General features: G+C 43.6%; 118 protein-coding genes, 2 tRNA genes, 1 other RNA gene, 1 riboswitch and 1 other annotated feature (2 of these 123 running past the window's edge). Of the genes, 6 read left to right on the forward strand and 115 right to left on the reverse strand.

Annotated features, from left to right (window positions below):
* Window positions 1-806 carry the 3' portion of a CvfB family protein gene (locus tag VZT47_RS00535; RefSeq protein ID WP_330223021.1) on the forward strand. The gene continues 76 nt to the left of window position 1, outside the view, so the window shows 806 of its 882 coding nt (coding positions 77-882); the start codon falls outside the window, past its left edge; it ends in the stop codon at window positions 804-806.
* 64 nt (window positions 807-870) lie between these two features.
* Here the strand turns inward: VZT47_RS00535 and lexA are convergent, their stop codons facing one another.
* Entirely contained in the window at window positions 871-1,506 is a 636-nt protein-coding gene (gene lexA / locus VZT47_RS00540) for a transcriptional repressor LexA (RefSeq protein ID WP_330223022.1), read from the reverse strand.
* Between the two features lie 355 nt (window positions 1,507-1,861).
* Between lexA and VZT47_RS00545 the strand changes: the two genes are divergently transcribed.
* The gene (locus VZT47_RS00545; RefSeq protein WP_330223023.1) at window positions 1,862-2,119 is read left to right on the forward strand and encodes a LysM peptidoglycan-binding domain-containing protein; all 258 of its coding nucleotides are present in this window, start codon (window positions 1,862-1,864) and stop codon (window positions 2,117-2,119) included.
* 191 nt (window positions 2,120-2,310) lie between these two features.
* Here VZT47_RS00545 and VZT47_RS00550 read toward each other — a convergent pair whose 3' ends face one another.
* The 21 genes from VZT47_RS00550 to VZT47_RS00650 form a co-directional block, all read right to left on the reverse strand.
* Window positions 2,311-3,297: a site-specific integrase gene (locus VZT47_RS00550; protein WP_442877405.1), complete on the reverse strand. Its 987-nt coding sequence runs from the start codon at window positions 3,295-3,297 to the stop codon at window positions 2,311-2,313.
* A 394-nt stretch (window positions 3,298-3,691) separates the two neighbouring features.
* Window positions 3,692-4,978 (reverse strand): amidohydrolase, encoded by a 1,287-nt coding sequence (locus VZT47_RS00555; RefSeq protein WP_330223025.1) that lies wholly within the window; start codon window positions 4,976-4,978, stop codon window positions 3,692-3,694.
* Between the two features lie 13 nt (window positions 4,979-4,991).
* Window positions 4,992-6,236 (reverse strand): adenosylhomocysteinase, encoded by a 1,245-nt coding sequence (locus VZT47_RS00560; protein ID WP_330223026.1) that lies wholly within the window; start codon window positions 6,234-6,236, stop codon window positions 4,992-4,994.
* 2 nt (window positions 6,237-6,238) lie between these two features.
* Window positions 6,239-7,291, reverse strand: coding sequence for an S-methyl-5-thioribose-1-phosphate isomerase (gene mtnA, locus VZT47_RS00565; RefSeq protein ID WP_330223027.1), 1,053 nt, complete (start codon window positions 7,289-7,291; stop codon window positions 6,239-6,241).
* Complete coding sequence (gene mtnP, locus VZT47_RS00570) at window positions 7,288-8,085, reverse strand: S-methyl-5'-thioadenosine phosphorylase (RefSeq protein WP_330223028.1); 798 nt, start codon at window positions 8,083-8,085, stop codon at window positions 7,288-7,290. The genes mtnA and mtnP overlap by 4 nt, the downstream gene beginning before the upstream one ends.
* Complete coding sequence (locus VZT47_RS00575) at window positions 8,085-8,948, reverse strand: Hsp33 family molecular chaperone HslO (RefSeq protein WP_330223029.1); 864 nt, start codon at window positions 8,946-8,948, stop codon at window positions 8,085-8,087. Before VZT47_RS00575 ends, mtnP begins: the two co-directional genes overlap by 1 nt.
* Before the next feature lie 257 nt (window positions 8,949-9,205).
* A complete protein-coding gene (gene rpe / locus VZT47_RS00580) occupies window positions 9,206-9,847 on the reverse strand; it encodes a ribulose-phosphate 3-epimerase (RefSeq protein ID WP_330223030.1) in 642 nt (213 codons plus the stop codon).
* A gap of 3 nt (window positions 9,848-9,850) precedes the next feature.
* The gene (gene rsgA / locus VZT47_RS00585) at window positions 9,851-10,717 is read right to left on the reverse strand and encodes a ribosome small subunit-dependent GTPase A (RefSeq protein WP_330223031.1); all 867 of its coding nucleotides are present in this window, start codon (window positions 10,715-10,717) and stop codon (window positions 9,851-9,853) included.
* 3 nt (window positions 10,718-10,720) lie between these two features.
* On the reverse strand, window positions 10,721-12,580 hold the full coding sequence (gene pknB / locus VZT47_RS00590; RefSeq protein WP_330223032.1) for a Stk1 family PASTA domain-containing Ser/Thr kinase: 1,860 nt from the start codon (window positions 12,578-12,580) through the stop codon (window positions 10,721-10,723).
* Window positions 12,581-12,583: 3 nt separating this feature from the next.
* A complete protein-coding gene (locus VZT47_RS00595) occupies window positions 12,584-13,324 on the reverse strand; it encodes a Stp1/IreP family PP2C-type Ser/Thr phosphatase (RefSeq protein ID WP_330223033.1) in 741 nt (246 codons plus the stop codon).
* A gap of 224 nt (window positions 13,325-13,548) precedes the next feature.
* On the reverse strand, window positions 13,549-14,583 hold the full coding sequence (gene rlmN, locus VZT47_RS00600; RefSeq protein ID WP_330223034.1) for a 23S rRNA (adenine(2503)-C(2))-methyltransferase RlmN: 1,035 nt from the start codon (window positions 14,581-14,583) through the stop codon (window positions 13,549-13,551).
* 2 nt (window positions 14,584-14,585) lie between these two features.
* Entirely contained in the window at window positions 14,586-15,929 is a 1,344-nt protein-coding gene (gene rsmB / locus VZT47_RS00605; RefSeq protein ID WP_330223035.1) for a 16S rRNA (cytosine(967)-C(5))-methyltransferase RsmB, read from the reverse strand.
* Window positions 15,910-16,854: a methionyl-tRNA formyltransferase gene (fmt, locus tag VZT47_RS00610; RefSeq protein WP_330223161.1), complete on the reverse strand. Its 945-nt coding sequence runs from the start codon at window positions 16,852-16,854 to the stop codon at window positions 15,910-15,912. Before fmt ends, rsmB begins: the two co-directional genes overlap by 20 nt.
* A complete protein-coding gene (gene def / locus VZT47_RS00615) occupies window positions 16,844-17,347 on the reverse strand; it encodes a peptide deformylase (RefSeq protein ID WP_442877402.1) in 504 nt (167 codons plus the stop codon). Before def ends, fmt begins: the two co-directional genes overlap by 11 nt.
* A gap of 16 nt (window positions 17,348-17,363) precedes the next feature.
* Window positions 17,364-19,736 (reverse strand): replication restart helicase PriA, encoded by a 2,373-nt coding sequence (gene priA, locus VZT47_RS00620; protein WP_330223037.1) that lies wholly within the window; start codon window positions 19,734-19,736, stop codon window positions 17,364-17,366.
* Between the two features lie 92 nt (window positions 19,737-19,828).
* The gene (gene metK, locus VZT47_RS00625; protein ID WP_330223038.1) at window positions 19,829-21,013 is read right to left on the reverse strand and encodes a methionine adenosyltransferase; all 1,185 of its coding nucleotides are present in this window, start codon (window positions 21,011-21,013) and stop codon (window positions 19,829-19,831) included.
* A gap of 60 nt (window positions 21,014-21,073) precedes the next feature.
* A riboswitch (SAM riboswitch) is annotated at window positions 21,074-21,178 on the reverse strand.
* Window positions 21,179-21,349: 171 nt separating this feature from the next.
* The gene (coaBC, locus tag VZT47_RS00630) at window positions 21,350-22,546 is read right to left on the reverse strand and encodes a bifunctional phosphopantothenoylcysteine decarboxylase/phosphopantothenate--cysteine ligase CoaBC (protein WP_330223039.1); all 1,197 of its coding nucleotides are present in this window, start codon (window positions 22,544-22,546) and stop codon (window positions 21,350-21,352) included.
* Between the two features lie 92 nt (window positions 22,547-22,638).
* Complete coding sequence (gene rpoZ, locus VZT47_RS00635; protein ID WP_330223040.1) at window positions 22,639-22,839, reverse strand: DNA-directed RNA polymerase subunit omega; 201 nt, start codon at window positions 22,837-22,839, stop codon at window positions 22,639-22,641.
* The gene (gene gmk / locus VZT47_RS00640) at window positions 22,836-23,483 is read right to left on the reverse strand and encodes a guanylate kinase (RefSeq protein ID WP_330223041.1); all 648 of its coding nucleotides are present in this window, start codon (window positions 23,481-23,483) and stop codon (window positions 22,836-22,838) included. Before gmk ends, rpoZ begins: the two co-directional genes overlap by 4 nt.
* Window positions 23,484-23,485: 2 nt before the next feature.
* Window positions 23,486-23,761 (reverse strand): extracellular matrix/biofilm regulator RemA, encoded by a 276-nt coding sequence (gene remA, locus VZT47_RS00645; protein ID WP_330223042.1) that lies wholly within the window; start codon window positions 23,759-23,761, stop codon window positions 23,486-23,488.
* A gap of 12 nt (window positions 23,762-23,773) precedes the next feature.
* On the reverse strand, window positions 23,774-24,664 hold the full coding sequence (locus VZT47_RS00650) for a YicC/YloC family endoribonuclease (protein WP_330223043.1): 891 nt from the start codon (window positions 24,662-24,664) through the stop codon (window positions 23,774-23,776).
* Window positions 24,665-24,838: 174 nt separating this feature from the next.
* On the opposite strand from VZT47_RS00650, the gene VZT47_RS00655 reads away from it, so the two are divergent.
* The gene (locus VZT47_RS00655) at window positions 24,839-26,563 is read left to right on the forward strand and encodes an Rqc2 family fibronectin-binding protein (protein ID WP_330223044.1); all 1,725 of its coding nucleotides are present in this window, start codon (window positions 24,839-24,841) and stop codon (window positions 26,561-26,563) included.
* A 252-nt stretch (window positions 26,564-26,815) separates the two neighbouring features.
* Here the strand turns inward: VZT47_RS00655 and VZT47_RS00660 are convergent, their stop codons facing one another.
* The 27 genes from VZT47_RS00660 to cobU form a co-directional block, all read right to left on the reverse strand.
* The gene (locus tag VZT47_RS00660) at window positions 26,816-28,135 is read right to left on the reverse strand and encodes a uracil-xanthine permease family protein (RefSeq protein WP_330223045.1); all 1,320 of its coding nucleotides are present in this window, start codon (window positions 28,133-28,135) and stop codon (window positions 26,816-26,818) included.
* A gap of 9 nt (window positions 28,136-28,144) precedes the next feature.
* Window positions 28,145-28,462: a hypothetical protein gene (locus tag VZT47_RS00665; RefSeq protein ID WP_330223046.1), complete on the reverse strand. Its 318-nt coding sequence runs from the start codon at window positions 28,460-28,462 to the stop codon at window positions 28,145-28,147.
* A gap of 85 nt (window positions 28,463-28,547) precedes the next feature.
* Entirely contained in the window at window positions 28,548-28,730 is a 183-nt protein-coding gene (locus tag VZT47_RS00670; RefSeq protein ID WP_330223047.1) for a hypothetical protein, read from the reverse strand.
* Window positions 28,731-28,876: 146 nt separating this feature from the next.
* Entirely contained in the window at window positions 28,877-29,788 is a 912-nt protein-coding gene (gene dapA / locus VZT47_RS00675) for a 4-hydroxy-tetrahydrodipicolinate synthase (protein ID WP_330223048.1), read from the reverse strand.
* 31 nt (window positions 29,789-29,819) lie between these two features.
* Window positions 29,820-30,857, reverse strand: a complete 1,038-nt coding sequence (locus VZT47_RS00680) for an aspartate-semialdehyde dehydrogenase (RefSeq protein ID WP_330223049.1) — start codon at window positions 30,855-30,857, stop codon at window positions 29,820-29,822.
* Window positions 30,858-30,866: 9 nt separating this feature from the next.
* Window positions 30,867-31,658 carry a 4-hydroxy-tetrahydrodipicolinate reductase gene (gene dapB, locus VZT47_RS00685; RefSeq protein ID WP_330223050.1) on the reverse strand — a complete coding sequence of 264 codons (792 nt, stop codon included), beginning with the start codon at window positions 31,656-31,658 and terminating at the stop codon, window positions 30,867-30,869.
* A gap of 158 nt (window positions 31,659-31,816) precedes the next feature.
* On the reverse strand, window positions 31,817-32,101 hold the full coding sequence (rpmA, locus tag VZT47_RS00690; RefSeq protein ID WP_296953984.1) for a 50S ribosomal protein L27: 285 nt from the start codon (window positions 32,099-32,101) through the stop codon (window positions 31,817-31,819).
* Between the two features lie 5 nt (window positions 32,102-32,106).
* On the reverse strand, window positions 32,107-32,433 hold the full coding sequence (locus VZT47_RS00695) for a ribosomal-processing cysteine protease Prp (RefSeq protein WP_330223051.1): 327 nt from the start codon (window positions 32,431-32,433) through the stop codon (window positions 32,107-32,109).
* On the reverse strand, window positions 32,433-32,741 hold the full coding sequence (gene rplU / locus VZT47_RS00700; protein WP_330223052.1) for a 50S ribosomal protein L21: 309 nt from the start codon (window positions 32,739-32,741) through the stop codon (window positions 32,433-32,435). The genes VZT47_RS00695 and rplU overlap by 1 nt, the downstream gene beginning before the upstream one ends.
* 11 nt (window positions 32,742-32,752) lie before the next feature.
* Window positions 32,753-32,828: a sequence feature (ribosomal protein L21 leader region), on the reverse strand.
* A gap of 67 nt (window positions 32,829-32,895) precedes the next feature.
* Window positions 32,896-33,771, reverse strand: coding sequence for an NAD(+)/NADH kinase (locus tag VZT47_RS00705; RefSeq protein WP_330223053.1), 876 nt, complete (start codon window positions 33,769-33,771; stop codon window positions 32,896-32,898).
* Window positions 33,743-34,597, reverse strand: a complete 855-nt coding sequence (locus tag VZT47_RS00710) for a TlyA family RNA methyltransferase (protein WP_330223054.1) — start codon at window positions 34,595-34,597, stop codon at window positions 33,743-33,745. The genes VZT47_RS00705 and VZT47_RS00710 overlap by 29 nt, the downstream gene beginning before the upstream one ends.
* Window positions 34,598-34,652: 55 nt before the next feature.
* Entirely contained in the window at window positions 34,653-35,531 is an 879-nt protein-coding gene (locus VZT47_RS00715; protein ID WP_330223055.1) for a polyprenyl synthetase family protein, read from the reverse strand.
* Window positions 35,491-35,754, reverse strand: coding sequence for an exodeoxyribonuclease VII small subunit (gene xseB / locus VZT47_RS00720; protein ID WP_330223056.1), 264 nt, complete (start codon window positions 35,752-35,754; stop codon window positions 35,491-35,493). The genes VZT47_RS00715 and xseB overlap by 41 nt, the downstream gene beginning before the upstream one ends.
* Entirely contained in the window at window positions 35,747-36,826 is a 1,080-nt protein-coding gene (gene xseA / locus VZT47_RS00725) for an exodeoxyribonuclease VII large subunit (protein WP_330223057.1), read from the reverse strand. The genes xseB and xseA overlap by 8 nt, the downstream gene beginning before the upstream one ends.
* Window positions 36,807-37,760 (reverse strand): glycoprotease, encoded by a 954-nt coding sequence (locus VZT47_RS00730; RefSeq protein WP_330223058.1) that lies wholly within the window; start codon window positions 37,758-37,760, stop codon window positions 36,807-36,809. Before VZT47_RS00730 ends, xseA begins: the two co-directional genes overlap by 20 nt.
* Complete coding sequence (nusB, locus tag VZT47_RS00735; protein WP_330223059.1) at window positions 37,760-38,149, reverse strand: transcription antitermination factor NusB; 390 nt, start codon at window positions 38,147-38,149, stop codon at window positions 37,760-37,762. Before nusB ends, VZT47_RS00730 begins: the two co-directional genes overlap by 1 nt.
* Window positions 38,150-38,160: 11 nt before the next feature.
* Window positions 38,161-38,508, reverse strand: a complete 348-nt coding sequence (locus VZT47_RS00740; protein WP_330223060.1) for a hypothetical protein — start codon at window positions 38,506-38,508, stop codon at window positions 38,161-38,163.
* 1 nt (window position 38,509) lies between these two features.
* Window positions 38,510-38,869, reverse strand: coding sequence for an Asp23/Gls24 family envelope stress response protein (locus tag VZT47_RS00745; protein WP_330223061.1), 360 nt, complete (start codon window positions 38,867-38,869; stop codon window positions 38,510-38,512).
* 14 nt (window positions 38,870-38,883) lie between these two features.
* Window positions 38,884-39,444, reverse strand: coding sequence for an elongation factor P (efp, locus tag VZT47_RS00750; RefSeq protein WP_330223062.1), 561 nt, complete (start codon window positions 39,442-39,444; stop codon window positions 38,884-38,886).
* 16 nt (window positions 39,445-39,460) lie between these two features.
* Window positions 39,461-40,516: a M24 family metallopeptidase gene (locus tag VZT47_RS00755; RefSeq protein ID WP_330223063.1), complete on the reverse strand. Its 1,056-nt coding sequence runs from the start codon at window positions 40,514-40,516 to the stop codon at window positions 39,461-39,463.
* A gap of 83 nt (window positions 40,517-40,599) precedes the next feature.
* Complete coding sequence (locus tag VZT47_RS00760) at window positions 40,600-41,241, reverse strand: histidine phosphatase family protein (RefSeq protein ID WP_330223064.1); 642 nt, start codon at window positions 41,239-41,241, stop codon at window positions 40,600-40,602.
* Window positions 41,238-42,368 (reverse strand): pyridoxal phosphate-dependent aminotransferase, encoded by a 1,131-nt coding sequence (locus VZT47_RS00765; RefSeq protein WP_330223065.1) that lies wholly within the window; start codon window positions 42,366-42,368, stop codon window positions 41,238-41,240. Before VZT47_RS00765 ends, VZT47_RS00760 begins: the two co-directional genes overlap by 4 nt.
* Window positions 42,298-43,185, reverse strand: a complete 888-nt coding sequence (locus tag VZT47_RS00770; protein ID WP_330223066.1) for a GHMP family kinase ATP-binding protein — start codon at window positions 43,183-43,185, stop codon at window positions 42,298-42,300. The genes VZT47_RS00765 and VZT47_RS00770 overlap by 71 nt, the downstream gene beginning before the upstream one ends.
* Window positions 43,170-43,922 carry an adenosylcobinamide-GDP ribazoletransferase gene (locus tag VZT47_RS00775; RefSeq protein ID WP_330223067.1) on the reverse strand — a complete coding sequence of 251 codons (753 nt, stop codon included), beginning with the start codon at window positions 43,920-43,922 and terminating at the stop codon, window positions 43,170-43,172. Before VZT47_RS00775 ends, VZT47_RS00770 begins: the two co-directional genes overlap by 16 nt.
* 4 nt (window positions 43,923-43,926) lie before the next feature.
* A complete protein-coding gene (gene cbiB, locus VZT47_RS00780; RefSeq protein ID WP_442877403.1) occupies window positions 43,927-44,904 on the reverse strand; it encodes an adenosylcobinamide-phosphate synthase CbiB in 978 nt (325 codons plus the stop codon).
* Between the two features lies 1 nt (window position 44,905).
* Window positions 44,906-46,438, reverse strand: coding sequence for a cobyric acid synthase (locus VZT47_RS00785; RefSeq protein ID WP_330223069.1), 1,533 nt, complete (start codon window positions 46,436-46,438; stop codon window positions 44,906-44,908).
* Entirely contained in the window at window positions 46,435-47,028 is a 594-nt protein-coding gene (gene cobU, locus VZT47_RS00790) for a bifunctional adenosylcobinamide kinase/adenosylcobinamide-phosphate guanylyltransferase (protein WP_330223070.1), read from the reverse strand. Before cobU ends, VZT47_RS00785 begins: the two co-directional genes overlap by 4 nt.
* A gap of 224 nt (window positions 47,029-47,252) precedes the next feature.
* Here cobU and VZT47_RS00795 point away from each other — a divergent pair, with 224 nt between their 5' ends.
* A complete protein-coding gene (locus VZT47_RS00795) occupies window positions 47,253-47,633 on the forward strand; it encodes a hypothetical protein (RefSeq protein ID WP_330223071.1) in 381 nt (126 codons plus the stop codon).
* A 123-nt stretch (window positions 47,634-47,756) separates the two neighbouring features.
* Here VZT47_RS00795 and VZT47_RS00800 read toward each other — a convergent pair whose 3' ends face one another.
* From VZT47_RS00800 to VZT47_RS00995, 40 genes are all read right to left on the reverse strand, one after another.
* Entirely contained in the window at window positions 47,757-49,322 is a 1,566-nt protein-coding gene (locus VZT47_RS00800; RefSeq protein WP_330223072.1) for a DAK2 domain-containing protein, read from the reverse strand.
* Between the two features lie 49 nt (window positions 49,323-49,371).
* Window positions 49,372-50,205 (reverse strand): DegV family protein, encoded by an 834-nt coding sequence (locus VZT47_RS00805; RefSeq protein ID WP_330223073.1) that lies wholly within the window; start codon window positions 50,203-50,205, stop codon window positions 49,372-49,374.
* Between the two features lie 24 nt (window positions 50,206-50,229).
* Complete coding sequence (locus VZT47_RS00810) at window positions 50,230-50,607, reverse strand: hypothetical protein (protein ID WP_330223074.1); 378 nt, start codon at window positions 50,605-50,607, stop codon at window positions 50,230-50,232.
* A gap of 125 nt (window positions 50,608-50,732) precedes the next feature.
* Window positions 50,733-53,087 (reverse strand): endonuclease MutS2, encoded by a 2,355-nt coding sequence (locus tag VZT47_RS00815; protein ID WP_330223075.1) that lies wholly within the window; start codon window positions 53,085-53,087, stop codon window positions 50,733-50,735.
* Complete coding sequence (locus tag VZT47_RS00820; protein WP_330223076.1) at window positions 53,087-55,507, reverse strand: DUF3656 domain-containing U32 family peptidase; 2,421 nt, start codon at window positions 55,505-55,507, stop codon at window positions 53,087-53,089. Before VZT47_RS00820 ends, VZT47_RS00815 begins: the two co-directional genes overlap by 1 nt.
* Window positions 55,508-55,634: 127 nt before the next feature.
* Window positions 55,635-56,138 carry a cob(I)yrinic acid a,c-diamide adenosyltransferase gene (locus VZT47_RS00825; RefSeq protein ID WP_330223077.1) on the reverse strand — a complete coding sequence of 168 codons (504 nt, stop codon included), beginning with the start codon at window positions 56,136-56,138 and terminating at the stop codon, window positions 55,635-55,637.
* 10 nt (window positions 56,139-56,148) lie between these two features.
* Window positions 56,149-56,568 carry a nucleoside-diphosphate kinase gene (gene ndk, locus VZT47_RS00830; RefSeq protein ID WP_296953957.1) on the reverse strand — a complete coding sequence of 140 codons (420 nt, stop codon included), beginning with the start codon at window positions 56,566-56,568 and terminating at the stop codon, window positions 56,149-56,151.
* A 14-nt stretch (window positions 56,569-56,582) separates the two neighbouring features.
* Complete coding sequence (htpX, locus tag VZT47_RS00835) at window positions 56,583-57,446, reverse strand: zinc metalloprotease HtpX (protein WP_330223078.1); 864 nt, start codon at window positions 57,444-57,446, stop codon at window positions 56,583-56,585.
* A 50-nt stretch (window positions 57,447-57,496) separates the two neighbouring features.
* Window positions 57,497-57,573: transfer RNA gene (locus VZT47_RS00840), tRNA-Pro, on the reverse strand.
* A 48-nt stretch (window positions 57,574-57,621) separates the two neighbouring features.
* Window positions 57,622-58,545, reverse strand: a complete 924-nt coding sequence (gene thrB / locus VZT47_RS00845) for a homoserine kinase (protein WP_330223079.1) — start codon at window positions 58,543-58,545, stop codon at window positions 57,622-57,624.
* On the reverse strand, window positions 58,532-59,833 hold the full coding sequence (locus tag VZT47_RS00850; protein WP_330223080.1) for a homoserine dehydrogenase: 1,302 nt from the start codon (window positions 59,831-59,833) through the stop codon (window positions 58,532-58,534). The genes thrB and VZT47_RS00850 overlap by 14 nt, the downstream gene beginning before the upstream one ends.
* Entirely contained in the window at window positions 59,830-60,285 is a 456-nt protein-coding gene (locus tag VZT47_RS00855; protein ID WP_330223081.1) for an amino acid-binding protein, read from the reverse strand. The genes VZT47_RS00850 and VZT47_RS00855 overlap by 4 nt, the downstream gene beginning before the upstream one ends.
* 70 nt (window positions 60,286-60,355) lie before the next feature.
* Window positions 60,356-61,219: a ChbG/HpnK family deacetylase gene (locus VZT47_RS00860; RefSeq protein WP_330223082.1), complete on the reverse strand. Its 864-nt coding sequence runs from the start codon at window positions 61,217-61,219 to the stop codon at window positions 60,356-60,358.
* Window positions 61,220-61,256: 37 nt separating this feature from the next.
* Window positions 61,257-62,042, reverse strand: coding sequence for a TrmH family RNA methyltransferase (locus VZT47_RS00865; protein WP_330223083.1), 786 nt, complete (start codon window positions 62,040-62,042; stop codon window positions 61,257-61,259).
* A gap of 14 nt (window positions 62,043-62,056) precedes the next feature.
* The gene (locus VZT47_RS00870) at window positions 62,057-63,046 is read right to left on the reverse strand and encodes a glycosyltransferase family 9 protein (RefSeq protein WP_330223084.1); all 990 of its coding nucleotides are present in this window, start codon (window positions 63,044-63,046) and stop codon (window positions 62,057-62,059) included.
* Window positions 63,047-63,049: 3 nt separating this feature from the next.
* Window positions 63,050-63,562, reverse strand: a complete 513-nt coding sequence (locus tag VZT47_RS00875) for a D-glycero-alpha-D-manno-heptose-1,7-bisphosphate 7-phosphatase (protein WP_330223085.1) — start codon at window positions 63,560-63,562, stop codon at window positions 63,050-63,052.
* Window positions 63,555-64,130: a D-sedoheptulose 7-phosphate isomerase gene (gmhA, locus tag VZT47_RS00880; protein ID WP_330223086.1), complete on the reverse strand. Its 576-nt coding sequence runs from the start codon at window positions 64,128-64,130 to the stop codon at window positions 63,555-63,557. Before gmhA ends, VZT47_RS00875 begins: the two co-directional genes overlap by 8 nt.
* The gene (gene nrdR, locus VZT47_RS00885; protein WP_330223087.1) at window positions 64,120-64,626 is read right to left on the reverse strand and encodes a transcriptional regulator NrdR; all 507 of its coding nucleotides are present in this window, start codon (window positions 64,624-64,626) and stop codon (window positions 64,120-64,122) included. Before nrdR ends, gmhA begins: the two co-directional genes overlap by 11 nt.
* 69 nt (window positions 64,627-64,695) lie before the next feature.
* Window positions 64,696-65,724: a cell division protein FtsZ gene (gene ftsZ, locus VZT47_RS00890; RefSeq protein WP_330223088.1), complete on the reverse strand. Its 1,029-nt coding sequence runs from the start codon at window positions 65,722-65,724 to the stop codon at window positions 64,696-64,698.
* Between the two features lie 157 nt (window positions 65,725-65,881).
* Entirely contained in the window at window positions 65,882-66,751 is an 870-nt protein-coding gene (locus tag VZT47_RS00895; protein WP_330223089.1) for a cell division protein FtsQ/DivIB, read from the reverse strand.
* A gap of 23 nt (window positions 66,752-66,774) precedes the next feature.
* Complete coding sequence (locus VZT47_RS00900; protein WP_442877406.1) at window positions 66,775-67,677, reverse strand: D-alanine--D-alanine ligase family protein; 903 nt, start codon at window positions 67,675-67,677, stop codon at window positions 66,775-66,777.
* Window positions 67,678-67,706: 29 nt separating this feature from the next.
* Window positions 67,707-69,101, reverse strand: a complete 1,395-nt coding sequence (murC, locus tag VZT47_RS00905; protein WP_330223091.1) for a UDP-N-acetylmuramate--L-alanine ligase — start codon at window positions 69,099-69,101, stop codon at window positions 67,707-67,709.
* Between the two features lie 15 nt (window positions 69,102-69,116).
* Window positions 69,117-70,223: an undecaprenyldiphospho-muramoylpentapeptide beta-N-acetylglucosaminyltransferase gene (gene murG / locus VZT47_RS00910; protein ID WP_330223092.1), complete on the reverse strand. Its 1,107-nt coding sequence runs from the start codon at window positions 70,221-70,223 to the stop codon at window positions 69,117-69,119.
* Window positions 70,224-70,235: 12 nt separating this feature from the next.
* Complete coding sequence (gene murD, locus VZT47_RS00915) at window positions 70,236-71,585, reverse strand: UDP-N-acetylmuramoyl-L-alanine--D-glutamate ligase (RefSeq protein ID WP_330223093.1); 1,350 nt, start codon at window positions 71,583-71,585, stop codon at window positions 70,236-70,238.
* A 92-nt stretch (window positions 71,586-71,677) separates the two neighbouring features.
* Window positions 71,678-72,643: a phospho-N-acetylmuramoyl-pentapeptide-transferase gene (gene mraY, locus VZT47_RS00920; protein WP_330223094.1), complete on the reverse strand. Its 966-nt coding sequence runs from the start codon at window positions 72,641-72,643 to the stop codon at window positions 71,678-71,680.
* Window positions 72,633-74,024 carry a UDP-N-acetylmuramoyl-tripeptide--D-alanyl-D-alanine ligase gene (locus VZT47_RS00925; protein ID WP_330223095.1) on the reverse strand — a complete coding sequence of 464 codons (1,392 nt, stop codon included), beginning with the start codon at window positions 74,022-74,024 and terminating at the stop codon, window positions 72,633-72,635. Before VZT47_RS00925 ends, mraY begins: the two co-directional genes overlap by 11 nt.
* A 2-nt stretch (window positions 74,025-74,026) precedes the next feature.
* Window positions 74,027-75,532 carry a UDP-N-acetylmuramoyl-L-alanyl-D-glutamate--2,6-diaminopimelate ligase gene (locus VZT47_RS00930; protein WP_330223096.1) on the reverse strand — a complete coding sequence of 502 codons (1,506 nt, stop codon included), beginning with the start codon at window positions 75,530-75,532 and terminating at the stop codon, window positions 74,027-74,029.
* Between the two features lie 197 nt (window positions 75,533-75,729).
* Window positions 75,730-76,113, reverse strand: coding sequence for a cell division protein FtsL (locus tag VZT47_RS00935; RefSeq protein WP_330223097.1), 384 nt, complete (start codon window positions 76,111-76,113; stop codon window positions 75,730-75,732).
* Between the two features lie 42 nt (window positions 76,114-76,155).
* The gene (gene rsmH / locus VZT47_RS00940) at window positions 76,156-77,088 is read right to left on the reverse strand and encodes a 16S rRNA (cytosine(1402)-N(4))-methyltransferase RsmH (RefSeq protein ID WP_330223098.1); all 933 of its coding nucleotides are present in this window, start codon (window positions 77,086-77,088) and stop codon (window positions 76,156-76,158) included.
* A gap of 24 nt (window positions 77,089-77,112) precedes the next feature.
* Complete coding sequence (gene mraZ, locus VZT47_RS00945) at window positions 77,113-77,544, reverse strand: division/cell wall cluster transcriptional repressor MraZ (protein WP_330223099.1); 432 nt, start codon at window positions 77,542-77,544, stop codon at window positions 77,113-77,115.
* A 265-nt stretch (window positions 77,545-77,809) separates the two neighbouring features.
* Window positions 77,810-78,757 carry a tRNA glutamyl-Q(34) synthetase GluQRS gene (gluQRS, locus tag VZT47_RS00950; RefSeq protein ID WP_330223100.1) on the reverse strand — a complete coding sequence of 316 codons (948 nt, stop codon included), beginning with the start codon at window positions 78,755-78,757 and terminating at the stop codon, window positions 77,810-77,812.
* A complete protein-coding gene (locus tag VZT47_RS00955; RefSeq protein ID WP_330223101.1) occupies window positions 78,757-81,684 on the reverse strand; it encodes an insulinase family protein in 2,928 nt (975 codons plus the stop codon). The genes gluQRS and VZT47_RS00955 overlap by 1 nt, the downstream gene beginning before the upstream one ends.
* A 63-nt stretch (window positions 81,685-81,747) precedes the next feature.
* Window positions 81,748-82,980, reverse strand: coding sequence for an aspartate kinase (locus VZT47_RS00960; RefSeq protein WP_330223102.1), 1,233 nt, complete (start codon window positions 82,978-82,980; stop codon window positions 81,748-81,750).
* Window positions 82,981-83,193: 213 nt separating this feature from the next.
* Entirely contained in the window at window positions 83,194-83,754 is a 561-nt protein-coding gene (gene cobO, locus VZT47_RS00965; protein WP_330223103.1) for a cob(I)yrinic acid a,c-diamide adenosyltransferase, read from the reverse strand.
* Window position 83,755: 1 nt separating this feature from the next.
* Window positions 83,756-85,138 (reverse strand): cobyrinate a,c-diamide synthase, encoded by a 1,383-nt coding sequence (locus VZT47_RS00970; RefSeq protein ID WP_330223104.1) that lies wholly within the window; start codon window positions 85,136-85,138, stop codon window positions 83,756-83,758.
* Between the two features lie 2 nt (window positions 85,139-85,140).
* Entirely contained in the window at window positions 85,141-85,851 is a 711-nt protein-coding gene (gene cobI, locus VZT47_RS00975; protein ID WP_330223105.1) for a precorrin-2 C(20)-methyltransferase, read from the reverse strand.
* Between the two features lie 225 nt (window positions 85,852-86,076).
* A complete protein-coding gene (locus VZT47_RS00980; protein WP_296953928.1) occupies window positions 86,077-86,418 on the reverse strand; it encodes a hypothetical protein in 342 nt (113 codons plus the stop codon).
* Window positions 86,419-86,530: 112 nt separating this feature from the next.
* A complete protein-coding gene (gene radC / locus VZT47_RS00985; protein ID WP_330223106.1) occupies window positions 86,531-87,214 on the reverse strand; it encodes a RadC family protein in 684 nt (227 codons plus the stop codon).
* A 150-nt stretch (window positions 87,215-87,364) separates the two neighbouring features.
* Window positions 87,365-87,628, reverse strand: a complete 264-nt coding sequence (locus VZT47_RS00990) for a DUF4321 domain-containing protein (protein ID WP_330223107.1) — start codon at window positions 87,626-87,628, stop codon at window positions 87,365-87,367.
* A 47-nt stretch (window positions 87,629-87,675) separates the two neighbouring features.
* Window positions 87,676-88,176: a hypothetical protein gene (locus tag VZT47_RS00995; RefSeq protein WP_330223108.1), complete on the reverse strand. Its 501-nt coding sequence runs from the start codon at window positions 88,174-88,176 to the stop codon at window positions 87,676-87,678.
* Between the two features lie 339 nt (window positions 88,177-88,515).
* Between VZT47_RS00995 and VZT47_RS01000 the strand changes: the two genes are divergently transcribed.
* Window positions 88,516-89,694: a nucleotidyltransferase family protein gene (locus tag VZT47_RS01000; protein WP_330223109.1), complete on the forward strand. Its 1,179-nt coding sequence runs from the start codon at window positions 88,516-88,518 to the stop codon at window positions 89,692-89,694.
* 69 nt (window positions 89,695-89,763) lie between these two features.
* Here VZT47_RS01000 and rnpB read toward each other — a convergent pair.
* From rnpB to VZT47_RS01070, 14 genes are all read right to left on the reverse strand, one after another.
* An RNA gene (rnpB, locus tag VZT47_RS01005) (RNase P RNA component class A) lies at window positions 89,764-90,109 on the reverse strand.
* Between the two features lie 81 nt (window positions 90,110-90,190).
* Window positions 90,191-91,237, reverse strand: coding sequence for a Nif3-like dinuclear metal center hexameric protein (locus VZT47_RS01010; protein WP_330223110.1), 1,047 nt, complete (start codon window positions 91,235-91,237; stop codon window positions 90,191-90,193).
* Window positions 91,234-91,917 carry a tRNA (adenine(22)-N(1))-methyltransferase gene (locus tag VZT47_RS01015; RefSeq protein ID WP_330223111.1) on the reverse strand — a complete coding sequence of 228 codons (684 nt, stop codon included), beginning with the start codon at window positions 91,915-91,917 and terminating at the stop codon, window positions 91,234-91,236. The genes VZT47_RS01010 and VZT47_RS01015 overlap by 4 nt, the downstream gene beginning before the upstream one ends.
* 76 nt (window positions 91,918-91,993) lie before the next feature.
* Window positions 91,994-92,070, reverse strand: a tRNA-Ile gene (locus VZT47_RS01020).
* A 179-nt stretch (window positions 92,071-92,249) separates the two neighbouring features.
* On the reverse strand, window positions 92,250-93,377 hold the full coding sequence (gene rpoD, locus VZT47_RS01025) for an RNA polymerase sigma factor RpoD (RefSeq protein WP_330223112.1): 1,128 nt from the start codon (window positions 93,375-93,377) through the stop codon (window positions 92,250-92,252).
* Window positions 93,378-93,434: 57 nt separating this feature from the next.
* Window positions 93,435-95,231 carry a DNA primase gene (gene dnaG, locus VZT47_RS01030; protein WP_330223113.1) on the reverse strand — a complete coding sequence of 599 codons (1,797 nt, stop codon included), beginning with the start codon at window positions 95,229-95,231 and terminating at the stop codon, window positions 93,435-93,437.
* 136 nt (window positions 95,232-95,367) lie between these two features.
* Window positions 95,368-96,096, reverse strand: a complete 729-nt coding sequence (locus tag VZT47_RS01035; RefSeq protein ID WP_330223114.1) for an ATP-grasp domain-containing protein — start codon at window positions 96,094-96,096, stop codon at window positions 95,368-95,370.
* A gap of 140 nt (window positions 96,097-96,236) precedes the next feature.
* A complete protein-coding gene (locus tag VZT47_RS01040; RefSeq protein WP_330223115.1) occupies window positions 96,237-97,034 on the reverse strand; it encodes an undecaprenyl-diphosphate phosphatase in 798 nt (265 codons plus the stop codon).
* A 44-nt stretch (window positions 97,035-97,078) separates the two neighbouring features.
* Window positions 97,079-98,188 (reverse strand): hypothetical protein, encoded by a 1,110-nt coding sequence (locus VZT47_RS01045; protein ID WP_330223116.1) that lies wholly within the window; start codon window positions 98,186-98,188, stop codon window positions 97,079-97,081.
* Window positions 98,189-98,378: 190 nt separating this feature from the next.
* Window positions 98,379-99,554, reverse strand: a complete 1,176-nt coding sequence (locus VZT47_RS01050) for a pyridoxal phosphate-dependent aminotransferase (RefSeq protein WP_330223162.1) — start codon at window positions 99,552-99,554, stop codon at window positions 98,379-98,381.
* 65 nt (window positions 99,555-99,619) lie between these two features.
* A complete protein-coding gene (locus VZT47_RS01055; protein ID WP_330223117.1) occupies window positions 99,620-100,057 on the reverse strand; it encodes a flavodoxin domain-containing protein in 438 nt (145 codons plus the stop codon).
* Between the two features lie 68 nt (window positions 100,058-100,125).
* Window positions 100,126-100,554: a flavodoxin gene (locus VZT47_RS01060; RefSeq protein ID WP_330223118.1), complete on the reverse strand. Its 429-nt coding sequence runs from the start codon at window positions 100,552-100,554 to the stop codon at window positions 100,126-100,128.
* A gap of 92 nt (window positions 100,555-100,646) precedes the next feature.
* A complete protein-coding gene (locus VZT47_RS01065; protein WP_330223119.1) occupies window positions 100,647-101,336 on the reverse strand; it encodes a hypothetical protein in 690 nt (229 codons plus the stop codon).
* A 2-nt stretch (window positions 101,337-101,338) separates the two neighbouring features.
* A complete protein-coding gene (locus VZT47_RS01070; RefSeq protein ID WP_330223120.1) occupies window positions 101,339-103,024 on the reverse strand; it encodes a glutamine--tRNA ligase/YqeY domain fusion protein in 1,686 nt (561 codons plus the stop codon).
* A 192-nt stretch (window positions 103,025-103,216) separates the two neighbouring features.
* Here VZT47_RS01070 and VZT47_RS01075 point away from each other — a divergent pair, with 192 nt between their 5' ends.
* On the forward strand, window positions 103,217-104,107 hold the full coding sequence (locus VZT47_RS01075; protein WP_330223121.1) for a fumarylacetoacetate hydrolase family protein: 891 nt from the start codon (window positions 103,217-103,219) through the stop codon (window positions 104,105-104,107).
* Between the two features lie 66 nt (window positions 104,108-104,173).
* On the opposite strand, the gene VZT47_RS01080 is transcribed toward VZT47_RS01075, so the two are convergent.
* The 12 genes from VZT47_RS01080 to VZT47_RS01135 all read right to left on the reverse strand — a co-directional run.
* A complete protein-coding gene (locus VZT47_RS01080; RefSeq protein WP_330223122.1) occupies window positions 104,174-105,367 on the reverse strand; it encodes an MFS transporter in 1,194 nt (397 codons plus the stop codon).
* Window positions 105,368-105,429: 62 nt separating this feature from the next.
* Window positions 105,430-106,161: an alpha/beta hydrolase family protein gene (locus VZT47_RS01085; RefSeq protein WP_330223123.1), complete on the reverse strand. Its 732-nt coding sequence runs from the start codon at window positions 106,159-106,161 to the stop codon at window positions 105,430-105,432.
* Window positions 106,142-107,062 (reverse strand): lysophospholipid acyltransferase family protein, encoded by a 921-nt coding sequence (locus tag VZT47_RS01090; protein ID WP_330223124.1) that lies wholly within the window; start codon window positions 107,060-107,062, stop codon window positions 106,142-106,144. Before VZT47_RS01090 ends, VZT47_RS01085 begins: the two co-directional genes overlap by 20 nt.
* A gap of 131 nt (window positions 107,063-107,193) precedes the next feature.
* Window positions 107,194-108,216: a UDP-3-O-(3-hydroxymyristoyl)glucosamine N-acyltransferase gene (lpxD, locus tag VZT47_RS01095; protein WP_330223125.1), complete on the reverse strand. Its 1,023-nt coding sequence runs from the start codon at window positions 108,214-108,216 to the stop codon at window positions 107,194-107,196.
* Window positions 108,217-108,224: 8 nt separating this feature from the next.
* A complete protein-coding gene (locus VZT47_RS01100) occupies window positions 108,225-108,683 on the reverse strand; it encodes an OmpH family outer membrane protein (protein WP_330223126.1) in 459 nt (152 codons plus the stop codon).
* A complete protein-coding gene (locus VZT47_RS01105; protein ID WP_330223127.1) occupies window positions 108,676-109,599 on the reverse strand; it encodes a hypothetical protein in 924 nt (307 codons plus the stop codon). Before VZT47_RS01105 ends, VZT47_RS01100 begins: the two co-directional genes overlap by 8 nt.
* Before the next feature lie 53 nt (window positions 109,600-109,652).
* Complete coding sequence (locus VZT47_RS01110) at window positions 109,653-110,168, reverse strand: OmpH family outer membrane protein (protein WP_330223128.1); 516 nt, start codon at window positions 110,166-110,168, stop codon at window positions 109,653-109,655.
* A 16-nt stretch (window positions 110,169-110,184) separates the two neighbouring features.
* Window positions 110,185-111,435: a Tat pathway signal sequence gene (locus VZT47_RS01115; RefSeq protein ID WP_330223129.1), complete on the reverse strand. Its 1,251-nt coding sequence runs from the start codon at window positions 111,433-111,435 to the stop codon at window positions 110,185-110,187.
* Window positions 111,436-111,490: 55 nt separating this feature from the next.
* On the reverse strand, window positions 111,491-113,503 hold the full coding sequence (locus tag VZT47_RS01120) for a BamA/OMP85 family outer membrane protein (RefSeq protein WP_330223130.1): 2,013 nt from the start codon (window positions 113,501-113,503) through the stop codon (window positions 111,491-111,493).
* Between the two features lie 53 nt (window positions 113,504-113,556).
* On the reverse strand, window positions 113,557-114,114 hold the full coding sequence (locus VZT47_RS01125) for a hypothetical protein (RefSeq protein ID WP_330223131.1): 558 nt from the start codon (window positions 114,112-114,114) through the stop codon (window positions 113,557-113,559).
* Between the two features lie 168 nt (window positions 114,115-114,282).
* Window positions 114,283-114,900, reverse strand: a complete 618-nt coding sequence (locus tag VZT47_RS01130) for a sigma-70 family RNA polymerase sigma factor (RefSeq protein ID WP_330223132.1) — start codon at window positions 114,898-114,900, stop codon at window positions 114,283-114,285.
* A 9-nt stretch (window positions 114,901-114,909) separates the two neighbouring features.
* Window positions 114,910-115,343: the end of a translocation/assembly module TamB domain-containing protein gene (locus VZT47_RS01135; protein ID WP_330223133.1), read on the reverse strand. Its footprint extends 3,946 nt past the window's final position; only the last 434 of its 4,380 coding nucleotides appear in the window; its start codon lies beyond the right edge, outside the window; it ends in the stop codon at window positions 114,910-114,912.

Below are 115,343 nucleotides of genomic sequence, written 5' to 3' on the forward strand. Positions count from 1 at the left end.
GAGAAACATCATTTGGAGTTTTTCTAGATGCTGGTACCGGCAAATCTTCCGATGATATCCTGCTTCATAATGGACAGCAGACAAAACATCTTGAAGAGGGGGAAAAAGTAAAGGTATTTCTCTATCATGATCCCAGACACCGCCTTACTGCCAGTATGCATCTGCCACAGATTCCTGTCGGCGGTATTGGGTATGCCCCTGTTATGCTTACAACGAGATTTGGCGCATTCGTTGATGTGGGAACTGAACGAGGAATTTTCCTTCCCTTTTCACAAATGGAAGAAAACGTAACTGTAGGACAGAATATCTGGGTAAAGCTGTATATCGACAAAACCGGACGACTGGCAGTTACAACAAAAGTTAATGAGGAAATTCGCAGAATCAGCCTTCCTGCCACAGGAGTCAAAATTGGTGATATCATTGAAGGCACCGTCTATAACAAGACCGGACAGGGAATTTTCTTTATTACAAGAGAAAGATGGATCGGATTTATTCATTATGATGAAATCCATGAATACATTCCCCTGGGAGCCAGTGTAAAAGGCCGGATTACCTACATACGAAAAGATGGACATCTGAATATATCCCTGCGTCCCGTGAAAGAAAAATCCATGGAAGGGGATATGAAAAAATTACTCGATTATATGGAACATCACAATGGAACGATGCCTTTTACGGATAAATCAGATCCGGACCTCATCAAATCAGCTTTGGGTCTGAGCAAGTCCTCCTTCAAGAGAGCAATCGGTCATCTTCTTAAACTTGGACTGATTACAATGAGTGAAGGGAAAATAAATAAGGTTTAAAGCCAAATAGAAATGCCCTATGGAAATCCATAGGGCATTTTATATATTAGAATGATTATCCGAATTACATATGCCGGTATAACCCGATTACTTTACCACGGATAATTACATCCTTTGAAATAATTGGCTGATACGCATCATTTTCAGGCTGAAGGCGAATGTGGTCCTTTTCTTTATAGAAACGTTTAACTGTAGCATCATCATTACCAACAAGGGCGACAACTATATCTCCATTCTGGGCATGATCCTGCTCAGATACAATCAGGTAATCACCTTCCATGATTCCGGCGTTAATCATGCTGTCCCCACGAACAACAAGGATATAACAATTGTTATCACTGCCAATCAAATCGGATGGCAGCGGGAAAACAGATTCCAGGTGCTCATCGGCCACAAGGGGTTCACCGGCACGGACAGCACCAATCATGGGCATGGGAATCATCTTTTTGTGACGCCAGGACATATCATTAACCACTTCAATGGCCCTGGAGCTGGCAGGATCTCTCTTGATTACGCCGAGTTCTTCCAGCCGTGCCAGATAACCATGAACAGTGGAAGTAGAGCGAAGCCCAACAGCAGTGCATATTTCACGGACTGTAGGAGGGAAGCCATCCTCATAAATCTTCTTTCGTATAAACTCGAGAATGCTTTTTTCACGGGTTGTCAGTTCCCGGTTTTTTCCCAATCTTTTAGCTGCCATTTTGGGGTATCCCTTTCTTGAAATTAAATAATCCGGCCCTTAAAAACCTGATTTTTATCATGAAAAATGAATAAGACTACATCTTTTTAGCCTTATTATACATGATACAGCAATTAAATTCAAACAGTAGTTCATGGAATAAATGATAGGCGATTGAATATTCTACAAAACATATGGTTTGTAGAACTTTAAAGAAATTTAATTTTATGTTCTATTGTACGAATCTTTGTTTTGTTATAATATAATCATGTCAAAAGAAATAATGTTCGCGGAATAATCGTTTTGAAAAATAATCTTCGGTGAAAACATATTCGAAGAAACTGATTCATTTATGATAAAAGGAGGACTGCTTATTATGAAAAAGATAATTGTCCTGATGATTGGAGTTGTACTGCTTTGTGGTTGGGGCGTAAACGCTTCCGTTGCAGGAAATTCTGTTCAATATGAAACCGTAACACTGACCACAAACGATACTTTATGGGATATTGCATCAAAACGCGTAGGGAAAAACGAAGATATACGAGAATATATTTACAATGTACAGCAGTTTAACCATATTACGAATCCTGGTCAACTTGAACCCGGCATGATCATTAAACTGCCCATCAAATAAAAAATAAAGAAAACAAATGTCCATTCCAGAATCATGGAATGGACATTTGTTTTCTTTATAGAGCTGCTTTTCGCAGTTCCTAGAGAATAGGTCGTAATCCTGCCAGATCAGTTATTACGTGTATATTGATCAAGATACAGAACAAAATTTCTTATAAGCGTCTGGAACCCCAAAAGAAAATTTGTTCGTCATTATCTGGAGCTTCCAAAAATCTTGTCGATTGGATTATTTGTAAACAAGTCAGCTTCGTTAATATAACGGCGTACCATCTCTACAGAATGATGCCGCGTCTGCTTCATGATGAGACGTTCCTCTACGCCTTTTAAAGCAGCATAAGTGGCAAAACCGTGGCGAAGGCTGTGCGCACCATAAAAATCGGGATCCAGCCCGATAGAGGCTGCATATTTCTTAACAATGAGATTGATGCTTTTATCACTAAGCCGCCTTGATGAAACCTTTCCATTTTTTAAGAAGCTACGGAAAAGCGGGCCGGATTGAATGCCTGAAACCTGAATCCAGTTATGAATGGCCCCTATGCAGTCCATAGATTCATCATGAATATATGGTATACCGATTTGCTGTCCCTCAGACGTCTGGTCAGTTTTGGAATGACGGATCGTCACGACAATACCCTGCGGATACTTTTTTAAATCTTCCACATCCAGACCCGAGAGCTCACTTCTCCGGAAAGCCCCCATAAAGCCAAGAAGAAGAATCGCCTTATCCCTCATATGAACAGGGGAGGACAAATCCATATGGGAAATTATTTCCTCAATTTCCTCCCAGTAAATAGGAGTCTTACCTTTCTGCATGCTTCCCTTAAGGCGGGTCAGACCGATAAGCGCTTCCTTTACAATCCACGCCCGGCAGGGGTTGTTATCCCTTTCATCAGAGGCATTGTAATTTTCCGATATGGCACTTATCCTTCTTCGAATCGTGGCAGCTTTGGCAAAATCTGCCAGGTCATTGATATAGTTAACAACCGTCTCGGGACTGGCTGGATAAGAAGACTTATGATGATATCTGCACCAATCGCAAAAATCATTCCAGTCAGACTCATAAGCATTAATCGTATTTTTCGATTTCGTCACAGCCAATGCATTCAGGCTTTTATCCGATAAGCCGGAAGATATGTTTTTTTCTACAAAATTCCTGAGGAAAAAATGATTATCCACAATAATTCCTGCCTTTATAAGTGAAATTCAATCCTTACAGATACAATTTCGTTGATTTAGTAATATACATTAGTTCCGATAATTTAATGTTATCGGAACTAATGCTTAAAATAATTATATCATGGTATTGAAGCCCTTTCAATTCACTTAAATGCAGATCCTGCAATCCCTTAAAAGCTATATCAATTTTAAAGGAAATTTTGAATACAAATCCCTGTCAGAATATGAAATCATACAAATTGTTTCGTGGAATATTTCTGTTATTTTATCAATTCATAATCAAAATTATTTAGTGCTATTACGATAAATCATATCTATCAGCCAAAGCCAATTATAAAGAGCATCCGGTCTTAAAAACCAGATGCTCTTTTACGTAAATTTAAATTATTGAATCAGATTATTTCTTTGTAAAAGCGTATAATTTCCCCGTTACCCGTTCTACTTCTGCATACATCTTTTCGATATCTATAGTCAAAAGTTCTTTATGTTCCATGACTGGTTTACCATTGATAATAACCGTGTCCACATCCATGGAGTTTCCTGCGTACACAGCAAGAGAAATACTGTCAAAACGTGGATGCCAGTGGAATCCGCTCCTGTCGACAAGAATAATATCAGCCAGATATCCCTCTTTCAAAATGCCGAGGTCTTTGTACCCCAGACACTTTGCACCGTCTTCTGTGGCCATTTTAAGGGCTTCTTTGGCAGTTATTGCAAAAGGATCATAGTCAGCTGCTTTATGAATTAAAGCAGCCAGGCGCATTTCGGCAAACATATCCAGCTTATTGTTGCTGGATGCCCCATCGGTACCAATGCCAACAGTAATTCCGGCTTTTCGCATTTTGGGAACCGGAGCCACACCGGATGCCAGTTTCAGATTGGAAGCCGGGTTATGAGCCACGCAGACGTGTTTTTCTTTCATAATCTGAATGTCATCATCGGTAACATGAACACAGTGCGCTGCCAGGGTGGGCTGATCAAAAAGGCCAAGAGAATTCATAAGGGCAATCGGGGTCATGTGATATTCTTTCAGAAAATTTTCTACTTCCCCTTTTGTTTCCGAAAGATGAATGTGAATGGGCATATTGTATTTCGTTGCCACATCTCTTACTTTTTTGATATAGTCTGGCGGGCAGGTATAGGGTGCATGAGGCCCCATCATAACCTTGAAACGTCCATCCCCTGCTCCATTCCAATTCTTGAAAAGTTCGACATTTTCGTCAATCCCCTTCTGTCCATTTGGTCCAAGACCAGCGAGGCCGCGGGCAAGGTTGCCGCGGATTCCGGATTGATCGGCTGCTCTGGCACAGGCATCCATGAACATATACATATCACAGAAGGCCGTTGTGCCGCCGCGAATCATTTCCGCAAAAGCAAGCATGCTGCCCCAGTACACGATATCATCATCCAGGTGGTCTTCAGCAGGCCAGATTTTATTCTGCAGCCAGTCCATGAGGGCCATATCATCTGCATAGCTGCGGAAAAGCGTCATTGCTACATGGGTATGAGTATTTACCAGACCCGGCATGGCCAGCATGTCATGACCGTCAATGATTTCGTCATAATCTGCCTCTATGGGAGTATCCGGAAAGGATTTGATATATTTCCCGTCTATTGCGATATTCTTATGTTCCTCGACCTTGCCATCCAGGCAGATTCCCACATTTTTAATTAAAATAGACATATTATAACCTCCGTCAATCAAGTCCAAGATATTTTCTCTGTTCTTCTGTCAAAGTATCAATTTCATACCCCATGGATGCAAGTTTAATGGATGCCACTTTTGTATCCAGTTCATGAGGCAGTGTATATACTTTGGCTTCCATATCTTTGCCATGCTGAAGGAGATAACGGGCAGCCAGACTCTGCATGGCAAAAGAAAGATCCATAATTTCAGCCGGATGACCATCACCGGCTGCCAGATTCACCAGGCGCCCTTCGGCAAGGAGGAACACGGTTTTACCATTTGGAAGCACATAGCCTTCAATATTTTTGCGCGCCTCGAATTTGCTGGTACAGATTCGTTCCAGGTCCTTGCGGCTGACTTCGCAATCGAAATGACCTGCGTTGGCACAAATAGCGCCATCTTTCATTTTGAGGAAATGTCTTTCGGTAACAATATTGATATCGCCGGTAACGGTAAGGAAATAATCCCCCAGCCTGGCAGCTTCATCCATGGGCATAACTTCAAAGCCATCCATGACTGCTTCAATGGCTTTAATAGGATCAACTTCGGTGACAATGACATGAGCGCCAAGTCCTTTGGCACGCATGGAAACACCTTTTCCGCACCAGCCATATCCTGCAATAACAACGGTTTTTCCGGTTACAGTCAGATTTGTACTGCGGATGATACCATCCCAGGCAGACTGCCCGGTACCATACCTGTTATCAAAAAGGTATTTGCAATAAGAATCATTGACAGCAATCATCGGGAATTTCAGCTCATGCTGTTTTTCGAGAATTTTCAGACGATATACACCGGTCGTGGTTTCTTCAGAACCTCCAATAAGATTCTTTCTGGCATCGATTCTGGACGTATGCAGAAGATGGACAAGATCACCGCCGTCGTCAATAATGATATCAGGCATATGATCCAGCGCTTTGTTCAGGAACATGGTATATTCTTCATCTGTGCAGCCGTGCCATGCGTAGACGGTTACCCCATTTTTGACAAGAGCAGCCGCAATGGGATCCTGGGTGGAAAGAGGATTACTGCCGGTACAGATTACATTGGCTCCTGCTGCCTTAAGGGTCAGGGCCAGATATGCGGTTTTCGCTTCCAGATGGATGGACATGACAATGGTTTTGCCTTTAAAGGTCTGATCTTTTATGTATTCTTCTCGCAGCGTGTTCAGTGCGGGCATATACTTGGCAACCCAGCGGATACGCTGCTCCCCGTTATCTGCCAGTGAAATATCTCTGATTAAGGATTCAGTCATAATTATAAACTCCTTTCAAATTGTTTTATCGCATCTTCAAAGGGCGGCCTGAGCACCCCCTTTTCGGTAATAATTCCCGTAATTAATGAGTGCGGTGTTACATCAAAGGCCGGATTAAAAACAGGTATATTCTCAGGCGCTGCATAGCAGTTTCCATATTTCCTGACCTCATCCGGGTCTCGCTCTTCTATATCGATTTCATCTCCGGAAGAAATAGAAAAATCAAAAGTGGAAAATGGTGCCGTTATGTAAAACGGGATATGATGATATGCGCAAAGTACGGCAAGACCATAGGTACCGACTTTATTTGCTGTATCGCCATTGGAAGCGATTCTGTCAGCACCGACGATGACCGCATCAATTTTTTTCTGTGCCATTACCCAGGCAGCCATATTATCCGTAATGAGACGGCAGGGAATTTCATTCTGCATCAACTCTGTTCCGGTAAGTCGGGCCCCCTGGAGAAGGGGCCTTGTCTCATCTGCATAGACACATTCAATCCGGCCTTCCTCATGAAGGCGGTAAATAACACCAAAAGCAGTCCCAATACCGGCCGTAGCCAGGGCACCGGTATTGCAGTGGGTCAATATATTCAAATGAGTTCTGTCTTTAAAAAGTTCTGCACCGGAATCGGCCATTTTTTCGCATATTTTTCTGTCCTGAGCTTCTATTTCCTTAGCCCTGACAGTCAGGTTTTTCAGGGCATTTTTTTCATCGGTTCTGTCGAAAAGGGAAAGCATTTCACCTACTGCCCAGGACAGATTGACCGCAGTAGGCCGGGCACCGGCAAGGTATTTCCCGGCTTTATGAAATGCCTGTTTCAGTTCATCGCCGGTCAGATTCTCTTTCAATTCGTTCTGAAGGGCAAGAACCATGCCGTAAGCAGCCGCTACGCCTATAGCAGGAGCTCCCCGTACAGCCAGGCGCCGGATGGCATTTGCCGTTTCTTCCATTGTTTTGCAGTAGAGATAAGTAATAGTTTGTGGAAGTTTCGTCTGATCCAGAAGAATCAGGGTATCCTTGTCCCACTTCAGGGACCAAAGCTTGTTACTCATAATAAATGGAAACCTCCGAAATCTCTGGCGGCGTGGTGACAGTCGCAATCCGTATCAGGATCATAGGTTTTAGACAGAATGGTAATGATCTTTTTAAAGCTTTCCAGATTATGATTCATGCAATCTACCACTTCTTTATGAGAAAGGGCAGTTTTCGAAATACCTGCTGCAAAATTGGTAACCATGGAAATTGTGGAATAACAGATTTCTGCCTCTCTGGCAAGTACGCATTCAGGAAGGTTTGTCATCCCAACCACGTCGGCCCCCCACTGACGATATGCCCTGATTTCAGCCGGTGTTTCAAAACGGGGTCCTTCTGTACAGATATAGGTTCCATGGGGATGGAGAGTAATATGTTCACTTTCAGCTGCCCGGATAATGGCCTTTCGAAGGGTTTCACAGTAAGGATGCGTCATATCGAGATGCGCTACGCCATAGTGCTCCCCATCGTAGAATGTTCCATCCCGCGATTTTGTCATATCGATAAACTGGTCAATCAGGACAAGTTCCCCCGCTTTATATTCGGGATTCAATGAACCTACTGCCGTTGTAGACACGACAGCCTTGACATCAAGCATTTTCAGGGCATAGATATTGGCCCTGTAATTGATTTTGTGCGGCGGAATGGTATGATGAATTCCATGGCGCGCAAGGAATATAATTTCTTTATCGCCAAATTTTCCGGATTCATAAATGGCCTGCCCAAAAGGTGTGTCAATAATTTCGGAATGAAGATCTGTCAGGATCCCGGGGTCATAGACGCCTGTACCGCCAATAAAGGCTAATTTACTCATTATACGTTTCCTCCTTTTTTCTCCTGAAACCATTTTTTCAAAGTTTCACGGGAAATATGATATTTCTTTCCGCAATAATGACAAACGACCTCAATTTTCTCATCATCCAGGAGACTTTGCTGTTCATCCACAGGCAGGCCCAGTAATGAATTTTTTATCCTGTCCTCACTGCATGTACAGCGATAGGAAATATCTGCTTTTCCCAAAAGAATATAGTCTTCTTTCCGGAGGAGGCCGGTCAACGAATGATCCCCTTCTCCCCAAAGATCCAGCTTTTCACCTGTTTCAAACAATTTATGGAATAGTTCTTTATTTCCTTCCGGCATGAGCTGGGCAATAAACCCGGAACATCTACTAATGTGCCCCGTTTTATCCAGTTTTGTTTCGATTTCAACATGGGACAGCGTTTGATCAGAAGCGTTGATGTATTCGGAAATACATTCTGCTACGTCCCCCTTTGAAAGGTTGACGGCAGAAACATAAGGCTGTTTTAACAGGGAATATCTTGTCACGAATAATTTCCCGCTGCAGGAAACAAAATCGCTTTCCTTGTCAGGAGAATAATCCGGCAGGCTGCATTCCGGATGATCCGGGAATCCTCGTACATATCTTCCTTCATAAGCATCACTGTGGATGGTCCCCAGTGGTGAACCGGTGACCCATTTTAGGGAAACACCTTCATGATTTTTGAAATCCATAGCAAGAATAGCAGATGCAGTAAGAATCTTACCCATAATTACAGCAGCCATTGACTGCAGCTGATGGATGTCCTGCGCTTCCCTTGCCGCATCTGATACGTCAGCCAGAGTAATACGAATGCCATCGGTGCTCAGGTAATGTTCTATTGAATTTAATACAGGCATATCCTGTTTCCTTTCCTTAAAGATACCAAACAAAATGAAAGTATTTCCAATCTATCAAAGATAGTAGTTTGTTCTGAAAAGCTTTTCAGAGTATGTAAAAATTAATCTTAATAAAGCCTGTTTAAGAAGCCTATATCATTGTAACACTTCAGGAAATAAAAAGTAAAAATTACCGGGGATTATACAATTAAATGAATCTGGTCTGGATTGAAATATTTACTCAAAAAAGCGGCTGGTGCCGCTTTTTTATAGAATAATCAGATTTTTAAATGACTGATGGCAGAAGCCCTGTCGGGGCTTCCAAAAACGGAAGAACCCGCGACAAGTATATCGGCACCGGCGTCTCTCAGAAGAGGTGCATTTTTTTCATTTACCCCTCCATCCACCTCTATCAATATGTCTTTCCCCAGAGATGATATCCGCCTTTTCAAACGACTGATTTTATCAAGAGAATATGGAATGAACTTCTGTCCGCCAAAACCAGGATTCACAGACATAATCAGCACAAAATCAAGAAGCGGGAGAATTTCATCAAGCGTGGAGAGTGAGGTACCTGGATTCAGGGCTGCACCGGCCTTTATCCCACGGTCCCTGATATTATGAATCATCCGATCAGCATGTTGTACTGCTTCCACATGAAAGGAAACCATGGCCGCCCTGCATTCTTGCAGACCATCCAGATAATCCTCCGGATAATCGACCATGAGATGAACATCAAAAGGAAGGTTTGTCTTCTTCCTAAGTGCTTTAATCACAGGAACCCCAAAAGAAAGGTTTGGAACGAAATGACCATCCATCACGTCGAGGTGAAGATAGTCAGCACCACCTGTTTCAATATCCCTGACTTCCTCAGCCAGTCTGGAAAAATCTGCTGCTAATAATGATGGCGCAATTTTCATGACTTACCTCCTGCGAGTTGTTTTTAATTCTTCCAATATGCGTTTATAAGAATCGTAACGTTCCTTTTGAATCCTTCCTGTTTCCAAAGCATGGCGTACCGCACAGTCCGGTTCCTGATCATGAAGGCAGTTATTGAATCTGCAGTTACCAAGATAAGGGCGAAAGTCCCTGAAAAGGAAAGAGAGTTCCTGAGTATCGATCGTCTCAATGTCTAAATGTGTATAACCGGGAGTATCCATAAGGTAGTATCCCTGCGAGGATTGAACAAGTTCTGCGTGTCTTGTCGTATTCTTTCCGCGGCCTGTCTGGCGGCTGATTTCACCGGAGATGAAATAATCTATGCCGAGGAGATCATTCAAAAGACTTGATTTTCCCACTCCCGATGGTCCTGAAAATGCGATAACCGGACCGGAAAGATAATCGCGCATCTCTGTGATGCCGGAGTAATTCTTCAATGATACCGTGCAGGCCTGATAGCCGGCAGTTTGATAATATTTTACTGCCTTTTCTGCTCCATCTGCATCGAGATCTGATTTGCTTATGATAATGAGAGGTTCTATACCTGCATTTTCAGAGAGAACAACCATCTTGTCCATAAGGAAATAATTCAGATCGGGAGTACGGATGGAACAAACGAGAGCAAGCTGATCGATATTGGCAACCGGAGGCCGATGCAGAAAAGATTTTCTTGGATATACATGAGTGATGACGGCTTCAGAACCTTTGTCGGTTTCAAATTCTACATAATCCCCTACCAGAATATTGGTTTTACGTTTGAGCGTACCCCTGGAGCGGCAGAGGCTGACCTTACCTTCTTCACCGGAAATAGTAAAGTAACCATTCTGATTTTTAAGAATGATACCCTTCATAAATCATAACTCCCGATCCTGCACGACGGAGCCATCAATCACGACTTGCACATGTACGGTACCGTTTCCGGAAACATCTTTGCTGACAGTACTGCCCGGGGCAGCTTTGCCTTTGTAGACGGTTCTCTTTCCACCGTCATCAGAAACATAAATTTCCACCTGTCTTGCGTTTCCACCTTTAGGTATGGAAATATTAACGGTTCCGGACTTGGCCTGAGGCTTCTTCTTGCCTCCTATCGTGAGATTAACCACATTGTTCGAACTGGACTCACCGCCGGCCGGATCCTGGGATACAACAAGTGCACTGCTGTCATCGGCTGTTACTCCGTCTGTTGAATGAATAGTGCCGACGGATAATTTCATAGTAAGCAGCGTTTTTCTGGCATCTGCCAAAGTCATTCCAACTACATTTGGAATACTGATTTTCTGCTTCATATTGACTGTAATATTGACTCTTGTTCCTTTAGCGGCCTTGGAACCGGGTTCCGGACTTTGAGAAATGATAATTTCAGATGGTTTATCCGGATCATTTCCATTTTCAATGGCTCCTAAAGAAAGTCCCAGTTTGTCAAGACGCTCTTTTGCCTGTTCAAGAGTAAGCCCTTTCAAATCCGGTATAAGAATGGAAGCACCGCCCTTGCTGACAGTAAGGTGAATGATTCTTTTGGCTTTTACATTAGTTCCCGCTGATGGTGTCTGAGAAATAACCTGGCCGGAAGGAACATCATCGCTGGCAATTTCATCGACGGAAACTTTCAGGTCCATCTTTTTCAGTGTTGTTTCAGCCACTTCTACAGGTTTACCGACAACATTGGGGACAGAGATATCTTCTGAACTCCAGAAATTACCAAAACTGAAAAATGCCCATGCGAAACAAACGATGAATAGAATAACCATTCCAATCCAAATGTATTTTTGAGGCAGATTGGTAATAAACGTGGTAAAACGGCTCTCTTTGACCGGCTCTTTCCTGTGTATGGCTTTCTGTGGAATCGGGCGGGTCATTGCTGTGAAATCATGAGACGCCGGCTTATACATGGTCGTAGTAAATCCCTGTGCTATTTTCAGTTCCGATACGAAATCAGAAACCGAGTCATATCGTTTATCCGGATCTTTCTGGAGAGCTGTCAGCAGGCATTCTTCCAGCATGGGAGAAATAGCGGGGTTATATTTGGTTGGACGCGATATATCCCCCTGCATGTGCTGCAGAGCAATGCTGACAGCCGTTTCTCCTTCGAAAGGAAGATGGTGTGTCAGCATTTCATATAAGACAATGCCGAGAGAATAGATGTCTGTTTTTTCGGTTATTTTGTCTCCGGCGGCCTGTTCCGGAGAAAGGTAATGGACCGAGCCCAGTATGGACTCTTTGTCCATGACCGTAGAGGAGTTAATAGCCCTGGCAATACCGAAATCAGTGACTTTAACTTTACCGTTTTTAGTCAATAGAACATTATGCGGCTTAACATCACAGTGGATAATACCATTCGCATGGGCCTCTTCGAGGGCGTAACCTATTTCGATTGCAATACGGACCGCAGTATCAATAGGAATATTGGGATGATTCAGAATATACTGTTTAAGGGTCTCCCCTTCCACATATTCCATTACGATATAGTGAATATCATCATCACAGCCGACATCGTAGATACCAACAATATTGGGGTGGGATAATTTTCCGGCAGATTGCGCTTCATGGCGGAATCGTACAATGAAATCATTGTCCTCTACAAAATTTCCATGAAGAATTTTGACTGCCACTATCCGATCAAGGAGAATATCCCTGGCTTTATAAACATCCGCCATACCGCCTGACCCGATTTTTTCCATGAGTTCATAGCGTTCATCAAGAATCTTACCAGCCATAATTTACTCCACTGTATTCCAATACTGAACCAAAATAAGAGAAGCATTGTCTCTGGCACCCGCCAGATATACCTGGTTCATGATCTCTTTTCCTAAAATTTCCAGCTGATTCCTGTCTTTACGGGGGTTGGAACGTACCATCTCTTCCAGCTGGGAATCATCAAGCATACCGCTGACACCATCCGAGCACATCAGAACCATCGTGCCATCAGACAGTGTAAAATGACCGGTATCGATTTTAAGCTTTCTTTCTATGCCTACAGCCCGGGTAATTTCATTTTTCCGTGGATGAACCCGCATTTGCTCTTTTGTCAATTTACCTTCTTTGACCAGTTCCATGACAAATGAATGATCTGTAGTAATTTGCGTCATAACACCATCAGTATATTGATAAAGACGGCTGTCCCCTACATGTGCCCAAAACAGGCAATTGTCCTTTATCAGGGAAGCAAGGAGCGTAGTTCCCATTGATTTAAGGGCGGGATTATCCAGTTTTTTCAAAAGGACAGATTCATTGGCCGCCAGGAATGCCTGTTTCAAAAGATCTTCCTGCGCAGCAGCAGTATCCAGATTTTTAAGGAAATCACCTACTGTCTCCACGGAAAGAGTGCTTGCAATCTGACCACCTTCATAGCCGCCCATTCCATCAGCCAGAATAAAAAGGTTGTCAACGCTAAGGTTGATTGCATCCTCGTTAGCCTTTCGGACAAGGCCCTTTTGGGAATCGCCATAGTATAGTATCATATGAGCCTTTCCAAATTGAAAATAATTTTCACACCTTATTGGGGAATAAAGAAAGATATGACTTCTAATAAACTAATACTATCATCAACGGTAGAGATAGTCAATTTAGGGCATCTGACAGAAATATAATTTTCAATGGAGTGGGTAAAAGATATTAAAATTCTGCATGATATAATAATCAGTTCCCAAATAAATCATCTATTAAATCCTGGAATGGAGACTGATTACTTATTTGCCATATATCTCCGCTTTAATTGACCGCAGGCAGCCTGAATTTCATCCCCCATTTGTTTCCTGACAGTTGTGCTTTTTCCATGCTTTTCTAAAAGAGACTGAAAGTCACGAATTTCATTTGGGGTTGGCGGAAAGAGCTGAATATGTTCGGTACCATTGATGGGAATCAAATTAAAATGACAATTCATTTTTCCGACAAGCCGGCAAAGTTCTTCTGCATTTTCTATGGAAGCGTTAATATTCCTGATCAGGATATATTCAAAAGTGACTCTCCGGCCAGTCGTTTTGAAGTAATAGCCCGCTGCCTTGATGACATCTTCAATCTTGAAATGACGGCTGACAGGAAGTATTTCATTTCGTATACGATCATTGGGAGCATGAAGAGAAATAGCGAGGGTAATCGGTAATTTTTCATCGGCCAGCCTGTAAATCTGTGGAACAATACCACAGGTAGACAGAGTAATATTTCTAAAACTGATATTTAACAGGCCGGGATCATTACAAAGATGAATAAAACGAAGAACTTCCTCGTAATTAGTCAGTGGTTCACCGGAACCCATAAGGACGATGGAATGGACCGGTATATCCATGATTTCTTTAAAAGCATACACCTGAGCAAGGATTTCACCGGCAGTCAGATTTCTTTCAAGCCCGTTTCTGGTGGAGGCACAGAAGATGCATCCCATGGAACAACCGACCTGGGTGGAAACGCAGATTGAATTTCCGTAATTATGATGCATGCAGACCGTTTCAATGAGAGAACCATCTGCCAGCTTTAAAAGGATTTTCGTCGTATTTCCATCATTCGACTGAATAGAACTCATAATAACCGGCTTCTCAAGGATGGTCTCCGATTTTATGGAGGCTCTCATAGTTTCAGGAAGCTGCTTCATGGCATCTATATCAAATATATGCCGCTTATAAAGATAATCCTGAATCTGTTTTGCCCTGAAGCGAGGAAAATTCTGGTCAAGTACCCATTTCTCCATTTCCGGAAGGGTGTGTCCCCATAAGTTAAAAGGCATATTTACTCCTTCTCCAGTCTGGCTATAAAAAATCCATCACTGTTCATTTCAAATGGCAAGAGTGTGACCATGCCATTCCTTGAATGCCTGTATCCCTGCAGCATGAAATCAGAAGGATGAAAATCGGGATGTCTTTTCAGGAAATCCGAAATCTGCCCTTCATTTTCTGACGAATTTAATGTGCAGGTGCTGTAAACAAGAACCCCACCCCGTTTTACATAATCAGCTGCGCAGTCAAGAAGTTTTCTCTGCAATGGCGGGAAATCGTCCAGCCCTTCCACAGTCCTGCGCCAGCGGATTTCCAGCTTATGGCCAAGGACTCCCAGCCCTGAGCAGGGAGCATCGAGCAGGACTTTATCATACGTCCCCTTCAACGCAGGAAATGGCAGAGATGAATCTCTTGCCCCGGGATGAATGATAGTAATACCAAGTTTTTCTGCATTTTTCTTTAATAGAGAAATTTTATGAGGATAAAGGTCCCATGCATCAATGGAGCCTTTATTCTTCATAAGAGCTGCAAGCTGGGTTGTCTTGCTCCCGGGAGCAGCGCACATGTCAAGGATTCGTTCTCCCGGCTGAGGATCAAGAACCCGGGCCGGAATCATGGATGAAATAGACTGTACATACCCCAGGCCTTCCGCTACGAATTTCCAGATATTATGGATACCATCGGTAATAACAAGAGCATCATCTGCAAAGGGGGATTTCTGCACTGCAATATGAGAGGCTTCAAGTTTTTCAATCATCTGATCCGCAGTAATTTTAAGTGTATTCACGCGAATCACAAACCGGGGAATTTCATTAAATGAATCGAATATGCGGGTGGTCATATCTTTCCCGAATTCTTCCTGCCATCTTTGTACCAGCCATTCAGGCTCATTCCAGTAGAGAGAATCATGAAGAAGAGGAGCATTCTCCCGGCTTGGCATCACGATTTCTTCTTTTTGGCGGAGATAGTTTCTAAGGATTCCGTTAATAAATCCCACATTTCCCCGGTGCGTCACTTTCTTTGCAATTTTCACACATTCATTGACTGCAGCCGATTCAGGAATTCTGGTGAGATAAATCAGCTGATAGAGTCCCAGGCAGATCAGAATCCGCACCGAAGGATGAAGCTTATTCACTGTAACCTTACTGATACGGGAAATAATCCAGATAAGGTAATTATATCTTCGAAGGACACCATAAGTCAGTTCCGTTAGAAGATGGACTTCCTCATTGATCAGGGGATATGTCTTCAGTATGTGCTGCAAAGTGATATTGGCGTAGGCTCCCTTTTCAAGTACATCATATAAAGCCTGATAGGCGAGCTTTCTTGCTGAAGGATTAGGCATCGAATTTGTCATTCGCTTTCACCTGATGTCCATTAATAAAATCAGATGCTTTCATTTTCTTATGATTTTCCGGCTGGATTTCAGTAATACAAATCAATCCATGGCCGCAGGCTGCGGAAATCATTCCGCCCTCTACCGATACGATCGTTCCCGGCTCTTTCCCGGATTCTTTCATTTCTGGGAAGGCGGAATGGATTTTGAGCCGTTTTCCATGATAAAAAGTATAGGTACCGGGATTGGGATACATACCGCGAATCAGGCAGTCAATCTGGGCGGCCGGTTTTGTCCAGTCGATGTGTCCCATTTCCTTGGTCACTTTTTCTGCATAAGTCGCTTCCGCATGATTCTGGATTTTTGAATTAGCCAATGCTTCCGGAAGATTACTCAAGACTGATTTCAGTTCATCTGCGCCGATTTCAGAAAGACTGTCAAACAGCTCTCCCGCCGTCATATGGGCGGGTATCGGGAATTCACGGATAGAAACGATATTGCCGGTATCCATGCCCGCATCAAGCCGCATAATGGTTACGCCTGTTTTCTTTTCCCCATCTATAATGACCCTTTGCACAGGAGCAGCTCCCCTGTATTTCGGCAGAATGGATGCATGTACATTTACAGCGCCATAACGCGGAATATCAAGTACTGCCTGAGGAAGAATCTTTCCATAGGCAATGACAATGATGAGATCCGGATTCAACTGACGGATTTCTTCCTGTGCTTCCTGCGTTTTTAATGTCAATGGCTGATATACAGGAATATGATGTTCCAGGGCAAAAGTTTTAACCGGCGAAAAGATAATCTTTTTACCGCGGCCGTTAACCTTGTCCGGCTGGGTATAAACAGCCACCGGCGCCAGTCCTTCATCACAGAGCATTTTAAGGGATGGGAGAGCAAAGTCAGGGGTCCCCATGAAAATAATACGATAATTATTCTTCATCATTCTTAGGTCCTTTGTGGAGTGAAACTGCTTTTTCAATAAAAAGGATTCCGTTCAGATGATCGGTTTCATGCTGGATACAACGGGCAAGAAGGCCATCTGCTTTTTTCGTTTTCTTTTTTCCATGGATATCCTGATAATGAACAATCACGCTGTCATAACGTTCTACTTCTCCATAATAATCAGGAACGGAAAGGCAGCCTTCCGTATCCATATTTTTCTTGTCTCCATCCGGTTTCCATTCCGGGTTAATATAAGCTTCAAAACCGGAAATCCCATCATCCGCAACAAATAAACGCTTTGAAACAGCAATCTGTGGTGCTGCCAGACCTACACCATTGGCTTCATACAACGTTTTTTTCATGTCATTCACAAGAAACTTAAGTTTTTTGTCAAATACAGTAACCGGTTCGGCTACTTTTTTCAGCAGAGGATTGCCTGCGGTAATAATTGTACTCAAAATAAAATTCCTTCTTTCTATCAGATAAATCATTAAAAAATCAAAAGGATTATAATGGATCTACGTCTATTATTATATCATTTTCACGGAAAATATCGGAAAGCCGCATGGCGTTTTTAAGCTGCGACAAAGCGGGGCCCTTTATGAGGATAGAAATATAAAATAAATTCCTGACCCTCCTGATCGGTTCAAAAAAGGGGGCTGTGGCATGAACCGGTTCCTGCATCTGAGGAATAATCTTCATCAGCCATGAATAAATACGGGAAGCCTGGGACAGAGCCTTTTTCTCATTTTCATTGAAGCAGGTGATTTTCATGAGTTTCACAAATGGCGGAAAATGCATCAGATGACGGAATCTGATTTCCTGACGATAAAAAGAATCATAATCCTGCTGAGCAGCCGTACGTATAACAAAGTGTTCAGGATTGTAAGTCTGAAGTATGACTCTCCCCTGCTCCCTGCTGCGCCCTGCCCTTCCGGCACACTGGGTAATCAGGTTAAATGTCTGTTCTGCCGCCAGATAAGATGGGATATTTAAAATGCTGTCAGCGGAAAGTATCCCCACCGTCTGCACGCCGGGAATATTATGTCCTTTTGCCACCATCTGGGTGCCAAGAAGAATATCAAATTCCCCATTTCTAAAATCATCCAGTATTTCTCTGGCACTGTTCTTTCGCCTTGTACTGTCAAGATCAAAGCGGCGAAGTCTTCCTTCAGGAAGTAATGATGCCAGTTCCTCCTCAACACGCTCCGTACCTGCGCCAAGGTATAAAATTTTATGGCTGTGACATTTCGGGCATTCCTTCGGAACAGGATGAACAGTTTCACAATAGTGGCATTTCAACTGATGGCTTTCTTTGTGATATACCAGAGACACATCACAATTGGGACACTTAAACACATGACCGCAGGAGGCGCACATGAGGCTCGTTGAAAAGCCTCGCCGGTTCAGAAGAAGAATGGCTTTCTGATGATTAGCCAGTGTTTCATGAAGAAGTTCTGCCAAAGGGCCCGATATCATTCCTTCCGGGTCGACCGGCGGAGTTTCTCTCATATCACAAACCCTTATTTCAGGCAGTTTCGTCTTAAACACACGGCTTTTCATTTCAATCAGATCAATTTTTCCCTGCCTTGCCGCATAAAAGGTGGCAATCGAAGGAGTCGCCGCGCCAAGAACAATGGGGCACTGATAAATAGTAGCCATTACTTTGGCCACATCGCGGCCATTGTAACGGGGAGTCTCCCCCTGCTTGTAGGAGGTGTCATATTCTTCATCTACTACAATAAGTTTCAGATTATGAAAAGGAAGAAAAATAGCGGACCTGGATCCTATAATAATGGTGCTTTCCCCATTCAAAACCCTCATCCGGTTGTTATATCGTTCTCCCTTGCTGAGGTTACTGTGCATGAAAACAACTTTATCCCCAAATACAGAAGCAAAATAAGAGGTCATCTGGTGGGTTAAAGCAATTTCGGGGACAAGAATAAGCGCCGATCCCCCCTTTTTTAAGGCGTATTCCGCAGCACGGAGGTATACTTCCGTTTTGCCGCTGCCGGTAACCCCCTTTAGCAGTATACCTTTGTATGCTTCTTTATCTATACTTTTACAGATATACTGAATAGCAGCCTGCTGTTCTCCTGTCAGAGTTCTTGTATCATCCTTTCCATCACGATCCACCAGGGAATAAGTTTTTTTACGCCTGTAAACAAGATGCCCGAATTCATTCAGACAGAATGCACGAATCACAGTAGATGAAAACCCCAGCTTTTTGGCTTTTTCAAGGGAAAGAGGTCCATTATCAGCAAGTACATCCCAAAGGGCGGCCTGTTTCCTGTTCCTTTTTCTTTCCATTTCATCCGGTTCACGAAGAGGAGCAATCCATTGTTCCAAAGGTTCTTTATGGGTGGAACTGATCTTTTCCTTTCTTATAAGCCAGCCGCAATTGACATAATCCGGAATATGATTTCCAAATAATCTTTTAGCGTCCCTGTCGTCCAGAAGGCTCACTGTCCTGTCGACCATCCCACTGATTTCGCAGTTTTCCGGAACCACGTCCCAGTTAATCACATAGTATAACTCCGTCCGTACGGCTTTTTTATCAATATAAAATAAACGGAGCGCATCGATCAGCGTACACATATAATAATTGGAAATCCAGTGCGCCGTCCGAATCATTTCTGGAGTAAACCAGGGAAATGAGTCTGTAAGGGAATCTATATCAAGAATTTTATAAGTCTGACTTCCCGCATCTTCTTCATGGACTGAAAGGATAATCCCCTCTTCTTTCCGATGCGCAAAAGGAACGATACAGCGGAATCCCGGCACAACATTTTTCATATCTGCAGGGATGCGGTAGGAAAAAGTTCTGTTCAAATGTTTGGAAGGACGATTAATCAGTACTTCTGCAATAATCTCGGTCATTCAGGATTTCCTCCCAACATAAAAATAATGGACAGCGTCAATGCTATCCATTATTTTATCATATTTATTAAACTAATCCTATCTTGCCAAAATTACAGGCCGGCCTGTTTTCTGAGAGCATCTGCCTTATCTGTATGTTCCCAGGGGAGATCTACATCGGTTCTGCCAAAATGACCATAAGCAGCGGTCTGTTTGTATATTGGTCTGCGGAGGTTCAGCATATCGATAATGCCTGCCGGGCGAAGTTCAAAATTCTTTCGGATCAGTTCTACAATAGCTTCATCGTCAATTTTACCTGTATTAAAGGTATTAACGTAAATAGAAACAGGCTGAGCAACACCAATTGCATAAGCAAGTTCGATTTCACATTTATCCGCAATACCTGCAGCCACGATATTCTTTGCAACATACCGGGCTGCATAGGCTGCGGAGCGGTCAACTTTCGTCGGGTCCTTTCCGGAGAAGCATCCGCCGCCATGACGGGCCATTCCACCATATGTGTCGACAATAATCTTTCTTCCGGTCAGTACGGCATCACCCTGCGGCCCCCCAATCACGAAACGTCCGGTAGGATTAATAAAGTACCTGGTATCTGCATCAAGGAATTCAGCCGGGATAATCTCTTTAATCACATGCTCAATCATATCTTTTTCAATCTGTTCATGAGTTGCTTCCGGGTTATGCTGAGCTGAAATAACTACGGTATCCACGCGGCATGGTTTTCCATCCACATATTCCACGGTAACCTGGGTTTTTCCATCAGGACGAAGATAAGGAATTTCTCCGGATTTTCTGACTTCGGCCAGACGACGGGCCAGCCGGTGAGCAAGGGCAATCGGCAGGGGCAGGTATTCCGGTGTTTCATTGGAAGCGTAGCCAAACATCATGCCCTGATCTCCCGCACCGATATCGTACTTGTCAGCTTTGTTTTCTTTTGCTTCCAGAGACTGGTTAACACCCATGGCAATATCAGGGGACTGTTCATCGATGGCCACGTTGATGGCAACGCTTTCACTGTCAAACCCAAAACGGGCATCCGTATAACCGATATCCTTTATGGTTTTTCTAATTACTCTTGGGATCTGAACATTTGCCGTTGTTGTAATCTCTCCAAATACATGAACCTGACCGGTTGTTACGATGGTTTCGCAGGCAACGCGGCCATTTGGATCCTGTTCAAGAATAGCATCAAGAATAGAATCTGAAATCTGATCGGCAATTTTATCAGGATGACCTTCGGTAACAGATTCCGATGTAAATAAAACCTTCTTAGACATTAAAAATCCTCCTCACTTAAACACACAAAATAAAAACTCTCCACACAGGGAGAGCCTATCCTCTCATCTGCCAGCTGAATGCTGATTGGAATTAGCACCGGTTCTTTTACGGAATGGTTGCTGCAGCGTCCCTGGGCCAAATCCCTCAGCTGCTCTTGATGAGTTTTATTCACTTGAGATATATTATAGCGTTATTGGCATGATTTAGCAACAGCTAACAAATATTTTTCCAAGGCATCGTAAAGGAAATAAACGCCGACGCTAAATAAAACATATTGAATATCATGGAAATGAAAAAGGTGCCGGGCTTATCAAAGCCAAACGGCACCGGATTGATTATCTGAGTCCTTCTGCTATTTTTTCTACAATGATATGTCCCAATTCCTCTTTTGTCATTTTGGGATACTGTTCCATGGTTCCATCTTTATATAACAGAGAAGCAATGTTGGTTGGAACATTGAACCCGGCTCCCGGCATGGCGACATCATTAGCCACCAGCATATCCAGGTTCTTTCTCTTCAATTTTTCTTTACCATGTTCGATGACATCATTTGTTTCTGCGGCAAACCCCACAAGAAATTGATTTTTCTTTTTTTGTCCCAAGCCAAAGAGAATATCCGGATTCTGGGTCAGTTCAATCGTCAGGGAATCATGCGCTTCTTTTTTTATCTTCTGAGTTGCCTGTACTTTGGGACGATAATCTGAAACTGCCGCAGCCATAACGGCAGCGTCACAGGTATCAAAACAGGAATTCATAGCCTTGTCCAGTTCACGGGCATCATGAACATAGATGATATTGACTCCTGCCGGTACAGGAAGTGCCGTGGTACAGCTAACCAGAGTAACATCAGCGTCTTCCATGGCCGCTGCTCTGGCGATGGCATAGCCCATCCGCCCGCTGGACCGGTTACTGATGTAACGGACCGGGTCAATATTTTCCTGTGTTCCCCCGGCACTGATGATAATCTTTTTACCTTTAAGAAGACCTTTTCCATAAAGGCATTTCTCAATGGCATCAAATATGGTTTCCAGTTTTGGGAAACGTCCTTTGCCGGTAGTATTACAAGCAAGATGTCCGGATTCCGGTTCCACGAATTCATAGCCAAATTTCTTAAGCCTTTCAATATTTTCCTGAACAATCGGGTTTTCATACATATTGGTATTCATGGACGGTACAAAGAGTACTTTGGCCTTTGTTGCCATGATAGTAGTAGAAAGCATGTCATCTGCAATGCCGTTCGCCACTTTTCCAATTATATCGGCTGTGGCCGGTGCAACTACGAAAAGATCTGCCAGTTTTGCCAAGGCAATATGTTCCACATCCCATTTATTGATATTGGCAAACATATCTACAGTTACATCATTGCCTGAAAGTTCTCCAAAAGTAATGGGTGTGACCAGTTTAGCAGCGTGCTCAGTCATAATGCAGTGAACATCAGCCCCCCGCTGACGAAGCTGGCTCACCAGTCCGGCGGCTTTAAATGCCGCAATACCACCGCAGATTCCTACTACAATATGTCGATTTTCTAACATTTGAAATCCTTTCCGGAAAAGAAAATTTCCTTCCTGATTGCATAAGAAGAAAATCTTCAGATCAGCGCCAGTAATAAAACCCGGCTGAATAATTATTTTCTAAAGGAATAAGTGATTTTATCGTTGTAAACTTCTTCCAGAGCAATGGTTACGGGCTTTTTATTGGAAACACCGGGAATCAGGGCCGGCTGCCCATCATTAAGTTCTCTGGCACGAAGTGCTGCCAAAGTGACCAGCGTGTATTTGGAATCAACTTTCTTGACGAGGCTGTCAATGGAAGGAAAACACATCATTTTAAAGGGACCTCCTTATTAATATACTGTTTAAAAATAGTTTCAATCTGCCCTTCATTACGGGACAGCTTGCATTTTTCCGCTTCAAGAATAGCGCTGGTTTTGCGTACTGCATCCTCCAGCACATCATTGACTACAATGTAATCATACTGGTGGGCCATGGCCAGTTCACTTGTGATCTGAGCCAGTCTTTTCTGAATAACTTCTTCCGTATCTGTACCTCTGCCATGTAGACGGCCGGACAGTATTTCCAGGGACGGCGGAACAATATAAATAAATACACCCTTGGGGTAACGCTTCTTGACCTGCATAGCCCCCTGAATATCGATTTCAAGGAGTACTGATTTTCCCTGGCCAATCAGATCAAGGGCATGCTGTTTCGGAGTCCCGTAATAATGGTCGTAAACCCTGGCATATTCAAGAAAAGCATCCTCTTTAATCAGTTCTTCAAATTGTTCATTCGTACGGAAATAGTAGCTTTCGCCCTCTTTTTCCCCTTTTCTCGGTTTTCTGGTTGTCATGGATACGGAATAATTCAGGTCAGGGTAAAGTTTGCGTATAGCACCGCATATGGTTCCCTTTCCCGCTCCGCTGGGACCCGATACGACCAGAAGGATGCCTTCATCTTTTTTCTTGGTTTCCATGATCAGTTCTCATCCAATCCTTCGTTAACAGCAGCATCTCTATTGAGAAGCCGATGAGAAATTGTCTCCGGTTGAACTGCCGATAAGATAATCTGACCGCTGTCCATAATCAGGACAGCTCTGGTTTTTCTGCCATAAGTGGCATCAATGAGTTCTCCCCTGTCCCGGCTGTCCTGAATCATACGCTTCACCGGTGCTGATTCAGGGCTGATAATTGCCATGACTCTTGCAGCGGCAGCCATATTACCAAATCCGATATTAATTAAAGAAACTCCCAATTTATTTTCTCCTTATTCGATATTCTGGACCTGCTCTCGAATTTTCTCGAGTTCTGTCTTGACTATTATAACACAGTCGATAACGTCAGTGTCACTGGCTTTTGAAGCAGTCGTATTGACTTCCCGGTTAATTTCCTGCAGGAGGAAATCCAGCTTGCGCCCTGCAGGTTCATTACTGTCAAGGATGCGGGTGAACTGGACCAAATGGCTGCCGAAACGAACGACTTCTTCTGTATAATCAGCTTTTTCAGAAAAAATAGCCACTTCCTGAATAATGCGATTTTCATCTGTCATTACATTCTGGTCACCCAGAGCTTTTGCAATCCTGTTTCTTAATCTTTCCTCATAATCTCTGGCAGCTTGGTCCTGCCTGGAAAGAAGGAACTGCCGTTTCTCTTCCAGGAGATTTATTCTATTTTTCAAATCTGCTCTAAGGATTTCTCCTTCTCTGCTTCTCATCTCCAGAAGATTCCGAAGCGCCTCATTTACAGACTCCTGCACCAGTTGCTCCATGGCTTGATCATCAAGAGACTCCTGTGTGACCCTGATAAATGGTTCGGGAAGTTTTAAAAGTTCCGAAACAGAAGGCTTTTTAGCCCGGATTCCGTCCATGCGGCGGCATTTATTCAGTGTCATGAGATAAGCTTCCAGAAGATTACTATCTAAAGCGACGTTCCATTTTTTTCCGCCTGCCGCAGGAATAAAGGACAGGGATATATTGACTTTTCCGCGGGAAATCTTCTGTTTCACTGCCTTTGAGGCAATATCTTCAAGCAGTGCTGAATAAAGATTGCTGCGGATATTCAATTCAAGGAAACGACTGTTCACTGATTTAATTTCCGTATTCAATGTCCCCAAAGGGCTTGATGCAGTTCCTCTGCCAAATCCGGTCATGCTGTTCATCGGATCACTCCTCACTATCATCAAAATTTATTGTATTGGTCTGGTAACTTTTCCCGACTTTTATTTTATCATCCCAGTCCCTGCAGTATCAATCATTATGTAAAAACCAGGATTGCCGATTTTTCTGAAAAAAATATGCTATACTAATAAAAAATTATTTAAAGGAGGTTTATCATGCAGATTGACAGTGCTGCTTTATTTCTTCTGGTCAAGAAACTGAACAAGTCGCTGATGTTTTCCCAGATTCGTCAAATCCATCAAATTGACAACCGTATCATGGATATCGAATTCTTTTCTCCTGAAGGACATCCTGTTGACCTTGTTTTAAATACCTATAACCCTCCGGTTATTTATATAGCCTCTCAAGGAAAAAATAAAAAACAATATTCTCCCTCCCAGACGTTCTGCATGACGCTCAGAAAATATCTGGAGGGTGCAAGATTTTCAGGCATGGAACAAATTGCCATGGACCGTATTATACGCATATCACTTGACAGGATTGAAGCCGGAGGTGAAATCATTACACGTAACTTGTGGGTTGAGCTCCTGCCTGCGTCCCCTAACATCGTTCTTACTGAAAATAATACTATTATAGATGCCTGCCTCCGGGGCAGAAAACTGGAGCGTCTGCTTGTTTCCGGAGAAGCTTACAGCCTGCCGTCCAATTCTTCCCGTATGGACTTTGTGAAATTCAAAGCTTCTGAAATTGGCGAAATCCTTGCATACAGCAGTTCTCAGCAGATTCCGGTTGACCAGTGGCTTTTTGCGTCTTTTAATGGTTTTTCAAGATATCTGGTTAATGAACTCATGTACCGGGCAGGCATTTCCAATGATAAAACTATCGATGCATTGACTTCCGGCGATAAAGAACGGCTGGCTGAAGAGATTGCACGGCTTTCGGAGAATCTTAAAAATTCGGATACCTGCTATCTCTATCAACAAGGTGGAAGGCAAACCGTATCACCAGTCCCCCTGACATTCCTGAAAAGGGCAGGAGAAAAAATAGATATTCTTGAATGGCTTGCCAGAGCATCTGAAAGCGGTGCCGGTTCTATAAAAGCAGCTGTACAGGAATATACAAAACATCTAAAGAGCCTGATAAAAAAAGAGGAGCGGAAAATCTCCAGGATTTCCGGCGAAATGAAAGAAACAGAACTTATGGGGCAGTATAAACTGTGGGGAACTCTTCTTTCCATTTATGCCTATGAAAAAATCGACTACAGAAATAAGCTGATCGTATCCAATCTGTTCAAAGACCCGCCGGAGAATGTAGAAATACCTGTTGATCCCCTCCTGAGCGTTACTGCCAACAGTCAACTTTATTTTAAAAAGTATAACAAAATGAAGACCCGCTCCTCAATCGGACTGGAAAAATTGAAGGAATGTGAAAATAAACTTGCCTATCTCAATGATTCGCTTTTCTTTGCGGAACAAATTAAAAACAGGCAGGAACTGGATGCTTTCAGAAATGAATTAAAAGCATCCGGGATAGATAAATACCTGAAAAGCCAGGGTAAATCCGCCCATAAAAACACGGGCATCATAAAAATCGAGGAACGGGAAATTGATGGCTTCCGTATTTATATAGGGCGCAGCAATACAAAGAATGAATACCTTACCCTTCATAAAGCGGGCAAATCAGATCTTTGGTTTCACGCAAAAGGAATTCCAGGCTCTCACATTGTCATCGAAACGGAAAATCAGCCCGTTCCACAGGCTACCATTGAGAAAGTGGCCGCCCTTGCTGCCTTTAACAGTAAGGGAAAAGATTCCGGCAAAGTAGATGTAGATTATACTTACATTAAATATGTTAGAAAAATACCGGATGGTCCTCCCGGACTTGTTAACTATACGCATCAAAGGACAATTGTGGCCATTCCTACAGATATAAAAGAATAAAACAATCCGCCTGCTCTTATCCGGATACGGGAGGTAATTCAATTGTAGGGACTGCCATTGGATCAATGGATATAGCAGCCCTGTCTTCTTAAGACTGAATGACAAACTGTTTGCAGTGGATCCATTTTCAAATATTAGTATAGGAATTCCTTGTATCCTGTATGCCTTTCATTTTTTTAAATAAAAAATCCGGGATAAATAAAATAAGCCTGCTATGGGGTTATCAAACCACAGACAGGCTTATTTTATTACTTACTCTACAATTCTCGGGCCTTCTTTATCCTCAGGAAAAACAAGATTCAGAATCATGGAAACAATAAAGACCACTGCTACACAGTTATCGGCAAAAACGCTTCTGAACAAATCAGGAAAAATATGGAAAATCTGTGGCGTCTGGGTAAACCCTAATCCGATGGAAAGGGAAAGTGCAGCAATACTCATATTTCTCTGGGAATAACCACAGTCGCCAAGCATGCGAACCCCACTTACAACAATCGATCCAAACATCATCAATGTACAGCCGCCAAGGACTGCATCTGGAAGTGAAGCCAAAATAACGCCAAGGACAGGAAAAAATCCCGCAAGAATCATAATCACTGCTCCGCAGCCAACAGCTTTACGGTTTACCACTTTTGTCATCGCAATGAGCCCTACATTTTGACTGAAAGACGTAATCGGTAAACAGCCAAACAAGGAGGAAATGCTTGAGACAAAACCATCTACTGCAATAGCGCCGGATACTTCCTTCCCCGTCGGCGGCCTGCCAAACCCCATTGTTGCAAGGGCGCTTGTATCCCCGAGCGTTTCTGTAGCAGAGACCAGAAAAATGAGGAAAACTGAGAGAATGGCATCGGGATGGAACTCAAGAGATACCGGAATAAACGTCGGGAAAGACACAAGATCAGATCCGGAAAGCCGTGTAAGATCTACCATGCCGTAAAAATAAGCTGTTATATACCCAACTATCAGTCCAAAAAGAACGGACAGCTGCTTATAGTAAGAGTGGGCGCGGATATTAAACATAAGGGAGGATACGAGAGTAACAGAACCAACCATAAGATACTTTGCATCACCAAAATCCGGCGCTCCAAAACCTCCTCCAAAGGAGTTCGCACCGATGGGAAGAAGGGAAAATCCAATAGCGGTTACAACCGATGCGGAAACGATAGGTGGAACCAGTTTTTTCCACCAGGCAGCACCAAGACCAAGAAGACCTTCAAGTATACCGCCAATCAATGCAGCGCCAAGAACAGCTCCATAGCCGTACTTAGTCCCAATTACGCAGGATACGGAGACAAAAGTAAAACTGATTCCCATAATAATTGGCAAACCACTGCCAAAACGCCAAAGTGGAAACATTTGCAGCAGTGAACCAACGCCAGCCACAATCATGGCTGACTGGACCAGGGATGCCGTTTCTTCCGGTGCCATTTTTACTACTCCTGATACAATCAGGATAGGTGCAATATTGGCCACAAACATAGCCAATACATGCTGCAATCCGAAAGGGATGGCTTTTCTGATGGGGATATCTCCTTTCAACTGGTAAATGGCATCTTCTTTATCTTCCATATAATTCCCTCACCTGAAAACAATTGTCCCGGTTTCGGGATCCATTTGATCTATAATCGCGAGGGATTTGACATCTATACCCTCAGAACGCAGTTCATCGCCACCACCCTGGAATCCTTTTTCAATGCAGATTCCAGCTCCTTCAACGATTCCTCCTGCCTGATTGACAAGATCAATCAATCCTTTAATTGCACAGCCATTGGCCAGAAAATCGTCCATAATAAGGATATGTTCCCCTTTATTTAAATATTTCTTTGAAACAATAACATGATTCACCTTATTATGGGTAAATGATTTCACTTCCGTAGCATAAACATCTTTATCCATATTAGAGCCGGCTGATTTTTTGGCAAATACGACAGGTACATTGAAATAAACAGCCGTAAGACAGGCAATCCCAATTCCGGATGCTTCAAATTGTTAGGATTTTATCAATTTTTCTGTCGCCAAAAAGCTCTTTAAATTCCTGTCCCAATCGGCTGATAAATGGAACATCAATCTGATGATTTAAAAAACTGTCGACCTTGAGCACGTTTCCTGGTTTAATCACGCCATCTGTAATTATTTTCTGCTGAAGAAGATTTAATCCTTTCACGGCTTGCCTCTCTTAATTTTTAAAATACAGTATAACAAATAATTTTTCTACATTTTATCATGCTCTAAAAGCCAATGCAAAAATACAGAACCGAACGGACATAAAAAAAGTTCCTTTTCCTGCGAAAAGGAACTTTTTTGAGGAATTTACTTGACCAGACCGCCGTAGTCTTTCAGCATCTGGTAAACATGAGCCTTTTCTGCCTCGGATGGCTCCACAATAGGCAGCCTGAAGTGTCCGCCCGGCTGTCCGATCAGATTGGTAGCCGTCTTGACCGGAATCGGACTGGCAATGAAGAACATGCCCTTCATAATCGGATACATTTTGATATGCAGCTTCATGGCTGCTTCCAGATTTCCTTTCTGGAATTCGTCAATCATAGCCAGCAGATCGTCGCCAATGACATGGCTTGCTACCGAAATAACACCTACACCGCCGCCGGCAAGAATCGGCAGGGTAAATGCGTCATCCCCACTATAAATCATAAAGTCATCAGGAAGCAGAGCTTTTTCTTTTGTGACCTGATCCCAGTTACCGGTTGCATCTTTGATACCTACTACGTTCGGGCATTCATCCACAATCCGTTTAATGGTCTCCGGCTGGATGGATACGCCGGTACGGCCGGGAACATTATACAGGACAATGGGCAGGTCCACATGTTTGGCAATCGCTTTGAAATGCTGATACATACCTTCCTGATTAGGCTTTACATAGAAAGGAACAATGGCAAGAGCACAATCTATGCCTGTTTTTGCTGCTTCCCGGCCAAAACGAATAGAATCAAGAGTGCTGATGGTTCCAATATTTCCCATAATCGGTACTTTCTTCCCTGACCCATTCCTGCCTACCGTATCTACAATGATTTTATAGAGTTTCAATTTTTCCTCAGATGTCATCGTAGCGCCTTCACCGGTAGTACCGCCTACGAGAATACCCTCAGAGCCATGTTCAACAAGGTGTTTTGCCAGTGCTGCCGCACTTTCATAATCTACGCTGCCGTCTTCTTTAAATGGAGTAATCATGGCAGTAATGACACGACCAAATTTAGCAATAGCCATATTTCTTCCTCCCTGGAAATTTTTTCAAAAATTATTTAATCATATTATGATCCAGCATGTATTCCGCAATCTGGAGTGCATTCAATGCTGCTCCCTTGCGAATCTGGTCGCCGCAGCACCAGAGATTGATTCCATTGGGTTCATAGAGATCTTTTCTGATACGACCGACAGCAACATCTGTCTTATTTGAAGTATCAAGAGGCATTGGGTAAACCATGTTTTCGATATCATCTACAAGAACAGCCCCCTTGAAGCCGGAAATGGCTTTCTTGACTTCATCAGTACTGAGGGGTTCTTCCGTTTCAATATAGATAGATTCCGCATGACTTCTTACTACCGGAACGCGGACAGCAGTGGGCGTAATGGCAATTTTATCATCATGAAAAATCTTGTGGGTTTCATTGACCATTTTCATTTCTTCCTTGGTATATTCGTTATCAAGGAAAATATCAATCTGGGGAATGACATTGTAAGCGATCTGATAATGCTTTGGGAGGCTGGCGGAAGGAAGAATCTTTGGTTCATATTCTTTTCCCCCGGCAATGGCTGCCGTCTCATCAAGCAATTCATCAATCCCGTCCTTGCCTGCTCCGGACACTGCCTGATAAGTGCTGACAACAATCCTGCGAATTCTGGATAAATCATGAATTGGTTTCAAAGCCATCAGCATGATGATGGTAGAGCAGTTCGGATTAGCAATGATTCCCTTATGCCAGGAAATATCCTCCGGATTAATTTCCGGGACTACCAGCGGTACTTCCGGGTCCATACGGAACGTAGAAGAATTATCAATGACTACGGCCCCTCTCTTTGCCGCTTCCGGGGCAAGTGTTTTGCTGATATTTCCACCCGCAAAAAGGGCAATATCTATATTTTCAAAGGATTCCGGTTTTGCTTCTTCTACGGTATATTCTTTTCCGCATACAATTAATTTCTTGCCGGCTGAACGTTTGGATGCAAGAAGTTTTAAAGAAGAAAAAGGAAAATTTCTTTCTTCAATCAGTTTAATAAATTCCTGACCTACAGCGCCGGTAGCGCCAAGGATAGCAACGCGCGGGAGTTTACTCATAAAAGCACCTCATTCCAAATAATTTTCCAGACCATAAACCAGGCCTTTAACGGTCATGCATTTTCTGCAGGCGAGCATGACGCCAGGCATAAAGGACTTCCTGTCGAGAGAATCATGCCGAAGTGTAAGGATTTCACCATAACCGCCAAAAAGGACTTCCTGATGAGCCACATAGCCGGGGAGACGAACTGAATGAATCGTAATGCCTTCATACTTGCCGCCCCTTACGCCCGGAAGACTTTCCTTTGTGTCATCCGGTTCAGGATCCTTCATGCGAGCAGCTGCCATCTTTTCAGCAGTCAGTTTTGCGGTTCCTGAAGGAGCATCATACTTATGATTATGATGAAGTTCAATGATTTCAGCATTTGGCAGATATCTGGCAATTTCTGCGGATACTTTCATAAGGAGTACCGCCCCCAGGGAAAAATTAGGTGCTACGAGACCATTTGCGCCGGTTTTATCAGCAATTGCTGCCAGTTCTTTTCTCTGTTCAGCAGTCAGGCCGGTGGTCCCAATAACCATATTTACCCCCTGTTCCAAAACATACCCGGCATTTTTGTATATGACCTTGGGGCTTGTAAAATCAACCACCACATCAGGCTTTCCTTTTGCAAAAGCTTCTTCAAGGGATGGTGAAATCGTAATACCATTATGACCGATTCCAACAACTTCACCCAAATCTTTTCCGGCAGCACCTGGATCGACTGCACCACAGACCGTAAGCCCTTCTTCTGCGGCAATGGAACGGACAACTTCACTACCCATGCGGCCCGCTGCCCCATTGACCAATACATTGATCATAGTAATCTCCCCCATTCATCGTATATAGGTTTATACCTGTATTATTTTAATTTAAAACTATGGTAGTATAAAATTTCCAGTCCGTCAATATAAAAATCAGAAAATGGCATAAAAAAACCGCAAAGCTGATTCCTCAGACTTTGCGGTTTTTTATGCTGTTATTCATTTACAGGATATACACTAACCTGTCTTTTATCTCTGCCAAGGCGTTCAAATGCAATTCTGCCTTCAGCTGTAGCAAAGAGGGTATCGTCCTTGCCAAGCTTTACATTCAGGCCCGGGTGGAGATGGGTGCCTCTCTGGCGAACGATGATGTTGCCCGGCTTGGCAATCTGGCCTGCATGCATCTTGGTTCCAAGACGCTGTGCATTGGAATCGCGGCCGTTCTTTGTGCTGGAAACACCTTTTTTATGAGCGAATAACTGAAGATTGAAAAGTAACATGAAATTCACCCCTTTTTATCAAAAATCAATACATGATGAGGATACTGCCTGTCAATTTGCTGCAGTCCATTGACCATCGTTTCGATCAATGCCTGTCCCCTTGAATCTCCGGGAGAATCAAGGTGAACATCCATATAACCAAAATCCGAATCAAAGGTTCCCTCCATATGCAGAACATCCCGAAGTCCTGCCGCTATAGTCAGGGTAATGGCACTGACAGAGGCACAAATCAGATCGTATTCCCCATCTTTTTCAAAACCGTCTGCATGCCCTTCTATATGGAATCCATCATAAAGACCCTTCTGATTGGTATGCATTGTTACAGTAATCATCAGCCTTCGATCTTTTCGATCTGAACCTTTGTGAACGGCTGACGATGACCCTGACGACGACGGTAGTTGGATTTAGCTTTGTATTTGAAAATACGGATTTTTGCAGCCTTGCCCTGTTCAAGAACCTTGCCGGTTACCTTAGCACCTGCAACAGTGGGCTGGCCAATTTTTACATCATTACCGGATACGAGAAGAACTTCTTCAAAAGTTACTTCAGCACCTTTTTCAGCATCGAGCTTTTCAACGGTAATGACTTTACCTTCTTCAACGCAGTACTGTTTACCACCTGTTTTAATGATTGCGTACATTTGTGCACCTCCTCTTTACTATACTCGCCGAATATGGCAGCATTTCTGCATTTTGTACAAGCCATTTTCGTGCGGTTGCGCCATAGCACTATGTACAATGACTTAAATATTATATCTTTATTTAGACAAGAAGTCAAATGAAATTTGAAATAAATTATTGATTTTCAAAAATTTTTCTGATGAGTTTTCTTGAAATACCGGAAAAAAATTCCTGATCCTTGAAACGGATAAACCGGATCGGTTTAGAAACCGCCCTGATTATAAGGCGATCCGAATTGTCGAATTCTTCATCATAAGCCCCATCCAGAGAGATATGAAGATTCCCTTCCCTCTCAGGAGCCGTAATTTCAATGGTATCCTTGTTTTTAAGAAGAATGGGAAATCGCTGCAACGTATGGGCACATATAGGAATAACAATCATATGATCGTCTTCCGGCCCAAGCACAGGGCCGCCGCAGGATAACGAGTAACCTGTGGAGCCGGTAGGCGAAGATACGATTAAACCGTCCGCAGCGTATTCCTGTATAAAATGACCATTCAGGGAAAATCGCAGTCGTGTCAACCGGCCAATCTGATCATGCCCGATCACCACATCATTAAGAACATCCGGAAGTTCTTTCCGTTCAGCTCCCTGTTTAAGGATAAAAGAAGAAAGATAAATCCTGGACTCCTCCAGGAAATCATGGTCCAGTATCATATGGATTCTTCTTTCCATATCTTCACAGGTAATGGTGTTCAAAAATCCCAGTTCCCCAAGATGGATGCCTGCCATAAGTACCGGTGAATTTCTGAAAATACGGGCAGCCCCCAGAAAAGAACCATCCCCTCCAATAGACAGGATTACATCTTTCTCACCCATGGAAACCGTAGGTTCATAACATTCATTTTCAAATCCGAGTGCTTCGATTCCCGGTTTCATCTCCTCGGGAAGTGTATAGGAAATATTTTCAGATCTCAGGATTTTCAAAAGCTGAAAAAGCGGCTGCTTCAAATCCTTTTTTTCAAGGTTGGGGTAGATTCCGAATTTCATTTGCATTGCCTTTCAGAATGACATGGGCCTCTTCCACTGTTTCATGAATGTTCTCCGGCGTCAAAATAGTCTCGGGCTTCTCTCTTTTTAACCACGCCAGGAATTCTATATTTCCGGAACCGCCTTTAATAGGAGAAAATGTCAGGCCCCAGCAATACAGTCCCTCTTGATCAAAGACATCCAGCGTATCAGAAATAACTTCCTCATGAACCGATTTATCTCTTATAATACCACCTTTTCCTACTTTTTCCCGTCCTGCCTCAAACTGCGGCTTAATCAGTATAACAAGGGATCCGTCATCTTTCAAAACTGATTTTACCGCGGGAATAATTTTTGTAACAGAGATAAAGGAAACATCGGAAGAAGCAAAATCCACTTTTTCACCCAATGTTTCTTCTGTAACAAATTTAATATTGGTTTTTTCCAGATTGATAACCTTTGGATTGGAACGAAGCTTCCAGTCAAGCTGATTTGTACCAACATCTATGGCATAAACTTTTGATGCCCCGTTTTGAAGGGCACAATCTGTAAAACCACCGGTGGATGCACCGATATCAATCATGATTTGGTCTTTTAAATCGATATGAAAGGCTTTGATGGCTTTTTCCAGTTTATAGCCGCCCCGTCCCACATATGGCATGACATGGCCTTTAATTCTGAGCCTGGCATCTATCGGAACTTTTGTACCGGCCTTGTCGACAGGAACGTCATTGACAAGGATAATACCTTCCATAATATGCCTTTTTGCATTCTCTCGACTTTCGAAAAAACCATGCTCTACAAGAAGAACATCAAGCCGCTCTTTTTTAACTTTTTGATTTGACACAGCTGAACCTCAAAATTTAACTACCGGAGTTTGCGGATTTACGGAGTTTATGATTCTATCTGGACCTGCTTAAAATCATATCCACGAGTTTAAGAAGGGCATCCGTTTCGCAGGAGATATTACATATGGCCTTTTTGGCCTCTTCAGCTTCTTTTTCTGCCGCCTTGAAAGCCTGTTCAGGTCCAAGAATGGTGGCATAGGTAGACTTATGATCCAGCACATCCTGACCGGGCATTTTTCCCATTTCATCCAGACTGCCCTTAATATCAAGAAGGTCATCTGTAATCTGGAAAAGTATTCCTAAATGAAACGAATATGCTTCAAGTGCCTCTTTAACTTCCTGATCTGCTCCGGCAATAGTAAGTGCCATTTTAACGGGTGCCATGAGCAGACAACCGGTTTTCGCAGCATCAAGAATCTGTAATTCTTTCAGGGACAGGTTCCTGTTTTCAGCTTTCAGGTCATGGGCCTGGCCTCCCACCATACCGCACGGCCCCGCTGCCCGGGCGAGAATTGAAACCAGTTTAATCCTTACCTGGGCAGGAATCATTTCCTGAGATGCCAGAAGTTCAAAAGCAAAAGTCAAAAGACCATCACCGGCCTGCGTAGCCATGCCGGCGCCAAAGACTTTATGATTGGTCAAAACTCCGCGCCTGAAGTCATCATTATCCATGGCAGGCAGATCATCATGAATCAGTGAATAGGTGTGAATGCATTCCAATGTACAGGCCGTATCAATATATCTGCTGCTGTCAACCCCCAGCATATCAAGTACGATCAGAAAGAGAGAAGGACGTATTCTTTTTCCGCCTGCAAGAAGGCTGTAGTTCATGGCATCAAATAAAGTTTTGTGTTCCGCTCTGTCCGCTTTAAGTAAAGACTTGAGCCGCTGATCAATCAGGCTCTTCTTTGACTTCATCAATTCCCGAATCATGATGAATTCCCTCCTTCAGCATTATTTCAGTTTCCTCTGAAAGCCTGAGCAGTTCCTGGTCCGTTCTGTCGAGCATGGCCAGACAGTCTCTGGCAGCCTGGATGCCCTCCCTGTAAGCTGCTACCATTTCATCAAGCGTGCAATTCCCTGATTGAACCAAATCCGCTGCTTTTCGAAGATTTTCCAGAGACTCTTCAAAATTTCTGCTTTTCGGGTCATCCATGATGCTTCCCTCCCCCGGTTTCTGTTAACAGACTGTCAAAAGCAGCCATCATCCCCAGTACTTCCTTGTATTTTCCCCTTAACATGCTATAAGCTGATTTCTGAAGAGTAAGATAGTCAAAAAGAATAGATATTTTGATCTGTTCCTGTTTTCTATATACATCTGGAGAACGAAAACTTAAAAGCAAACGACTGATCTTTGATAAATCATAATTGATATATTTTTTTCTGCCCTCTTCAAGCAAGGCAAGACTTTCCCGGATTTGTATGATTAGTTCTTTTTTCATGGGGATTACCAATTCAGCAGCCTGTGTAGGAGTTGAGGCCCTGAGATCCGCAGTCAAATCAGCCAATGTAACATCAGTTTCATGGCCAATCGCAGATACGACAGGAATGGAACAGTTAAAAATCGCATCAAGCACGATTTTTTCGTTAAAGGGACTTAAATCATCTTCTGCGCCGCCGCCTCGGGCAAGAATCAGGACATCCGGGGCATCAACTGAAGAAGAAGCTGTCTCGATAGCATGCACTATGCTTAAAGCAGCACCTTCCCCTTGAACCGCCGTATTGAACAGCGTATACCTAACCGCATCGTTGCGTAAAGATCCGGTTTTAACGATATCATGAACAACAGCACCGCTGGCCGAAGATATAATTCCGATATGAAAAGGGAAGGCGGGAATCTTTCTTTTCAAAGCCGGATCAAAATAACCCTGATTTTTTAACTGTTCTTCCAGAAGTTCTTTCTCTTCCTGATAAGTGCTTTTCGATGTGGAAATCACTCGATGAACAAAAAGCACCGGCCAACCCGACACGGAGTTATAGCGAATATCCCCAATCAGAGCAGCCTCCATGCCGTTTTCCAGCTTTCTTGACAAGAAAGCTGCCCCCGCTTTGCCAATGAAACAGGAAATACGGCTCTTTTCATCAGTCAGGTTAAAATAAACCACACCGGAAAAATGAATATGGATTCCCCTGATAATGCCGCGAACAGCCATGTTTCTGAAAATATAGTTTTTTTGAATATTTTGTGAAAGCATGCCGCCACATTCATTAACGCTGTATATTTTCATGGGAATACCTCATAAATGCGCCAAACGCATTCCCTGTGGCATTATCACTACTATACGCAATATCTGCAAAACATGGTATCAGATGCAGTTTCCGGCAGATATCCGTGAAACATTGACGGATGTATCCATTAGACATGACACCGCCTACGGCAATAAAGGGACGTCCCGGCTCAAAAGGAAATGCTGTCAGTTCCTTTTCCAGCGCATTTCCAATATGAGCAAGTACACCTCTGGCAATATCGTCACTCCGATAAATTCCTTTCTGAATATCTCTCTGGACCCTGGTTTCCGGCCCGGAAAAGCTGAAAGCTCCTTTCACAGAGGAACAGGGAATGAAGTAAGAGCCATCACCGGATTCTGCAAGCTTTTCCAGATCTTTGCCACAGGGAAAGTGAAGTCCCAGAGAAACGCCGATCCGGTCAATAAATTGCCCTGCCGTAATATCCTGTGATTTCATCAGGAGGGATATTTCCATACAGTCACCGGACCAGGAACAATATAAAATATCCTGTGTGCCACCGGACATGTGAATCATGTAAAATGGCCGGCCCCACAAATCCGGATAACTCCGTATAGCAGCCAAGGCATGATTTTCCTGATGGCTGAATTCATAAAGAGGAATATGAAGTGCTGCCGCCAGAGATTCTGCCATGCCTTTTCCAACAAGAAAAGCGGGCATATAGGAATCTGCCCGCCTTCTGGGAAAAGAGGAAACGCCCGCCGCCTCAAGCTGGTTTAACATTGGGGACAGCTTTTTAAGAATAACGGGAAGATTTCTGGTATGCTGGAATACCATATTGGATTGAGACAATCCCCTGCTGCCCTGATTAACAGCAAGGACTATACGTTCTTCCCCTACCAGTCCCCTGGAGGAATCATAGACCGCTGCCGATGTTGTATAGCAGCTGGTGTCTATGCCAAGAAACCTGCTCATTATTTCCCTTTCATAACCTGATTTAAAACGCCATTGATAAACCGATAGGATGAATCTCCACCATAAAGCTTTCCCATTTCTACAGCCTCATTGATGATGACATTCCGATCTGAGCGGAGATCCTGCATGTAAAAGTATTCGGCAACAGCAAGTTTCAAAATACTTTTATCCACCACATTCAACTGGCTTAAAGACCAATTTTTAAGGTGGCTGCCAATCAACTCATTGATTTCCTCGTGTTCAGCAACAGATTTAACCAGAGCATCGGCAAAAGCTTTATCTTTATCAGACAATTTAAGCGCACTTGAATCTATAGCTTCCGTTTCCGGATTCAATTCCCGGGAATATAAGACTTGTAAAGCATACTCTCTGGCACTTCTTCTGCTCATAGATACCTCTTTTAATCAATAATATCCGTAACAGTAACATCGATACCATAGATATTTTCATCTGTCACCGAAACCAGGAGATTTTTAACAACCATCTGGATATAACGGGCAGTTTCATGCACACGGCAGCCGTCATGAAGGGCCAGTGATAAATCCACTTTAATGCCCTTCTTCCGGCTCCTGCGAACCAATAGCCCTATATGCCCATGAATACCGAGCGCCTGCCCTATCCCTTTCATTAAATCCTGAAACCCATCAGCCGTAAATCGGGAGACCTCAGGAATGGCAAGCACTGCCTCCTCTATCTTTTTGTAGATTTCTTCTTCCGGTACAATGACAATCGTTTCATCCTGAGCCATATTATTTTTCCTCATCAAAAATAATTTCAGAAACATTGACATTGACAGCTGAAGTCTTGACGCCAAGATAATCAGCAATGCTTTCTTTTACCGCTTCCTGAAGCTGCAAGGCAATAGCAGGAATGCGATTGCCATATTTGACACAGACATAAAGATCTATAACTGCAGCATTCTCTTTAATTCCTGCATGTACCCCTTCCGTAATATCATCATTAATCACAGAAGAGAAACTATGGAAAATACTTTCACCCATGCCTGCAATGCCTGGAACTTTCAGGGCCGCATTCCTCGCGGTAACTGCAATCACATGATCGGAAATATGGATTCTTCCCAGCTCATTGGTAACTTCTGCAGTCTCCATAAGCGTTTAAAAACTCACTTTACACGTTCAATATAAGCGCCGGTACGGGTATCAATGCGAAGAACTTCGCCCTCATTAATGAAAAGCGGAACGGAAACGATATAGCCTGTCTCCATAGTTGCCGGTTTGGAACCGCCGGTAGCAGTATCGCCACGAATGCCGGGTTCAGTTTCAACCACTTTCAGTTCAACGGAATTCGGGATGTCCACGCCAATAATTTTTCCGTTGAAGAACATAACGGTGCATTCCATTTCTTCTTTGAGGAAATTAATCTTGTCACCCAGTTCTTCCTTGTTCAGCATAATCTGTTCAAAGGTTTCGCTGTCCATAAAGCAGTAGGAACCATCTGCTTCATAGAGGTACTGCATAGGTTTACGTTCTACAGTAGCCGGCTGCAGTTTAATGCCTGCATTGAATTTACGTTCCACTACGGAACCGGTCTGAAGGTTCTTAAGCTTTGCACGTACAAAAGCGGCACCTTTGCCTGGCTTTACATGCAGAAATTCAATGCACTGCCAAACCTGGCCATCAAGTTCAACAGTAAGACCCGGGCGTAAATCATTACTAGAAATCATTTAAATCTTCCTCCTGCTAAAATTTAAGAAATGTTTTGGGAAAATGTGTGAGAATGGAAATGCCATCCTGTTTTATTACTACCGTATCTTCGATACGGACTCCACCGGTTCCGGGGATATAAACACCCGGCTCAATAGTTTCAGTCATATTTGACTGAAGAACAGACGAATCCCGTGCTGCAAGTACCGGGGATTCGTGAATCTCAAGACCTACACTGTGACCAAGGGCATGAGTGAAATAAGTATCAAGCTCAAACTTTTTAAGATATTCCCGGGCCAGCCCATCGGCCTCAGAGGCTCGACAGCCTGCCTTGAGAATACCTTCCATATACTCTACACAGCCAAGGACACTATCATAAAGATAACGCTGACGATTCGAAATATTTCCAACCGCGACAGTTCGGGTGATATCAGAATGATATCCCTTATATATCGCGCCAAAATCAAAAGTAATCAGGTCCCCATCCTCAATAATCTTTTCTGTAGCTGTGCCGTGCGGATAGGCCCCGCGTTCTCCTGATGCCACAATCGTATCAAAAGACTTCCCTTCAGAGCCGGCCTTGAGCATTTCACATTCAAGTATGGTCATAAGCTCTCTTTCCGTAGCACCGGCCCGGATATAGGGAATCGTATTTCTAAACCCTTCATCGGAAATAGCACAGGCCCTGGAAATAAGTTTTAGTTCCTCTTCCGATTTGATTCGTCGAAGGTCATCTACCGGACAGAATTCAAACAGCACATCTTCCATGACCTCGTCGAATGAAAGATATAACTTATAGGTAAGAACAGACTCTATTCCCAGCGTCCGTACATGATGCCTTTTTACAAGACCCGCAAGACAGTCCGCCAGTTTTCCCTTGTAATTAACTACCTGGCAATCAGGGGATTCTGCTTTTGCCTGCTCTACATAACGGCTGTCTGTCAGGATATAAAAATCACGAGGCGTTAAAAAGAGATAACTATCAGATCCGGTGAAACCGGTGATATAACGGCAATTTTCATCCTTTTGGACAAATAAACCATCTATACTGTTTTTTTTAAGAAAATCGGAAATCAAATCTGTATCTATCACATGATCACTCTCTTCCATCATCACTTAATAATACAGTATCTGAAGAGTTTTGTCTAGAAATCATCGCCTTTTTGACTCAATATCTAAGGCTGTTTAGCTGCTGAATTAAAATTCTTTTCTTCCAGATGGCCCGTAAAGTTTAGAAAATTCAATACGTTTAAATTTCCAGGATAATGCTGTATTTCTGTAATAGATGCATTAGATAGCGCAAGGTTCCAGGAACAGGAAAGGGGAATATGAATCATTCCGCAGATAATGGTCCTGAGCGCTGCTCCATGAGAAACAATAACATAGTTTTTTTCATCTCCTCTGGATATCAGCCGATCCATCGTCTCCATGCACCTTTCCTGACACTGATTAAAAGATTCTCCTCCCGGAAGTTCGATGCCATCAGGATTTCTAAACATTTGATCCATCATGCCGGGCCATTTTGCATTGATTTGATCAAAGGTCAGCCCCTCCCACTGACCGAAGGATAATTCCATCAGACCGGAATCATATTCAATGCTGATTCCCTGTTCCCCGGCTATAAGTTTGGCGGTATGAGCCGCCCGAATCAAAGGACTGGAAATAATACTGTCCACTTTTTTATTTTTTAACCATTCAGCTGCTTTATCAGCCTGCTTAAGCCCCAGAGGACTCAGATCAATATCAGTCCTGCCTTGAAATTTGCCAGCCTTATTCCAGACTGTCTCGCCATGGCGAACAAGATAAAAAGTGATCATTCTCCCCAAACCTCTTTCAATGTATCAATCAGTTTTTTATTTTCTTCCTTTTTGCGGACAGCCAGGCGGAAAAAGGAATTATCCAGGCCATCATAATTTCCACATTGCCGAATCATAATTTCATGTGGCAGCAGACGCTTCTGAAGTTCCGCAGCGTCCTTTATCCTGCCGATCAGACGGCACAGAATGAAATTAACAGTACCGGGATATACAGTTAACCACGGGAATGCAGATAACTGATTTACAAATGCACGGCGTTCCTCCCGGCAGAATTTTCTGGTTTTTTCTATATATTCCCGGTCCCGGGCTGCATAGGTCATATACAACTGCACCGGGCCATTCACATTCCAGGGAATCAGGCTTCTCCTGATCAGAGAAGCCATGCCTTCAGCAGCAAATAAACACCCTATCCTCAGCCCTGGAACGGCATAAAATTTCGTCAGGGACATGACAACAATAAGATTTGGGTATTTGGAGCAGAAATCTCTAAATGATACGTCCCCTTCAACAAAATCAATGAAAGATTCGTCAATAACTACATAACTGCCATTATAAACGGCAGCGTCCATGATCGTAGTGAAAGTAGTGTAATCAAGCAGATTGCCGTCAGGGTTATTCGGATTACCCAAATACACCAGAGATCTTTTTCCCATCATGGAAATCACTTTTCCAGCGGGAACGTGAAACTGCTCTGATTCATTTAAAAAGAATGTTTCTACCGGTACATCAGCTGCCTTTGCCGATAATTGATACTCACTGAAAGAAGGAGCCGGCACAAGGACTTTAGAAGGCTTTAAAACACGGAGAATCGTATACATCAGTTCTGTAGCCCCATTGCCGAGAGCGATCATATTGCCGGGGATATGGTAACAGGCAGAAAGAGATGATATAACATCCCTTCCATCCACATCAGGATACCTTGTTGTCTCAATTTCCCAGAAACGTTCAATAGCCTTTCTCCCCATAGGAGAAAGGCCCACTGGATTAATGTTTATACTGAAATCTAAAATACGGTTACGTTCTTGAGGAGAGAAAGAAAATATTTCCCCGCCATGCCTATAGTTTGTCAAATTCATCTCTGCTGCCCTTTCTGTACTGCATTCCCTGATTGGTAATTTCCACAACATCAAGAAAACGCATCTGACTTCCCATAGATAAATCCATGGCTTTCCTTACATATTCCTTATTTGCCGTTTCGGGAAGAATCAACCCAAGGACTGTACCACTGTGAGCACAAATAACGCCTTTTCCGCCAAGGGATATACCTGTTTTATAAAAATCATCCAGCTGCCTTTTATAAAGGATTTTCTGATTGGCAAAAGCACTTATTGTAGCTGCTCTGCCGATCAGATCTACAGATTTATCCTGAATTCCCAGTTCAAAAAGATGCAGTGCATGAGCGATATTTTTTTCGTTACTTCTTTGTAAATCAATTAAATCATTTCTGGAATTGAATTTCATTGTATCGATTTCCCCGCCGCAGTCATAAATCAGAATCTGCATGGCAGGACAATGTCCGAGTTCATGAATCAGGCGGCCTTCACGATAGTCAAACTGAACAACTCCCTGAAAAAATGTGGCATCGCTGGGTTCGATGTGCAGGGCAATATCCGCTATTTCTCTGGGTGATAATGATTTTCCACAGGAAAGTGCAACTGCCTGAGCAACTGCGCTGATATCAGCAGTGCTGGAAGCCATGCCCTTGCCTTTGAGGATAGTAGACTTTAAAAGAACAGGAACCTGCCTATCCGGAAAGCCAAGATATCTTAAAGTATTTGTCCGGGCTGATTCCGCCTTGGCCGGAAGGAAACCTATGTCGTCCCCATCCTGAGTAAAAGCATAAGAAAAACGATTAATGGGACAGGTAACCATAAAAGAGGAACCGTTGATATAGCCCTGAATAAATTCTCCGCAAGATCCCGGCGAACTTACAATATATGCCATAGATTCCCCCTGGTAATCAATAAAAACAGAAGGGCAATAACCGCTTCCGTGACTTCAGTTACAAATCCGTAGGTATCTCCTGTAGTTCCGCCAATTTTTCTGACAATCCAGCGATTTAAATAGAGTCCAAGCAGCAGAGAGACGCCCGAGAGAAGAAGATATATAAATCCAAAATAAAGAGCCGGAATCAATGCGAAAACGGTGGCAACAGGTACTGCGAATCGGGAACGATAAGCAGCAAATGCCTTCCCCATGCCATAAGGCCTGGCATAGGGATATTCGCAAATGCTTATGACAAGATTTAACCGACCCAGCACCGGGCAGGCTATCAATACCAGATAAAGAGATTCCGGATTAGAACCAAGGCTGAGAGTATAAAGAAAAATAAAAATGATAATGGACAGCATGCCAAAGGAACCTATCAGGCTGTCCTTCATAATTTCCAGACTTCTTTCTCTGGATCTGCCTGAAAACAAGCCATCGGAAGAATCCATCAGACCATCAGCCAGGGTACCGCCAGAAATAAAAAGTTCACCAATCACAATCAGGAACGCCGTCAGATAAGGTACCTGCAGGGGGCGGAGAAGAAAATAAATCAGGCACATAAATAAGCCGATGATTCCGCCATAAACCGGAAACCAGATGACGCTCTTTCCAAACTCCTCATCTTTCCAGATTGTTTGCGTTGATAAATGAATGCGGGTTAGAAATTGAAGCCCCACAAGAAAAGAATTCATTGAATCACCAGAATGCAAATATAAGAACTGACTCTATAACAATAAAAAGAATAGTAGCCACATACATCATAAGGATGGATTTTTTTATGTGTTCCGCCTTAAGGACACAATCCGGATCCCCCATGTATTCCCGAAATTCAGGTTTTCCTTCGTAATAGTTATATCCCCCAAGACGGATATGGAGGGCACCGGCTACCGTAGCTTCTGCATAACCCCCATTGGGAGACGGATGCTTCGGGGCATCCCTTAATCCTATGGATTTAGCATTTCTCCAGTCCAGATTAAGAAGGGCGGCGGCAGCTACAAAAAGCAGGAACGTAATTCTTGCAGGAATATAATTCAGTACGTCATCCAGTCTTGCCGCAAATCGCCCAAAGAAAAGGTAGCGTTCATTCTTATACCCCAGCATGGAATCCATCGTGTTTCCTGCACGATATATCATAGCCCCGACGGGTCCAAAGAAGAGATACCAGAAAAGAGGTGAAATGATACCATCTGTAGTATTTTCCGCTATCGTTTCTACTGTACCCCTGGCTATATCACTTTCATCGAGATTTTCCGTATCTCTGCCCACAATCCAGCTAAGCCGTTTTCTGGCAGAAATAATATCTCCTTTTTTTAGAAGGCCATATATTTCCATCCCATCCCGGGCAAGAGCCCTTGGCGTAATGGTAAAATACAGTACTACGGCACTGACGGCCGCATAAATCAGGATTCCTCCCCAACGAGCGAGGTAAACAAGAATGAAAGTAATCAACCCGACCGTGAGCAGTACAAGAAGAACTGTTATCATTCCAAGAAAGAACATAGTTCCGTCAGATTTTTTCCTGTCCGGATAAAAAAGTTTTTCATAGAAGGAAATCAGCCTGCCAATGAGTACAACAGGGTGATAATCCGACCGGGGATCTCCACAAATCGTATCAATGATAAGTGCAGCAATTGGAATCAGCGCACAGAAGGAAGAATGTATCAAGCTTTCCAAATTATTCATTCCTCAGGATTTCATAAAATTTATCCATATCAAAGTGCTTTCTCACAGTCTTTGCCAAACGATCGAATTCTGCTTCCTTATATGCTCTGTATTTAAACTGAACAGGGAGATCTTTCAGTCCTTTCCTCCGGCGAAGCGCATTGATAACGGCGCGGCGAAGTTCATCATTATCAAAGAGTCCATGGCAATATGTACCGAAAACATTATGTGCTTCATTAATAAAGCCATCCTTCAAATCAACCGGTTCCAGGCTTCGTTGAACGATATGGAAGAGAGACTGAGCGGGATGTACCAGAGTTGTTTCGCCCATATGGATTTCATAGCCCCTGAGACCTTTCCCTGAAAATTCCATATCAAGAAATGGCAGAGAACTACAATCAAAGGTAACCTGGTACGTATTTTTTTTACCGTGCATGGAAGTTACATAGGGCAGGAGGCCAAGGCCGTCTACTTCGTCATTATTGCTTTCTACATGGAGCGGATCGCATACCTTTTCCCCAAGCATCTGGAAGCCGCCGCAGATACCGATAACCGGCACTCCTTTCGCAGCCATTTCCTGAATTTCTTTCGCATACCCCTGTCTTTTCAGATATAAAAGGTCTTCCGTCGTATTTTTACTGCCCGGCAGCAGGATCAGATCCGGATCGCCAATCATATCCCCCTGCTGTACAAAACGGACATTGACATCCGGTTCGTGATTTAAGGCATCAAAATCAGTAAAATTGGAAATCTTTGGAGTCTGCATGACGACGATATGGATATCACGCATCACATGGTCGCTGGGAAGGTCCTGAAGGGAAACAGAATCTTCATCATCAATACCAAGTTTATCAAGATACGGGATGACACCAACAACAGGAATACCGGTTTTTTCTTTGAGGAATGTCAGGGCCGGTTCAAGAAGGGTAATGTCCCCTCTGAACTTGTTGATAACAAGACCTTTCACCAGTTCGCGTTCATCCGGGTCAAGAAGCTCCAAAGTCCCTACTATGGATGCCAGCGCGCCACCTCTGTCAATATCAGCTATCAGGAATACCGGGGCCCGGCATTCTTTGGCGATACGCATATTCACGATATCATTCTTTTTCAGATTGACTTCAGCCGGACTCCCTGCACCTTCGATGACGATGGCATCGAAATGACTTTCCATATAATCAAGGCTTGTTTTAACGGAATCCCATGCTTTCTGGCTATAGTTATTCTGATATTCAGAAGCGCTGTAATTTCCAACAGATTCTCCCAAAAGTATAACCTGGGAGCAGGAATTACCGGTTGGTTTTAAAAGGACAGGATTCATCTGTACGATTGGAAGAGTGCCCGCAGCCTCAGCCTGAGCCACCGTGGAACGGCCAATTTCTCCACCGGATAAGGTCACATAAGAATTCAATGCCATATTCTGGGCCTTGAATGGTGCCGTTTTATAGCCATCCTGGGCAAGGATACGGCAGAATGCAGTCGTCAGGATACTCTTGCCGACATGGGAACTGGTTCCCTGAAACATTACTCTTTTTGCAGTTTTTGTCATAACAGCTCCACTCCTCTTTCTTTGAGCTCTACTGTAATTCCGGCGATGGAAAGATATACCTTGTCTGATCTTTTAGCTATGTATTGATTAGCCAGGCCGACAAGATCCCTGTATACTCTGCTCATCGCATTGGCCGGAACGATACCCATACCAAGTTCATCGGAGACGAATATGATTTCCTTGCCTTCCGTCATGGCCAGTTTGGAAAACATATGATTTAAATCTTCTTCAAGAACCTTCTGCAGCTGGGTTAAATCGGAAACGCCTAATGTCTCAACGGTAATTCCTTTCATGTGATCCATCAGGATATTGTTAACATACATGGTAATACAGTCAAACAGGACCGTATCCGCTTCATCAAGTATGGTATCCATATGTTCCCCAACGGCATGCATGACTTCAAAAGTTTTCCAGTCAGCAGGACGCCGCTGCCTGTGCAGAATCACCCTGTATTTCATTTCATCGTCAAGAATCTGGCTGGTCGCTATGTATCCCTTTCTTTTCCCTGTAGAATGATACATCAGCTTTTCGGCAAATTCACTTTTCCCGCTTCTGGCACCTCCCAGCACCAGATAAATTGTATTCTTCATGCCCTTTCACCACCTCCATCCCAATTTTTGAGAAACGGTTTTACTATTAAATAATAATACCATAACTACAATTACCTTTCCAGAAATTCACATCGCACTTTTACCAAAAGCGGTGATTGCTGCCACAAGCGTGCGGATTCGAAAGGAATTACACTTTTCAATGACTTTGAAATGAGATAAAATAGAATAAATCAAAGAGCTATGCTCATGTAGGAGGTTATTTTATGCAGGAAGAAAAACAGCCGGATTTGTACCGCATCGACCTGATGCGGACTTTATGGGAAAATACTTTCAGGGGAACGATTTTCAACTATAAAGAGCGATATGTGGCAACCGTACGCCTTATTTTCAGCATTCCACTTGACAGAAGTGAAGTCCCGGCCAATGCGCCTGAAGTAAACCCGGCAATTATTGTACTTGTGGAAGATACCACATTATCACCGATTGAAATTGTAGATTTTGAGCAGGCCATGACTCCGATTCTGGCCAAGCGCCTTGCCAATAAATATTTCCAGCCGGACCGGATTATGTACTTTTACCCAAGCCCGGTGGACGGTGCTGAAACCAAATCAAAAACTGATGAGGAAACAATCAAGGCAAACTGAATCAAAGAGGGAATAATCGAAATACCGCTTCACTTATTTGTGTGACAGCGGTATTTTAGTTTACTATTTTTACGATATAACAAAAAGGATGAGCATCTAAAGCCCATCCTTTTGTTTTAGTTATTATTCGGCCGAAATGAACATTGGATATAACGGCTGTCCGCCTTTATACATTTCAAAGGTGACATCAGGATAATCAGATTCAATACGGTCCAGTTCTTTCCGGCAGCCATCCTCGGAAAGGTTGTCTCCGTAATAAACTGTCACAATCTCGGTATCCTCATTAATAATAAACTTCAGTACCTGGTCCAGGCAATCTCCAAAATCCTTTTTTGCTACTACGTCATGGTTTTTGGTAATTCCCATAAAATCATCTTTGTGAATAATCGATTTCCCAACTATACTGTCTCTGACAGCAGTAGTAATCATTGCGGAAGTAATCTCGGTCATTCTTTCGGTCATAGCAGCAAGATTTTCTTCAAGCGTATTTTCCTCGGAGAATGCCATGGCTGCAGCCAGGCCTTCCATCGGATTGGTCGAAGGAACGATATGGACCTTTTCACCCAGCATTTTCTGGAGCTGCTGAGCGGCCAGGATAATATTTTTATTATTCGGAAGAATGATATATTTTTCGTAATTCCCGTTATCCATACCGTTGCTTAATTCCTGTACAGATGGATTCATGGACTGGCCGCCTGAAACGACATCAGCCCCCAGTTTTCTGAAAAGTTCTGTCCATCCATCGCCGGATACAACAGTAAGTATACCCAGTGGTTTTTTCACGAGCTTCTGCTGCTTTTCCTTATTCTTGTGGAATTGATCCACCATGTTATCACATTTGATATCATGAAGGGTTCCCCAGTCCGCAGCCATATCCAGAACATGACCGGGACGCTGGGCATGAATATGGACTTTTACAAGATTATCGCCTTCCGCGACAATCATGGATTCGCCCCAGGCGTTCAGTTTCTTGCGCACTTCCTTCGCATTTACCTTGCAGGGACTGATAATAAATTCGGTACAGTATGGGTATTCGATAGAGAAAGATTCTCCTTTAGCTTCCAGTCTGCTGATAACCGGTTTCACTTCAACCTTTACATCTTCCACCTGCCCTGTAAGACCATTAAGGCATCCCATAAGGAAGAAAATGAGTCCCTGACCACCGGCATCCACTACATTGGCATCCTTTAAAATCTGAAGCTGCTCCGGGGTTTTGGCCAAAGCTTCATTTCCACACTCAATGGATGCCTCAAGAATTTTGCTGAAGTCGGTTTCCGTACGGATAAACTCTCTCGTCCCCTTGGCAATTCCTCTGGCTACAGAAAGAATTGTGCCCTCCACCGGTTTGGTAACAGCACGATATGCATACAGGATGCCATACTGGAAAGCCTTACTCATCTGGCCACAGGACGCAGTCTTTTTACCATGAAGCCCACGGCTGATACCATGAATAATCTGGGAAAGAATAACGCCGGAGTTTCCTCTGGCACCCATTATAGCACCAGCGGCGGCTTTTTCTGCCAGAATACCGACAGGCTGATCCGTTTTTTCCTCTGCAATCATGCTGTACATGGATTTCAATGTGTTGAGCATATTATTTCCCGTATCCCCGTCAGGTACTGGAAACACATTCAACTGATTGATAATCTCATATTTCTCCTGAAACAGCTGATATGCACCGGTCAGCATATTTTGAAATAAACTCCATCAATCACATTATACATATGTCCATCCCCCATTATTTGGCACTTTCAAAAATAATTCCAGTTAACCCCGGTCCCAAATAAGATGCCAATACAGCGGTGCCGGTTGATAAAGTTACTTCAATATCCGGATATTCTGCCTGGACCCTGGACTGTAAAGCTCTGCCGCCCTCCTCATTTTCAATATGTACAATCCCAATCCGCTTACAAGGCGAATTCTCATGGAGGTAATCAATCATGGCAGCAGCAGCTTTTTTACCAGTCCTGACTTTAGCCAGCACATCAACTTCATTTTTGCCATTAAGATAAATTACCGGCTTTATTTTCAGTATACTTCCGATAAGACCTGCTGCTTTCCCAATTCTTCCCCCTCTTCTCAGATAATCAAGAGTATCCACAGTAAAGGTAGTCCGCATATGATCAGCCGCTTCCAGAAGCTTTGTGGAAATTTCTTCAAAAGGAAGTCCCTGTTCGATCATTTCGATTCCATCTTCCACAATCTGCATCATCCCGATAGCAGTTGTTCTGGAATTGATAACCGAAATATTCTTTCTACCGGACTGACGGGCAGCCAGTACGGCGCCATTATAAGTGCCGCTGACGCCGGAAGTCAGGCAGATAACTATAATAGGATCTTCCGGTGGAATTTCATTAAAAATCCTGATAAAATCTCCAGTGCTCGGCTGGCTGGTCTGAATAGCCTTTTGGGTCCGCTCTGAATAGTCAATCACCTGCTCAATAGTGGCTTCATATTCTGGTACATATTCCCCATTCATAGAAATAAACAACGGAATAATCCGGACATTTTTATGAGTATCCAGAAAATCCTTAGGTATAGCTGCTGTGCTGTCCACGACTAAATGAATCATAGAAAAGAGTCCTTCCTGTTATTTTTATTTTTTCCCGGCTTTCCTCTGGGCTTTTCTTTCAGCGAATTCCTTCAAAAGCTGCTGATAATCGTCCTCATCATAACCATTGGTTGCCAGAATGTACTCCTTAATTTTTCTGCGCTGAAGAGCCACATTCATAGCAGAAAGTTCAAAGGGATCCAGCGAGATACGGGCAAGCATTTCTCCTGTTGAAGAATAACCAACAATTCCTTCTCCAAGCAGATCGACAAGCTTTTCCTTTTTAACTACTTCGCAGAAAGTCCTGAAGAACCGTTCCGCTTCTTTTTCCATACTGTTACGGATTCTCTTATATTCATCTGCCTTGTCTGCAGGAATCCGGAACCCGTCAATTTCAACATATTTGTTTGGCAAATTAAACATAGCATCACCTGTATTTTTTAGATTTTCTCACTATTTAAATATATCGCCCCATAAAGATTTGGTCAAGTTTTATAACGTAAGAATATAACAAAAACGGCAGAAAATTTTATAAATGTAAAATAAAATCAAAAATATACCTCCGTAACACCAGCGCCCCCGTTAGTTGGATCTGCCTCATGATATTCCCGCACAAAATTAAGACTGGATAGATAGTCCTGAATTCCTCGTCTTAATTTACCAGTTCCTTTGCCATGAATGATCTGTACCGGCGATATCCCGGCCATAAAACAGTCATTAAGAAATCTGTCCACCTCGGGAATGGCTTCATCCACCGTTTTTCCTATAATGTTCAGGTTCGTATGAATGGTTTCAACAGAAGCGGCAATATGTTTTGATTTTAGTGGAGGTGCTATCGTCTTCTTCGCTTTTAAGGGCTTATCAGCTTCAAAGAGATGATTCCTTGTCACTTTCACATGAAGCATTCCACATTCAACAGATACCGCATTCCTGTTAACGCTGACAATGACCCCTTCACTGTCAATGGTATCGATATAAACCCACTGGCCCGTTTTTATTTTGTCCACGGGCAGAGGATTATGCCTGTTGTTTTTTGACGGAATAGATAATTGATTAATTTTTCCTCGAACGGAAGAGATGCGCATTCCAAGTTGTTCTCTTGACAGATCCGCAGCATTTTTCTTCAGCTCTTTGATGATAGATTCTGACTGGACACGTAAATCCCGCTTCATATTTTCCGCTTCCTGACGGGCTTTATCAAGAATGGAGTCCTTTTTCCGGAATAAGTTATCCCTTTCCAGGGTCAGCTGTTGGTGAAGTTTTTCTGCCTGCTGCAACTGATGATCGACTTCTTCTTTTTCTTCATCCATTCGCCGACTCTGGGTATTCAGCTTTTCCATGACCTCATCCATTTTATGAAGAGGCGATGATTCCTTGAGCATGACTGCACGGCCCAGAATCACATCAGGCATACCGAACCGCCTGCAGATGTTAAATGCATTACTGTTTCCTGCCACACCGATAATCAGACGATAGGTAGGAGCCAATGTTTCCTCATCAAATTCAACAAATGCATTTTCAATCCCCTTCGTTTCATAAGCAAGTTTTTTCATTTCGCTGAAGTGGGATGTAATAATAGCAGGAACGCTGTGCATTTGCAGATATTCCGTAACCGCCTGTGCCAAAGCAGCCCCTTCAATCGGATCAGTACCGGAACCAAGTTCATCCAGCAGAACAAGATCTTTTGATCCTGCCGTCGGCAAAAATGATACCATCTGCGTAATATAGCTGGAAAAAGTCGACAGATTATCCTGAATGCTCTGTTCGTCGCCAATAATAGCATAGATATGTTCGTATACCGGAAGAACAGATCCTTCCTCGGCAGGTATGAACAGGCCGGACTGGTTCATAAGTGCAAGAAGCCCGGCCGTCTTAATGGCAATCGTCTTGCCACCTGCATTGGAACCGGTAATGATGAGGATCCGGAAAGTTTTACACAGGGTCATAGAAACAGGGACTACCCTGTCAGAGGGAATCAAGGGATGTCGGGCTTTTCGAAGGTCCAGAACACCTTTCCCGGATATCACGGCCCTGACCGCTCTCATCGATAACGCGAGGCGGGCGCGAGCAAAAATAAATTCAATATTCGTCGCAATACGGCAGTTATCACGAATAATGGAAATGGATTTCTTTACCTCCCCTGTCAGACGGTGAAGAATTTCCTGAATTTCCTGCTTTTCCGCAGACTGTAATTCGGCAAGGTCATTATTGAGCTGAACGGATATCATGGGTTCCATGAAAAGCGTCTGGCCCGTTGAAGATCGATCATGAATAATACCGCTGAATTTATAACGATATTCTTCCTTGACTGGTACTACATACCTTCCATTTCTCTGGGTAATAATGGAATCCTGCAGATACCCGGCCGTATCCCTGTCCTGAATGATTCTCTGGAAAGACCGGCGAATTTTTGCTTTTACCGTCTCTTTCTGGGTCCGTATCCGATAAAGTTTAAGGGATGCCTGGTCTCTGATTTCACCATGCTCGTCAAACACCTGAAAAATATGACCAATCAGGCTGTCCTGAGGGACAATCAGAGAAACGATTCCTTCCAGCTCAGGATATACCAAATGCCTTTCGCCCTCAAAATAATGATGCATCTTCTTATAAGTGTCAAGAGAACTGGCAAGATCAAGAAATTCTTTCGGCATCAGAATACTGTCTTTTTCAGCCTTCTTAAGGATTTCCCTGATATCATAAGTCTCACCGAGAGGTGTGGTTATTTCACGCTGAAGAAGTGTATATGCCTCTTCCGTTTCCGTTAAAAGTTTTGCCACTACTTCAGGCACAAAAGATGGCTGCAGATGAAGTGCTTCTTCTTTTGAAAGTGCAGATGGAGCCGCATCAGAAAGCATCTTTTTAATTTTATCGAATTCAAGAATTTCAAGTACATCTTTTTCCATTACAAAACCCCTTTAAAAAAGTGTCCTCTTGTGACCCCCTTTTGCTGAGGATTAAAAGAGCGGGCTGTATCATAATTTCCATCGAGGATTTTTACCGAATCGCCAATAATTTCATTAACCGGCTCTTCAACACCTCTTACATCGACAATCAGCGAAGTAAGGCCGGCATCCACCAGTTCTTTTAAATAGGGTCTCATATCCAGCCGGTTGCAGTTCAGAATATGCATATGGCACCATTCATCTGTTTTAACCGGGAAAAGCCTGCCTTCCAGATCTCTCAGGCTGTATGAGTCCTGCATGCAGTAGCCGGGACAATGATTTTTATCTTTTTCCCCCATAACAGCATTAATAACACAATATTCAGAAATCATCATTTCTGTATATCCGTAAATCACGGCTGCAAGAGGAATGCCGGACCTCGAAATCATATCCCTGATCTGGGGCAGACTGACTTCTTGCGAAACAACAGCTCCGCTCATCCCCCACTCCTTGACTGTATCAAGTGCTTCGCTGTTAAAAATATTAAAGGATGTACCGGCAATGACCGGCGTATGAATCTTTCTTTCTTCAGCGGTCCATAAAAAGCCGGGATGCTCGAGAATGATTCCATCAGACGCAAGCGAATCAAGAAAGGAAAGGGTTGACAATACTTTCCCGAGATTTTTCTGACGGACCACTCTGGGAGATGCAAAATAAATATGACAGCCATTTTCCCTGGCGAAAGCCGCAGCTGTTTCATACTGTTCATAAGAAACAGCCCTGTGATCATAGGATTCCCCGCCAAAAATAAAATGACGAACTCCCGCTTCGAAGGCATATTTCATCTGATTTAAAGAACATGTGCGCAGCAGGATATGCGCTCTCCCTTCTTCCAGCCGCTTTTGAGAAACGGATAATTTAAATCCACCTTCACGAATCGCAGGAATCATACTTTCGTGATACTTCTCTCTAAGCTGCTGCAATTTCTCAATTCCCTCAGTCCTCATATGGTTTAAAAGGCTCTTAGGAACCATGCAGCCTTCATTTCTGATCTCAGCTGACTGAACCGTAAACCAGGTATTTCCAAGGCGAGACAGCTGATTTTTTATTTCCTCATCAGCAGTCATCCTGGAAACTGCTTTTTGTGCGATAAATTCCGAATGGACCGTAACCTCATTGGACTGATCATCGGTCAAAACCAGAACCAGAGGGGTTTCCGGTAAAGCGGTAAATCGAAGAGTAAGGGGAATTTTGCCCCGAAGGTCACGAAACTGAAATGATTTCTTCTCAGGTTTCAGCACCCAGTATACCCTGCCACCTGCCCTTGGAACACTGCCATCATACAGAACTTTAACAGAATGATTTTTACCGGGCCTGATTTTATTAGAGGGAACAAACGCAATTGTATTCTTATTTGTTTCATAGGAAATACCCGACAGGATCCCCTCAGGCTGATCATCCGGCCGGAACAGGAAAGATCCTTCATGGATATTCCCGATTCTTCCGGCATCGATGCCATGATTCCCAGGTGCCATTCCGGTAAACATATCACAGCCAATATGATCATCAAGATAGCCGGATGTATATCCACGGTTAAACTCCTCTTTCAAAGACTTTTCAAAAGAATCCGTTTCCGTCTTGAAACCGGCTTCCGCGCTGTCTATAACCTTCCTGTAAGCAGAAATCGTGTTATAAACATATTCAGGGCTCTTCATTCTCCCTTCTACTTTCAATGAAGTAACCCCGGCTTTTAAGAATTCGGAAATACGATGAATTCCCAGCATATCTTTAAGACTTAAAATGTAATTGCCCCTCTGGTTACAGGGCACTCCCGACTTATTAATCAGGTCATAAGGCATGCGGCAGGGCTGGGCACAGGCTCCTCTATTTCCACTCCGCCCGCCTATAAAACTGCTCATCAGGCACTGTCCTGAATAACATACGCAGAGAGCCCCGTGAACAAAAACTTCAATCTCAATGCCTGCAGAATGAACGATATGACCAATTTCTTTCAGGGATAACTCCCGGGATAAAACGACCCTCTGAAATCCCAGCTTCTTTAAGAAAAGTACTTCATCGAGATTGGAAACTGTCATCTGCGTACTGGCATGAAGCGGGATATGAGGCGCATATTTTCGCGCCATGGCAGCAACACCGAAATCCTGAACCAGAAGGCCATCCACAGGAATTGTGTTCAGATACAGGAGATATTCCCTGAGTTTGCCCATTTCCATATCACCGATCAGTGTATTCAGTGTTATATAAACACAGGCCCCATGCAGATGAGCCTGATGAACTGCTGACTTGAGTTCTTCATCGGAAAAGTTTCCGGCAAATTTTCTGGCACTGAATAATTTACCGCCAAGATACACAGCATCGGCTCCCGCATCGAGAGCTGCCATCAGATGAGCCGGCGAACCAGCCGGTGCCAGTAATTCCATAATTTCCTCCTGCATTAAAACGTAAACAAATCTAATTATAAACCTTCTGCGCAATATTCATTTAAAATTATAAGATAAAAAAAGAAGACATTCAATGAGATGAATGTCTTCAACATCTGCAAAATAACTATTTTACCTCTGCTTCATATCTCGCAAGCGTAAAGCATAAATCAGAAAGACGATTCAGGTAGCGGATATCCACTTCATGAACGTCTTCATTTTCAGAGAGACGCCACATATCTCTTTCCGCCCGGCGGACAACAGTGCGCGCTACATCGAGGAAGCTTGCGCTCTGTGTATCTCCGGGAACGATAAAATGATTGAGTGGAGCCAGAGAATCCGTGTACTGATCAATGATATGCTCAAGATTGGTCACATGATCCGGCGTGATATTTGGTTCTTTGCCAACACTGGCAATGTCCGCCATAAGAAGCCAGAGTTCTTTTTGAAGCTTGAAAATAGTTTCTTTTACATTGTCATGAGAAGCAAAAGCACGAGCCTCACCTAATACAGAATCGGCCTCATCCACAGTACCATAAGTTTCAACGCGAAGACTGCCCTTCGATACTCTTTCTCCAGTGTAAAGACTTGTTTTACCCTTATCACCTGTACGTGTATATACCTTTGCCATGACAGACTCCTTATTTGCTTAATTCAGGGAACCAGAGACCAATTTCTCTTGCAGCGGTTTCTGGAGCATCAGAAGCATGTACCACATTTTCATCAATGGAAGTAGCGAAATCCCCGCGAATGGAGCCGGGAACTGCTTTCAGCGGATCAGTAGCACCATTGATCTGGCGGACTGCTGCAACTGCATTTTCGCCTTCAATAACCATAGCCAGTACAGGACCGGAAGTAATAAAAGCGATCAGGTCTTTGAAGAAGCCTTTGCCTTCATGTTCAGCATAATGTTTCTTGGCCAGTTCTTCCGGAACCTGAATCATCTTGATTGCGTGAATAGTCAGTCCTTTTCTTTCAAAACGGGAAATAACTTCACCGCAGATGTGTTTTTTTACGCCGTCCGGTTTAACAAGTACAAGAGTTTTTTCGATGTTAGCCATAAATATGACCCTCCTTAATAAGAATGCATTTCTGCTGCAATTTCACGCAGCTTCTCTACCCTTTCTTCCGTAGAAGGATGGGTTGAAAACAGATTTGCCATACCGCCGGCGCCGGTTAAAGGATTAATAATAAATAAACCGGACGTGGCAGGTTTTGCATTGGCCATGACCCTGTGGCGGGAATAGGCGTCAAGTTTCATCAAAGCGCTTGCCAGCGCGAGGGGCTTTCCTGAAATGGCCGCCCCGGAAGCGTCAGCCATAAATTCGCGAGACCTGGATAAAGCCAGCTGTATCAAAGTAGCCGCTATCGGGGACACAAATACGGTGACAAGAAGAGCAATCGGATTGGAACTATTGCCATTCTCATCCCGTCCGCCTCCAAATATGGCTGCCCACTGTGCAATATTGGCAATGTAGCTGATAGCTGTAGCGATAGAAGCCGCCAGTGTCATAATCAGTGTATCACGATGGCGGATATGTGACAACTCATGACTTATAACTCCTGCCAGTTCATCACGATCCAACATGGAAAGAATTCCTTCTGTTACCGCCACGGCTGCATGATTTTCATTTCTGCCTGTAGCAAAGGCATTCGGGACGTCAGTCGGTAATACATAAAGCTTTGGCATCGGCATATGAGCTCTATCTGTCAATTCACGTACCAGTTCAAAAAGTTCAGGTACTTCATTCTCACTGAGCTCCCGGGCATTATAGGCCCTAAGTGCCATTTTATCACAATTCCAATAGGTGTAAAAATTCATAGCGAAGGAAAAAATCAGCATCATAAAAGCTCCTTGTCTTCCTCCTACTGTCCCCCCAACTGCCATCAGGACTATGCTGAGAAGTGTTAAAAGAATTACAGATTTAATTCTGTTCAATAAAGTTGCTCCTTCCTATAGAAAAAAATAAATATGTATAAATAAAAAAATGGTCGGAACGACATGATTCGAACATGCGACCTCTACCACCCCAAGGTAGCGCTCTACCAAACTGAGCTACGTCCCGACATTTGTTACAAATAATAGGATACACAATTATTGGGGTTTTGTCAAGTCAGACGGCCATAATACCGGACTGGTCAAAATCAAGTATAAGATAATGGGAAGTTATATTTCCTTCAGCAAATCCCCGTACCATAGCTTTTCCTACTTCTTCTGCCTTATCCTTTGGAGAAAAAGCAATAATAGTTGGACCAGAACCACTAATGGTTGCCCCGTAAGCGCCAGCTTTTTCCGCATTGGAAATAACTTTAACTGCCCCCGGAATCAGCCCCAGCCGGTAAGGTACATGAATCACATCATCAAGACCGAATTTAAGATATTCCGGTTTCTGGTACATGAAAGCAGCCATCAGGAAAGAAACCGCCCCAATATTGTGGACTGCGTCACTCCGAGAATAGCTTTTGGGCAATACAGCCCTTGCCTTTTCAGTATGGAGTTCAAAATCAGGGATAGTAACCACAGCTTTCCAATGGGACGGAATATCGATTCTTTCTGCAGTGACCTCTCCATCTTTCAGCAGGGCCATACAGAAACCACCCAGAATGGCCGGTGCTGCATTGTCCGGATGACCTTCCATCTCAGCTGTAATATCAAGTATATCTTTTCTCTTAAAGGGTTCCCCCATAAGCATATTGGCAAGAAATACACCGGATGCAGTAGCTGCGGAACTGCTTCCAAGACCCCTGGCGAAAGGAATACGGTTAATAAGATACATTTTCCCGCCAGAAATTTTCCTGCCTGCTTTTTCAGCAGTTTCTGCCATGGCCTTAATTATCATATTATCAAGACCAGCGGCAATCTGTCCTACACCTTCTCCTTCGGCCCGAATTTCCGTATCGATAAGAGACATGCCGGAAACTGGCACAAACTGGACTACGTTATACAATCCAAGAGACATACCAAGAGTATCAAATCCGCTCCCTATGTTGGCCGTTGTTGCCGGGACTCTGACGATATAAGTTTTATTTTCTGTCATCTTCCATTACCCTCACAATATTTGCGACCTGGCGCATACAGGGTAAAACCTGCAGTGCTTTTTCCACATGAATAATATTTTCCCTCGCTGTCTGTTCAGTAATAATCATCAGCTCGGCTGCATCCTCGATTCGGCTCTTCTGGACAACCTCTTTAATGCTGATATCATTATCAGCGTAAGCAGAAGCGATTTGGGAAAGAACACCGGTAACATCATCTACAATAAGCCGGAAATAGTAAGAATTTTTCAACTTAAGGGAAGAATAGAAAGGAATTCTCTTTGTCTCCGTCAGCATCATACCGGTCCCGGTTGAATGGTTCATAATATGTTTGGCTGTACTGATTACATCGCTCATCACTGCACTGGCTGTAGGAAGCGAACCGGCACCTTTGCCGTAAAACATAACATCATCAACAATATTACCTGTTACATAAATTGCATTATATGAACCTTTTACGGATGCCAGAGGGTGGTTTCTGGGAACAAATGCCGGATAAACATTTAGTGCAATTCCATTCTCCATACGGATGGCCACGGCAAGCAGTTTAATGGTATACCCCATTTCACTGGCGTACTGGACATCATTCTGGGATATTTTTTCAATTCCTTCAACCAGGACATCATCGAATGTTACATTAGCATGGAACCCGATGGAAGCAAGGATTGCCAGTTTTCTGGCAGCATCAAAGCCGGCAACATCGTTTGTCGGATCCGCCTCGGCATAACCTTTTTTCTGGGCAACCCGTAAGGCGTCATTATAACTTATGCCCGCTTCATCCATATTGGAAAGCATAAAATTCGTTGTACCATTCACAATTCCTATAATACTTTCAATTTCATTAGCGGCCAGAGAATCATGTAAGGGCCTAAGAATAGGAATGCCGCCGCCCACGCTGGCCTCACAACTGAAATTCACGGAATTTTCCATAGCAGTATGCATGATTTCGGGGCCGAAAAGTGCAACCAGGTCTTTATTTGCACTTACTACATTGATATGATGCTTGAGTGCTTCAAAAATATATTCTTTTGCAGGGTGAATACCGCCCATAACCTCAATTATGATATTAAGATTTTCGTCCGAGATAATGTCATCAAAAGAACTGGTCAAGTCAACACCTTGCAAAGCGGGAAGATTCTTATACTTATCCGGATGCCGGACAAGGACATGGGTAATCCGGAAACGGCAGCCAATAACGTCTTCGATCAGTTTTCCGTTACGAGAAATGGTTTCGGCCACACCGCTTCCCACCGTACCAAATCCCAGGAGCGCTACGTTAATATCTCTCATTTAAATTCTCCTCCCGATTTCATAAGTAATGACTGGATTCCTTTCATATCGGTCAATGAATACTTCAAATCCTGCAGGCTGAGTTCTGTTTCTTCTGTTCGAAAATGTATAAAAAGAGACGCATACTTATCTGATATCCTTGTTTTGCTGCAGGCAAGAAGCTCGTTTCGATCTTTTAAGACACGACGCAAAATCCTGCTGTACAATGTCATATCATCCTGCATGATTATAAATAATACTACAAAATAGTCTTCCCTGTCATCAATAGCCGGAGCAACATGATCCTTATATTTATAATATGCGCTTCTACTGATGTCTACCTGATGCACAGCCTCATTAATTGAACCACAGGTACCATCTTTAAGCATTTCCTTTACTTTTATAGTTTTTTTGATTGCTTCCGGTAAAATCTGAAGATCTACCAGATAAAACTGTTTTTCGTCTTTTCTCATATTTCAAGGTCGCTCCACCGGTTCAGAAAGAATTTCAAATTCATATGAAACCAGGAAGTCTTTAAAAAAATTAAATTTTCGTCAAATCACCATAGGAAATAAGCTTTATTCCATTTATTTCCAACTTTTTCCTGACTGCCAGAGATGTAATCCCCATAAGCTCTGCTTCCCCATGATAGCCCCAATGAAAAGATTCCTCCATGGCATTGGCATCAGCCGATGGATGACACATCCATTCATTGACGCCCTCTTTAAGGCGATCAATAATATCAAGCATACGGGACTCATAAAAATGACCTCCGTACATCATTCCCCAGAAATAATCATTCGTGTGTATTCCCATTTCATGAATCTTTTCCCGATGATTCCTTGCCATAAAAGATAAGCCATTTTTAGCAGAGAACCGGAAAATAGTCCCGGGATTCAGACCAAAGCCGAAACGAAGCCGCTCATCCGGTACCCGCATACAGGGGATATGATACTTATGCGCCAACGTCAGGGCAATCGGGAAAAAATGATTCCACATATGCATATGCTGGTGACCATCTATATGAGTGATTGGAAGACCGGTATCCAGTATCTTTCTAATCTGCGCATCCCATTCACGATATACCTCATCCATCCGGATCATACCCCTCAGATCGCGCTTGATCAACTCAAGATAATTAGAACATAACCGGCCATTTTCCCAGGTAATGGTAGGGACCTCTTTTGAAGGAAGTACGGTTGGAAGGCCGCCAACCAGGGTCAGATGAATTCCAATACCGATACCTTTCAATGAACGGGCCATATGAACAGCATCTTCAAATGCAGCCCCCCCTGCCATAAGGGATGTACTCGTCAGAATACCGGATTCAAAGCCACGGCAAACTGCCCGGTTCACTGCCGGATGTATACCGAAATCATCTGCATTTACTATAAGGAATTTTGTCATAAGATCCCCCTCTGGAGGAAATATCCATATTGAACCTTCAAGAAAAATGAAAAAGTATAACCGCTGCTGCAATAGAAACATTTAAAGATTCCACATTCCCCTGCAGTGGGATATATAGATTTTTATCGGTCATACCCAAAATTTCCGGCCTGATGCCATTGCCTTCATTGCCGAATACAAAAACGCCATCCGGAACGGCACCAACCTCTTTGTAAGGAACCGATTGATGTAATGCGGTTCCGAAAAAAGGGATTCCACATAAATTCCTGAATTTTTTTAAAAACTCAATATCCACATGTTCGTAAATCGGGATTCGAAGTATACTTCCCATTGAACTCCGTACAACTTTTTCTGCATAAACATCGGTGCACCCTTCTGTCAAAATAACGGCATGTACACCTGCAGCAGCTGCAGTTCTCAAAATAGTCCCCATATTACCGGGATCCTGAACAGAATCAAGTACTACATAATGACCTTTCAATGGTTTTAAAAGATCATTACGGTCATATTTCTTTTTATGCGAAATTACCAGGATACCCTGACCATGTTCGGTACCGGAAAGCAGATTCATGATGCCAGACGTTACTGAAGAGAAATGCCAGCGCAGCGGTTTAGCAGCGTCCATAACCTTATTCAATCTGGGATTATCCTGAACATCCTCACTGATAAAACAGGTGCAGTCACCAATCCCTTGACCACAGGCATCTTCTGCACTCCTGAAACCTTCAAGGAGAAATGCATCATATCGGTCGCGGTATTTTTTCTGCTTCAGCTGCAACGCAATCTTGATCAGATGATTATTACGGCTTGTTATATTTTCCATATAAGTCTCCGCGTTCATGAATGAATCATTTCCAGGGCTTTTAAATAAACTTGTTCAACCGGAATCGTGTCCATATGGCTTTCTTTCGTTCCGGGATGATTGGCAAGAAATACGTGACAGTTCGGATTTCCATATGGGCCGCTCCGGTCAGGGAGTGTAGGTCCAAAAAGTGCAATTATAGGCGTATGAACTGCATTGGCAATATGCAAAGGACCAGTATCGCTGGATATATGCAGAGCCGCCATCTTTTCCAGAGCAGCCAGTTCCAGAAGGCTTGTTTCTCCCATAAGATTAACAGTATAGGAAGACGGAGAATATTTTCGGATTATTTCCCCCATCCCCTGTTCACTTTTTACTCCGGCCACAATATTAAAAATCTTTTCGGAGGATAATCTCTCAGCAAGTGTCCCCCAGCTGCTGAGAGGCCATTTTTTAGTCTCCCCCCTGGTTCCCGGTACAAGAACGACATAGGGGCCAATAACGCCCCTCTTTTCAAGGAGTTTTGAAACTGAAACCATTTCTTTGGAAAAGTCATGAAGAGGAAATTCAATTTCTGAAACCGGACAGCCCAGATATCGCATGACATCAAGAAGCTGCTCTATAATATGGTCATTTTTATGGATGCCGGAAATCGGCCTGCTGGCAAGGAAACTGCCCTCGCGGGCATCCTGATAGCCAATTCTGCAGCTGCAGCCGGAAATGGCGGAAATAACGGCACTCTTGGCTATCATCTGCAAGTCAATAACCAAATCAAAATGACAGGACTGTAAATCTCTGTGGACCTGGCGCAAATAGGAAAGATTTCTGATTTTCTTTCTGTCCACGATATAGATTTCGTTAATCCATGGCTCACCAGGGAGGATCCCCGCAAAAGCCTCATGAACCGCCCAGGTAAGCCGCGCATTGGGATAGGCTTTTCTCAGCACGTAGAGAGACGGAAGTGCATGAATGATATCCCCTAAAGAACTCATTTTGATAATTAAAATATTTTTGAAATTCTTCATACTTTAATCCCTTATGTCCGGCAGCATCTTTTTAACAAACGTTTCCAGGTTCCCTCCATTAAAAAGGAATCCTTTGATTCCTGCTCTTTTAGCAGCTTCTATATCCCGTTCGCCATCACCGAAAAGAAAACATCTTTCCGGCAGCAGATCATACTCCTGCATGGCCTTCAAAATCATTCCCGGAGAAGGTTTACGACAGCTGCATACCTTGTCATACCGCGAAACAGATGCCCCCGGCAAATGCGGGCAGTAATAGAATTCGGTAATCCTGCCTCCGCATTGTTCAAATACTTTATTCATCTCAAGATGAAGATTCTGCACATCCTGCTCTGAGTAATAACCTCTGGCAACTCCGCTCTGATTAGTTACAACAAAAGTAAGCCAGCCTCTTTCAGTAAGCCAGGCAACGGTTTCTCTGGCTCCCTCAATCCATTGCAGCTGATCCATGGAATGAAGGTATCCGGTATCTACGTTTAATACGCCATCCCGATCAAAGAATACAGCTTTATTATTCATTGGTCCATCCGGCATCATCAATCATCTGACAAATAATATGAGCAGCAAGCATGTGAATCTCCTGGATTCTAGCAGTTACATCAGAAGGCACAATCAGAATTTCGTCGCATAAATCGACCATGGCTCCGCCAGTTTTACCTGATGATCCAATAGTAGTGAGTCCTTTCCTGCGGGCAGTGTTCAATGCCGCATTAACATTTGAACTGTTGCCACTGGTTGAAATACCCCAAAGTACATCACCTTCATAACCGAGACCCTCCACCTGACGGGCAAAAACCCGGTCATAGCTGTAATCATTGGCCACGGCTGTAATGATAGAGGTATCTGTAGTAAGGGCTATAGCAGGCAGGGAAATTCTTTCATTATGAAAACGGCCTACAAATTCGGCAGCTATATGCTGTGCATCAGCTGCGGATCCTCCATTGCCGCAAATCAGAATCTTATGCCCACCGGCAAGTGCTTTATAACAGATATTTGCCATGGAAGATATCACGGGAAATAAATTCCGGCATTTATTAACAACTTCTTCGTGAGCATCAAAACACTGGTTGATAATATTATTGTTCATGCAATTTGTCTTCATGTGAAAATTCCTTTTCGCCGGAATGCTTCTGATTGTTCATTAAAGCCTGAAGCTCATCCATAAAGCTTCCAATATCCTTGAATTCACGATAAACAGATGCAAAACGGACATAGGCAACCTGATCAAGTTTCTTCAGTTCATCCATCACGAAATTCCCTATCTCCACGGTGGAAACTTCCTGCTTGAAATCATTCCGTATTTTTCTTTCTACTGATTCGACGATGTTCTCTATCTGCTGCGATGTAATATTACGTTTTTCGCACGCCCTGATCAGGCCGCTCCGAAGCTTGTTCTTACTGAAAAGTTCCCGGCTGCCATCTTTCTTTATTACGCGGATTGGCATCTGCTCTACCGTTTCATATGTGGTGAACCTGCGGCCACAGGAAAGGCACTGCCGTCTGCGCCTGATTGATGCGCCATCATCTGTATCACGGGAATCGGTGACTTTGGTATCCTGGCTGCTGCAATAAGGACATTTCATAATTTTTTCTTCCTTCGTTTTGAAAAGAAAAACCACACTGCTGCGGCGGTGTGGTTTAGAAGTTCAATCTTATTTTCTGAGGAAGTCAGGTACAGTAATTCCCGGGTTTGTACGAACCGTTGTACCGAATTTATTTCCTCCAGCCGGAGCCTTCTTCTTGTCACCAAACCCTGTAGCAATTACAGTAATCTTGATGGAATCTCCATCCATATTCGGATCCACGGAAGTCCCAAAAATTATATTTGCTTCGGGATCAGCAGCTTCAGTGATAGCTGAAACGGCCGCATTGATTTCAAACAGGCCAAGATCATCATTCCCGGTAATATTGATGATGATTCCCTTTGCCCCTTCAATGTTTCTTTCAAGAAGCTGGCTATTGATAGCAGCTCTGGCTGCATCTGTAGCTCTATCTTCTCCTGTGCCTTCACCGATTCCCATCAGTGCATCACCCTGGTCACTCATAATTGTCCGAATATCGGCGAAATCAAGGTTAATCACACCGGGATTTGTAATCAGGTCAGTAATCCCCTGGATTCCCTGGCGAAGAACATCATCGGCTGTTCTGAATGCATCTTTCAGAGTAACTTTTTTATCAAGGAAACCAAGTAATTTATCATTCGGCACGACAAGAATTGCATCTACGTTCTGCTTTAATTTGGCAATGCCTTCCTCAGCATTTTTGGCTCTGACCTTTCCTTCAAAACTGAAAGGTTTTGTAACTACCGCGATGGTAAGAGAACCCTGTTCTCTGGCGCACTGTGCTGCAACTGGTGCCGCACCGGTACCGGTACCGCCGCCCATGCCTGCAGTAACGAAAACCATATCAGCTCCGGATAGTGCTTTAGCTAATTCATCTCTGGATTCTTCAGCAGCTGCTTCGCCAACTTCCGGTTTTGCACCAGCTCCCAATCCTTTTGTCTGCTTTTCCCCAATCTGAATCTTCTGTTCTGCCTGGGACAGGTCAAGGACCTGCCGTTCCGTATTGACAGCAATGAAATCCACGCCCTTAACCTGAGCATCAATCATGCGGTTAACCGCATTATTTCCGCCTCCACCGACGCCGATTACTTTAATGTTAGCCATTCTGGTCTCTTCCATATTTGCTCCTCCTTCAGGATTTCAGTTTGTTATTCCAAAACCTGCGGTCAATCTATATTGGCCGATTATTTCCTCTTAATCATATCTTACATTGTACAATAATTTAAAGGAATTCGCCACAACTATAGACAAACAATAAATAAAATTTCATTAAATATCATTTTTTGAGCTTTATTAAAGCAGATGCAGGATTTGCATCAAGATATTCTACTGACAATCCTCTCGCTTTCACATCTCCCACCATGTCTTCTGCCAGGCGGGCCCTTTCTTCCATACGTTCACCATCGCCAAGACGGACAGCAATTCCCTCTCTGGTATACGCATTAATGTTTTCCGGATTTCCAATATTTACTTCCGAAAATACTCTGATACCTTCTGGCGAAAGATTATTAAGAAAATTAAGTGCCTCGTCTATATCGGAACCTGAAATCCGATCTTCTAAAAGAAGATTTCCAAATCTTTTTCCCGTAATGAGAGGAACAGTGACTTTCGAGATAGACTGAACGGTATCCATGACAATACCATCTTTATCAACAAGCGCATAACCAAATTCGCCTTGAACGATGGCTATAGGGATACGGTCGTGTACAACAACCTCCATAGTCAGAGGAAATTTTCTATGTACCTGAACAGAATCAATCCGGATATCCCGGGAAAGTCTCTCCTCAAGCTGTGAAGTACTGATTTGGAGCACATTGACGGGCTGCCAGATTTTTCCCTCAAAAAGAATATCATCTACGGTTAGAATATCGGAACCGGTTAAAACAATATATCCCAAAGGCACGGGAAGCAGAAGCAACGCAAGGAAAAATATAATAATTACAGAAAAACCTATCAAGATATTGGATCTTAAGGAGCTTTTTCGATTTCCTTTATGTTTACGTTTTTTCTCCGATTTTAAAGAAATGATATTTCCAATCGCAGGAGGCTGTTCCGGATTTTCCACTACATCCAAATTCGAATCGGCTTTCGTTGAATGACCATGCTGTTCTTCGATGAATTCATTAAAACTTTTAAAATCATTCATATTGATAACCAAAATTTAGTAAATCAAACTTTACCGAGACCGGCTTCCAAAAGAATTTTTTCACAAAGGGAAGAAAAAGATATACCTGCTGCCGCAGCGGCTTTAGGAACCAGGCTGGTCGAAGTCATTCCCGGGATAGAATTGGCTTCAAGGATAAAAGGCCTGCCTTCTTTATCTGCCTTAAAATCAAAGCGGACGGCACCCTTACATTCAGCTACTTTATAACCCTGCTCCGCCGCATATTTCATTTGTAAAGCCAGTTCGTCCGAAATAGGAGCTGGCACAATATAATCCGTAGCCCCCTTTGTATACTTGGAATGATAGTCATATTGACCGGAATGTGGACAAATCTGTATCACAGGAAGCGCCATACCATCCAGTACAGAAACAGTGAATTCATCACCATCAAGATATGCTTCTGCCAGGATACGAGGCTCTACATGAAATACCCTTTCAAGCGCAGCCTGTAGATTATTTTCATTCCTGACAATTTCAATACCAATAGTGGAGCCTTCACATGCCGGCTTAAGAACTACGGGAAATACGAATTCCTTTTTTATATCATCCATAACGGTCTCAATTCCATCTTTAAGAAAATATGGTTTTGAATGGGCCATTGGAAGTCCGGATTGCTTGAAGAGGTAGCTGCTCATTATTTTATCCATTGTAATAGCAGACGATGTCACACCGGAACCGGTATAGGGAATCCCGGCAAGTTCAAGTACGCTCTGGATCGTGCCATCCTCCCCATATTTTCCATGAAGCGCTATAAAGACTGCCTCAGCTTCGACAGATTTCAAATCTTCCACAACATGACGAGGATCGTATTCCATAGGAATAACCTTATAACCTATAGCTGATAGAGCTTCGGCAACAGCTTTGCCCGTGTTTCTTGAAACCTCGGCCTCTGTCGAAGGGCCGCCCATTAATACAACGATATTTGAATCTTTGGTAATCACTTTTCCATACCTTTTTCTTTCATTAAATGTGCTAAAGCCTCTCCGGATTTAAAAATACTCCCAGCGCCCATAGTGATGACCATATCACCTGGCTTAAGGCAATCATATAAGGCATCAGACATATCCTGGACATTCGGGATATAATGGATTTCCTTCTCCGGAAGCCTGTTCCGGACGACATCCGGAATCGTATGTCCATCTACTCCCGGAATCGGAACCTCGCTGGCAGCATAAATATCCGTGAAGAAAAGCACATCAGCATCATCAAAAGCTTCCGCGAATTCGTCTTTCAAAAGAAGTGTCCTGGAATACCTGTGGGGTTGGAATGCGCAGATGATACGCTTTACACCGGTCTCTTTTGCAGCCCTCAGTGTAGCCTTGATTTCAGTAGGATGGTGTGCATAATCATCCACTATCCATAAATCCTCATTATGGAATTTGGTTTCAAATCGACGCTTGGCCCCTTTGAAATGGCTGATGGCTCTTGCAGACACATCAAAAGGAATCCCGCAATACGAAGCAGCGGCAAGGGCCCCCAGAGAATTCCTGACATTATGCAGCCCGGGAACATGAAGACAGATAGTTCCAAGCTTTTTCCCTTCGTGAAGGATATCATAATAAAGCAGGCGGTTAACATAATGAATATTTACAGCTCTGTAATCAGCCTTATCATCAAGACCATAGGTAATTACCTTCGAATGGATTCCGGGTAAAATGGCCCTGACGCCATCACTGTCAAGGCACATAAAAGCAGCGCCTTCCGCAAAGGTAATATGATTAACAAAATCTGTAAAAGCTTTTCTGATATTTTCAACAGTCTTATAATGATCCAGATGATCATCTTCCACGTTCGTTACTATAGCTATAAAATTATGGAATTTCAGAAAGGAACCGTCGCTTTCATCCGCTTCCGCGATTACATAGTCTCCTTTTCCAAGTATTGAATTACCATGGATATAGTCAGCGGCGGCACCAAGGACAATGGTAGGATCTTCTCCGGCTTCTGAAAAAATCTGTCCCACCATAGCAGACGTAGTCGATTTGCCATGAGCACCCGCAACTGAAATTCCTTTTCCTTCTTCCAAAAGTGCGGCAAGTACGTCAGAGCGATGAAAAACCGGTATATTTTCCCTCCTCGCTTCCACAAGTTCCGGGTTATCAGAAGAAATGGCAGAGGAAATAATCACACAACCTGCCCCTTTAACATTGGAAGGAGCATGCCCTATAAAGATGGATGCTCCCCGAGCTTTAAAGTTTTCAATTGCCGGGGAATCGGCCAGATCCGAACCGGAAATTGAAAGTCCTTTTTCCAGGAGGATTTCTGCAAGAGCACGCATTCCCATTCCACCAATCCCGATAAAATGGAAACTTTTATATTTCATCAAATCCATGACAGTCCCCCCTTGTTATTTACATAAACCAAGCGCAAGTCTGGCAATATCCTGACCTGCATGAATCCTGCCAAGACCAAAAGCAGCATCAGACATGGTATGAAGTGCGGCCGGCATATTTTTCAGATATTCAATATCCTGAATCAATTCTTTTCCGGTAAGATATTTATCAACTATCATTTTAGCCGCTCCTGCTGCAACGAATACCCGGGCATTGAAGGTCTGATGATCCTCAGCCGCATACGGATATGGAATCAGTATGGCAGGAAGTCCCCGGGCTGCAAGCTCTGCAAGGCTGATGGCTCCTGCGCGGCAAATAATCAGATCAGCTGCCGCGAGGGCAGATGGCATATCGTATTCATATTTTATGATTCTGCCGGCCTTGCCTACCCTTCCATCATCAGAAGCATGAACTGATTTCAGGACTTTATCGTACTCCAGAGTCCCGGTAACATGATAAAGGCAGAGATTATCCGTATCTTTGAAATAATCATGAACATCAGCCATTGCATTATTAATAGAACGGGCCCCTCTGCTTCCTCCGGTAACAAGTACCATAAAAGTATCATGCGGTATTCCCAGTTTCTTTCTGGATTCTTCCCGGGCTGCTGCCACAATATCCGGTCTGATCGGATTCCCGGTATATATACACTTCTCCGGATGAGGGAAACGAGGTTTTGCTTCTTCATAACCCAAAGCAATTTTATCAACAACACGACTTAAGATTTTATTCGTAATTCCCGGTATTACATTCTGTTCCTGGATAAGTGTAGGGATATGGCTGAGCGCAGCTGCCATAAGTATAGGTCCGCATACATAACCACCGGTTCCTATAACGACATCAGGCTTAAACTGTTTCAATATGGACCTTGCCTTAAACAAACTTCCGGCAGTTTTAAGAAGGATTCCGATGTTCTGTACTGTCAAAGCCCGCTTAAGACCATAAGCAGGAATGGAGGCAAACTTATATCCTTCCTTGGGAATAATTCTTGATTCCATTCCGTTTGGCGTACCGACGAAAAGGAATTCAACATCCTCCAGAGAGGACAATTCCCTTGCAATGGTAACAGCCGGATAAATATGTCCACCCGTTCCACCGCCTGATAAAATAATCCGTTTCATATAATCACCATATCATTTAAGACCATTCACAAGACGTTTGAAATCCATGCCCCGTTCTTCCATATTATGATACATATCAAAGGACGAACAGGCAGGAGACAAAATGACAATATCTCCAGGTTCTGCCAGTTTTTCACCTGTAGTAACAGCCTCAGCCATGGACCCCACACGATAGATTGAAGTTATGCCGGCCCTTTTCGCTGTCTTTTCAAAGCGATCGGCAGCGGCCCCAAGAAGAATCAGATGAATCGTATGCAATTTAACTTCGGCCATGAAATCATCCAGTGGAGTACCTTTATCATATCCCCCTGCAATGAGGATGACCGGCTTATCAAATGCGCTCATACCTTTTATTGCAGCATCAGTATTGGTGGCTTTGGAATCATTATAATACTCGACGCCGCGAAATGTTCTTACATATTCAATCCTGTTCGGTAGAGATGTAAATTCTTTTAAAGTGGAAATAATAACTTCCCTGTTAACCCCACCCTCTATAGCCAGGAAAGAAGCGGCCAGGGCATCTTCATAATTCTGCTTTCCTTTTAGTTTCATTTCAGAAGTACTGCAGAGATGGATATCCTTACCCGAACGGCGTATTGTCAGCACATTGTTATCAAGAAAAGCCCCTTCTTCCACTTCATGATTTGTGGAAAGCAGGCATACCCGGGTATGGGATGCCGCTTTGCGTGCCAGTTCCGGAGTATACGGATCATCAGCGTTAAGAAGAATACAATCAGAAAAATCCATATTTTCGAAAATTCGAGCTTTAGCCGCCGCATATGCTTCCATTGTATGATGGCGTTCCAGATGATCCGGTGTTATGTTCAAGATCACTCCGGCCTTCGGCTTAAATGTATTGATAAATTCCAGCTGAAAACTGGAAACTTCCGCTGCAATCAACCCGTTCTCCGGAACCAATTCCGCTTCCCGGCTGAGGGAAATCCCAAGGTTTCCCGCCAATGCAAAAGGTTTACCGCTTTTACTGATCATACTGCCCAAAAGCGTTGTGGTAGTAGTTTTCCCATTGGTACCTGTAATTGCAAGAATAGGGGCCTTTGTCACCTGATAAGCAAGTTCCACTTCACTGATAACAGAAATGCCCTTCTTTCTGGCAGCCTGAACAATAACATTTTCAGCCGGTATGACAGGCGAAACCACCACAGTATCAATATTTTCAAGCAAATCTTCTGACTGGGGTCCGAACTGGAAAACAGCCCCCTGTTCCAATAGTGCTGCCCGTTCCTTTTTATCCTGAATATTGTCTTTCAGGTCGGAAATAAGCACATGGATATCATGACGAAGCAGCACATGTGCTGCGCCGAGGCCGCTGATTCCGGCCCCTAGAATCAATACATTTTTCATTTGCATGCCTCCTTCATCGGCACCGGGAAAATTAGACTAATTAACTATCACTTCCAAATTTGGGAGAGTATAAATCAATACAACCATCAGAGTTATAAATTACGAATTGCCAGAATGAGAGACAAACAGGCAGCAAGGCCTTCAAAAAACCAGAACGCCCACACCACATGCACTTCACTCCAGCCGGATAATTCAAAATGGTGATGCAGGGGGCTCATCTTGAAAACCCGTTTACCCGTCAGCTGGAAGGATGCCACCTGAATAATAACAGACAACGCTTCAAGCACAAAAATAAGCCCTAAAAAAATTAAAAGAAGTTCTGTCCTGGTAATAACGGCAATCCCCGCAATCGCGCCACCAAGAGCCAAAGACCCTGTATCCCCCATAAAAACTTTCGCCGGATGATAATTAAAAAAGAGAAAGCCTGCGCAAGATCCGGCGAGAATGATGATAAAATAACCAAGATCATTGACGCCAGTCATATAACAGTAAACAGCATAAGCGGAAAATGCGATAATACAGCATCCGGAAGCAAGTCCATCAAGTCCATCCGTCAGGTTAACTGCATTAGATGTTCCTACAATGACCAATATCACAAAAGGATAATAGAACCATCCGATGGAAATATCACACTGTGTAAATGGAATAGCAATAGAAAATGGCAGACCAAGAGTATCTACAACACCCCAGCAGAAAAGTCCCGCAAGGATAAGCTGTCCAAGCATTTTCTGTCTGGCTGTTAATCCAAGATTTCTTTTCTTCTCAGCTTTGATGAAATCATCCAAAAAGCCCAAAATTCCATGGCCTATAGTCAAGAATAAAAGCCATAAAACAGCGGGATCTATCATTTTATTAAAAAAAACAACAACCAAAGAAGCAGCAAGCATGAAAATACCGCCCATGGTAGGTGTTCCACTTTTAACCCGGTGCGATTTAGGACCTTCTTCCCGTACCGATTGCCGAGCCTTTAATTTTTTCAACAAGGGAATACCAAAAAAGCCAAGAACAACGGTTACAATCGCAGCTTCTGCCAGATATATCAAATAATTACTTTCCATCCCTATCAAGAGCTCCTCTCAACAAAGCCGGTATTGTTTCCATATGCATATAATGTGAACCCTTTACCAGTACTACATCTCCTGGACGGACCATTTCCATCAGACAATGAGCGGCCTCCTCGCAAGAATTAAAAGATAAAGCTGAGGGAATTCCTCCGGCAAGCGCTCCGCGTGCAATCAACCTGCTTAGAGGTCCTACCGTTATTACCGCATCAAATCCAATTTCAGCAGCTTTCTGTCCTGTTTTATAATGAAGTTCTTCGCTGAAATCACCCAATTCACCCATGTCGCCCAGAACGAGGAAATAATGATTGCCTTTCAATTGGCGAATGGAACGGAAAGCCATTTCCATGGATAAAGGATTTGCATTATACGAATCATCAACTATAGAAATGCCGTGAACATTATACACGGACTGCCTTTGCTCCGCATTATGAAATTCATTGAGAGCTTTCTGTATTTTTTCCGGACTGATTCCAAGAACCCGCGCTGTTGCAGTAGCTGCAAGCGCATCATATACATTATGAATTCCCAGTAAATTCAGTTTTACCTTGAAAGCCTCGTCAAAACAGGTACATACATAACGTGTACCTGCAGGACCGTATTGGATATCGTTCCCCCGCACCGTATATCGCCCGTTAATCCCATACTTGATCACTTTACCTTCAAAATGATCTCCCATAGCGCTGACCCGGGAATCGTCGCCATTCAGAATGGCAATTCCATCCGACGGCAGGGCATCTATCAATTCTTTTTTTGCTTTGCCGATATTATCCTGGCTTCCAAGAATTCCGATATGAGAAGTTCCCACATTGGTAACCACACCTATATTGGGGGAAGCCACAGAACATAGTTCTGCAATCTGTCCGAACCCTCGCATTCCCATTTCCACAACACAGACTTCAGTATCCTCCGTCATGGAAAGAAGCGTTGCAGAAAGTCCGATTTCATTATTAAAATTCTTCTGCGTTGCACAAACCTTAAAATGGGTAGACAGCAGCGAATAAATCATATCCTTAGTAGTGGTTTTTCCATTAGAACCTGTCACGCCTATCACAGGAATATTAAAACGCATCCGATGAAAATGAGCCAGCTGTTCCAAAGCTTTTTTTGTATCTGAAACAGCAAAGACAAAGACCGGATTTTCAATCTTCTTTACATAGGACTTATCAGAAATAATTATTGCTGCAGCACCTCTGGAAACAGCATCTTCAAGAAAATCATGACCATTGAAATTATCGCCGGTAAGGGCAATAAAAAGTTCACCGGGCCCGATAGTCCTCGTATCTGTGCTTACGGCGGTCACATATCCTGCTGTTCCTTTTTGTAGAACCTCTGCTTTAGTTGCCTTAATTATTTCGTCCACAGTAAATGAAGCCATTTTTAAATCTCCTTCAGTGCTTTCCTTGCTTCTTCCCGGTCATCAAAGTGAATCGTACGGTCCTTCAAGATCTGATAATCTTCATGCCCTTTGCCTGCAATCAGCACAATATCCTCAGGACCGGCAAGATGGATCGCCCGATTAATGGCTGTTCTGCGGTCTACGAGGATTTCATACTGAAGAGAATCTTTTTTCTTCTTCACTTCTTCCACTCCGGCAGCAACTTCCTTTACTATAGCCTCAGGATCCTCCGTACGCGGATTATCGCTTGTCACGATGGCAACATCAGCATTGCGGGCCGCTATACGTCCCATAATGGGCCGTTTCAGTCTGTCCCTGTCACCGCCGCATCCAAATACTACAATGATTTTTCCCTTTGTAATTTCCTGAGCGGTAGTCAGTATTTTTTCCAATCCATCCGGCGTATGTGCGTAGTCGACAACAACAGCAAAAGGCTGTCCCTCATCAATCAGTTCAAACCTGCCGGGTACACTATGAAAATCCTTCATGGCTTCCAGGATATCCTTCATGGAAATACCTTCAGAGAGAGAAGCTCCAATGGCAGCCAGGGTATTATAGATATTAAATCTTCCTGCCAGTTTTGTTTCTACAGTATAAATTTCCCCATCATATTTCAGCTTAAAACTGGAGGATTTACCTGTAAACCGGCTGTCATAAGCATAGAGATCCGCAGACGGATCAAGCATACTGTATGTATGTAGTTTGCAGATATTTCTGTTCTTTACGCCTTCTGCCATGACATGTGCATAAGGATCATCCTTATTAATCCATGCCGACTTACCGGTTTTATGCTGTCCTTCGGAAGAAACCATATTAAAGAGGATTGCTTTCGCTTTAGCATAATTATCCATAGTTTTATGGAAATCAAGATGGTCTTCAGTCAGATTAGTGAAAACGGCATCATCAAATTCGCATCCTCTGACTCTTCCAAGTACGAGAGAATGGGAAGATACTTCCATACATACATGGGTGACATTTTCTTCCGCCATTTGTGCCAGGAGCCGTTCGAGATCAATAACATCCGGAGTGGTATTATGCGTGGGTAATTCCCGGTCGCCAATCAGTGCATGAATAGTTCCAATAACCCCCGTCTTAAAGCCTGCATGGTGAAGAATATGTGCAGCCACATGGGTGGTTGTTGTTTTTCCATTAGTTCCTGTCAGGGCAATCATCCTCATGTTTCTGGACGGATAATCAAAAAAGTATGGAACCATATCTTCCATGGCCTGCCTGGTGTCTTTTACATACAAAACCGTTACAGAATCAGGAACATTCACTTCTTTTTCAGCTACAATGGCCGAGGCCCCTTTATTTACTGCAGAACTGACAAAGTCATGACCATCTACATGAGCACCGGAAAGACAGATAAACAGACCGCCTTTCACGACCTGTCTGGAGTCTGCCGTTATATCATTGATGAAAACCTCCATATTTCCCTGTACGCGGACAACAGGGGTCATAGCTGCTAAATCGGATAATTTTTTCAACCTGAATCACCTCTGAAAAATTTCAATTATGCGTCATTATTTATGATAGCTTAAACCAAATAAAAGTACAATAGCGGCCCATCAAAAAGGCCGCTTTAAAATTAAGGTCAAAACAGCAAGGGAAATATAATGAAATCAGACATCGGATTCCACCCCACCTATTAAGATAAATTGTTCAAAAAAGGGAAGCCTTTCATTCATCGACGGCCGTGTTCAGAAAGTTGGCTGACGTCAGAGCTTCCGTAAATATTCCGAACCGGTAAATTCATACCAAGTTTTGTCTCTGCAATTTTCTGAATCCTTACAGGAGCGCTTAGTTTTGTAACTTCCAGCTTCATAACAACATTCTGCTTTTCCAGTGTCATAACCTCTGCACGGATACGCTGCATATTGTATTCAGACTGTACATTTACACTATTCAAAAATGTACTGATCATGAAAGGCATCAGGATCATAAGAATCCCCAGAATGACATTGTGAAATATTCCTCTGGTTGATTCATAATCTTTTTTTCCGGAAATAACTATATCTGTCGGCATTGAATTTATATAATCAACGCTCTGTAATGTCTGAGTAATCATTTATGATCTCTCCCCTGCTGATGTTCTGTCAGAATTATTGCTTCAGCACTTCTCAACTACCCTTAAAACAGCACTACGGGCCCTCGGATTAGCACTGATTTCTTTATCCGAAGGTTTGACCGGTTTTCCCACACTTTTTACAATCCTGTGATGGTGGCATACACAGATTGGAATGTCCGGAGGACATATACAATCTCTTTCCATTTCTCTAAATGTCCTTTTTATGATTCTATCTTCAAGGGACTGAAACGATATAACGCCAAGCCGGCCGCCAGGCGTCAGGTGTGCCGCACAATCTTCCATTACCTGCTTTAAAATTCCAAGTTCATTATTCACTTCAATCCGTATAGCCTGAAAAGTCCTCTTTGCCGGATGTGGACCGTTTCTCCTCGCATTGGCCGGTATGGCAGCCTTAATCACGGATACCAAGGCATCGGTAGTTTCTATAGGATGCTCTTCCCTGAACCGAAGGATAAACTGGGCAATTCTTCGAGCCCACCGTTCTTCACCATACTCGTTAATAATCCTTGCAAGTTCATCCTCTGAGTATGAATTGATCACATCATAGGCTGTCAACGGGTTTCTCTGATCCATCCTCATATCCAATCTGCCATTATGCATATAAGAGAATCCGCGTTCCCCATCGTCAAGCTGGTGGGAAGAAACCCCAAGATCAAAGATAAATCCATTCACCTGATCCATATGCAACGAATCGAGGATCTTATTTATATGGGAGAAATTATCCCTTATGAAGATAGTTCTAGATGAGACTCCCTTCAATCGTTCAGAAGCCGCCGTGATAGCTTCCTCATCCTGATCGATACCGACAATCAATGCATCTTTCTCCAGTTTTTCAGAAAGTGCCAGAGAATGCCCCCCGCCTCCAAGGGTGCAATCCACATATATACCATGAGGATCAGTAATCACTGAATCAATCATCTCATGCAGCAAAACTGTAGTATGCTGAAATTCCATGAAAGCCGCCCCCGTAATCACAATTCAAAAATTTAATGGCAGTTCCAGTGAGTCTGCTATATCAGCCATGGATTCTCCACAGTTTTCATCCGAATCAAGCAGAACAGGATCCCAAATTTCTATAATATGTCCTGTCCCAACAATGCAGGCATCCTTCTTTAATTGTGCAAAAGCACGAAGATGCTGAGGAATAAGGATTCGCCCCTGTTTATCACATTCCATTTCCATGCCTCTGCCAATCAGGTGCCTCATAATTTTTCTAACATTATGGTTAGTAAACGGCAGCTTTTGAAACCCGGCAATCAATGCATCCCAACGCTCTTTCGGAAAAATATTCAGACATGGATCCAGCCCCGGAGCCAGTACAAAAGTATTTCCCAGTTCCTCCCTGAATTTAGCGGGAAGGATCATGCGTCCTTTGGTATCAATTGTATGAGAATACTGATTCATGAACATAATCCTTCCACCTCCTCCACATTTACCCACATTTTACCACATTCCCCCACTTTAAAACAACGAAAAAATTTTGTTTGGGGATTGAAATTTCTATGGGAAATAATCTCCATTTATTCGATAAATACCTAATTTTCAGGAATGAACGAAAAAATTTCCCAACATATTTTTTAAAATTATCCGTATTTATGGCAAAATAAAATCCCCCACTTTTCAAAGTGGAGGATTTCCATACCGCGAAATCTTCAGCGGTCTTTCCGATTCAGATTTATTTTTCAGGTCTCACTATAATGATATGTTTATTCTTTAAATTCCTTAACTCTTCAAAAGGAATTAAAAGTGCTTGCGATAGAGTTATCGGTCGTATCGCCGATATAGCACCTGCCCAGTAAAGCATGCAGCCAATCAGATCTTCAGGAGTTAATCCATCATCACGAAGTTCCCGAATCGTTATTCCGTGCTGTCTCTTCGACAGCCTTGTACCGGAAGGATCTGTAAGAAGAGGAAGATGTCCATAGGCAGGAATCGGATAGCCAAGCATTTTTAAAAGGTAGACCTGAAAAAATGTAGAGTCCATCAGGTCATTTCCACGCAGGACATGGGTAACCCCCATTGCCCCGTCATCAACGGAAACGGCAAGCTGATAGGAAATCATTTCATCTGCCCTTTTCACGACAAAATCATCCATCCCAGGATGAATTGCCCTGGACTGTTCACCGAAAAACAAGTCCTCAAAGGAAATATCATGTTTCTCGGTTTTTAATCGCCAGGATGGCTTTTTGTGAAACCGCATCCGTTCTTCCGTAGTCAGGTATCTGCAGTGACCATCGTATACCGGTCTCTCTTCCCCTTCATGAGGAGCAGACGAAATCTGATGAATTCTGGCTCTGCTGCAATAGCAGGGATAGATATTTCCCGATGAAGCCCAAGACTGAAGTATCCGGTCATATACCGGAAGTCTATGACTCTGTACAGTGCTTCCGTAAGAATACTGATTTTCCGGCCCTTCATCATAATCCAGCCCCATCCATTCGAGATCATGCAGGATTCCCCGGGTAAAGATATCCCGGCATCGCTGCCGGTCGATATCTTCTATTCTAAGAATAACTCTGCCTCTATGCTGTCTCGTCCACATCCAGTTCAAAAAGGCTATCCAAAGGTTTCCTAAATGCATATAACCGGTGGGGCTTGGTGCAAACCGGGTCCTTATTTCCATCAATCAGGCATGGACTGGACGATACGGAAAAGTTCTTTGTTCTTTTGGATCTTTTCTTCACTGCCCATTACGCAGAGATAGGGATCTTCCATCACGCTGCGCACAAGAGGAGCCAGATTTCTTATATCCTTTACCGTACAATCAATAATTTCACTCCGGATTTTCAGGCGGGATTCCCTCGTATTATGAGTAAGGAAGTGCGTCATTGCTCTTTCGCCTTTCATAAACGGAGTCAACTGAATTTCCGAAGCGGCCATTGTGCCAATGACGTACTTGGTCATTTCCCTTTCAGAGAGCTCAAGCTTTTCCAGGTATTCCGGAAGTTCTTCGTAAATCCTGATGGTTTCCGCAAGGTTGGGATCCCGATAAGAACAAAGTTCGGAGTTGCCATTTCGGAGGAATCTGGTAAAAGCACCATAGGCGCCCCCAAGGACACGAACCTTTTTCCACAAGTATTCATATCGGAGAATAGTTTCCATAACTGCAAGAGCACCACTATAGGTAAAACCATGGTTCTTGAAGTTTCCACCTTTTGCAACATACTGAACTTTTCCGGATGTAAGGAAAGCTTCATTAATGAATGCCGGAGCAAAATCGAGATGGCGGCATTCGGAAGTCTGTCCATCCGGCAGGTCCTCTGTAATAAGTGGCAATGTATTGACAACGGCCCTGCGTTCTTCCTCTTCACCAATCGTCTCAAAGAAAAGGTTCTTTCTGGTAAAAATTTTACGGACAAGGTTTTCCAGTCGTTCTGCCAAAGCTTCGTGGTCATTATCAAATCTTTGTACAAGGTCGGACAGGAAATAATAATAGCTTAGACCTGCCTGTTCTGAGAATTCGCCTCTTCTGGAGAAATAAGACGACAGTCTGGTCATAACCAGGTCATGTCCCCTTGAAAAAGCAGTCATATCCCATTCCGATTTTTCCTGAAGGAGCAGTTCTTTCAGCCTTTTCATGTCAGTAAACAGGGTATGATTAATGATTTCACCCAAAAGATCCATCATCTTGTCCACTTTAGAAGTTAAAGCCTTGGCTCTTACAGTGAGTACCGGCATATAGTCAATATCACTATCAATATCCCCATATGAACCAACGGAGAAACTCATCCCCCCTGTATAGGCATTGGACAACCTCGCAAGTTCTCCATAGCTGTGTTTCGAAGTGCTGAGACCTCTCAGCAGGGTTGAAAGAAGAATGGCATAATGAATGTCTTTCTCTGCGAGACTGGAGAGTTTGAAATAAAGATTGACATAAGTAATGCCCGTTGTGTGTACGTCAAAATGGTAATGGTCGATTCCGGATATGGTGTCTTTCTCAAGATTTTCTTCTTCTACATCACGATTAAGATCATTTCTGGAAAGAAGCGGAATGGTCTTGAGAGCTTCTTCCGTTTCCCCTGAAGCCTGTCTTTCCTTGAGAAGTCTGGTAGATTCAATAATTTCATCAAGCTGCTGATCGCTGAGGCTGCTTTTGAATGAAGCAAGTCTCTCTGCAGTTTCCCGGTTTACCTTTTCTGTCAGCCCTTTCTCCGGTTTCATAGTAACAAGAACCTGATGAGGATTCTTGATAATGTACTTGATTAACAGGTTTTCAAAATAATTAGTCCTGATGTTTTTCCTGAGAGCATCAATATCATCAATATAACGGAGCGCATCAAATGGATTTCTGTCATAAAGCCACATATCCATAGCGCGGACGCCATAGAACAGGCCTTTCGGACGCCCCTGATAATCATTTTCACGGGCTGTAAACTCAGTGCGGTTAAGTGCCGCCTCAAGCATATCTTTATCGATTCCCTTTAATGCGATATTTCTTAAAGTATTATCAAGAATCTGGGCAAACCGTTCCTGATCTTCAACCTCTGAACCAGTGAGTTCCAACGTCCATACGGGCTGCTTATAACTGTCGCAGTAATCACCGGAAAGATCACTGCCTATCCCTGCATTGAGCATAGCCTGTTTGAGTGGGGCCCCATCCACATCAATAAGCACATAATTCAGGATACGGAACGCCAGTGATTCCATGGTGGACATGTGATCATTGAAGGCAATAAACAACGCATGGATGGCCTTTTTCTGAAGGCTGTCATTTTCAGCCACCCCATAGGGCGTGACAAAGGAAACCCGCCCGGAGAGAGGAGCCTGCGTCCGGACGCCGGAATCCACATTTCTCCTGTCAAAAGAAGACAGATAGTCATGATCGATATAATTCAGCGTTTCATCGATATCCATGTCCCCATAAAGATAAATGTAGCTGTTGGATGGATGATAGAAACGACGGTGGAATTCGGTAAATTCCCGGAAAGAAAGAGTCGGAATCAGTTCAGGATCTCCTCCGGATTCCACACCATAGGTAGTATCCGGGAAAAGTTTTTCCATGGCCTTACCTTCAACAATGGCATCCGGAGTAGACAGGGCTCCTTTCATTTCGTTGTATACTACGCCATTATAAGAAAGAGGTGCCTCTTTATTTTCCAGTTCATAATGCCAGCCCTCCTGCATAAGAATCTGAGGATTTTTGATACAGTCAGGGTAAAAAACAGCATCCAGATAAACATCCATAAGATTATGGAAATCCACCGCATTTCTGCTGGCGATCGGATACATGGTCTTATCCGGCCAGGTAATAGCATTTAAAAAGGTATTCAGTGAACCTTTGGCGAGTTCAACAAAAGGCTCTTTCAAGGGATACTTGCGGGATCCGCAAAGGGTGGAATGTTCCATGATATGAGGCGTTCCTTTGGAATTGTCCGGCGTTGTCCTGAAACAGATATAAAAAACCTTGTTATCATCATCATTATCCAGATACATTAGTCTGGCACCGCTTTTAATATGCTCCATCTGATATGCATCTGAATTAACTTCTTCGATACGAGACGCGGCGGTCACGCAAAACCCGTGGACCCGGTCTCCTTTTTTCCATCTCATAAAAACCTCCCATAATGAACAGAAAAAGCGCAGGCATAAACCTGTGCTTTTCATTAAGTCAGATTATTCAGACTTTGCCTGGGGAAAGAACTCATCATGAATAGCCTGAACAGCCTTATCCAGATCTTTCCTTAAAATAAGGCAGGAAATACTGATTTCAGAAGTGCTGACGATATCAATATTGATATTCGCTCTGCCAAGGGCACCGAACATGCGGGCAGCAACCCCTGGTGTCCCGAGCATACCTGCACCTACAACGGAAACTTTAGCGGTGTCATCATCATAAATGACTTCATCCAGTTTTCCTTCATCACGCATCTGTTCCAAAACCCGCTTAGCGTCATCCAGATCGGTGTCATCAATGGTAAAAATGATATCCGTCTTGTCATCATTGGAATTTCTGACGCTTTGGACAATCATATCAACGGTAATATTATCTTCTGCCAGAGCAGAGAAAATCGTATAAGCAACACCTGGAATATTTCTAAGTCCCAGTACCGCTATACGGGCAGCATGCGCATCCTGAGCAACGCCTCTTACAGAATCATTTTTGCCTTCCATCGTGCAAACCTCCCTGATAATGGTTCCTTCTTCATCGGTAAATGTGGATCTTACATGAATCGGAATGTGATATTTCATTCCAAGTTCAACGCTTCTTGGCTGCATGACGCCGGCCCCAAGCCTGGCCATTTCAAGCATTTCCGTATTGGTAATTTCTTTCATTTTAATGCAGCCTTTGACATGCCGTGGGTCAGCCGAATAAATACCATCCACATCAGTGAAAATCTCACACATATCTGCATGCATTGCACCAGCCAAAGCTACAGCCGTGGCATCAGAACCACCACGACCCAGTGTAGCCACATCATCATTGGGCATGATTCCCTGGAAGCCGGCTACGATAACGATTTTGCCCTCCTCCAGTTCTCTGAATACCCGATCCGGTTTTACATCGTCAATCCGGGCTTTTCCATATGCTCCACCGGCAATAATTCCTGCCTGAGGACCGGTTAAAGAAATTGATGGAACTCCCAATTTCCTGAAAGTCATAGCCATCAGGGCAATGGACTTCTGCTCTCCTGTTGCCAGAAGCATATCCATTTCTCTGCCATGATTCACATCCGAAACCTGAGAAGCCAGATCGAGCAGATCATCAGTCGTATCTCCCATTGCGGATACAACAATGACAATCTTATCCCCCGGTTTCCTGTCGCGGAGCACACGGTTGGCAATATTCAGCATTTTTTCCGGCGTAGCTACCGAGCTGCCACCAAATTTCTTTACATAAAGTGCCATTTACATCCCTCATTCAACAAGTAATTACTACCTATAACTTTTAGAATTTTATCATGCCCTTGATATCCTGTAAAGATGAATTGTTATAAATCCCTACCATTCCTATAACATAACCGCATCAATAGAGGGGCAGATCGTCAAAGTCTCTGTCTTCATTTAAAAAGGCATTATCTTCCCAAAACAAAGAACGGATAAAATTCCAGAAGAGGTCTTTCAGAATTCAATCCCTTTTCTGGCATGAATCCCCTGCTGATAAGCGTGTTTTACAAGTGTCATTTCCGTCACAGTATCGGCCAGGTCAATGAGTTCCTGCGGAGCATATCGCCCGGTCAATATCATATTCAATCGCTTGGGACGGTTCCTGATCAAATCAGAGACTTCTCCGGCAGAGATCATGCCGAAATGGATAGCATAATTGACCTCATCCAGAATGACAAGGTCCCACCGGTCACTCATCACTTCTTCTGTGACCATGGCCCAGGCTTTCTGTGCCAGTAGCGCCTTTTTCTGAAAAGATTCCTCATCTGTCTGATTTTTTTTATTATGAAATACGAATCCGTCTCCCATAGGACGGATTTCTATACGTCCGTCAATATTTCCAAGAGCTTCTATGGCTTTTAATTCACCATACTTCCAGGCACCCTTGATGAACTGGAGAATCAGAACCCTATGTCCATCTCCCCACGCACGGATCGCAGTTCCTAAAGAGGCCGTGGTTTTTCCCTTGCCGGTACCCGTATTAATCAAGACAAGACCTTTTTGCAAACTCTCCATCTTATTTTCCTCCCGATTTCCTGATTTTATAAGCTTCACAGGACTTCAGGAATTTCCGGGCAGCCTCTGGATTCCCTTCAAAGGAAAGATGAAGGTAGCTGGCCAGGACGTTTTCATAAGCGTATCCCTCCTGATGAGGAGCTGCCTGCCGGGTTCCCTGCAGATCATAGGCCCAGGGGAATTGATCGTCACAGCGCAAAAGGGAGAAATGGAATTCATGGCCTTTCAGGATATCCCCCTGGTCTGCAATAATACTTTTCCGGAGCGCTTTACCGGTTACGTAACCTACCCGCTGGAGCGTTTTCTGCATTTCACAAATTCCCGGTACAAGGCCTGCCATCTCATATTGATGCCCGTCAAACCCCTGTATTTTATCACAGAGATACATGAGCCCGCCGCATTCTGCATAAACCGGCATTCCATCTTCTGCTGCTTTACGGATGGAATCTTTCATGGAAATATTCCCCTCAAGTTCGTTAAGAAACATTTCCGGGAATCCCCCGCCAAATACAAGTCCATCTACATCAGGAACCGACTTGTCTGTAACAGGACTGAAGTCCACAAGTTCTGCCCCCAGTTTTTCCAGAGCATGGAGGCTGGCAGGATAATAGAAGCTGAAAGCGGCATCCCTGGCCACACCAATCCGGACATATTTCTTTATATTTATATCTTTTTCTTCCATTACCGGGATAGGTGGAGCACTTCTGGCTATCTCCATCAATTTTTCGGTATCAACCCATTTGCCTGCATCTTCGCCCATATGATGAATAAGATTCGATGTCTCAATCTCAGTCACCGGGGTAAGTCCCAGATGCCGTTCCGGGGTTTTAAGTCCTTCATCCCGATGGAAGGCGCCAATAACCGGCATATGGATTTTATCCATAACTTCTCGAACCATAGCCTCATGACGATCCGAGCCGAGACGGTTCAGGATCACCCCGGCTATTTGAATATCCGGATCATATTCGCGAAATCCCAGGGCAGTGGCTGCAATGCTGTAACCTACGGATTTGCAGTCCAGCACAAGGATGACCGGAGCCTTCAGACGTTTTGCAATATCTGCAGTAGAACTGATTCCGTTGGCGCCCCCGTCATAAAGGCCCATAACCCCTTCAACGATGGAAATATCCGCTCCCTCTGACAGGTATGCAAAATTGGAGACAAGATGCTCTGCCGGGCTCATCCAGGTATCAAGATTATAAGAATTCCTCCCTGCAGCCAGACCATGAAACCCGGGATCAATATAATCCGGTCCTACCTTGAAAGGCTGTACGGAAAATCCGACAGAATGAAGATAGGCTAGAAGTCCCGTTACGATTGTTGTTTTCCCGACGCCGCTGTTAGTACCGGCAATTACAATGCGCGGACGATTCAGTTCAGGCATAATCAGTCATCTCTCTTTGCGATAATCGTACTCAGGTAATTCGGTTTGTAATCAGCTGGAAGACTGTCAATGTCTCTCTGTACAACTTCATCCGGCAATCCTGCCCGGGAAACCATCACTGCCCTTTTGATCATATGATGCTTTCTGAGTTCTTCCTGAACAAAAGCAAAGCTCTTGTAAACTTTCATAATGACCGCATTATCAGAGGCCGCAAGAGCCTTGTCAAATTTTTCATGATCGGCCGTAGCCGGAATAATCAGTACGTTTTCTTCCCATTCAGTAACTGGAAGGCCGATATAGGATGCGATTCCCAGAAATGCAGGAATACCGGGAATTGTCTCGACCTCATAATCATCAGAATCTTTGAATTCATTAAAAATATACATATATGTGCTGTAAAGCATGGGATCACCAAGAGTCAGGAATACCAGATTTTTTCCTTCATCCAGTTTTTCCGCTATAATCTTTCTGTTTTCCTTCCACTGTTTTTCCACAGCATCCATATCCGTATTCATCTGGAAAACCATGGGGAGAATATCGGTTTTTTCAGAAATATAAGGCTTAGCGATATTAAAGGCAACAGAGCCCTCTTTCTTCTCCGTCTTTGGCGTAATGATCATATCCGCATTCTGTATTGCTTCCACTGCCTTGACGGTCAGAAGTTTTGAATCTCCCGGTCCTACACCGATTCCAAATAATTTTCCCTTTTTCATATGGTTCCTCCATTCAGTTTTTTCACGATGCATTTTTAAATAAATGCTCATGATCCTACTATTTAATATGTATTATTGTATCATGACTCTTCCACTATATCCAAAATAATTTATAGCCTGATGTACTAATTATATGAGATTAAAACCTCTAAAACCCAATAAAACAAAAACTGTGGATGAAAAGATCATCCACAGCAAAATCATGAAATAAAAGCAAAACTGATTTCAATATCCATTAACCTGGCTTACAACACGGAAATTACCAACATTGAATGCTTTGCAGATTACATTGAAGAACGGTCCATAAAGCATGGTCCGGTAAATTTCAGAAGTTGTAATCAGAAGCAGCCGGCTTCCATCATAGGTGACACGGGCAAGACTGTTATTGATATATTTTTCGAAATCCTTGTCGGACATTTCTTTTTTCAATCTTTCCAGAGCTTCCCTTGTCGGGCCCTCCTGATATTCCGGACGTTCCATAACAGGGATAAACCGGATTTCATAAATTTTATCATTATAACCTTTGGATTCAGCAGAATACCTTTTTCCTTTTTCCATTTCTTCCATAGAAAACACCTGTCCTTTACAAAGAATTTTAACCTTACCTATTATAACATCTTAAATGACCATATGCAGAAAATATTATGCATTACGCCCCATATATCGAATAGACTGTCATTTACAGGCATCCCCGTTCGTGAAGGCTGACAAAAGTCCCATCCCCGATAATTACATGATCAAGCACCTGCATATCAAGAAGTTTTGAAGCTTCCGCGAAAGCCTTTGTTACAGAAATATCTTCTTTGGACGGTTCCGGATATCCGGATGGATGGTTATGTACAAGGATAAGACCATAAGCCTTATAACGAATACCCCATTTCATGGCCTCTTTAATATCTACAGGAGCAGCATTCAGATTTCCCCTTGTAATTTCCTGAAATCCCAAAAGCCGGTTCTTGACATTCACATAAGAAACCATAAAATGTTCCTGATTTTCATGACGCAGCTTTTCCATAAAGAAATCAGCAACTTTGTCCGGAGTATTGAAACTGATCAGCTTCCGCCTGTCAAAAAGGAAGGAAAGTCGACGCCCCAGTTCAACAGCAGCACAAATCGTAATCGCCTTATCCGGACCAATTCCCTTGATATCCGTCAGATCCCGCCAGTTCAGATCTTCGTAACCGTTAATGCCGGATGTTGTTTCAAGCATATCCACAACTTCCTTTGCAATTTCCATAACAGAATGCCCCTGTCGGCCGGTTCGAAGCAGAATCGCCACAAGATCCGTATTGCTGGCAAGGGACGGAGACTGGGCAAATCTTTCCCGCGGCTTGTCTTCCGTCCGCATTTCTCTTATCAGCATAATCTTATCACCCCGGTTTAAGAATCAATTGAATGAAACGGATGAATACGGGATTACAAGGAAATAACTAACAGTATAGGAACGTCAAAACATAGAACGACAAAAGCACCGGCCATCAGTCCTGTCGAATAAGATTTCCAGACTATGTCATTAAAATTTTCGATAAATCCAGGCGGCAATCAGAATTCCCAGAATACTGATCAGATTTGGCGCAAACCGGATACCAAAATGGAACTGCAATATTCCCAGATTCAGGAAGATGTCCTTGATATCAAATATTTCGTATGTTCTGGTCAGATAAGGCATGAGACCGACAAAGTCAGCCCCCTGGATCAGCTGGCTTACAATGCCGCCAATCAGTGCGCCGGCAGCCAGAAAGAGAAATAAAGAAAATAAGCCCTTTGAAAAGTGCATAAAACTCTCCTGTTTATAAAATAGTACATCAAACAGAAATATGATCTTTAAAATTCACTGCCTGATGTAATTTGTCCTGCTACCCGGTCGGCGAGTTCTTTTCCAAGTTGATCGCCAGACCTGTACTGATAAATAACCCGCCAGACCGTATTCTTCCCGCTGAATATATACTCTTTAACCGTCAGGGCCGTCTTATGCCCGTTTCCCGATTCCGTAAAAGTAAATGTAAGGAGTTTACCTTCTGTATTTCCAACGGTTACGGTATTTTCTTTCGTCTTCAAATCAGAGAGAGAAGGATTATTTTTTAAAACATTCACTGCATCACCGGAAAGCTTTTCCACGTTATAATTTTCTGATACCGCATTACCGGTCACAAGAATCTGCAGATTATTGTTGTGTCCTTCCGCATTGACGCGGATCGCATTCCGATTTCCCAGATCAACCTGCTTCCCTTCGGAAATCAGCTCAAATGGCGTGACTATGGTAATGGTCTCGCCCGCACAGTGGATGCGGTTTTTACCGAAAATAAAATCATCATTCGCATTCATGGTGCCGCATCCCGAGAGCATCAGAGTGCCGCATATAAACATGGCGGATAAAAAAGTCCTGACTTTTTTCAAATACATTGTTTCAACACTTTCCATAACTTAAAACAGATATAGGATCAAGAATTTATTTTTTATTATACCATATCAATACGGTTCGTATGATACAGGAAATATCGTGAAACCGGTTGGCAGAATTATCGGTAAGGCCCCAATCTGTCAAACCGTTCCTTCCACATTTTTTATTTTCAGCTTATCCATGAATCCGGTATCCCATCCTGCTGTTTTAAATTCCGCCAGCTATGGTAAAATGATAATAAATTAGGGAGGGAACAGTAAAAAATGACAGATCCGGCGATGATAGGTATTGTGGCAGAATGGAATCCTTTTCATAATGGCCATGCAGGAATGATACATACTATAAAACACACTTACCCGCACTCATCCATTGTGGCAGTTATGAGCGGCTCATTTGTTCAGCGGGGAGAGCCTGCCCTCTTTGATAAATGGAGCCGTGCGTCCTGGGCATGCAGGCACGGCGTTGATGTGGTTTTTGAACTTCCTGTTTTATCAGTCCTCCAGAGTGCTGACCGCTTTGCAGAGGCAGGAGCAAGATTACTGGCCTCGTTTGGCTGCAGGGCCATCGCCTTCTCTACAGAATCCCTGAATAAAAAAGAACTCGAAGAAGCTGTATCATTCTCACGGTCCGATGAATACCACAGCACTTTCAAAGCCAGTCTGAAAACAGGTCATTCCTATGCACAGGCATCCTACGATGCCATGGAGAAACATTCACCTTCCCTTGCCAGGGAGTTGACAAAGCCCAATAATCTCCTCGGATATCGCTATCTGGAGACGATCCTGTCATATGGCCTTAAGATGGATATTATTGTCTGCCACAGGGATATGGAGCATAATATATCTGCTTCCCTTATCCGTAAAAACATATTGCTGCATCATGATACCACCGATCTTCCCTGTGATGAATACGCGGAGGTCATGGGTCTTTTAGATGAAGGAAATTATACAGATTATAAGCGATATGAGGATGCCTGCCACCTTATATCAAGGCTTTATTCTCCCCATAAACTGTCATCCTCAGGATTGTTCAAAGAAGGCCTGGAAAATAAATGGTTTCGGGAATCCCAATGCAATACTTATTCAGAAATGCTGGACTCCATTAAAAGCAAACGTTATCTTTACAGCCGTCTGAGACGGATTGGCGCCTGTCTGCTGCTGACAAATGAAATTCCCTCTCCTTTTGCCGAAAGGAATTTTCCCTTTTATGCAAGACTTCTTGCCATGAAAAAAGAAAAAAGTTCGCTGTTAAAGGGAATTAAACAAAACGATATCCCTGTCATCACAAGTATTGCCCGCGGACTTAAAAGTCTGCCGGCGCCTTTGGTAAAGCAGCTGGAAATGGATATTTCTGCCAGTGATATAAGAGCCTGCTGCATTGATTCAGAGAAAAGACGATCCGGCAGAGAAGATTTTTACCATTTCCCTGTCATCATCTCATAAATTCCAGACAATTGAATATTTCAATTATAAAAAGGAAGTAGAATCAACACGGATTCTACTTCCTTTTCTGGTACGAGCATTCAATAAGCCGAGTTCTGTACCGCCGAAGCGGTGATGATTATCTGTCTAGTCAGCCAATTGCTTGACTGCTCAAGCGACGCAACCCGGAAGGTCAGCGGGCAGCCTCAACCCTTCCCTATTCGGTCTTGCTTCAGATGGGGTTTACCAAGCCAGCCGGTCTCCCGACTGCTGGTGCGCTCTTACCGCACCTTTCCACCCTTACCACTAGTGTGGCGGTTTCCTTTTCTATGGCACTTTCCCTGGGGTCACCCCCGCCGGACGTTATCCGGCATCCTGCCCTGCGAAGCTCGGACTTTCCTCACGCCTTACGGCCCGCAATCATCTTTCCTGCTCGCGTGTTAGAGTATAGCACGGAGAAGGGAAAAATTCAACATATATTGAAGCAGTGATTTGTTGAGCTGATAAACTCCGCTTTTTACAATTGGCCAAAAATATCGACAGCTGAAGAATCTTCAATGATAGAGATATCCCATCCTCTTACTTTAGCTTCTTTCCTGAGCTCTCCGGCAAGGCGGGAAATAATGACTCGTTCCGTATAGAAATGACCTGCGTCTGCCACAAGAAGTCCAATCGAAGCCGCATCCTGGGCTTCATGATATTTAAGATCTCCCGTCACATACAAATCGGCCCCACGGGCTTTTGCCAGTGCCGCAAATTCGCTTCCCGCACCGCCCAGGACGGCCACTTTTTTTACGGTAATTTGAGTATTTCCACAGAAACGCAATACCGGTATCCCCAGTTTTTCCTTTACGTATTCCAGAGCCTTCCTGCCAGGCAAAGGAGAGGGGAGGCTGCCAATCCTTCCCATAAACTCCCGCTTCCCATTATTCTCAAGAGGATATATATCGTAATGGACAGGACCGCAAATCCTGTGCAAATCAGAAAGAACAGCAGGCAGAGCTTTTTCGGAAATATTGAATTCCATTTTCTCTTCCGCCGTAAAGTCATCTTCATCGTCAAGAAGATAGAAATGACCTGATTCTTCTGGGTATTTTACCTGAAGTTCATGATGAAACTGCCGGGCTTTAACCGCACTCATATAGGCGGCAATTTTGAATGATTTATATTTTTTACCGGGAACAAGTCCTTCCAGATCAGATAAATCAAGAGCTGCCGACAGAGCATCATTGACACCACCGGAAGCTGTATCAAGATTCGTATGGGCGGCAAAGGTCAGGATATCATGTTTAATCAGTTTTTCTATCATACGTCCTTTTGCAGTTCTCAAATCAAGGCTCTGGATTGGGTGAAAAAGGAATGGATGATGGGAAATAATCATGGATATTCCCTGTCTGATGGCATAATCAACATTTGATTCCGTGACATCCAGGGATACCAGCACCTTATCTACCGGTCTGTCCGGATTCCCGATCTGCAGACCTGGATGATCCCACTTTTCAGCCAGCTCCTGCGGAGCCAGTTCATTCATCAGAGAAATTACGTCACCGGCATGTACAGTCATAACAGTTCCTCCAGTCTTTTCTTTTCAATCACGGCCATTTCTCTTTTTTGCCGATTGGTCTCATTATCAGTATCCACCGCTATGCCATCAATGAGGAAATTCCTTTTCCTGATCAATTTCTTGATATGTTCCGGATACAGGGGATCCTGTTTATATGCGTTGGTAACCCCGATTTCCGCCTCAAAAAGTGTGACCGGCTCGGCCTTGCCAGGAATAATTTCCATCATTTCGTATAACTGATTTCCCTCACGAGCAAGGCATTCCCTCACAATCCGGAAATGATGACTGCAAACATATTTCTTTATCTCTGCCACATGATTCTGGGGCTGGAGAATCAGCCACTGAAAAGAAGCTGCAATATTGGGGGAATGCCTCATTATTTCAATCATCATAAGTCCGCCCATTCCAGCAATTACGGCACCGTCCACTTCCCCAGGGATCAGCGGTTCAAAACCGCTGCCCAAACGCAGCTCGATATCACCCATTCTTCCCCGTTCTGCTACGTTGGATGCCGCCCGCTGAAGCGGGCCTTTATTGATATCACAGGCAACAGCCCTCCGGATCTTTTCCTGTTCCAGCAAAAAAACAGGCAGGTAAGCATGGTCAGTTCCAATATCAGCCATAGATTCCGAACACGGAACCATTTCTGCAATCTTCAATAATCTCGGCGTCAGTTTCATATATCCTCAATAAGATCTAATTGATAAATATTCAAAATAAAAAGCTGAGCCTCTGCTCAGCTTAAAAATTTAAAATTGGTGGGCCCACCAGGGCTCGAACCTGGGACCAGACGGTTATGAGCCGTCGGCTCTGACCAACTGAGCTATGGGCCCGCATTCACCAACTTATGTTATTTTAGCAGTTAATCCCCAACGCGTCAAGGATTTACAAAATCAGGCAATACCTCTAAACATGAAGCATTCCCTTTCTCCATTCCGGAGAATCCCATTAGGCAGGAATAAACTGCCCTTATCTACAGATATGGATTCCCTGATTCCCGGATAATAAGTTATCACTGATTAATCAGAGTCCTGGCCGATTTTTTAAGCTTTGTAAGGGCCTTTCCTTCTATCTGACGGATTCTTTCCCGCGTTACATCAAAATAGCGCCCCACTTCCTCCAAAGTCCTTGTTCTACCATCTTTCAGACCAAAACGAAGTTCAAGGACCTGCCGTTCTCTTTCTGTAAGTTCCTGAAGAAGCTCATTGATTTGTTCTTTAAGCAGAATGGATCCGGCAACATCATCCGGAGCTATTGCTTCGTTATCCTCTATAAAATCCCCAAGATGGGAATCTGCTTTATCACCAATTGGAGTTTCCAGGGAAATCGGGTCCTGTGCAATTTTTTTGACTTCCCGGATTTTGGACGCAGTTACCCCCATAGCCTTAGCCAATTCTTCATTGGTAGCCTCGCGACCTTTTTCCTGAAGAATCTGTCTTGATATCCGGTTTAACTTATTGATTGTTTCCACCATATGTACCGGGACACGAATCGTACGGGCCTGATCGGCAATAGCCCGGGTTATGGCCTGACGAATCCACCAGGTGGCGTAAGTGGAGAATTTATATCCTTTTGTATAGTCAAATTTATCTACAGCCTTTAAAAGCCCAAGATTTCCCTCCTGAATCAGGTCAAGAAACTGAAGTCCTCTACCCAGGTATTTTTTTGCAATGGACACAACCAGTCTCAGATTTCTATCAGCTAATTCCTGTTTTGCCGCTTTTGCCTGAGCTCTTTCTATTTCTGTTGCGTCATGACGCATTCCCTTCTGGACGGCTTTTGCCAAAGCAATTTCTTCCTCGCTGTCAAGAAGCTTTAAAGCTCCTATTTCCTTCAGGTACATTTTAACGGGGTCATCAATCGTTAAAGAGGCATCCATATCCGGAGATGCTTCGGTTTCAGCTTCGGATTCTGCTATTTCACTCTCGATAAGTTCCAGTTCCTCATCAGAAACGTCTATATCGAAACTGATTTCATAATTGTCGTCATGAAGTGCCTCGTAGAGTGCCGACAGCTCATCCTCACCCAAGTCTTTTTTCTCGACCAGATGCATGATATCCCTGTTGGATATGATTCCATTTTTTGAATTTTTCTTTAAGTCACTAAGCCATTTATCCGGTATTATAGACGATTCAGACATATAAATTCCCCTCCCGAAAAGGCCGCTGATTAAAAAATAAATTTATCCCTTAACCGATCACGCTTTTCCCAGCGCCATGATCTCCCTGCTCAGCCGGATACACAGGAGCTGCTCATCCCTGGCCTTTTCCGGATCAGTTACCATCAGTTCCTGTGCACGTTTCGTATGCATCCGGTATTCTTCCTGAAGAAAGATTTTTTTCAAAGGGATAATATATTCTTCTTTGGGAACCAGTCCAGGCTCATCTTCTTTCATTCGAAGCTCGGCAAATCTGGATATATCTTCTTCCGCCAGGTTTTCCTCAATTGCCCCGTCAAAAAAAGATATTCCCTTCCGGCTCAATTCCCTTAAAATATCTGCCACCTTCCCATAAAAGTCATCTGCAAAATGATAATCATCCAGTTCCTCCCAGCCTTCCGGAAAAGAATGATAATTGATGCAGTAATTCAACAAACCCGCTTCCAGCATTTTCTGCCTTTTTTTATCCGGGTTATTATCTATTGTCTCCGCCTCTGAAGGAACGTTCTGGGAAATATAAACCCTGGAATGATTTTTTCTGGAATAAACAAGAGCTTCGCTTCGAATCATCCCTTCATCCATATGCATGGCCCTGGCCATTTTTTTGATGAAGGAATTAAACTGAAATGTATCCCCCTGCCCAAGCAATATGGAAAACATCGTCTCCAGAATGCTGTGCTGCCCATCCAAAGTAGTACTATCATACCGCTTCAGCAGAGAATGAAACAGGAAATCAATAGCCGGTTCCGCCTGCTTTACCGCCTCCAGATAAGCCTCTCCACCATGAAGATTCACGAATTCATCAGGATCCTTGCCCTCTCCCAGATGAACGACCCGCAGCTTAAGGCCCGTGGGAGCTGCAATTTCCAGTGCCCGCTTCGTGGCATTCTGCCCGGCATCATCCATATCATAACTGAATACCACTTCGTCAGCGTACTTTTTGAGAAGCCGCGCCTGCTCAATAGTAAACGCAGTTCCCAGAGATGCCACTGCGTTTGTTACTCCGTGAGCATGAAGAGAAATAGCATCCATATATCCTTCCACCATAATGGCCTGCCGTTTTTTACGAATCGTAGGAAGAGCCTGATAAATGGCGAAAAGGAGCTTTCTCTTATTAAAAACAGGAGTTTCCGGCGAGTTCAAGTATTTAGGTTTACTGTCATCCATGACCCGCCCGCCGAACGCCACAATCCGCCCCTTCAGGTCCCAGATGGGAAACATGCAGCGGTTTCGGAACATGTCAAAATAATGCCCGTTTTTATAGCCGCATAACCCGGATTTAACAAGGATACCGGCATCAATTTTCTTTTTTTCCGTAAAATCCTGATAAAGGCGATGCCAGTCCGGCGGAGCAAAGCCGAGCTTGAACTGATCAATGGTTTCTCTTGACAGATGCCGTTTTGCGAAATAATCAAGTCCGACCTTTCCCATCTGTGTCCGCGTTAGGCAATTATGGAAATAAGAGCCTGCCAGCTCGGTGGTATTATATAATTTTTGAGCTAGAACCGCTCTTTCCTTTTCTTCTGGCGTGATTTCCTTCTGTGGAATTTCCATGTGTGCATATTGTGCAAGCTTTTCAACAGCTTCCGCAAAATTCAGATGGTCCATCTTCATCACAAAATCGATGGCATTACCGGACTCATGACATCCAAAGCAATAATAAAACCCCTTTTCAGGAGAAACGGAAAAAGAGGGGGTTCTTTCAGGCCCATGAAAAGGACAGGACGCGAAGTAATACCGCCCTTTCTTTTGCAGCTTTATGTAAGAACCAATCAAATCTACCAGATTGATGTTATCTCTTAATCGTTGCAGAAATTCCTTATCAAAATGTGCCATAATTCTCCCTGGAATCCCGACTATTCGTTACAATAAATAATTATTCCATAATAAAAACAGACTAAGGAAGCACCGATGTTTAAGGGAATCAAAATAACTCACTTATCGGTGCTTCTGAAATATCATCTGAATTCAATTAATTTTTCACGGCTGCGCCGGCGGTCAACTGGCTCCAGCGGGCTGAAAGTATACTCATATAAACCTGCGGCAGCAGGCCAAAGCTGGCGAGAGAATAACCATCACTAACCTCTACAAGAAGCGTTTTTCCTGTTTCCGTTATGCCAAAATCAATAGCATATCCCGCCGGCTGCGTATGGTATGCCCTGACGGCTTCCTTTAAGATTTTGGGATCCGGAAAAACATCCCAGCGGCCTCTATATGGAGTGAGACCAACAATTTTACCTTTAAGTACCCACAATCTCCATTCAGAAACAAAATTTACCTTTTCACTGCACCAGACATCTATATCTTCCAGACCGCCGCCAAGTTTGATCAAATCCTCGGATTTATCAAGAACAGTCCCACGAAAGCGCTTGATGTCTTCTACCGGTTTGACAAATACATGCCAGTCATCCGGGTGGCTGGTGATCGTAAAAAGAGTGGATTTCCAAATCTTTCTTCCTGTAAAAGACATCAGTTCTTCGGGATAATCAAGAGGAACCAGTTTAATGCCAAAACGCTCAAGTGCCACCTCCACATCGGAAACAGTACCAATCACAGGATCTTCCGGGGCATTATCGGTAATCGAATAAACAGCCTTATATTTAACAACGGGTATTCCCATCTGTTTACAACCGGCAAAAGCATAGTAACAGCCGGGGTCATAAAACTCTCCCGTATGGCTGATGCGGATAAAAGCTTTCATGGACTTCCTCCGGAAGAATAAAATACACTACTATATGTTTAATGATATCATCAAAGTTATATTTTTACCAGTACTGCATATATTAATTGCATAAATACAGGATAAAAAAGGATATCCCCCAAAGGAATATCCTTTTCCAATTACCAGAAATAAACTAAAGCAAATGCTGCCACAAGGAACCGATAAACGGCAAAGCCGGTTAAAGTGGATGTATTAAGGAATTTCAAGAACCACAGGATTGAAATATATGCCACAACAAAAGCGGTTGCAAAACCGACTGCCAGCACTCCTAAATCTGAGAATGATAAACTCCCAATGACTTTTAACAAATCGTAAAAACAGGCCAGAAACATAAGGGGAACTGCCATAATAAACGTGAAATCAGCCCCCGCCTTCCGGGAAATACCAAGGAGAAGACTGCCGGCAATCGTGCTGCCGCTTCGGGAAAATCCGGGCCACAGGGAAAGGCACTGGAACAGCCCAATGATAAAAGCCTGTTTCGTAGTAATTTTATCTACCTTGGTAACAGTAAAAGCCCTTCCCTTTCGAATTTTTTCAGCAAAAATCATAAATATGCCGCCAAGAATCAATCCCACGATGACAGTTGTCGGACTGAAGAGATAATTCTTAATAAAATCGTGAAAGATAAGCCCCATCAAACATGCAGGAAACATGGAAATACAAAGATTAAAAACAGAAGGCCCCTTTTTCCGGAACCAGTGATGCGTATTCAGAATGAAAGTAAACTTATTATGATATACCACCAGCACAGAAAGAATGGCGCCCAGCTGGATAAAGACATCAAAAAGATCTGCCAGTATCCCCTCAAAGCCGAGCATATGACCAATAATGATCATATGTCCCGTAGAAGATACCGGAATATATTCCGTAAATCCTTCCACAATACCTACAATGAAAGCGCAAAAATATTCGTACACATTACACCCCGATAAACGGTAAAATTCACAGGAAAATATCTATCTTAATGCTTCGGATTTAAAGTACTGATTACACCATCCACCTTATTATTCAGGAATCCAAACATCAATATGCGTTTCCCCCCGTGAGAGAAATAAATATAAGTAGTTTTCGGGCTGCTTCCACTGACGTCCATTTCGACCCGTTGAGGTGCACCATAGACGGCTTCTACCGTAGACACATCATCACCCAGTGTTATTCCACGAGATGTAACCATGCGATTATCGGTCAGGAGTAGAGCCGAAATATCCTGCCCTTTGGCTGTCAGCCGCACTGCATAACCGGCATAATACCATATCTCCTCTTTAGGGTTTGCAATTTTCTTTTCCCAGCTGCCTGAATCACGAGTTGTAAAGCGGTCTCCAGGCCTGAAACCGGCAATGTATAAATCCCTGTCAGGCAGAAAGCCTTTCTTCGCAGAAGAAGTCTGATAAGCCGGATGAGTAATATTTCTATTTTTAAAAAAAATGCGGATATTGGAAACCCGGTTATCTTTCACAGAAAAATCGATTTCCTGATTATCCCGCCAATAATTGAAATAAAAATTTCCTTCTGCTTCATTCCAAAGAACCTGATTCGGCCTCCCGTAGCCGCGAAGCACATCTTCCCGACTCGTTCCGATTCCTGTATTTCTGGGCGTACATCCTTCCCCTTCAGCCAGCCGGATTTCCGTAATTCCCGGCCGGATAGAGCTGAAATCGGAAGGCAGATCCGTTCGTCCAGTATATTTCAACAGAAACGGATTATACCGTCGTATTTCCAGCCCTTTCCAACTGTACTCTTCCATAACAGGCCCTCTTGCTATAGAATCGGGCGTCCCTTTTAATTCGATACTGTGCTTCAAAGAATCCTCAAGGAAGATTCCCCCGATGCCAAAATCCGCACTTCCAAGAGGAGATAAATCAAGGGGACCCGGATGATTCTCTTTTGCCCTGCCCCTCTGGGAATTGGCATCATCTTCATTTAAAACTGATCTGGAAAGTGCTCCCAAAGGACTTTCATCATGAGAAGAACCATTTCTTTCCTGCAGAGCGGGCGGTTCTTCTGCCCCGGCATACAGGAATCCCTGCGGAAATAACACCAAAATAGATAAAGCGGCCAAAACATTTTTCATACTGAATCTCATGATAGTCACCTCACTTCTCAAACCATACACCTTATTATGCTTGCCCTGTATCTATCTGTCAAGCAGAAAACGACACTGCCCAAAAGGCAGTGCCGCTTCAACTTACCTGAAAATTTTCCTATGCACTAAAATATAAATCATTCCGGATTCATTTCTGTAAGGAAACATAATCCCGAAATCATTCAGATTTTCTATGTTTATCAACGAAACGGGCCATCCGTTCCAAGGCTTCCACCAGATTTTCACGACTTGCCGCATATGAAATACGGATATGATTTTTCCCCTGGGGGCCAAAGCAGCTTCCCGGTACAACGCCGACCTTTTCCTCTTTCAGGAGCCGGTCCGCAAATTCCTCATCATTCATACCGGTCACGCTGATATCCGGGAAAATATAAAATGCTCCCTGGGGCTTAACCACAGAAAGCCCCATTCTGCACAAACCATCATAAACAATATTTCTTCGAGCCTCGTATTCCCTGAACATGGCTTTCACATCATCATTACAATATTTGAGTGCGGCAATAGCACCATACTGACTGGTCACACTTGTACAGAGAATTTCATATTGATGAACTTTATATACCTGCTGCATGATTTGTGCCGGTCCACAGATATAGCCAACCCGGAGCCCTGTCATGGCATAGGATTTAGAAAAACCATTCATGACAAGAGTCATGTCGCGCATGCCGGGAAGAGATGCAAAGCAGGTATGTTTTCCTTCATAAGTCAGGTCACAGTAAATTTCATCAGAAATGACAATCAGATCATGTTTTTCAGCAAAAGACGCAACTGTAACAAGAGAGTCTCTATCCATGACTGTGCCTGTAGGGTTATTCGGATATCCGATGAGTATGGCCTTTGTTCCGGGTGTAATATTTTTCTCAAGTTCTTCCACAGACAGGCGAAATCCATCTTTGGCATAAGTAGGAACAAGAATCGGTTTCCCATGAGCGATAGAAACACAGGCCGGGTATGCCAGATAAGCAGGGTCCGGAATCAGGACCTCATCCCCCGGATTCAAAATGGTAGTCAGGATTGCACCAATAGCTTCAGAAACCCCGACCGTCACCATGATTTCATCATCCGGATTGTATGTCACACCATAACGGGTTTCAAAGAGTTTGCCGATTTCTTTTCTTAGTTCAAGAAGGCCCCAATTGGAAGTATATGATGTCTCTTTTCTTTTCAAGCTGGCTATACAGGCTTCAATTACCGGTTCTGGTGCGGAATAATCAGGTTCCCCCACGCCAAGAGAAATGACATCCTTCATCGTGCTGGCAAGATCAAAGAATTTACGGATACCGGAAAATTCCACGGTCTTAATATTCGATGCGACTTTTGAGTCCCAATCCATCATTAAATCCTCTCTACTTCAGAATATAACAGGAACACTCCGCATATCGGGATACGGAATGATGTTTACTTCGCAGAAGCCACCTTTTCACCAAGTTCCTCGCATTTTTTCAGCGAGGGCTCATCCGGATAACCATAAGCCAGAAGCGGCTGGGCGGGAAATACGGCCCCCGCAAAATGAAGTTCATTATACCAGGAATTCAGCCATGCGCCGCGGCTCCAGCCGCAAGAACCGAAAATCCCCATAATCTTGCCTTTCAGATAGGGCTTTAACTTATCGCAAAAAGGCCGCATTTGTGCCTCTTCTATCACTTCAACGCCCCACGCAGAACAGCCAAGTATAATATGGTGACAAGTATTTCCAATTTCGACAGGATCCACATCAGAAACCGGGGCCAGAATTACTTCCGCACCTGTTCTTTTCGCGCCGACTGCCACAGCTTCTGCCATAGCTTCTGTATTACCTGTTGCCGAGTAATAAACCACCGCCACTTTATTTCTCATATGGAAACCCTCCTTTTCCATGTAAAAAAAGGAGCGCTCTGAAGAGAACGCCCTTTTTCCGCTTTCAATTATGCCTTTGCCACGGTTTCACCCAGAGCTTTGCATGCTTCCAGTGCATCATCATCCGGATAGCTGTAAGCTTTAACCGGATCAGCAGCCAGTTTAATTCCAGCTTCATCGAAACGGTTCTTCCAGTTTAAAATCCAGTCGCCCTGATTCCATGCATAGGAGCCAAAAATCGCAACAACCTTGCCGCCAAGCTGCGGGAGAAGTTCTTCAAAGAACGGTTCGAATTCATATTCTTCCAGTTCTTCATTTCCCATTGCAGGGCAGCCAAGGATGATATGATCAAATGCTGCCACATCTGCAGCGGAAGTATCGCTGACGAAACTCAGTTCTGTTTCTGCGCCTGCTGCTTTTGCGCCTTCTTCTACTGCCTGAGCCATAGCTTCCGTATTACCGGAACCGGACCAATATACAATTGCAATCTTTGCCATTTAAAATTCCTCCTGTCAATGCAAAATTAAAAATTTGCTTACTTCTTTATCTTACTGATTCAAACAGCTCTTGTCAATTTGAAAATCACCGGTTATTCAAATTCAGTCAAAGAAGTACCTTTCTTTGATAAATCAAGCAGGCTTCTCTGCCTGGGCAGTTTACGCTTTGCCACCATCTTCTTTAATGCGTCCGTAATGTCCGAACGGTCCGCGTCACAATTAAAAATCCCAAGAGTGTTGAAATATCCATCGCATTGAAGTACCACCACGTAGGCTTCCCTATAAATGATATCATTTTCCCTGGTTTCCTTGACAAAAGCCCCTTCCCAGCGTGGATATTTATCGTCTTTGACTTTGACCAGCGGAGATGCCCCTGTAAATATGACCCCATCAGCAGAGAGCTTCCGGTTCAGATAAGCTGCAATCACATCCATCTGCTCTTCCGCGGAGTCATTTTTATGTTTGATTTCACCAATTTCCAAAAGATAAGGAATACCAACTTCATGGGACATGGCCCAGCCGTAAGAAAAATCAGGCCCATCCTTGTAAGTCATCGTATAGTATTCGCTTTTGGCAAAGCCATTACGCGTAAAATACCGGCTTGTTCCCCCTTCGCTCATGAAAGGAAGCGCACTTTGAGCTCCTATGGTAAAAGAAATATTTTTAGGGACCGCCATGGTTCCGATACCTCTCAAGGACAGCAGGTCAGCAGCGTTCACTGAGCAGGGAGCAGCAAGCAGCGAAAGAATCGTAAAAAGACCAATTATAGTAGACCGCTTCATGCTTACTTATCCTTATCCTGTTTCTTTTGAATTTTTGCCCAGGAATCACGAAGCCCTACAATGCGGTTGCAGACAATATGTCCTTCCGTGGTATCTTTATCAATAATAAAATACCCCTTACGCAGGAACTGGAAGCGATCCCCTATTTTATAATCGAGGATTGCCGGTTCCGCTTTACTGTGCATAACAACCAGAGAATGAGTATTGACCTTTTCCATGAAGTCCCGGCCATCATCGGTATCATCAGGCGGAATCAGGTAATCGTAAAGTCTGGTATCGATATCTACAGCCTTGTCAGCACATACCCAGTGCAGAGTCCCTTTTACTTTTCGATCTGCCCCGGGAGTACCGCTCCTTGTATCAAAATCAACGGTGCAATGAATCTCTTTTATGCTGCCATCTTCATTTTTAACGACTTCATCACATTTAACGATATACGCACCCTTCAGACGGACCTCCTTGCCTGGAGTCATGCGGAAGAACTTCTTCACCGGATTTTCCATGAAGTCCTCTTTTTCAATATAGATATTTCTGCTGAACGGAACCTGACGGCTTCCCATGGCCTCGACTTCCGGATTGTTTTCCATAGTCACATATTCAACTTTATCTGCCGGATAGTTGGTAAGAACAACCTTGACCGGATCAATAACAGCCATGATTCTTGGAGCTTTGGCTTTCAGATCCTCCCGAATACAGTATTCGAGAAGAGATACATCAACCATATTATCAGCCTTGGCCACACCAATCAGATCGCAAAAATGACGGAGAGATTCCGGTGTATAGCCTCTACGGCGAATACCGCTGATCGTAGGCATACGAGGGTCATCCCAGCCGGATACCAGCCCTGCTTCTACCATCTTGCGAAGCTTTCTCTTACTGGTGATCATAGTGGTCACATTCAGGCGGGCAAATTCAATCTGCCTCGGTTTTTCCTTACCTTCATAAGCCTGGAGACACCAGTTATAAAGAGGACGTCTTTCCTCAAATTCAAGAGTGCAGATGGAATGAGTAATGCCTTCAAGAGCATCCGAAAGCGGGTGTGCAAAATCATAAAGAGGATAAATACACCAGGTGTCACCGGTACGATGATGGGTTGCATGGAGAATACGATAAATAACCGGATCTCTCATAACGACGTTCGGAGATGCCATATCGATTTTAGCACGCAGGCATCTTTCACCATCCTTGTACTTTCCTTCCTTCATCTCCTGGAAAAGTTTCAGGTTTTCTTCTACAGAACGGTTTCTCCAGGGGCTTTCCTTACCGGGGTGTTCCAGATCCCCGCGGGTATCATGAATTTCCTGGCCGGTCTGGTCATCCACATAAGCAAGCCCCATACGAATGAGCTTGCAGGCAAATTCATAGAGTTCAGGAAAATAATCCGAAGCATAATGAACCGGTTCTTTCCATTTGAATCCCAGCCACTTGACATCTTCCAGAATGGAATTTACATATTCCACATCTTCTTTCGTTGGATTTGTATCATCGAAACGGACATTTGTTTCACCGTGATACTTTTCGCCAATACCGAAATTCAGGCAGATACTCTTTACATGCCCTATGTGCAGGTAACCATTTGGTTCCGGCGGAAAACGGGTCAGCACCCGGTCATTGGAATATACATGATTGGCAATATCTTTATTGATTTCCGCTTCAATAAAATTGGCGGCTGTTTTATTCTCTTCCATTTCATCTTCCTCCATTCATAAAAACAAATAGTTATTTTGTTATAATTATACCACAAATCTATCGATTTTAATTGGTACGGATGGGGATTCTACGCAAAACAGGCGATTTAATAAATCCTTCAAATTCATCAGACATGGCAATCTATTCTTTATGGTATAATACCATTAACCTATAAAGAAAGAAGGTATATTATGCAAAGACTCGTATCTTATAACCTGAATGGACTGCGTCAGTGGGGTATTTTAACTTCAGACGGCAAGTTGATCTATCCGGCTGAGGAACTGGAAGAAACTTACTTTATCCCACTGGGAGAAACAATGGAGGAGTTCATCCAATCCGGTGAAGAAGGCCTTTTAAATCTGGCAAAGGCGCTGGAGCTTAATGCAAAAGACAAATCCATCGAACCGATCCCGCTCAGCACAGTTCGCCTTGAGGTCCCGTTTTATCCGCAGAGAAATATCCTCTGCGTTGGCAAAAACTATCAGGCCCATGTCAAGGAATTTGATCAGAATGTCAACGCCAAAAATCCGGAAAATCCCATTTTCTTTACCAAAGCCACCACTTCCGTTATTGGCCCGGATGAGGAAATAGACCGTCATCCTTATGCTACCAGTCAGGTAGACTATGAAGGTGAGCTGGGTGTCATCATCGGGAAACGCTGCACCAATGTAAGTGCGGAAGAGGCCATGAAATATGTCTACGGCTATACGATTATAAACGACGTAACGGCCAGAGATCTGCAGAAAAAGCATATCCAGTGGTTCCGTGGCAAGAGTCTTGATACCTTCTGCCCTATGGGACCAACAGTCATGATTGGAGACTGGCCGGTTCCCTTCACAATTTACACCAAAGTAAACGGTGAGCTTCGTCAGGAAGGTTCCACTACGGACCTGATTTTCCCGATTGCAAGACTGATTGAAGTCCTTTCAAGTGGAATGACCCTCCTGCCCGGAGATGTCATAGCAACCGGCACTCCCCAGGGTGTAGGCATGGGCTTTAATCCCCCAAAATTCCTGCAGCAGGGAGATGTCGTCGAAATCACGATTGACCCAATTGGTACCCTTCGTAATACGGTAAAATAATATTTTCATAATAAAACAGACGGGCTCAATCCGAAAGCCTGTCTGTTTTTTAGTGATTAAGATTATTTATTTTACAGGGAAAGCTCTCACCCTTTTAAAATAGACGGCACCCGCCAGCAGTAGTTGAATCATTCCCGCAAAAACATAAACCTCCCATATTCCCAGAGATATGGAAACCGCAGCAGATACAAGAGGGCCAATCATATTTCCAAACTGCTGGGCCGTATTGGAAAGGCCAAAAATCCTTCCCCTGAAATCGGAAGGAGAATATTTTACGAGTGCCGCATTGAGGGAGGGGTTGACACCAATCACAAAGCATCCCACCAGAAACTGGCAAAGTCCGAATCCCCAGACAGAATCCGGAATGGACTGGATTATGGTCAATGTACCTGCGGCCCCAAGAGTTACAAATATAGCCCGGTAGTAACCTCTAGACTGACCAAACTTTCCCCAGAGAGTCGTAGTCAGGGCGCCGGCGATACCACCGCTGGACATAATGATTCCTGCTGCCAGTTCAATATTTCCCGAATGAATCATAATATTTCCTACATAAATAGCCGTTACCGGCTGAATCATCAGAATAGTTGTCTGAAGCAGACAGGTGATCAGGAGAAGTCCACGGAGATCATGGTTTCTCCAGACATAAATCAGGTCCTGACTGATCGATGAAGACTCTTTCATCTCCGGGGTAATTTCCTTTTTAACTTCGGAAACAAAAAGTATGACGGTCAGGGCCACAGCCCACAGAAAAGCAGCCGACAGGAAGAAGGTGTTCCTCATCCCCATTACATGAGACAGGGCCCCGCCCATGAGGGGCCCGCAGATACCTCCGACCACAAGTGAAGTCTGGGCCATTCCGAGAGTAACCCCCAGTTTTCCCGGTTCTGCATTATCTGAGATAATTGCCATGGCAGCAGCCACAAAACCATTGGCAAATCCCTGAAAAGCGCGGGCAGCAAGCAAATGATACTGATTCTGGCACAAGCCGCAGAACAAATATGAAAATCCCAAAAGAATAGCAGCCCGGACAGCCATTCTTTTTTTACCGCCCGAATCCGCCAGCTTTCCCCAGAGAGGGCCCATAACTGCAGCAACCAGAAAACAGATTGAAAAAACAAATCCTGCCCAAAGGGACAACTCTTCAGATGGCACGCCAAGCTGTCCCAGATACAAAGGCAGAAAAGGAATAACCATGGTATATCCTGAGGAAACGAGGAACATACTGGCTATTAAAATGATTATGCTTTTATTTCTAACCAAAGTTCCTCCTTTCAAAGGCAATAAAATCATTCATCTGCGCGCAAAACAACAGGATTCTATATTTACTTTAAACTGTCAAGCCAGGCCATGGCATCATCCAGCATATTTGTTGTGACAAAATGTCCCAGCAAAGGATAGGTAATATGCTGCACATGCCCTCCCGCAGCCTTTAAAGTTTCATAAAAATGGGCCTGAGCCCTGGGATCGATGGATGTATCGCTTTCCCCGTTCGTCAGGAATATGGGAATCCCGGTCATGTCTTTGTTATGGGCAAGAGGAGAACGATTTTCTATTTCAGTATACATCTCCCAATCCGGTTTCATGTATACGCCAAACCTGGCCTGGATAAAGAGATGGGTCAGCAGCCAGTCTCCGGATCCATTAAACGAAACAACCGCTTTTAAATCATCACCATAACGGCTGGCAATCCCAAGAACTGTCATCCCGCCCATAGAATGACCCAGAATGACCGGTTTACCCGATTCCCTGCCCCTGATGAACTCTAAAAGCTCTGGAAACTCATCCACATTTTGAAATATGGTTTTCCAGAAGATCTGATAATCTTCAACTTTATAATAATCGCAAAGCCTGTCACGCAATCCATGATTGATGGCATCAGGCAGGTATACAGTATACCCGTTAGCAGCAAGAACCGCAGCCTTGCTGAGCTGGTATTCGGCCCGACTGCTCCAGCCATGATAGAAGATGGCCGGTCCCAGACTTTCAACAAGTGGATGGACAATAATGACAGGAATATCCCTGCAAAAAGTCCTTTCAATGTTCAGTCTGATCATGAACATCCGGTACTCCTTTCAGTTCAGGATAAAAATAATCTGTCCATTTCCAGCGGTTATGAAGCCAGAACCATTCCTCCGGATACTTATAAATCCATTCTTCCAGTCTTTTGTTGATTTTATCCGTTATATTCTGAATAGCTTCCTTCTTCTTCAGCCCGGATTCGGCTGTGATAGGATCTCCGATAATGATTTCATATTTCCAGGGACCGGTCTGGTGGATAAGAGCTGTCATGACCGGAAGGCGGGTAAGAAGAGAAAAATGGGCAGGTCCTGTAGCGGTCAGTGTTTTCTGTCCCATAAAATCGGAAAGTATACCCGTATCGCCGGGATCCTGGTCGCACAAAAGACCCACGAAGAATCCCTCTTTGAGCCTTCTAAGCATATCCCTGACACCAGTCTTGTATTCAACCACCTGACCTGGCATCGATCGATATTCGCAGAGAAAACGGTCAAATCCTTTATTTTTCTGCTTCATTGCCACCGAAAGAAGAGGGTACCCGTACAAAGCAAGAGCCGCCCCTTCGATTTCCCAGTTTCCACAATGGGTTGCCGCCAGAACACAACCTTTCCCTTCCTTGACGAGTTCATCCAGCTTGTCTTTGCCCCGTATTGTCACATAATCACTGATATTATCCTTTGTTAACAGCGGGAAGCGAAACATGGATATGCCAAGGGGACCAAACCGAACGGAAGATGATTTGGCAATCTGAAGTGCCTTATTCGGATCCCTTGTTATTCCTGCACGAATGATGTTATCCACTGCCAGTTTTTTCCGTCTGGATGGTACAAAAGTCCAGAAAAACTTTCCCAGTCCACGCCCCATGGCCTCAGCGGCTTTGGGTGAACTATGACAGGCAATCCATCCAAGAATCTTAAGCAGTCTATAGGTTGCACTCATAGAAAACCTCATAACAGAAATAAAAGAAAATACAAGGTCCTGTCCCTGAATAGAAGGATAGCGAACCTTGCATCTTCCAGTTTATTGTCTTTCTAACATAAAGACAGGTTGATTCATAAATTAAAGCAGATTTATTCTTTTTCCAAAGCAGCCAGCTTTTTCTCCAAAAGGCGAAGCTTCTTCATCATTTCCGGAAGATGGGATACAGCCACTTCCACCCTGCCCCACTGAGCATGGGTCCTTGCAGGATAGCCAATATATACACCCGGTTCCTTAATTGAACCAATGACGCCTGCTTTTCCCCCGAGAACAACATTGTCCGTAATATTTATATGTCCATTAACCCCTGCCTGTCCGGCAAGAATACAATGGCTGCCAATAGTTGTACTTCCGGCGACACCGGTCTGGGCACAGATAAAACAGTCTTCTCCAACCTGCACATTATGGCCAAGATGAACAAGATTATCAATCTTAGTCCCCCTGCCCACTACCGTGTCATTCAAAGCCCCGTTATCTATAGTTGAACCTGCACCAATTTCACAGTCATCTCCAATAATGGCTTTCCCCAGCTGGCGTATATGGTGATGATGTCCCTGTTCATCAGTGGAGAATCCGAATCCCTGTCCCCCGATAACCGCATGAGCCCGCAAAACCACCCGGCTGCCGATTTCTGTATTCTCATGAATCACGCATCCGGGATTGATTTCACAATCCTCACCGATATGGGCATTTTTCCCAATATAAGTATATGGATAAATGATGGTATGATCGCCGATTACAACCCCATCATCAATCACTGAATAAGCCATGATGCAGACATCTTTGCCAATTTCAGCCGTATCACTGACAATAGCAGTCGGATGAATACCCGGTTTCACATGGTTTTCAGGATGAAAAAAATCAACCAGCTCCCCGAAAGAGCGGCGGCAGTCAGGAACAACAATCAGGTTGCGTGTATAATGAGCAGGAAGTTCATCCACCAGAATGACCCCCGCCTGCATCTCTTCTATATGTTCCGCATAAACACCCCGGGCAAAGGTAACATGGGATGGACCTGCACTTTCCGCGCTGCGCACGTCATCAATGAGAACTGATTCATCACCGTAAAGCGTGCCGCCTACAATCTGAGCCAATTCGCCTGCTGTTTTTCTCATAATCCGCCTCACTTAGATGCCGAAGAAGCTGCTTTGGATGATCCTCCATCCATTTTAGCCAATACTTCGTCTGTAATGTCGACTGCCCCACTCGGTACAGCCATTTTGTTCATAACGATTCCAAGATTCTTTTCTTTTGCAATGGAACTGCACTGAGACTGAATCATGGATTCAATCTGTTTCTGCTTGCTCTGAATAAAAATCATTCTTTCCTGCTGGGCCGATTGTACTTTCTTCTGCATATCCGCATCGGAAAGGCCCTTCTTCGAATCCTCTGCCAGACGGGCACTGATTTCTTTATCCTTGTCGGTAATCTCCTTCTGGATTGCCTTGATTTTAGGCGACTGGGATTCGATTTTCTGATAATCAATAACGGCTACTTTATGTTCACTGCCGCAACCGGAAAATACGGCTGCAAAAGCAAGTAATCCCACGCAGGCCATCTTTTTCAACACAGCCTTATCCATTTATTTCCTCCTGCTTTATATTTACAATCCGATTAACCATATCTCCGGTTACATCGGTCGCGTTAATATTGGCTTTGTACTTTATAAAAATCATATCCAGCTGCTTATCAGAAGCGACACGAGCCGCTTCCGTCTCTATATCAGCCATAATCTGCTTTTTCAAATCGGCCATCTGCTTCTGCTTGGAATCAATGCGGAACTGCCAGGCTTTGTCCCATTCCTGATTACCCGCATCAAAGCTCTGTTCGATCTTCTCTAACTGCACTTTATTATCAGATGCCAGCCTCTTTTTAATGTTCTCAGCTGTAACGCGGGAGAATTCAGTAAGATCCGATTCAGCCTTTTCCTTTGCATTTTTCATCTGATTGACTTCGTCCACTGTCCATCCAGTCATCTCGGCTTTTTCACGGGACGCCCGAAGCTCCATCAGGGCATGAAGTCTATCCTTAATCTTTTCTTTTTCTTCCCCTGTCACACCAAGAATGGTAAGCTTCATCTGAAGATTGGCCATTTCCGCCCTTTCTTCCGGTGTCAGCGTTTCCAGATTCAAAGAAGATGATGCAGCATGTTTTTTGGAAATATCAGAGTAAAGCTTCTTAAGACCTTCATTCAATTCGTCTTCTTTGGACTTTACTTTGGCTTTCAATTCGTTTTCTGCTGCCAGCCGTCGCGTCTGATCAGACAAAGCGGCATTGATCCTTTTCTGTTGAGAAGCGGCCTGAATCAATCGATTCCGTTCATTCCGGTATTGTTCCAATAAGTGGTTATATTCAGTTTGCAATTTGAAATAGCTGCTGTACCGGGGATGTGCTTTCACCATTGTCTCCAGGTCGGCCACACCATAATGGACGGCAGGCGGAGGAGCCTCCTCTTTCCTGGCTCCACAACCGGAAAAGGCAAAAGTTAAAACAATCATCGCCGCTGCAGCTATTCGGGCCAAAGAGCCGGAGCGCATGGTGACCACTCCTGTTACTTACTCTGGGAAGCTGCCGCAGACTGTGCAGAGGAAACAGATTTATTCAGTGCTTCAGACACTTCTCTGGTAATATCGGTGCCGCCATAAATGACAGCGGATTTATCCACTACCAGAGAGAGACCCTTTTTGGAAGCTACAGATTTTACAGCACCGGTTACCTGATCTTCCATATCCTTTTCAATGGCAGTCCGCTTCTGGTTGAACTGCTGCTGCATATCAGCGAAAAGCTTTTCCTTATCCGCATCGGACATGCCGGCGGATTTTGCATCAAACTCTTTCTGCATTTCTTCTGCGGTCTGTTTCATTTTGTTCTGATAATCAATGGCAAGCTGCCCGTTGGAAGAAATCACTTCTCTCTGGTCAACTACGCCAATATCCGTAGTTGGCGCAGCACTGGCCGTATCCCCCATGGATACCACAGCCATCACGGCTACGGATGCAATAAATACGCCTGCCAGGGCGAAAGAGAAAATCTTAACATTCTTCTTGTTACCAAGAGTTGTCATCATGATTTAAATCACTCCTTTATAAATTGGCTACAAGTCGCAGCCATTTCCCATCTTCATCATTATACACATATTCAAGAGTCATGTAATTATGAATTTTATAGGAAAAACCAAATTCATTCTCATCCTCTTTAAAATCCCGCTCATAACGGAGCGAAAATTTATTTCCCAGGGGAATTACACCAAAGGCATGATTGCTGTTCTCTGAAAAATTATATTTATATCCCAAGTCCATAAGGCCCCGGAAATGATGATAAAAGCCGCCATATACATCCCAGTCCACTGGCCCGGGATAAAAACGGGCTTCCCCGAATACCACATTGTTTCCTCCCACAAAATGACCGAGCATTCCCTCAATCGTAGTATTGCGGTTTCCATCACGACCGGCATCAAGCCAGGCTTCGGTCCGGATAATCCAGTGGTCAGTCAGGGCATCTACTACAAGTGCAGTTTTTTCCCCCGGAATTAGTCTTGCCCTTGTTTCAATACCATACTTTTCAACGAAAAAATCTTTGCTCAGTATGCCATTCATGTCAGCGGCAATCTTAGCCTGATTCCTGCTTACAAAGCCGATGGGAAGACCCTCCAGATTTTTGAGAGCAGCTTCTGTTTCCTCTACTGCCCTCAGCATAAGAAGCCGCGGTACAGTAGATTTTTCAAGAGTAAGGCGGGTAGAACGGATAATATCTCCCTGCGGAATCAGGTAAATCTTTACTTTCGTATCCTCGCCTGAATGAACCTCAAAATTTGCCTGGAACTCCGGTAAAATCTGCTTCAGAAGATCCCGTCCTGCCGACTGGGAAACACTTTCCGCCCATCCTACGGAATCAACAGGAAGCCCGATCAGAAGATTATTCATAAGAACCGGTACTTCCGCAGTATCCGCTTTAATATACCGTTCTGCATCTCCTGAAAGATTTCCATAATCGATTTCCGTATCAACATGACGGATTATCCGGCCAACCGGTTGAAGAGATACATTGACCGATGTATTTCTTCCATAATCCACAGAAAGGTCCGAAACCACATAACCTATAACCACGCGGTTAATGATATCGGCAATCACTTTGTTGTATTCGGCACTGCTCAGACGAAAAAGATTTTCCTCTTTTCCGGTGAGTATACGGTTCCCAATAGAAGAAATACTGGAAATAATTCGTTTTTCCACAACCGGTGGGACATCTCCATCGGTTACAGAAAGATGGACATTCACATTCTGAATAGGGGCGGCATAAACATTTCCGGAAAAATTTCCTGTCAGCAGAAGCATAACCGCCCCGCAAACACACTTTTTTAAGGAAGAAATCATGTTCCTCCCCTCTCAATCAGAACTGGGTACCAAAGCTGAAGTGGAACTTGTTCTGATCACCATGACCATAGTCAAGACGGATCGGTCCAATCGGGGTCTGGAGACGAAGGCCCACACCTACGGACCAGTTCAGGGAATCATCATCGTCATACCACGGAATCTTTCCATCATCGATATCCCAGGTACTGCCGGCATCCGTAAAGACTACGCCCTGTACCTTCTTGGCAATCGGGAAACGATATTCCAGTGTTGCCGCATACATTTTCTTGCCTTTGAACTGATCATCTTCATAACCGCGGAGAGTATTGGAACCACCAAGATCAAAGAGGTTGCCATATGCCACATCTCCATCGATATAGCCGCCCATCACGCGCAGAGCCAGGATATGTCCATTGCCCAGCCCCTTATAGAAGCGGCCCTCTGTGGTGAATTTATAGAAATCATAATCCCCGCCAAGTCCATGGCCGCCATACTGGAGGGCAAAAGAAATACGTCTGCCACGGCTCGCGTTGAAGTAATTATCGCGATTATCAAATACATGGGTAAAGGTAAAGCTGTTTGTAGTTTTAAAATTATCAAAAATAGCTTTATGCCAAGCATTTTTCATGTCATCATAGTCTTTATAGCCATATTTGGTAGCATTTTTAAATTTATTTTCCGCTCTACTACTCCATTCAAATCCATCATGATCATCATAGGATTCTTTGGAGGATTCAAAGTTGAAATAGTTGGTGCGGTATTCGCTGCTTACATGACCCCAGGTAAGATTCCAGCCTTTTCTCCTCTTATCATATTCTGCAATTTCATGACCATCAGCATCATAGTCATCATACGTGTAGATACGATTGAAAATGGATGCTCCCAGGGAGTCACCGTTGGAGTTGATCCAGGGCCTGGTATAAGAAATGGTATAGTTCTTACCATCACCGGCGCCGCCGAATTCCCAGTGGAAGTTGACTTTATCACCGGTTCCACGGAAATTGGTATCTCCGACTTCGACGATACCTACCGTACCATCGGAATCAGAATAGCCGGCACCGACGGTAATAACGCCGGTCTTCTGTTCAATGACATCGATTTCGATGATGACATTATGTTCATTTTCTTTGCCAGGAAGCAGTTTCATATTGACATCTTCGAAATATCCGAGGTTGTAAAGTCTCTCCATGCTTCTGCTTGCCAGGAATTTATTAAAGGGCTGGCCTTTTTTCAGCTTCAATTCACGGGTAATAACCTTATCTTTCGTCTTGTCATTGCCAACAAGAACAATATCCTCGACATTACCTTCTGAAATATTTACATGAAGAAGTCCATCGGGAGAAACCTGTACATTTGGAATGGAAACAAGCATATACCCCTGTTTCAGGTAAAGACTTTCAATTTCCTTCAGCTTCTGATTAACAAGGACAAAGTTGAGAACGCTGTCCTGGGGAATATTCATAATGGATTTCAGATAATCCCCGGTAAATACGGTATTACCGGAAAATTCCACATCATGGACAACCGGATTGGAAACAAGCCGGTAAGTAATGCCTACACCTTCAGGAACGGCATTGAATGCCGGAGTGATCTGGGCAAATACGCCGGTAGACCCAAGGGAGGCCACATCATTACGGATACTTTCTTCACTGATCTGCGTTCCGGGCTTGCTCTGAAGCAATGGCGCAAGCTTTGGCTTGACTTCTTCAGGAATTCCGGAGAAATCAACGGAAGTGATTTTCTTTCCCACCTGTGCTTCAATGGCGTCATCATCAGCTTTTGTCAAATACAGGGATGCATCCCCTACTGCCACGGTCTGCTGAGACTGCTGAACCTGAAGCGAAGATTCTTCTACTTTGTTCTCAGTTTCATTGGAAATCTGCCCGGACGAACCGACTGTCTGACCATTTTTTACACTGATCATGGCGCTCTGTGACATATTCCCCTGACCAGCGGCCATATCAGGGCCATCAGCCCATGCTCCTGCTCCGGTAACCGCAGAAAGGAATGCGGCCATGAGAAGAGCTTTTTTGTTTGCAAAAGTAATCATAAAATCCTCCCTTATTTTGAGATATATACTCTGGCATCATTTTTATGTAAAAGTCAGGCCTGCCCACGCAGAGCCCTGCCTGCTTCTCCAACAACACTTTGTATTTCCTTATCTGACAATGCCGGTGCAGCCGCATGATAAGATGGAACTGCAGATGGCTGCTCAGCCTGCATATTTACAGACTCATTGAAAACCGGAGCCGATTTGACCTCAGATCCCGCCTCCCCGGAACCGGTATTTTCATCAGTCTTTTCCTTCAGTACCACCTCGGTTTTATCCGCTTCTGATGCGAACCCGGATGATTCTGACGAACTGACCTCATTAATAACAATTTGGACCGGTTTAGGCTGAGGCTCTACCGACGAATGAAGCAAATTCCAGAATGCATTGATACCAAGAAATATGCCAAACGCAGCAAACATGGCAGCAATCCGGAGTCCCCAGCGTTTTGCAGAAGATTCCTTTCTGGTCTCGTGGAGCCGCTGCATCTCTGCCTGCGCCATAATCAAATTGATTTCACCGGTAATTTCCTTATTGCTGGAATAGGAACTTTCGGCTTTTTCAAGCCACTTCCTTACAGCCCGGACCCGCTTTATCTTATCCCCTGACATAATACCTCCCAATAATAGAGAAATATACCTGCATCTTAATGTGCTTAGACAATTTCCTTATTATTACATAATCAGAAAAAGAGAAGTATAAATGAACGGCTGTTAATCAGATAATTCTTCTATTTTCATCAATTTCCTTTCAAATTCAAATAAATACTCATTGTAAAGTCATTTTCTTTCGTGAATCAACCTGGAGAGCATTCCCCGGAGACGCCGAATTCCTCTTTTTTCCAGTCGGTAAACATAAGCCGTGCTGACGTCCATGGCATCTGCAGTCTCCTGAGCAGTCTGCTCCTGCAGATAAACACTCCTTATGACATCCTGTTCTCTTACAGGAAGACGATTTACGGCCTGACTGATTCTGGAATGAAGTGAATTTCTGTCAGCCGTTTCAAACGCCGTATCCGGGCCTGCCTTGGAAAAGAAAACCTGTTCTTCTTCCCCATCCTCAAGCAGAATTTCACGGCAGTTTTTCTGCAGGAAGTCAATCATCCTGCCACGGACGCGGTGAAGAGCATAAAGGGAAAAGGCCACTCCCGCATCGGGATTGTATTTTTCCGCAGCCTCCATCAATCCTACTGTTCCCTCCTGAATCAGGTCAAGCGTAACGGCTTCCTGAAGAGAATACTTCATGGCCTCACGAAAAACCAGCGGCTGGTAATGCTCAATCAGCGACTGCCTGGCCTCAATTATGCCGCACTTCTTATATTGATTCCACAGGTCAGCTTCTTCTTCCCTGCCAAGCTTTCGAATTGCAGAAAGAGAAGCCATATATTCTTCAAGCATGTACCTCTCCTAGAATCTAAAACTCCAATCAGTACCAATGTAACTGTCATGTTTATTATTATACCACGTGGAAATACCTGCTCGCGAGTTCAAATCATAATGAGCGCCGTAACTTGTTTCATTATTATTCATACCCATAGTTGCAGTCAGCATGAAATCATTGAAAATGTATTTTCCTATTTTAAGGTAGTAATAACTATCATTGTTATCTTTTGTATTGTCATAGTAGTCAGTCAAACTGGAAGTTATGGAAATCAAATCCAGCCCTATCTTATCCTTCATGAAATCCTGAACCCCATTTCCAAAAAGCATAGTCAGGCCTGCATTAAATAAAGCGCCTTCCATAGCCCCATTATTATCAGAACCTTCGGGATTCTGATGGAAGACCAGCAGCATAAGGATCTGAGAATCATTCAATGCCGGCTCGCTGTGGAAAGTGGTCT

Source organism: Dialister sp. (assembly GCF_036343215.1).
In the GTDB taxonomy this organism is placed as follows: Bacteria; Bacillota; Negativicutes; order Veillonellales; family Dialisteraceae; genus Dialister.

Excerpts from the sequence above, each read along its gene's own strand:
- VZT47_RS00825 (WP_330223077.1), bottom strand. The coding sequence starts at position 56,138 with ATGGCAAAGGTATATACACGTACAGGTGATAAGGGTAAAACAAGTCTT.
- VZT47_RS00935 (WP_330223097.1), bottom strand. The coding sequence starts at position 76,113 with ATGATTACTCAGACATTACAGAGCGTTGATTATATAAATTCAATGCCG.
- ndk (WP_296953957.1), bottom strand. The coding sequence starts at position 56,568 with ATGGCTAACATCGAAAAAACTCTTGTACTTGTTAAACCGGACGGCGTA.
- mtnA (WP_330223027.1), bottom strand. The coding sequence starts at position 7,291 with ATGAGTAACAAGCTTTGGTCCCTGAAGTGGGACAAGGATACCCTGATT.
- VZT47_RS01105 (WP_330223127.1), bottom strand. The coding sequence starts at position 109,599 with ATGATTGTTTTAACTTTTGCCTTTTCCGGTTGTGGAGCCAGGAAAGAG.
- VZT47_RS01130 (WP_330223132.1), bottom strand. The coding sequence starts at position 114,900 with ATGCTTGAAGAATATATGGCTTCTCTTTCTGCAATTCGAAAGCTTGGC.
- VZT47_RS00555 (WP_330223025.1), bottom strand. The coding sequence starts at position 4,978 with ATGTCTATTTTAATTAAAAATGTGGGAATCTGCCTGGATGGCAAGGTC.
- VZT47_RS00660 (WP_330223045.1), bottom strand. The coding sequence starts at position 28,135 with ATGGAAGATAAAGAAGATGCCATTTACCAGTTGAAAGGAGATATCCCC.
- rpmA (WP_296953984.1), bottom strand. The coding sequence starts at position 32,101 with ATGTTACTTTTCAATCTTCAGTTATTCGCTCATAAAAAAGGTGTTTCC.
- VZT47_RS00855 (WP_330223081.1), bottom strand. The coding sequence starts at position 60,285 with ATGAGAAAAGACGAAAAACAGTTTTATCTGGTAGATCTTCAGATTTTA.
- VZT47_RS00895 (WP_330223089.1), bottom strand. The coding sequence starts at position 66,751 with ATGAATGATTTTAAAAGTTTTAATGAATTCATCGAAGAACAGCATGGT.
- thrB (WP_330223079.1), bottom strand. The coding sequence starts at position 58,545 with ATGACAGAAAATAAAACTTATATCGTCAGAGTCCCGGCAACAACGGCC.
- fmt (WP_330223161.1), bottom strand. The coding sequence starts at position 16,854 with ATGAAGAATAATTATCGTATTATTTTCATGGGGACCCCTGACTTTGCT.
- coaBC (WP_330223039.1), bottom strand. The coding sequence starts at position 22,546 with ATGTTAGAAAATCGACATATTGTAGTAGGAATCTGCGGTGGTATTGCG.
- xseB (WP_330223056.1), bottom strand. The coding sequence starts at position 35,754 with ATGGATGACCCGAAAAGCAGAAATTTTGAAGAGTCTCTGGAAAATCTT.
- VZT47_RS00760 (WP_330223064.1), bottom strand. The coding sequence starts at position 41,241 with ATGATCACTTTTTATCTTGTTCGCCATGGCGAGACAGTCTGGAATAAG.
- VZT47_RS00925 (WP_330223095.1), bottom strand. The coding sequence starts at position 74,024 with ATGGCTTCATTTACTGTGGACGAAATAATTAAGGCAACTAAAGCAGAG.
- dnaG (WP_330223113.1), bottom strand. The coding sequence starts at position 95,231 with ATGGCACATTTTGATAAGGAATTTCTGCAACGATTAAGAGATAACATC.
- VZT47_RS00815 (WP_330223075.1), bottom strand. The coding sequence starts at position 53,087 with ATGGAAAAAGATGTACTTGAAATTCTTGAATTCGATAAAATTAAAAAG.
- VZT47_RS01055 (WP_330223117.1), bottom strand. The coding sequence starts at position 100,057 with ATGAGAAATAAAGTGGCGGTGGTTTATTACTCGGCAACAGGTAATACA.
- VZT47_RS00560 (WP_330223026.1), bottom strand. The coding sequence starts at position 6,236 with ATGACTGAATCCTTAATCAGAGATATTTCACTGGCAGATAACGGGGAG.
- nrdR (WP_330223087.1), bottom strand. The coding sequence starts at position 64,626 with ATGAAATGTCCTTATTGCAGCAGCCAGGATACCAAAGTCACCGATTCC.
- VZT47_RS00795 (WP_330223071.1), top strand. The coding sequence starts at position 47,253 with ATGCAGGAAGAAAAACAGCCGGATTTGTACCGCATCGACCTGATGCGG.
- rlmN (WP_330223034.1), bottom strand. The coding sequence starts at position 14,583 with ATGCCTTTTAACTTATGGGGACACACCCTTCCGGAAATGGAGAAATGG.
- VZT47_RS00785 (WP_330223069.1), bottom strand. The coding sequence starts at position 46,438 with ATGACAAAAACTGCAAAAAGAGTAATGTTTCAGGGAACCAGTTCCCAT.
- cobO (WP_330223103.1), bottom strand. The coding sequence starts at position 83,754 with ATGGAGAGTTTGCAAAAAGGTCTTGTCTTGATTAATACGGGTACCGGC.
- VZT47_RS00775 (WP_330223067.1), bottom strand. The coding sequence starts at position 43,922 with ATGAATTCTTTTCTTGTGGGGCTTCAATTTCTAACCCGCATTCATTTA.
- VZT47_RS00900 (WP_442877406.1), bottom strand. The coding sequence starts at position 67,677 with ATGGGCGGCCCTTCGACAGAGGCCGAGGTTTCAAGAAACACGGGCAAA.
- VZT47_RS00990 (WP_330223107.1), bottom strand. The coding sequence starts at position 87,628 with ATGCACTTTTCAAAGGGCTTATTTTCTTTATTTCTCTTTCTGGCTGCC.
- cobI (WP_330223105.1), bottom strand. The coding sequence starts at position 85,851 with ATGAAAAAGGGAAAATTATTTGGAATCGGTGTAGGACCGGGAGATTCA.
- dapA (WP_330223048.1), bottom strand. The coding sequence starts at position 29,788 with ATGGCTATTGCTAAATTTGGTCGTGTCATTACTGCCATGATTACTCCA.
- VZT47_RS00810 (WP_330223074.1), bottom strand. The coding sequence starts at position 50,607 with ATGTTTAATTTGCCAAACAAATATGTTGAAATTGACGGGTTCCGGATT.
- VZT47_RS00820 (WP_330223076.1), bottom strand. The coding sequence starts at position 55,507 with ATGGAATTACTGGCACCGGCTGGTTCGCCGGCTCATCTGATGGCAGCT.
- metK (WP_330223038.1), bottom strand. The coding sequence starts at position 21,013 with ATGTCTAAGAAGGTTTTATTTACATCGGAATCTGTTACCGAAGGTCAT.
- rpoZ (WP_330223040.1), bottom strand. The coding sequence starts at position 22,839 with ATGATGTGTTTTCCTTCCATTGACAGCCTCGTCAAGAAAGTTGATTCC.
- VZT47_RS00665 (WP_330223046.1), bottom strand. The coding sequence starts at position 28,462 with ATGGATAAAGATGTTTATGCTACGGAAGTGAAATCATTTACCCATAAT.
- xseA (WP_330223057.1), bottom strand. The coding sequence starts at position 36,826 with ATGAAAATATACAGCGTTAATGAATGTGGCGGCATGCTTTCACAAAAT.
- VZT47_RS01075 (WP_330223121.1), top strand. The coding sequence starts at position 103,217 with ATGCAAAGACTCGTATCTTATAACCTGAATGGACTGCGTCAGTGGGGT.
- mraZ (WP_330223099.1), bottom strand. The coding sequence starts at position 77,544 with ATGTTCATGAATCAGTATTCTCATACAATTGATACCAAAGGACGCATG.
- VZT47_RS00575 (WP_330223029.1), bottom strand. The coding sequence starts at position 8,948 with ATGCCTGTATTAAATTCAATAGAACATTACCTGAGCACCGATGGCATT.
- VZT47_RS01070 (WP_330223120.1), bottom strand. The coding sequence starts at position 103,024 with ATGGAAGAGAATAAAACAGCCGCCAATTTTATTGAAGCGGAAATCAAT.
- VZT47_RS01110 (WP_330223128.1), bottom strand. The coding sequence starts at position 110,168 with ATGATGACAACTCTTGGTAACAAGAAGAATGTTAAGATTTTCTCTTTC.
- VZT47_RS00860 (WP_330223082.1), bottom strand. The coding sequence starts at position 61,219 with ATGACAAAATTCCTTATAGTAAATGCAGATGATTTCGGTATACATCCG.
- rpoD (WP_330223112.1), bottom strand. The coding sequence starts at position 93,377 with ATGTCTGAATCGTCTATAATACCGGATAAATGGCTTAGTGACTTAAAG.
- VZT47_RS01115 (WP_330223129.1), bottom strand. The coding sequence starts at position 111,435 with ATGCTTCTGCTGACAGGAAATTTTTCCGGAAATGTTTATGCCGCCCCT.
- VZT47_RS01085 (WP_330223123.1), bottom strand. The coding sequence starts at position 106,161 with ATGATCAGACTGAACATTGAAAGGACTTTTTGCAGGGATATTCCTGTC.
- ftsZ (WP_330223088.1), bottom strand. The coding sequence starts at position 65,724 with ATGGAAGAGACCAGAATGGCTAACATTAAAGTAATCGGCGTCGGTGGA.
- VZT47_RS00850 (WP_330223080.1), bottom strand. The coding sequence starts at position 59,833 with ATGAGAGATATTAACGTAGCGCTCCTGGGATTTGGTACGGTGGGAAGC.
- rplU (WP_330223052.1), bottom strand. The coding sequence starts at position 32,741 with ATGTACGCAATCATTAAAACAGGTGGTAAACAGTACTGCGTTGAAGAA.
- VZT47_RS00595 (WP_330223033.1), bottom strand. The coding sequence starts at position 13,324 with ATGATACTATACTATGGCGATTCCCAAAAGGGCCTTGTCCGAAAGGCT.
- VZT47_RS01060 (WP_330223118.1), bottom strand. The coding sequence starts at position 100,554 with ATGGCAAAGATTGCAATTGTATATTGGTCCGGTTCCGGTAATACGGAA.
- VZT47_RS00730 (WP_330223058.1), bottom strand. The coding sequence starts at position 37,760 with ATGAGCAGGTTTCTTGGCATAGACACCAGCTGCTATACAACATCGGCA.
- VZT47_RS01050 (WP_330223162.1), bottom strand. The coding sequence starts at position 99,554 with ATGGATTGGGACTCAAAAGTCGCATCGAATATTAAGACCGTGGAATTT.
- VZT47_RS00955 (WP_330223101.1), bottom strand. The coding sequence starts at position 81,684 with ATGAGATGGAAAAAAGGAGACCGGGTCCACGGGTTTTGCGTGACCGCC.
- VZT47_RS00715 (WP_330223055.1), bottom strand. The coding sequence starts at position 35,531 with ATGATTCGGGAATTGATGAAGTCAAAGAAGAGCCTGATTGATCAGCGG.
- efp (WP_330223062.1), bottom strand. The coding sequence starts at position 39,444 with ATGATTTCTAGTAATGATTTACGCCCGGGTCTTACTGTTGAACTTGAT.
- rsmH (WP_330223098.1), bottom strand. The coding sequence starts at position 77,088 with ATGGAATTTCAGCATACTACAGTTTTGCTGCATGAGATGATTGATTCA.
- VZT47_RS01065 (WP_330223119.1), bottom strand. The coding sequence starts at position 101,336 with ATGAAGCGGTCTACTATAATTGGTCTTTTTACGATTCTTTCGCTGCTT.
- priA (WP_330223037.1), bottom strand. The coding sequence starts at position 19,736 with ATGACCGAGATTATTGCAGAAGTACTGATTAATCGTCCTTCCAAACAT.
- VZT47_RS01010 (WP_330223110.1), bottom strand. The coding sequence starts at position 91,237 with ATGACTGTACATGCCGGTGACGTAATTTCTCTGATGAATGAACTGGCT.
- VZT47_RS01045 (WP_330223116.1), bottom strand. The coding sequence starts at position 98,188 with ATGAAAAATGTTTTGGCCGCTTTATCTATTTTGGTGTTATTTCCGCAG.
- VZT47_RS00960 (WP_330223102.1), bottom strand. The coding sequence starts at position 82,980 with ATGGCACTTTATGTAAAGAAATTTGGTGGCAGCTCGGTAGCTACGCCG.
- VZT47_RS00545 (WP_330223023.1), top strand. The coding sequence starts at position 1,862 with ATGAAAAAGATAATTGTCCTGATGATTGGAGTTGTACTGCTTTGTGGT.
- lexA (WP_330223022.1), bottom strand. The coding sequence starts at position 1,506 with ATGGCAGCTAAAAGATTGGGAAAAAACCGGGAACTGACAACCCGTGAA.
- VZT47_RS00650 (WP_330223043.1), bottom strand. The coding sequence starts at position 24,664 with ATGAACAGCATGACCGGATTTGGCAGAGGAACTGCATCAAGCCCTTTG.
- VZT47_RS01090 (WP_330223124.1), bottom strand. The coding sequence starts at position 107,062 with ATGAGTGCAACCTATAGACTGCTTAAGATTCTTGGATGGATTGCCTGT.
- VZT47_RS00870 (WP_330223084.1), bottom strand. The coding sequence starts at position 63,046 with ATGAAGAATTTCAAAAATATTTTAATTATCAAAATGAGTTCTTTAGGG.
- VZT47_RS01000 (WP_330223109.1), top strand. The coding sequence starts at position 88,516 with ATGACAGATCCGGCGATGATAGGTATTGTGGCAGAATGGAATCCTTTT.
- murD (WP_330223093.1), bottom strand. The coding sequence starts at position 71,585 with ATGAAAAATGTATTGATTCTAGGGGCCGGAATCAGCGGCCTCGGCGCA.
- VZT47_RS00970 (WP_330223104.1), bottom strand. The coding sequence starts at position 85,138 with ATGCCTGAACTGAATCGTCCGCGCATTGTAATTGCCGGTACTAACAGC.
- gluQRS (WP_330223100.1), bottom strand. The coding sequence starts at position 78,757 with ATGGAAATAAGGACCCGGTTTGCACCAAGCCCCACCGGTTATATGCAT.
- VZT47_RS00745 (WP_330223061.1), bottom strand. The coding sequence starts at position 38,869 with ATGGAGACTGCAGAAGTTACCAATGAGCTGGGAAGAATCCATATTTCC.
- VZT47_RS00875 (WP_330223085.1), bottom strand. The coding sequence starts at position 63,562 with ATGAATAATAAAGCTGTATTCTTTGATCGGGATGGCGTATTAAACGTA.
- murC (WP_330223091.1), bottom strand. The coding sequence starts at position 69,101 with ATGGATTTGATGAAATATAAAAGTTTCCATTTTATCGGGATTGGTGGA.
- dapB (WP_330223050.1), bottom strand. The coding sequence starts at position 31,658 with ATGATCAATGTATTGGTCAATGGGGCAGCGGGCCGCATGGGTAGTGAA.
- VZT47_RS00740 (WP_330223060.1), bottom strand. The coding sequence starts at position 38,508 with ATGGCTCAGGATGAAACGATTGTCATTGTACCGGAAGAAGAAATCTAC.
- VZT47_RS00695 (WP_330223051.1), bottom strand. The coding sequence starts at position 32,433 with ATGATTACTGTAACAATGCATACCAATCAGAAGGGTCTTTATGATGGA.
- gmk (WP_330223041.1), bottom strand. The coding sequence starts at position 23,483 with ATGGAAACCAAGAAAAAAGATGAAGGCATCCTTCTGGTCGTATCGGGT.
- VZT47_RS00980 (WP_296953928.1), bottom strand. The coding sequence starts at position 86,418 with ATGGAAGAAATGGAAAAAGGAAAAAGGTATTCTGCTGAATCCAAAGGT.
- VZT47_RS01035 (WP_330223114.1), bottom strand. The coding sequence starts at position 96,096 with ATGAAAGCTTTTATCCGCATCAGCCATACGGGAGAGTTTTATGACCCC.
- VZT47_RS00705 (WP_330223053.1), bottom strand. The coding sequence starts at position 33,771 with ATGAAATTCGGAATCTACCCCAACCTTGAAAAAAAGGATTTGAAGCAG.
- VZT47_RS01125 (WP_330223131.1), bottom strand. The coding sequence starts at position 114,114 with ATGTCAGGGGATAAGATAAAGCGGGTCCGGGCTGTAAGGAAGTGGCTT.
- VZT47_RS00770 (WP_330223066.1), bottom strand. The coding sequence starts at position 43,185 with ATGGCATATATTGTAAGTTCGCCGGGATCTTGCGGAGAATTTATTCAG.
- VZT47_RS00655 (WP_330223044.1), top strand. The coding sequence starts at position 24,839 with ATGCAGATTGACAGTGCTGCTTTATTTCTTCTGGTCAAGAAACTGAAC.
- mraY (WP_330223094.1), bottom strand. The coding sequence starts at position 72,643 with ATGGAAAGTAATTATTTGATATATCTGGCAGAAGCTGCGATTGTAACC.
- VZT47_RS00680 (WP_330223049.1), bottom strand. The coding sequence starts at position 30,857 with ATGAGTAAACTCCCGCGCGTTGCTATCCTTGGCGCTACCGGCGCTGTA.
- mtnP (WP_330223028.1), bottom strand. The coding sequence starts at position 8,085 with ATGAGTAAATTAGCCTTTATTGGCGGTACAGGCGTCTATGACCCCGGG.
- cobU (WP_330223070.1), bottom strand. The coding sequence starts at position 47,028 with ATGAAGAATACAATTTATCTGGTGCTGGGAGGTGCCAGAAGCGGGAAA.
- VZT47_RS00800 (WP_330223072.1), bottom strand. The coding sequence starts at position 49,322 with ATGCTGACCGGTGCATATCAGCTGTTTCAGGAGAAATATGAGATTATC.
- lpxD (WP_330223125.1), bottom strand. The coding sequence starts at position 108,216 with ATGAGAAAAACAGCAGGCGAATTGGCTCAGATTGTAGGCGGCACGCTT.
- radC (WP_330223106.1), bottom strand. The coding sequence starts at position 87,214 with ATGCTGATAAGAGAAATGCGGACGGAAGACAAGCCGCGGGAAAGATTT.
- rsgA (WP_330223031.1), bottom strand. The coding sequence starts at position 10,717 with ATGAAGGGTATCATTCTTAAAAATCAGAATGGTTACTTTACTATTTCC.
- VZT47_RS00995 (WP_330223108.1), bottom strand. The coding sequence starts at position 88,176 with ATGAATGCGAATGATGATTTTATTTTCGGTAAAAACCGCATCCACTGT.
- VZT47_RS01100 (WP_330223126.1), bottom strand. The coding sequence starts at position 108,683 with ATGGATAAGGCTGTGTTGAAAAAGATGGCCTGCGTGGGATTACTTGCT.
- gmhA (WP_330223086.1), bottom strand. The coding sequence starts at position 64,130 with ATGAACAATAATATTATCAACCAGTGTTTTGATGCTCACGAAGAAGTT.
- VZT47_RS00805 (WP_330223073.1), bottom strand. The coding sequence starts at position 50,205 with ATGATTCATTTAGTCGTGGACAGCACAGCAGCTATACCTAAGGATTTT.
- VZT47_RS00865 (WP_330223083.1), bottom strand. The coding sequence starts at position 62,042 with ATGGAAAATATAACAAGCCGTAATAATCATCTGATCAAGATTGCGTTG.
- pknB (WP_330223032.1), bottom strand. The coding sequence starts at position 12,580 with ATGGCTGGTAAGATTCTTGATGAACGCTATGAACTCATGGAAAAAATC.
- VZT47_RS00765 (WP_330223065.1), bottom strand. The coding sequence starts at position 42,368 with ATGTTGTGGAAATTACCAATCAGGGAATGCAGTACAGAAAGGGCAGCA.
- VZT47_RS01120 (WP_330223130.1), bottom strand. The coding sequence starts at position 113,503 with ATGATTACTTTTGCAAACAAAAAAGCTCTTCTCATGGCCGCATTCCTT.
- nusB (WP_330223059.1), bottom strand. The coding sequence starts at position 38,149 with ATGAGCAGAAGAAGTGCCAGAGAGTATGCTTTACAAGTCTTATATTCC.
- def (WP_442877402.1), bottom strand. The coding sequence starts at position 17,347 with ATGATTTATCTGATAGAAAGAAGGAATTTTATTTTGAGTACAATTATT.
- rsmB (WP_330223035.1), bottom strand. The coding sequence starts at position 15,929 with ATGACAAATTCGATGCCTAATCCTTCAGCAAGAAAGCTCGCCTATCAG.
- VZT47_RS01015 (WP_330223111.1), bottom strand. The coding sequence starts at position 91,917 with ATGAAACTGACGCCGAGATTATTGAAGATTGCAGAAATGGTTCCGTGT.
- murG (WP_330223092.1), bottom strand. The coding sequence starts at position 70,223 with ATGAAACGGATTATTTTATCAGGCGGTGGAACGGGTGGACATATTTAT.
- rpe (WP_330223030.1), bottom strand. The coding sequence starts at position 9,847 with ATGAAAATTGCGCCATCATTATTAGCAGCAGATTTTTCCAGACTGGCT.